Source organism: Bacillus sp. FJAT-28004, assembly GCF_001280845.1.
In the GTDB taxonomy this organism is placed as follows: Bacteria; Bacillota; Bacilli; order Paenibacillales; family Paenibacillaceae; genus Pristimantibacillus.
Genome location: NZ_LGHP01000002.1, coordinates 570,065 through 685,407 on the forward strand (window position 1 = coordinate 570,065; position 115,343 = coordinate 685,407).

91 protein-coding genes and 2 pseudogenes (1 of these 93 cut by a window edge) are annotated in these 115,343 nt (G+C 43.2%); 69 read left to right on the forward strand and 24 right to left on the reverse strand.

The genetic code is table 11. The features are described from left to right. The 10 genes from AC787_RS34170 to AC787_RS24595 form a co-directional block, all read left to right on the forward strand. Positions 1-1,941: discoidin domain-containing protein (locus tag AC787_RS34170; protein WP_200930761.1), on the forward strand; the 1,941-nt coding region annotated here is incomplete at its 5' end. Positions 1,942-2,214: 273 nt separating this feature from the next. Continuing rightward, a complete protein-coding gene (locus tag AC787_RS24555; protein WP_054027596.1) occupies positions 2,215-2,757 on the forward strand; it encodes a hypothetical protein in 543 nt (180 codons plus the stop codon). A 242-nt stretch (positions 2,758-2,999) separates the two neighbouring features. Beyond that, entirely contained in the window at positions 3,000-4,631 is a 1,632-nt protein-coding gene (locus AC787_RS24560; RefSeq protein ID WP_235561108.1) for a response regulator, read from the forward strand. Continuing rightward, on the forward strand, positions 4,628-6,424 hold the full coding sequence (locus AC787_RS24565) for a sensor histidine kinase (protein WP_054027597.1): 1,797 nt from the start codon (positions 4,628-4,630) through the stop codon (positions 6,422-6,424). The genes AC787_RS24560 and AC787_RS24565 overlap by 4 nt, the downstream gene beginning before the upstream one ends. Next, the gene (locus AC787_RS24570) at positions 6,414-7,403 is read left to right on the forward strand and encodes a substrate-binding domain-containing protein (RefSeq protein WP_054027598.1); all 990 of its coding nucleotides are present in this window, start codon (positions 6,414-6,416) and stop codon (positions 7,401-7,403) included. The genes AC787_RS24565 and AC787_RS24570 overlap by 11 nt, the downstream gene beginning before the upstream one ends. A gap of 20 nt (positions 7,404-7,423) precedes the next feature. Next, positions 7,424-8,698: an ABC transporter substrate-binding protein gene (locus tag AC787_RS24575; RefSeq protein ID WP_054027599.1), complete on the forward strand. Its 1,275-nt coding sequence runs from the start codon at positions 7,424-7,426 to the stop codon at positions 8,696-8,698. 201 nt (positions 8,699-8,899) lie between these two features. Beyond that, positions 8,900-10,267, forward strand: a complete 1,368-nt coding sequence (locus AC787_RS24580; RefSeq protein WP_054027600.1) for an ABC transporter substrate-binding protein — start codon at positions 8,900-8,902, stop codon at positions 10,265-10,267. Between the two features lie 83 nt (positions 10,268-10,350). Next, entirely contained in the window at positions 10,351-11,271 is a 921-nt protein-coding gene (locus AC787_RS24585; protein ID WP_054027601.1) for a carbohydrate ABC transporter permease, read from the forward strand. 13 nt (positions 11,272-11,284) lie between these two features. Beyond that, complete coding sequence (locus AC787_RS24590; protein WP_054027602.1) at positions 11,285-12,133, forward strand: carbohydrate ABC transporter permease; 849 nt, start codon at positions 11,285-11,287, stop codon at positions 12,131-12,133. Positions 12,134-12,235: 102 nt separating this feature from the next. Further along, positions 12,236-17,404: a discoidin domain-containing protein gene (locus AC787_RS24595; protein ID WP_161807565.1), complete on the forward strand. Its 5,169-nt coding sequence runs from the start codon at positions 12,236-12,238 to the stop codon at positions 17,402-17,404. A gap of 279 nt (positions 17,405-17,683) precedes the next feature. Here the strand turns inward: AC787_RS24595 and AC787_RS24600 are convergent, their stop codons facing one another. Then, positions 17,684-18,700 carry an S-layer homology domain-containing protein gene (locus AC787_RS24600; protein WP_054027604.1) on the reverse strand — a complete coding sequence of 339 codons (1,017 nt, stop codon included), beginning with the start codon at positions 18,698-18,700 and terminating at the stop codon, positions 17,684-17,686. A 345-nt stretch (positions 18,701-19,045) separates the two neighbouring features. On the opposite strand from AC787_RS24600, the pseudogene AC787_RS24605 reads away from it, so the two are divergent. Beyond that, positions 19,046-19,432: pseudogene (locus tag AC787_RS24605) on the forward strand (manganese catalase family protein); the annotation flags it as partial. 101 nt (positions 19,433-19,533) lie between these two features. Here AC787_RS24605 and AC787_RS24610 read toward each other — a convergent pair. Further along, positions 19,534-20,277, reverse strand: a complete 744-nt coding sequence (locus tag AC787_RS24610; protein WP_054028177.1) for an MBL fold metallo-hydrolase — start codon at positions 20,275-20,277, stop codon at positions 19,534-19,536. 446 nt (positions 20,278-20,723) lie between these two features. Here AC787_RS24610 and AC787_RS24615 point away from each other — a divergent pair, with 446 nt between their 5' ends. The 20 genes from AC787_RS24615 to AC787_RS24710 all read left to right on the forward strand — a co-directional run bounded on the left by AC787_RS24615 (position 20,724) and on the right by AC787_RS24710 (position 47,509). Next, positions 20,724-23,918, forward strand: a complete 3,195-nt coding sequence (locus tag AC787_RS24615; protein ID WP_054027605.1) for a fibronectin type III domain-containing protein — start codon at positions 20,724-20,726, stop codon at positions 23,916-23,918. 279 nt (positions 23,919-24,197) lie between these two features. After that, the gene (locus AC787_RS24620; protein WP_054027606.1) at positions 24,198-25,142 is read left to right on the forward strand and encodes a helix-turn-helix transcriptional regulator; all 945 of its coding nucleotides are present in this window, start codon (positions 24,198-24,200) and stop codon (positions 25,140-25,142) included. A 103-nt stretch (positions 25,143-25,245) separates the two neighbouring features. Next, on the forward strand, positions 25,246-26,430 hold the full coding sequence (locus AC787_RS24625; protein ID WP_054027607.1) for an epoxide hydrolase family protein: 1,185 nt from the start codon (positions 25,246-25,248) through the stop codon (positions 26,428-26,430). Positions 26,431-26,512: 82 nt separating this feature from the next. Then, positions 26,513-27,253: an SDR family NAD(P)-dependent oxidoreductase gene (locus AC787_RS24630; RefSeq protein WP_054027608.1), complete on the forward strand. Its 741-nt coding sequence runs from the start codon at positions 26,513-26,515 to the stop codon at positions 27,251-27,253. 333 nt (positions 27,254-27,586) lie between these two features. Further along, positions 27,587-27,967 (forward strand): VOC family protein, encoded by a 381-nt coding sequence (locus AC787_RS24635; RefSeq protein ID WP_152970743.1) that lies wholly within the window; start codon positions 27,587-27,589, stop codon positions 27,965-27,967. Positions 27,968-28,258: 291 nt separating this feature from the next. After that, the gene (locus AC787_RS34575) at positions 28,259-28,591 is read left to right on the forward strand and encodes a hypothetical protein (protein WP_054027610.1); all 333 of its coding nucleotides are present in this window, start codon (positions 28,259-28,261) and stop codon (positions 28,589-28,591) included. Positions 28,592-29,004: 413 nt separating this feature from the next. Then, positions 29,005-30,732, forward strand: a complete 1,728-nt coding sequence (locus AC787_RS24645) for an S-layer homology domain-containing protein (RefSeq protein ID WP_054027611.1) — start codon at positions 29,005-29,007, stop codon at positions 30,730-30,732. 261 nt (positions 30,733-30,993) lie between these two features. Next, positions 30,994-33,591, forward strand: coding sequence for a glycoside hydrolase family 3 N-terminal domain-containing protein (locus tag AC787_RS24650; protein WP_054027612.1), 2,598 nt, complete (start codon positions 30,994-30,996; stop codon positions 33,589-33,591). A 113-nt stretch (positions 33,592-33,704) separates the two neighbouring features. Beyond that, a complete protein-coding gene (locus AC787_RS24655; RefSeq protein WP_054027613.1) occupies positions 33,705-35,489 on the forward strand; it encodes a sensor histidine kinase in 1,785 nt (594 codons plus the stop codon). Beyond that, complete coding sequence (locus tag AC787_RS24660; RefSeq protein ID WP_161807566.1) at positions 35,473-37,083, forward strand: response regulator; 1,611 nt, start codon at positions 35,473-35,475, stop codon at positions 37,081-37,083. Before AC787_RS24655 ends, AC787_RS24660 begins: the two co-directional genes overlap by 17 nt. A gap of 120 nt (positions 37,084-37,203) precedes the next feature. Then, the gene (locus tag AC787_RS24665; protein ID WP_054027615.1) at positions 37,204-38,631 is read left to right on the forward strand and encodes an ABC transporter substrate-binding protein; all 1,428 of its coding nucleotides are present in this window, start codon (positions 37,204-37,206) and stop codon (positions 38,629-38,631) included. Between the two features lie 84 nt (positions 38,632-38,715). Further along, a complete protein-coding gene (locus tag AC787_RS24670; protein WP_054027616.1) occupies positions 38,716-39,612 on the forward strand; it encodes a carbohydrate ABC transporter permease in 897 nt (298 codons plus the stop codon). A gap of 18 nt (positions 39,613-39,630) precedes the next feature. Next, positions 39,631-40,515: a carbohydrate ABC transporter permease gene (locus AC787_RS24675; protein ID WP_200930762.1), complete on the forward strand. Its 885-nt coding sequence runs from the start codon at positions 39,631-39,633 to the stop codon at positions 40,513-40,515. A 178-nt stretch (positions 40,516-40,693) separates the two neighbouring features. Further along, on the forward strand, positions 40,694-41,266 hold the full coding sequence (locus tag AC787_RS24680; RefSeq protein WP_054027617.1) for a YdcF family protein: 573 nt from the start codon (positions 40,694-40,696) through the stop codon (positions 41,264-41,266). Between the two features lie 209 nt (positions 41,267-41,475). Then, on the forward strand, positions 41,476-42,159 hold the full coding sequence (locus tag AC787_RS24685; protein WP_054027618.1) for a response regulator transcription factor: 684 nt from the start codon (positions 41,476-41,478) through the stop codon (positions 42,157-42,159). 1 nt (position 42,160) lies between these two features. Then, the gene (locus AC787_RS24690) at positions 42,161-43,162 is read left to right on the forward strand and encodes a sensor histidine kinase (RefSeq protein ID WP_054027619.1); all 1,002 of its coding nucleotides are present in this window, start codon (positions 42,161-42,163) and stop codon (positions 43,160-43,162) included. A 92-nt stretch (positions 43,163-43,254) separates the two neighbouring features. Then, positions 43,255-43,938 carry an ABC transporter ATP-binding protein gene (locus AC787_RS24695; RefSeq protein WP_054027620.1) on the forward strand — a complete coding sequence of 228 codons (684 nt, stop codon included), beginning with the start codon at positions 43,255-43,257 and terminating at the stop codon, positions 43,936-43,938. Beyond that, positions 43,935-46,544: an FtsX-like permease family protein gene (locus tag AC787_RS24700; protein WP_054027621.1), complete on the forward strand. Its 2,610-nt coding sequence runs from the start codon at positions 43,935-43,937 to the stop codon at positions 46,542-46,544. The genes AC787_RS24695 and AC787_RS24700 overlap by 4 nt, the downstream gene beginning before the upstream one ends. Position 46,545: 1 nt before the next feature. Then, the gene (locus AC787_RS24705; RefSeq protein ID WP_054027622.1) at positions 46,546-46,803 is read left to right on the forward strand and encodes a hypothetical protein; all 258 of its coding nucleotides are present in this window, start codon (positions 46,546-46,548) and stop codon (positions 46,801-46,803) included. A 262-nt stretch (positions 46,804-47,065) separates the two neighbouring features. Then, positions 47,066-47,509 (forward strand): cell wall hydrolase, encoded by a 444-nt coding sequence (locus AC787_RS24710; protein WP_054027623.1) that lies wholly within the window; start codon positions 47,066-47,068, stop codon positions 47,507-47,509. 770 nt (positions 47,510-48,279) lie between these two features. Here AC787_RS24710 and AC787_RS24715 read toward each other — a convergent pair. Beyond that, entirely contained in the window at positions 48,280-49,653 is a 1,374-nt protein-coding gene (locus tag AC787_RS24715) for an alkaline phosphatase (RefSeq protein ID WP_054027624.1), read from the reverse strand. Positions 49,654-50,178: 525 nt separating this feature from the next. On the opposite strand from AC787_RS24715, the gene AC787_RS24720 reads away from it, so the two are divergent. Further along, positions 50,179-50,481: a hypothetical protein gene (locus tag AC787_RS24720; RefSeq protein ID WP_054027625.1), complete on the forward strand. Its 303-nt coding sequence runs from the start codon at positions 50,179-50,181 to the stop codon at positions 50,479-50,481. 82 nt (positions 50,482-50,563) lie between these two features. Here the strand turns inward: AC787_RS24720 and AC787_RS24725 are convergent, their stop codons facing one another. Beyond that, positions 50,564-51,676: a phosphotransferase enzyme family protein gene (locus AC787_RS24725; RefSeq protein ID WP_082361107.1), complete on the reverse strand. Its 1,113-nt coding sequence runs from the start codon at positions 51,674-51,676 to the stop codon at positions 50,564-50,566. 1,089 nt (positions 51,677-52,765) lie between these two features. Here AC787_RS24725 and AC787_RS24730 point away from each other — a divergent pair. After that, on the forward strand, positions 52,766-53,203 hold the full coding sequence (locus AC787_RS24730) for a VOC family protein (protein WP_054027626.1): 438 nt from the start codon (positions 52,766-52,768) through the stop codon (positions 53,201-53,203). A gap of 29 nt (positions 53,204-53,232) precedes the next feature. Here the strand turns inward: AC787_RS24730 and AC787_RS24735 are convergent. From AC787_RS24735 to AC787_RS24745, 4 genes and pseudogenes are all read right to left on the reverse strand, one after another. After that, positions 53,233-53,496, reverse strand: a pseudogene (locus AC787_RS24735) (MATE family efflux transporter); the annotation flags it as partial. Between the two features lie 193 nt (positions 53,497-53,689). Then, entirely contained in the window at positions 53,690-54,868 is a 1,179-nt protein-coding gene (locus AC787_RS24740; protein ID WP_235561109.1) for a metallophosphoesterase family protein, read from the reverse strand. A 190-nt stretch (positions 54,869-55,058) separates the two neighbouring features. Further along, the gene (locus AC787_RS34175) at positions 55,059-55,220 is read right to left on the reverse strand and encodes a hypothetical protein (RefSeq protein ID WP_161807567.1); all 162 of its coding nucleotides are present in this window, start codon (positions 55,218-55,220) and stop codon (positions 55,059-55,061) included. Between the two features lie 226 nt (positions 55,221-55,446). Continuing rightward, positions 55,447-56,325, reverse strand: coding sequence for an AraC family transcriptional regulator (locus AC787_RS24745; protein ID WP_235561110.1), 879 nt, complete (start codon positions 56,323-56,325; stop codon positions 55,447-55,449). Positions 56,326-56,601: 276 nt separating this feature from the next. Between AC787_RS24745 and AC787_RS24750 the strand changes: the two genes are divergently transcribed. The 10 genes from AC787_RS24750 (at position 56,602) to AC787_RS24790 (ending at position 65,353) form a co-directional block, all read left to right on the forward strand. Beyond that, positions 56,602-56,883, forward strand: coding sequence for an SDR family NAD(P)-dependent oxidoreductase (locus tag AC787_RS24750; RefSeq protein ID WP_082361109.1), 282 nt, complete (start codon positions 56,602-56,604; stop codon positions 56,881-56,883). Positions 56,884-56,927: 44 nt separating this feature from the next. Beyond that, on the forward strand, positions 56,928-59,027 hold the full coding sequence (locus tag AC787_RS24755) for an alpha-galactosidase (protein WP_054028181.1): 2,100 nt from the start codon (positions 56,928-56,930) through the stop codon (positions 59,025-59,027). Between the two features lie 37 nt (positions 59,028-59,064). Further along, complete coding sequence (gene dgoD / locus AC787_RS24760; RefSeq protein WP_054027630.1) at positions 59,065-60,213, forward strand: galactonate dehydratase; 1,149 nt, start codon at positions 59,065-59,067, stop codon at positions 60,211-60,213. Positions 60,214-60,230: 17 nt separating this feature from the next. Continuing rightward, positions 60,231-60,860, forward strand: coding sequence for a bifunctional 4-hydroxy-2-oxoglutarate aldolase/2-dehydro-3-deoxy-phosphogluconate aldolase (locus AC787_RS24765; RefSeq protein ID WP_054028182.1), 630 nt, complete (start codon positions 60,231-60,233; stop codon positions 60,858-60,860). A 69-nt stretch (positions 60,861-60,929) separates the two neighbouring features. Beyond that, on the forward strand, positions 60,930-61,886 hold the full coding sequence (locus AC787_RS24770; protein ID WP_054027631.1) for a hypothetical protein: 957 nt from the start codon (positions 60,930-60,932) through the stop codon (positions 61,884-61,886). A gap of 279 nt (positions 61,887-62,165) precedes the next feature. Then, positions 62,166-62,309: a hypothetical protein gene (locus AC787_RS34180; RefSeq protein ID WP_161807568.1), complete on the forward strand. Its 144-nt coding sequence runs from the start codon at positions 62,166-62,168 to the stop codon at positions 62,307-62,309. Further along, the gene (locus tag AC787_RS24775) at positions 62,310-63,377 is read left to right on the forward strand and encodes an oxidoreductase (RefSeq protein WP_054027632.1); all 1,068 of its coding nucleotides are present in this window, start codon (positions 62,310-62,312) and stop codon (positions 63,375-63,377) included. It abuts the gene before it with no gap. Positions 63,378-63,381: 4 nt separating this feature from the next. Further along, positions 63,382-64,215, forward strand: coding sequence for a sugar phosphate isomerase/epimerase family protein (locus AC787_RS24780; protein ID WP_054027633.1), 834 nt, complete (start codon positions 63,382-63,384; stop codon positions 64,213-64,215). 202 nt (positions 64,216-64,417) lie between these two features. Further along, entirely contained in the window at positions 64,418-64,999 is a 582-nt protein-coding gene (locus AC787_RS24785) for a DUF4183 domain-containing protein (RefSeq protein WP_054027634.1), read from the forward strand. Between the two features lie 69 nt (positions 65,000-65,068). Further along, positions 65,069-65,353, forward strand: a complete 285-nt coding sequence (locus AC787_RS24790; protein ID WP_054027635.1) for a DUF4183 domain-containing protein — start codon at positions 65,069-65,071, stop codon at positions 65,351-65,353. 487 nt (positions 65,354-65,840) lie between these two features. Here the strand turns inward: AC787_RS24790 and AC787_RS24795 are convergent, their stop codons facing one another. Both AC787_RS24795 and AC787_RS24800 read right to left on the reverse strand, forming a co-directional pair. Beyond that, a complete protein-coding gene (locus AC787_RS24795; protein ID WP_054027636.1) occupies positions 65,841-67,040 on the reverse strand; it encodes a response regulator in 1,200 nt (399 codons plus the stop codon). Continuing rightward, positions 67,018-68,835, reverse strand: coding sequence for a sensor histidine kinase (locus AC787_RS24800; RefSeq protein ID WP_054027637.1), 1,818 nt, complete (start codon positions 68,833-68,835; stop codon positions 67,018-67,020). The genes AC787_RS24795 and AC787_RS24800 overlap by 23 nt, the downstream gene beginning before the upstream one ends. 358 nt (positions 68,836-69,193) lie before the next feature. Here AC787_RS24800 and AC787_RS24805 point away from each other — a divergent pair, with 358 nt between their 5' ends. The 6 genes from AC787_RS24805 to AC787_RS24830 all read left to right on the forward strand — a co-directional run bounded on the left by AC787_RS24805 (position 69,194) and on the right by AC787_RS24830 (position 76,642). Further along, positions 69,194-70,120, forward strand: coding sequence for an ABC transporter permease (locus AC787_RS24805; protein WP_054027638.1), 927 nt, complete (start codon positions 69,194-69,196; stop codon positions 70,118-70,120). A 21-nt stretch (positions 70,121-70,141) separates the two neighbouring features. Next, positions 70,142-71,005, forward strand: coding sequence for a carbohydrate ABC transporter permease (locus AC787_RS24810; RefSeq protein ID WP_054027639.1), 864 nt, complete (start codon positions 70,142-70,144; stop codon positions 71,003-71,005). Between the two features lie 52 nt (positions 71,006-71,057). After that, positions 71,058-72,596: an extracellular solute-binding protein gene (locus tag AC787_RS24815; protein WP_054027640.1), complete on the forward strand. Its 1,539-nt coding sequence runs from the start codon at positions 71,058-71,060 to the stop codon at positions 72,594-72,596. A gap of 117 nt (positions 72,597-72,713) precedes the next feature. Continuing rightward, positions 72,714-75,443: an alpha-mannosidase gene (locus AC787_RS24820; protein ID WP_054027641.1), complete on the forward strand. Its 2,730-nt coding sequence runs from the start codon at positions 72,714-72,716 to the stop codon at positions 75,441-75,443. A gap of 424 nt (positions 75,444-75,867) precedes the next feature. Then, complete coding sequence (locus AC787_RS24825) at positions 75,868-76,170, forward strand: hypothetical protein (protein ID WP_054027642.1); 303 nt, start codon at positions 75,868-75,870, stop codon at positions 76,168-76,170. A 13-nt stretch (positions 76,171-76,183) separates the two neighbouring features. Further along, positions 76,184-76,642: a hypothetical protein gene (locus tag AC787_RS24830; RefSeq protein WP_054027643.1), complete on the forward strand. Its 459-nt coding sequence runs from the start codon at positions 76,184-76,186 to the stop codon at positions 76,640-76,642. A gap of 202 nt (positions 76,643-76,844) precedes the next feature. On the opposite strand, the gene AC787_RS24835 is transcribed toward AC787_RS24830, so the two are convergent. Beyond that, positions 76,845-77,384 (reverse strand): hypothetical protein, encoded by a 540-nt coding sequence (locus tag AC787_RS24835; RefSeq protein WP_054027644.1) that lies wholly within the window; start codon positions 77,382-77,384, stop codon positions 76,845-76,847. A 424-nt stretch (positions 77,385-77,808) separates the two neighbouring features. On the opposite strand from AC787_RS24835, the gene AC787_RS24840 reads away from it, so the two are divergent. From AC787_RS24840 to AC787_RS24855, 4 genes are all read left to right on the forward strand, one after another. Further along, positions 77,809-79,197 carry an ABC transporter substrate-binding protein gene (locus AC787_RS24840; RefSeq protein ID WP_082361202.1) on the forward strand — a complete coding sequence of 463 codons (1,389 nt, stop codon included), beginning with the start codon at positions 77,809-77,811 and terminating at the stop codon, positions 79,195-79,197. A 96-nt stretch (positions 79,198-79,293) separates the two neighbouring features. Continuing rightward, positions 79,294-80,184 carry a carbohydrate ABC transporter permease gene (locus AC787_RS24845; protein WP_054027646.1) on the forward strand — a complete coding sequence of 297 codons (891 nt, stop codon included), beginning with the start codon at positions 79,294-79,296 and terminating at the stop codon, positions 80,182-80,184. 19 nt (positions 80,185-80,203) lie between these two features. After that, complete coding sequence (locus AC787_RS24850; RefSeq protein WP_054027647.1) at positions 80,204-81,037, forward strand: carbohydrate ABC transporter permease; 834 nt, start codon at positions 80,204-80,206, stop codon at positions 81,035-81,037. Positions 81,038-81,241: 204 nt separating this feature from the next. Continuing rightward, positions 81,242-81,493, forward strand: a complete 252-nt coding sequence (locus AC787_RS24855) for a DUF3986 family protein (RefSeq protein ID WP_054027648.1) — start codon at positions 81,242-81,244, stop codon at positions 81,491-81,493. A 149-nt stretch (positions 81,494-81,642) separates the two neighbouring features. Here AC787_RS24855 and AC787_RS24860 read toward each other — a convergent pair whose 3' ends face one another. From AC787_RS24860 to AC787_RS24870, 3 genes are read right to left on the reverse strand one after another with little or no spacing between them, the layout of a single operon-like run. Beyond that, complete coding sequence (locus AC787_RS24860) at positions 81,643-82,776, reverse strand: Ger(x)C family spore germination protein (protein ID WP_152970744.1); 1,134 nt, start codon at positions 82,774-82,776, stop codon at positions 81,643-81,645. Next, on the reverse strand, positions 82,773-83,858 hold the full coding sequence (locus AC787_RS24865; RefSeq protein ID WP_054027650.1) for a GerAB/ArcD/ProY family transporter: 1,086 nt from the start codon (positions 83,856-83,858) through the stop codon (positions 82,773-82,775). The genes AC787_RS24860 and AC787_RS24865 overlap by 4 nt, the downstream gene beginning before the upstream one ends. Continuing rightward, positions 83,855-85,360: a spore germination protein gene (locus AC787_RS24870; protein ID WP_054027651.1), complete on the reverse strand. Its 1,506-nt coding sequence runs from the start codon at positions 85,358-85,360 to the stop codon at positions 83,855-83,857. Before AC787_RS24870 ends, AC787_RS24865 begins: the two co-directional genes overlap by 4 nt. Before the next feature lie 290 nt (positions 85,361-85,650). Here AC787_RS24870 and AC787_RS24875 point away from each other — a divergent pair, with 290 nt between their 5' ends. The 5 genes from AC787_RS24875 (at position 85,651) to AC787_RS24895 (ending at position 91,097) form a co-directional block, all read left to right on the forward strand. Beyond that, positions 85,651-86,166, forward strand: a complete 516-nt coding sequence (locus AC787_RS24875; protein WP_054027652.1) for a DNA topology modulation protein — start codon at positions 85,651-85,653, stop codon at positions 86,164-86,166. 249 nt (positions 86,167-86,415) lie between these two features. Continuing rightward, positions 86,416-87,906, forward strand: coding sequence for a spore germination protein (locus tag AC787_RS24880; protein WP_054027653.1), 1,491 nt, complete (start codon positions 86,416-86,418; stop codon positions 87,904-87,906). A gap of 16 nt (positions 87,907-87,922) precedes the next feature. Continuing rightward, on the forward strand, positions 87,923-89,029 hold the full coding sequence (locus tag AC787_RS24885) for a GerAB/ArcD/ProY family transporter (RefSeq protein WP_054027654.1): 1,107 nt from the start codon (positions 87,923-87,925) through the stop codon (positions 89,027-89,029). After that, positions 89,026-90,174 (forward strand): Ger(x)C family spore germination protein, encoded by a 1,149-nt coding sequence (locus AC787_RS24890; protein ID WP_054027655.1) that lies wholly within the window; start codon positions 89,026-89,028, stop codon positions 90,172-90,174. The genes AC787_RS24885 and AC787_RS24890 overlap by 4 nt, the downstream gene beginning before the upstream one ends. A gap of 167 nt (positions 90,175-90,341) precedes the next feature. After that, on the forward strand, positions 90,342-91,097 hold the full coding sequence (locus AC787_RS24895; protein WP_152970745.1) for an endonuclease/exonuclease/phosphatase family protein: 756 nt from the start codon (positions 90,342-90,344) through the stop codon (positions 91,095-91,097). On the opposite strand, the gene AC787_RS24900 is transcribed toward AC787_RS24895, so the two are convergent. Beyond that, complete coding sequence (locus AC787_RS24900) at positions 91,075-91,305, reverse strand: hypothetical protein (protein ID WP_054027656.1); 231 nt, start codon at positions 91,303-91,305, stop codon at positions 91,075-91,077. The two genes, AC787_RS24895 and AC787_RS24900, sit on opposite strands and share 23 nt — an antisense overlap. A gap of 92 nt (positions 91,306-91,397) precedes the next feature. After that, positions 91,398-92,276, reverse strand: a complete 879-nt coding sequence (locus tag AC787_RS24905) for a helix-turn-helix domain-containing protein (protein ID WP_054027657.1) — start codon at positions 92,274-92,276, stop codon at positions 91,398-91,400. A 118-nt stretch (positions 92,277-92,394) separates the two neighbouring features. On the opposite strand from AC787_RS24905, the gene AC787_RS34520 reads away from it, so the two are divergent. The 4 genes from AC787_RS34520 to AC787_RS24925 all read left to right on the forward strand — a co-directional run bounded on the left by AC787_RS34520 (position 92,395) and on the right by AC787_RS24925 (position 96,730). Further along, a complete protein-coding gene (locus tag AC787_RS34520) occupies positions 92,395-94,281 on the forward strand; it encodes an ADP-ribosylglycohydrolase family protein (RefSeq protein ID WP_054027658.1) in 1,887 nt (628 codons plus the stop codon). Between the two features lie 3 nt (positions 94,282-94,284). Then, positions 94,285-95,121, forward strand: coding sequence for an amidohydrolase family protein (locus tag AC787_RS33880; RefSeq protein WP_054027659.1), 837 nt, complete (start codon positions 94,285-94,287; stop codon positions 95,119-95,121). 225 nt (positions 95,122-95,346) lie between these two features. After that, a complete protein-coding gene (locus AC787_RS24920; RefSeq protein ID WP_054027660.1) occupies positions 95,347-95,721 on the forward strand; it encodes a hypothetical protein in 375 nt (124 codons plus the stop codon). A 97-nt stretch (positions 95,722-95,818) separates the two neighbouring features. Continuing rightward, positions 95,819-96,730 carry a beta-propeller fold lactonase family protein gene (locus AC787_RS24925; protein ID WP_054027661.1) on the forward strand — a complete coding sequence of 304 codons (912 nt, stop codon included), beginning with the start codon at positions 95,819-95,821 and terminating at the stop codon, positions 96,728-96,730. A 192-nt stretch (positions 96,731-96,922) separates the two neighbouring features. Here the strand turns inward: AC787_RS24925 and AC787_RS24930 are convergent, their stop codons facing one another. The 3 genes from AC787_RS24930 to AC787_RS24940 form a co-directional block, all read right to left on the reverse strand. Beyond that, on the reverse strand, positions 96,923-97,843 hold the full coding sequence (locus AC787_RS24930; protein WP_321166146.1) for an IS3 family transposase: 921 nt from the start codon (positions 97,841-97,843) through the stop codon (positions 96,923-96,925). Continuing rightward, positions 97,801-98,478, reverse strand: coding sequence for a helix-turn-helix domain-containing protein (locus tag AC787_RS24935; protein WP_054024929.1), 678 nt, complete (start codon positions 98,476-98,478; stop codon positions 97,801-97,803). Before AC787_RS24935 ends, AC787_RS24930 begins: the two co-directional genes overlap by 43 nt. Positions 98,479-98,640: 162 nt before the next feature. Further along, positions 98,641-100,335: a M3 family oligoendopeptidase gene (locus AC787_RS24940; protein ID WP_054027662.1), complete on the reverse strand. Its 1,695-nt coding sequence runs from the start codon at positions 100,333-100,335 to the stop codon at positions 98,641-98,643. Positions 100,336-100,710: 375 nt separating this feature from the next. Here AC787_RS24940 and AC787_RS24945 point away from each other — a divergent pair, with 375 nt between their 5' ends. From AC787_RS24945 to AC787_RS24980, 7 genes are all read left to right on the forward strand, one after another. Further along, positions 100,711-101,178: an NUDIX hydrolase gene (locus AC787_RS24945; RefSeq protein ID WP_054027663.1), complete on the forward strand. Its 468-nt coding sequence runs from the start codon at positions 100,711-100,713 to the stop codon at positions 101,176-101,178. Between the two features lie 654 nt (positions 101,179-101,832). Next, positions 101,833-102,342 (forward strand): GrpB family protein, encoded by a 510-nt coding sequence (locus tag AC787_RS24955; protein WP_054027665.1) that lies wholly within the window; start codon positions 101,833-101,835, stop codon positions 102,340-102,342. A 328-nt stretch (positions 102,343-102,670) separates the two neighbouring features. Continuing rightward, on the forward strand, positions 102,671-103,405 hold the full coding sequence (locus AC787_RS24960) for an RNA polymerase sigma factor (protein WP_054027666.1): 735 nt from the start codon (positions 102,671-102,673) through the stop codon (positions 103,403-103,405). 19 nt (positions 103,406-103,424) lie between these two features. Continuing rightward, on the forward strand, positions 103,425-104,417 hold the full coding sequence (locus tag AC787_RS24965) for a hypothetical protein (protein WP_054027667.1): 993 nt from the start codon (positions 103,425-103,427) through the stop codon (positions 104,415-104,417). 418 nt (positions 104,418-104,835) lie between these two features. After that, entirely contained in the window at positions 104,836-105,162 is a 327-nt protein-coding gene (locus AC787_RS24970; RefSeq protein ID WP_054027668.1) for an ArsR/SmtB family transcription factor, read from the forward strand. Next, the gene (locus tag AC787_RS24975) at positions 105,159-105,575 is read left to right on the forward strand and encodes an SRPBCC family protein (protein ID WP_054027669.1); all 417 of its coding nucleotides are present in this window, start codon (positions 105,159-105,161) and stop codon (positions 105,573-105,575) included. Before AC787_RS24970 ends, AC787_RS24975 begins: the two co-directional genes overlap by 4 nt. 145 nt (positions 105,576-105,720) lie before the next feature. Beyond that, positions 105,721-108,891 (forward strand): ATP-binding cassette domain-containing protein, encoded by a 3,171-nt coding sequence (locus AC787_RS24980; protein ID WP_054027670.1) that lies wholly within the window; start codon positions 105,721-105,723, stop codon positions 108,889-108,891. 122 nt (positions 108,892-109,013) lie between these two features. Here AC787_RS24980 and AC787_RS24985 read toward each other — a convergent pair whose 3' ends face one another. From AC787_RS24985 to AC787_RS25005, 5 genes are all read right to left on the reverse strand, one after another. After that, the gene (locus AC787_RS24985) at positions 109,014-110,558 is read right to left on the reverse strand and encodes an ABC transporter substrate-binding protein (RefSeq protein ID WP_054027671.1); all 1,545 of its coding nucleotides are present in this window, start codon (positions 110,556-110,558) and stop codon (positions 109,014-109,016) included. A gap of 29 nt (positions 110,559-110,587) precedes the next feature. Beyond that, complete coding sequence (locus AC787_RS24990) at positions 110,588-111,349, reverse strand: response regulator transcription factor (protein ID WP_054027672.1); 762 nt, start codon at positions 111,347-111,349, stop codon at positions 110,588-110,590. Further along, positions 111,324-113,087, reverse strand: coding sequence for a sensor histidine kinase (locus AC787_RS24995; protein WP_054027673.1), 1,764 nt, complete (start codon positions 113,085-113,087; stop codon positions 111,324-111,326). Before AC787_RS24995 ends, AC787_RS24990 begins: the two co-directional genes overlap by 26 nt. Before the next feature lie 142 nt (positions 113,088-113,229). Then, on the reverse strand, positions 113,230-114,735 hold the full coding sequence (locus AC787_RS25000; protein WP_054027674.1) for an ABC transporter substrate-binding protein: 1,506 nt from the start codon (positions 114,733-114,735) through the stop codon (positions 113,230-113,232). Positions 114,736-114,821: 86 nt separating this feature from the next. Beyond that, positions 114,822-115,343: the 3' portion of a carbohydrate ABC transporter permease gene (locus AC787_RS25005; RefSeq protein ID WP_054027675.1), read on the reverse strand. 408 nt of this gene lie beyond the right edge of the window; only the last 522 of its 930 coding nucleotides appear in the window; its start codon lies off the right edge, out of view; the stop codon is at positions 114,822-114,824.

Below are 115,343 nucleotides of genomic sequence, written 5' to 3' on the forward strand. Positions count from 1 at the left end.
AACGATGGTATTATTTCCTATACGGCTTCACCGAAAAACCGGTGGACTAACTGGGTTCCTGAGTCTAGAGCGTCAGATTGGGTACAAATCGATTTCGGCCAAACAAAGACCGTCAATCAAGTAAAGATGCATGTATATACCGATTCAGGCGCAGCTCCTCCGACATCCATGGATGTACAATATTGGGATGGGATGAATTGGATCGACGTGACAAATGTGACAAAAGAACCGGCAATACCTGTTGAAAAGATGAATACGATCACTTTTGACAGTGTTAGTACAACGAAAGTGAGAGTGAATATGAGTAACGCCCCTAACAAATGTATAGCGATTACAGAAATGGAGGTAATGGGATTAAGCGTTGTTTTGGGGAATGACGCAACATTGAACGGAATTGAAATTAACGGTCAACCTCTTGTCGGATTCCAAGCAAATGCACTTGCCTATGAGGTGCAATTCTCGTCAGCAACGCTACCGTCTGTCAAAGCTTCACCGTCAGATACATTCGCAAAAGTTGCGGTCACAAACCCGAGTCAAATTCCGGGCAGGGCAACCATCGACGTGACTTCGGAGGATGGTACAAAAACTCAAACGTACACCATTGATTTTGCTGTACAGGATACGACACCGCCTGTAACGACCGCCACCGTTCCCCAGTCGCAGATGACGGCATCGGCAACAAGTGAGGAATTAATGGGTGAGAATAACGGAGCATCGAGCGTGCTCGATGGAGACAAAGCTACCATTTGGCATACGAAGTGGGATAAGTCTAATCCTCTGCCGCAATCGATCACATTGAATCTTGGCGGTACGTACGACGTGAATAAAATCAAGGTTCTCCCTAGAATAGGTGGGGGTAACGGTATGATTACGGCCTACAATGTCTATACGAGTACGGATGGCAACCAGTACACTAAAGTCACCAGTGGAACTTGGGAAATAGACACCGTGGAGAAAACAGCGAAGTTCCCGACTACGAGAGCGTCCTTTATTAAACTGGAAGCAAGCGCAGGGGAAGGTGGATGGGCATCTGCAGCTGAAATGAATGTTTATCGCATTATCGAGGTGCCCGTAACCGGCGTGCAGCTGGATAAACCGCAAGTCTCACTAAAAGAAGGGCAAACTGCAGAATTGGTTGCAGCTGTGCTTCCTGAGAAAGCAACGAATAAGAATGTAACTTGGTCGAGCAGCGACGATACCGTCGCCAAAGTGGAAGTAAAAGACGGCAAAATAGTGGTAACCGCCTTGAAAGCGGGAGTGGCGGACATTACGGTCACCACGGTCGACGGCCATTTTACAGCGGTAAGCAAAATTACGGTACAGAAAGGCGATGTCACGCCAAACGCTTTAACGACGTTAACCGCAGCAAGCACCGTTCAAACCGGCAAGGAATTCACGGTACAGATGGGTCTGGGCAGCGTGACGCAAAGCGTGTACGCAAATGATATTAAGATGGACTACGATTCGAACGTATTTGAATTCGTCTCGGCCCGATCCGTGAAAGACGGGGTTCTGCTTGTAGAAACGGAGAAGGACAAGCTTGGCAAACTTCGGTTTATTCTCGCAAGCGAAGGGGACGGCAAGGCTGTGACAGGCGATGCCGAGATTCTTGAGCTGAAGTTTAAAGCCAAAGCTRTTTCGCAGCCGGMGACRGGAACGATTGCTGTAACCGACGCAACGCTGAGCGATGCGCAGGGAGTGGAAGTGAAGGCGCAAGCTTCTACGGTCAACGTGAGCATTGCAACGCTGCCTCCGGTAGTTCCAGGCGATATCAACCACGACAATAAAATAAGCATCGGTGATCTTGGCATCGTTGCAGCAAATTACGGTAAAACATCTTCCAGCGAGGATTGGGATCAAGTCAAACAAGCAGACGTAAACGGCGATGGCAAAATCGATATTGTCGATCTTGCGTTCGTGGCCAGAAAAATAATGGAGTAAATCATTCAGATTGTAGTCCCTAACAGATTGGGCCAACCAGCGATTGCTGGCTGGCCTTTTTGTGTGTCAAAGATAGTGTATCTTAGGGGATTTGGTTAAAAAATGAGGGGTAATTCGAAGGAAATATCATTCCTTTAGATCCGAATTTCGAATAAGTTTAAAATATTAACTTGTGCCACAAAGAAAGTACTTTATCAACTACTTTTAGTACTAAATTCAATGGTTGTACACTGGAAAAACCAATATGATAAAGGTGTAAAAAGGGGGGCGCGCATGATACATACACATACACATGCACATGTAATTGACCACAATGAGAAGATTATCGCATTCGGTAAATTGGAAATCGTCAAAGGTTTCTACAACGAAATGCGCAATACTGATATCTTCTACTGGTACAGTCACGACGAAATGATGAAGTTTTTAGATATGGAGGTATGGCAAGAATACCCTGAATACCTTCGTGTTGACATTGATAATAAACTCGCCGGAAACAGGGAATTTGCTATGGCTAATCGGATACCCCAGATTAAATTAATCCTCCACACCGTAATTAATCTGTATGCCCATTCAGAGGCAGGTCCAAAGCTACGAAAAATGAGTATGAACGAACTTAACGACAAGGGTCGAGTGTATTTGAGCGAGATCATCCATCATGCCGATCGGTACTTTCGCTCCAATGAAAATCAGCTATTGATTTCTACTTTATTGCGACAAAAATTCATTGGGAATTCTGACGCCGACAACATAACTGGCGATGGCAAAATCTTCGTGGCAAGAAAAATGATGGAGGAACATTCAGATTGTAGTCCCTAACAGATTGGGCCATTCAGCGATTGCTGGCTGGCCTTTTTGGCGTCAAGAATTGTGTGTTTTAGGGATTTGGATAAAAAATACGGGGTAATTCGTAGAATATATCATGTTTTTAGAACCGAAATCCTATTACAATGATTTTTGAAAGCGTTTTACATTGACTAGAAAAGAGAGGAGCTATTGCGGCTGCTCTCTTTTGATTCAGAAAAAAGAACCGCATGATAGTCCACATATTGGTAAGGCGGGTGCTTATTATATATAAAATCTTGATCGTAGATGACGAATCAGAAGTACGGGAAGGCATCAAGGAGATTATTGAGTGGGAGCTTCACGGTTTTGAATTCATAGGCGATTACGCCAATGGAAGGGAAGCTCTGGAAGCTATCGCAGAACTGAGACCGGATTTAGTCATTTCCGATATTTGCATGCCGTTTATGGATGGGATCGAGTTGACCCAGTATATTCAGATGAAATATCCCTATATCAAAGTAATTATCCTTACCGGTCACGATGAATTTGATTACGCCCAAAAGGCACTACGGTTAAATGTATACGATTTTATCATCAAGCCGATCACAGCGTTTGAACTCCGCGGTCTTCTGGATAAGGTGAGATCAGACATGGACAAGGAAGCGGAGCATCGCGAAAATTTGACCCGCCTCAAAATGCAGCTTCAGCAAAGTTTGCCGTTATTAAGGGAACGTTTTCTTGAGCAGATGGTAAGCGGCACCTTAAAAGACGTACGCATTCAAGAGAGGCTCCAATATTTCCGCCTTCCGACGATGCTCCCTCCTTATCTGGTTGCAGCAATTGACATTGATGAAATCGGTGAGATATCCAAAGGCAGATGGGACAACGATCCAGAGCTTCTCCGTTCTGCCGCATACAATATTGTAGAAGAGATCATGGAAGGCAAAGAAGCGGTGATCTTCCGTACGAGGGAAGATCGCATTGTAGTTGTATTTTACGGTGAAGCGGAAGAGCTGCTGTATGACTCGGCTCTCAATTTAACAGAGGTAATACGATTTTGCATGGAGAAATATTTGAAATTCACGGTTACCGTTGGACTCGGAACATTATGCAGCGCATTAAGCGAGCTGTCTATTTCTTACAAGGGTGCGATTTCCGCGTTGGATTACCGCTTTTTACTGGGGGCTAATCGTGTTGTCTCCATTCAGGATATGGAGGGAGCGCATAACTCCATGCATAGGCTGGACATGGAATGGAGCCGCAGGTTTGCCACCATGATCAAAACAGGTACGAACAAGGAATCTCATGCCCTCATTCAACAATTAATCTGCAGTTTGAAAGCCTCATTGATGCCTATCGGTGCCTGTTACCTGCAGATTCAGTCGATCCTTATTGCGATAGTGAATACGATTCACGAGTTAGTTGGAGACGAAAGTGTTCATTTTAAAGGACACCAGTTGATTGTCAAAAATATGATCGATTTAAAAACGTTAGACGAAATCGAGCAATGGCTCCAGGGAATTTGCAATGAAGCGATAGCCTATATTTCGGAGCAGCGGAACGATTTAAAGAAAATGCTGGTACGAAGTGTTATCGCTTATATCGAAGAAAATTATGCTAACGAGAATTTGACGATCCATGATCTATGCCGCCACGTACATCTAAGTAAAAGCTACTTCAGTTCCATGTTTAAGCAACATACGGAACAAACAATCATGGAATACGTTACGCGAATCCGGCTAGACAAAGCTAAAGATTTGCTGAGGCATACCCCTATGAAATTCTACGAAATCGCCGCGAAAGTTGGTTACAGCGACCCCCAATATTTCAGTGTGCTTTTCAAAAAGCATACGGGGACAAGTCCTACTGAATACCAAGAAAAGCTTGCGAGGGAGACGAACGGATGAGAAAAGGTATGGAAGCCAGGCTTCAGCTTTTCAATTTTCGAAGTATTCAATCAAGCATTTCTGTCACGTTTTCGTTCCTGATCCTAGGTTCGATCGCGATTACGAGCTTCATCTCTTATCATTTGTCGGCCGAAGCGGTTGAAAGGAATTCGGAGCACTATATATCGGAAATCATCCAACAGGTGAATATTAACATCCAATCGTATATCACCAATATGGAAGATATCGGGATGCTCGCATTGACGAATAAAGACGTGAAATATTACATATCGGGGACGAGCTTCATCAGCGAAGAGGAGCGAAGGCCTTATGAGAAAAGGATATCTGATCTGTTTCAATCGATCTTAATTACACGCAAAGATATTGCCTCGATCATGGTTTTCGGCTATAACGGCCGGTTCGTCTCAGACCGCAGAATCACAAGCTTGAACGAGAACGCCAAAATCGAGGAGCAGCCATGGTTTCAACGTGCGCGAGCGGAAGGAGGCAAATCCGTCATTACTGCCCCGCATGTCCAAAATATTATCCAAAACGAGTATCGATGGGTTGTATCTTTGAGCCAGGAACTGAAAAGCGCTGACGGCATAACAGGGGACGGCATTTTTTTGGTTGATTTGAACCTGAGCGTCATCAATGAAATTTGCAATCAGATTAACCTTGGAAAAAGGGGCTACGTGTTTATTGTCGATAAGGACGGAAACATCGTCTATCACCCCCAGCAAAAGCTCATTAACAGCAATCTCAAAACGGAGTTGATCGATAAAGTCAGATCCACCGGCAGCAGCAGTTTCGTTACGGGGGAGGGGAACAAAAAACGGATTTATTCGATCCAAGAAACTCATTTTGGATGGAAAATCGTCGGAGTAACTTATACGAGCGAACTGATAGCCAACCAAAGTCAGATCAAATTGTCTTATTTTTTGTGGACGATACTGGCGCTGGTGATTGCCTTATACCTCTCTTTTACCATCTCCCGGCATCTATCCCGTCCGATCAAAGTACTGCAAAGCAGCATGAAGCAGGTGGAAAAAGGCAACTTCGACATTCGCTCGGAAATTCGCAGTGAGAATGAAATCGGCCAACTGGGCCGGACGTTTAATATTATGGTGGGCAGAATCAAAGATTTAATGGGCCAAATCATTCAAAACGAGGAACTCAAGCGAAAGAGCGAAATGAAGCTGCTGGAAGCGCAGATCAACCCCCATTTTTTGTACAATACGCTCGATTCGATCATTTGGATGGCCGAACGCAAGAAGTATGAAGAGGTCGTTCTGATGACTTCTTCGCTGGCTAAGTTGTTTCGCGCCATTATTAATAAAAATGAAGAGACGATTCCCGTTCGTGTAGAACTGGGGCATATTGCCAACTATTTACAGATTCAAAAGCTTAGATACAAAGATAAGCTTGACTTTGCTATCGACGTAGATCCGGACATTCTTGAGCACCACATTCCTAAAATTATTTTGCAGCCCATCGTTGAAAATGCGATTTATCACGGAATAAAAAATAAGCTGCAGCCTGGCGTTATACAAATTACCGGGAAGGTGCATGGAGAAACCATCATCTTTGTCGTTGCAGATAACGGGGTCGGCATGGATCGGGACAAGCTGGATCAGATTTTGGAGGCGAGGAAAGGTACCATGAGAGGAATTGGGGTTAGCAATGTGGATCAGCGGATCAAGCTATTTGGTCATGAGTTTGGCCTCAGCTTTCACAGCGAGCGATGGGTAGGCACCGAGGTTACAATTGTACTTCCTTTGAACGCTCGGAAAGGAGCATTGGATGGCTCATAAGAAATCCGTACTTTTGGCCGTACTGCTGGCTGTTCTCATTGGATTGCTGGTCGTCGACGTCGTAGATACGCTTCGTTTAACGAATCCAAGGAAATATGAGATCGTTGTCGTGCTGAAAACGAACAATATTCACTCCGACTATTGGCAGATGGTAAGCAGCGGCGTGAAAGCGGCCGCAAAGGAATTCGGTATCCATATCGTCATCACTGGCCCGCTATCCGAGACGGATACGGACGAACAAATCCGCAATTTGAACGAAGTGCTTAACAGAAAGCCCAACGCTGTCATCCTTGCTGCAACCGATGCTGAAAAACTTGCGCCGATGGCTAAGAAAATAAAGGAATCCGGCGCCAAGCTAATTTTAATCGATTCGCATATCCATCATGCTGAGGGAGAAAGACTGATTGCTACCGACTATGTTGGAGCGGGAAAAAAAATCGGAATAAGCTTGGCGGGCTCACGGAATGGCGGACCCGTGAAAGTACTGGCGATTAGCGATAGGAAGAGCGTTTTGGCTGAGCAGGAGCGTGATAAGGGATTTAATGAAGCCATTGCAAGCCATGCCGGCTTTGAAAATGCAGGCACTTTTTATTTTGATTCAACGGAAGATGCAGCCTATGAGCTAGTCAAAACGCTGTTGTCCATGATCCCGGACATCCAGGGCATAGCCGGATTGAATGAAAAGGCAACGTTAGGGGCCGCAAGGGCCCTCAAAGAATACAAACGGATGAATGACGTAAAACTCGTCGGATTTGATAGCTCAATTTATCAGATCAAGCTTTTGGAAGAAGGCCGTTTACAGGCGACGATTGTTCAAAGGCCTTTCAACATGGGGTATTTGTCGGTAGAAATGGCTGTAAAGGTTTTAAACGGGATTAAAGTCGATCCGAACATGAACATGGAGGCTTTAGTAATCACCAAAGACAACATGTACACGCAGCAAAATCAAGAGTTGCTTTTTCCTTTAGTGGAAAGGTAACGATTTGGAGGAGAGAAGGGATGAGAATCGCAGTTGTGCGCAAAATGATTTTGTTGCTCGGCGTGCCGCTTCTGCTATTGGCAATACCGCTCGCCGGATGCATGAAAGGGGACAATGGCGCAGCTTCGCCCGAGCCTGATACAAAGGCTTTTATTTCCTTCGTTGCTCCTGAGTATAGTACGGCGACAAAGCCTTTTTTTGAAAGCCTGGTGAAGGATTTCGAGACGAAATATCCGAACATCGAGGTCGAGCTTCAGGTAATTAACTGGGATATTTTGGACAGTGCATACAATACATTGATCAGTCGCAACCAGCCCCCTGACCTGCTGCTATCCAACATTTATGCACATTTCGCAAAGGATGGCCGGCTGAACGATATGGATGAGTTGCTTTCTCCCTCACTGCGGGCGAAAATTTATCCATATTTCATGGAAGCCAGCAAGTGGAATGGCGTGCGCTACACAGTTCCATATGCAGCGTCGATCCGGGAAATGTATTACAACAAAGATATTTTCGATGAAGTAGGTATTGCCGGTCCGCCCAAAACTTGGAAAGAGCTAGAGGATGCTGCGCGCCAAATCAAGAATACTAAACAGGCGGATGGCTTCGGTGTCGATCTGACGGATAACGAGATATGGGCTTATCTCACCTATTTTTTCTATGGTGCCGGGGGAGGCTGGATGAAGGATGGCGAATGGGCTATCAATACGCCCGAAAATGTAGAAGGCCTCCTATTTTTAAAGGATCTTTATGAAAAAGGGTTGACGGACCCGGAGCCTACGGTCACGACGCGTGATGAAAAACAACGGATTCTCGGTAACGGCAAGCTAGGCATGCTCATATCCGGCAATTATTTCGAGGCGGTCGTTCCCCGTGAATTTCCCGGGCTAAAATGGGCAAAAGGGCCGATTCCGGTCAAGGAAGGACAAACGCCTCTAGTGCTTGGCGTACAGGATGTTTGGATGTCGTTCCGGACGGATCATACGAATAAAGAAGCGTTGTCCAAGTTCCTCGACTTTATTTATGAGGATGCGCGCTACGAGGAATTTGTTCTCAGGGAAGGCTTTATCCCAACGATAAACACAGTAGGTGAGAAGCTGGCCGAGAATGATTCCGTCATGAAACAAAATCTCGATTCGATCCAGCAGGCAAAATTTTATCCGATCCAGCATCCCGCCTGGTCCGCCGTGGTTAACGCGGCCAGAAACATGGGGCAGGCCGTACTGCTCGGGCAAATGACGCCAGAGCAAGCGTTAGATCGACTGCAGCAAATTGCGCTAATTAAAAGTAAATGATTGACGAGGGGCTGTCCGCTGCCATGGAAATGGCGGAGGGGTGGTCCTTTCTTTTTGCGTTTAGAAGATTGCATGAATATTCACTTCAATTTGTGCCCCAAAGATAGTACTTTATCAACTATTTACAGTACTAAATTCAATGGTTGTACGCCGGATAAATCAATATGATAAAGGTGTAAAACTTAAAGGAGGTCATCGCGAATGAGAAAATTCAAAAAAATACTGACAGGGTGCATGGTTTTGTCAACGGTCTTTCTTTCAATCGGCTGTGGAAGCAGTACAAATTCGTCAAATATGACGGAGAAGCCCCTTGAAAGCGCAGTATCGGATGCCAGCAGTCAGCTTCAGGGCTCGAAGCTTACCGGGGACTTTGAAATCCAGTATTTCGTCGGCGGTTACGGCGATGCTTGGTGGAAACAAGCCATAGCCGAATTCCAAGAAGAGAATCCAGACCTCAAGATCAAAGAGTGGGCAGGAGCCAAGATCAACGACCAAATGAAACCTCGCTGGCTTCAAGGGGATCCGCCCGATTTCGTGTACATTGACGGCGCTGGCTCCAATGCAAGACAAATGGTGACCGACGATCAGCTCATGGACATTACTGACTGGCTTAAGGATGCGAAGAACGTTGACGGTAAAAAAATTGTGGATCTCTTGATCGCTCAGCCTGAAGAATACAAACCGGGCACATCCTACGCCATTCCTTTGGTTTTCGGATCGTGGGGGACGTTCTACGATAAGGCGTTGTTTACGAGTAAAGGCTGGGAAGCTCCGGCGGATTTCGAAGATTTCCTTGCTTTAGGCGACAAAATTAAAGCTGAGGGCAATATGAGTCCTTACATCCATACAGGTGTCTATCCCTACTACATTAACGGCGGCTTGTTGGACCCTACTATCATCGCTATGAACGACTATGACACCTCGATCTTTAAGCGAATCAATTCGCTTGAAGAAGGAATTTGGAAAAGCGAGCCGGTTATGAAAGCGCTTGCTAAAATGGTTGAAATGCGAGATAAGGGCTTCATCGACAAAGGATCACCAGCGCTGAATCATACGGATTCCCAATCCCAATGGCTGCAGCACAAAGCGGCGTTCATTCCGACTGGTATTTGGGTTGAGAGTGAAATGGCGAAGGACGTTCCAGCAGACTTTGAATTCGGTTTCTTGCCGTCTATCGGCCAAGACAAGTTCGGCAAATTCGTTGCGAATCCATACACATCAACAGTCGCCATAGCGAAAAAAGCGAAAAATCCGGAAGCGGCCAAAGCATTCATTCAATTTATCTTTACGGAAAAGCAAAGTAAAGCATGGGCGGAGCTCTCCAAAGCCCCTTCTAATATTAAAGCGGATCTCGAAGGTACGAATGCGCCTGCGCTTACGAAAGAGGCCGCCAAATTCTACAATTCCCCAAATACGGTCGTAGCGCCTGAGATCGTTATTCCGGAGGAACTTGTAACGGCTAGAAATAACGCAACTATTGCGTTGACCAAAGGTGAAATTACGCCAGAGCAGTGGGCGGACCGCATGGAAGAAGCGACAGAGAAAATCCGCACCAAAGAAATGAAATAAGACTCTCATTAGGTTTTGAATGATACGAAGGGAGTGCTTCGGACCCCCTTTGTATCATTCAGAAATTTAGATTGGAGGAAAGTATGCAAGAGCGTAAGAATGTTAGAAACGGCAATGCGAAGATGAAGCGGAATATGTTCATTCTCTCCTTTACTCTTCCAACTTTGCTCCTATATCTCGTCTTTACCGTCTATCCGATGTTTAAAGGCATCTATTTGAGTTTGTTTGATTGGTCGGGCGGCTCCGAAACCTATAACTTTATCGGTCTCGGTAATTTCAAAGAGATGCTGCATGACGCTGTGATCGCAAAGTCCATTCGTAACGACTATATACTGGTCATCGGGAAAGTAATCGGGTTTATGATCATGTCCATGTTTTTCGCAGTAGCGCTTACCCGGTTCAACATCAAAGGTTCTGGCTTTTATCGCATCGTATTTTTTATTCCGAATGTTCTTTCGGTAGTTGTCGTAGGTGTTCTCTGGCGCTACGTGTATAACCCGAGCCTCGGCTTCTTGAATTCTTTTATCTCTTTATTTACAGATAGGCCTTTCGATTTCGCTTGGTTAGGTGATAAATGGTCAATCTTTGCGCTGCTGCCGCCATCGATTTGGGCTGGCATCGGGTTTACAATCATTTTGCTTGTTGCTGGTATTCTCACCATTCCATCGTCCTTATTTGAGTCCGCCGACATCGATGGCGCTTCACAGTGGAGCCAATTTTGGCTGATTACACTGCCGTTATCGTGGGAGCAGGTCAAGACTTCCGTGCTTTGGATTGTCATGACGACGATGAACGGATCATTCATCATCGTCACGATCATGACCTTCGAGGGCGGCGTAGACAATGCCACACAGGTCATGGGATCGTATCTGTATTTGAATGCATTTAAATTCGGCAAATTCAGCTATGGGTCTGCGATCGGCGTGCTTATCCTGGTTCTATCTTTCATCACCACAGCAGCACTTCAGCGGCTGATGAAGAGAGAAACCATTGAGTTAACATAGAGGGGACATGCTTATGAATCAACGAATTCTTAAACCAGTCAGTCGTGTCTTTTTCAAATTCAGCCTGATCGTTTGGTCGATTTGCGTCCTTTATCCGCTGCTCTGGACGGTCCTAAGCGCTTTGAAAGATAACCAGCAGTTTTTCCTGGGCAAGCCTTGGGCTTTGCCAAATCTTCCATTGTTTTGGAGCAATTTTACATTTGTGTGGGAGAAATATAACTTCGCTTACAATTTTATGAATTCATTGGTTGTGACGCTCGTAAGCACCGCAGCGGGCGTGCTTTTATCTGCAACGACGGCTTACGTGATCGCCCGGTTTACCTTCAGAGGAAACGGCTTGCTTTATTATTCCTATCTTTCCTATATGATGATTCCAACCTTTCTCGGCATCATTCCTTTATTCTTTTTGATGAACGATCTTCATTTAACGAATCACTTATTGGGCCTAATCTTAGTTTATACGGTATCCGCCGTACCGTTCGCTGTTTTCGTATTAGTCAGTTTTTTCAAATCGCTGCCAAGGGAGCTGGAAGAAGCCGCCGCAATGGACGGCGCTTCGCATTACGGCATCTTTTTTCGGATTATGCTGCCGCTAGCCAAGCCTGGCTTGATGTCTGTTGCGATTATTACTGTGCTGAATATTTGGAATGAATATGTGTTCGCGCTCGTCCTCATGAATGATCCAACGAAATATACGATACCGGTCGCGATAGCGGTCATGCAGGGCGAAATGCAGTATAGGACGGAGTGGGGGCCGCTATTTGCCGCTCTTATCCTCTCGATGGGGCCTATGATTGTGTTTTATATCATGTTTCAAAAGCAAATTACCGGAGGCATTACGGCCGGTGCATTGAAAGGCTAAACCTGAACGCACAGAAAGGGGGGGATCATGAAACTGCTTGTTGCAAGACATGGGGAACGCCTCGGCCATAAGGCTAGATAAGGTTAAGGATGAATGAGGGGAGTGTCTAATTTGAGAACGCTTAAAAACGCAATTGGTTTTACTTTTTGCCTAGTGTTCGTATTAGTAGTCATGTTCATTAACGGGACGACGACACATGCAGCGGCGGTAGGTGACATAACGGGTTTCGAGAAGACAGACGATAAAACTTTCACGATTACATCAGGTTCCGATCAGGTGAAAGTCATTTTTAATCGCGACGACATCGTGCGCATATGGCTTGGCGTAGGCGGCGATTATCAAACGCTGTCCGGCAGAAGCTCATCTGAGCCCAAAGAGCCGATCGTGATCAAGGAAGATTTCGGTCCGGTCTCTCTCGACTGGTCCGATGAGGGCGAATACTATAAAATGGCGACGGGCAAGTTTGTTCTGCGCACTTACAAAAGCCCGCTCAAGTTCGCCATGTACAAGAGCGATAATCAGACTGTCGTATGGGAAGAGAAGTCACCGCTGAATTACAGCGCTACGTCGACGACCCAGACACTTGATAGAGGAACTGATGAGTACTACTACGGTGGAGGAATGCAGAACGGATTTTTTTCCCATCGTGACAAGACGATTACAATTGCCGCAAACTACGGCGACTGGGGCAGCGGGACCGTGTCCAATCCGTCTCCGTTTTATTTGAGCACTGCCGGCTATGGTGTGCTGCGGAACACGTTCCAAGACGGAACCTACAACTTTGGCAGTCCTGCCGAGTTAACGCACGATGAAAACCGGTTTGACGCGTATTATTTTTACGGCGAGAACTTCAAAGATATTTTAAACGGCTATACAGACTTGACCGGTAAGCCTTCGCTTATTCCGAGATGGGGCATGAGCATGGGGGACGCGGATTGTTACAACACGAGCAACACCGGAGCGAATAAGCCGGGCAAGCTGACGACGCCGGATGTGCTAAAGGTTGCGCAAGGCTTCCGAGCCAACGACATGCCGGGCGGCTGGCTGCTGCCGAACGACGGCTACGGCTGCGGCTACGTGCAGCTGCCAAGCACCGTGCAGCAGCTTCATGACTTGGGTTTTTACACCGGTTTGTGGACGCAGAACGGTCTTGCCAATATCGCAACAGAAGTGGGCGTCGCCGGCACTCGGCTGAACAAGCTGGATGTAGCCTGGGTCGGTCCAGGATATGACTTTGCACTGGACGCGACGCGACAGGCTCTTCAAGGGGTTGAAGACAATTCGAACGACCGCGGCTTCGTATGGTCTGTCGGTGGATGGGCCGGCACGCAGCGGTATTCAACCGTATGGTCCGGAGATCAATCCGGCAACTGGGAATATATCCGTTTCCACATTCCATCCATGATCGGCGCCGGGTTGTCAGGAATGACCTACGCGACTGGTGATGTGGATGGGATTTTCGGCGGCAGCGCCCAGACCTATGTGCGCGATTTGCAATGGAAAGCCTTCACGCCGATTCTAATGAGCATGTCGGGTTGGGCGTCCGTCGATAAGCAGCCATGGCACTATGGTGAGCCATACACAAGCTATAATCGAGACATTTTGAAGCTCAGACAGCGTTTGACGCCTTACTTCTACACCTATTTGAACGAAGCTTACGAATCGGGAGCGCCGTTTACGAGAGCGATGGTTTACGAATTCCCGAACGATCCGAATACGAAGAGCACGTTGACACAGTACCAATTCATGTCCGGCGAGTCGTTCCTCGTTGCACCGGTGTACAAAGATGTTACGGTCCGGAACGGTATTTATTTGCCAAAGGGCAAATGGATTGACTACTGGACAGGCACGGAACATTACGGGTCCAAAATGCTTGACGAATACAGTACGCCATTGAACCGTTTGCCACTTCTCGTCAAAGCGGGTGCGATTATCCCGATGTATCCGGAAACTTTGTATGACGGCCAAGTGCCGCCAAATCCGATTACTTACGACATCTATCCGTACAAGACGTCCAGCTTCACGATGTACGAGGATGACGGTGTATCCAGGGAACACCGCAGCGGCAAATTCGCGAAGACGGTGATTACTTCGATCGCGCCGGAAACCGGAACAGGCGATTTGAAAGTCCAAGTCGGGGCGAGCATTGGAGATTATGACGGCAAGCTGGCGTCGCGGACGAACATGTTCCAGATTCATATGCATACAAAACCGGATGGTATCGAAGTTGGAGGTACTTCTTATACAGAATTTGCAAGCAAGGCGGAGTGGACGAATGCCGCAAGCGGATGGTACTTCGATGCAGCGGACAAAGGCGGCATTGTCTATGTGAAAACACCGGATCTGCCGACCGATCAAGGCTTTGAGCTGAAGGTGGCCGGTTTTGCAGCAGATACGACTCCGCTTACGGACGCAACTGTCATTTCGCTGCCTGAACCGGATAACGATCCGACGAAAATCGCGCAGGAGGACATTGTAGCATCGGCAACGAGCACCGATACGACTGCGCCAGTTGCGAATGCGCTGGATGGCAGCACGGAGACAATCTGGAGCACGAAGCTGGATGGCAGTACGCCGCTGCCTCAATCGATCACATTGAACCTTGGCACGAAGTTTTCAGTGAATAAACTGAAATATTTGCCCAGACAGTACGTGGGGACAGACGGTGTTATTACGGCTCACAACATCTATGTGAGTGCCGACGGAACGAATTTTACGAAGGTGGCCTCCGGGACATGGCAAGCAGATAAGTTGGAAAAAACCGTAACATTCGATACCGTAGAAGCGCAGTATGTGAGATTGGAAGCGCTAGCTGGCGTTAACGGGTTTGCGGCTGCAGCCGAATTGAATGTCTATCGTGACGGTTCCGTAGCGATCCCGCTGCCGATTCCGAAAAATGAATTGACCGCAACGGCCACAAGCTTCCAGCCTGGCGATGAAGCCTCAAATGCGATCGACGGCAATTCTAATTCCCTCTGGCATACGAAATGGGACGGATCCGATAAACTGCCGCAATCGATTATTGTGGATTTGGGCAAAGTCCGCAGCATCAGCCAATTCCGGTATGCACCAAGGCTTAATGCCGCTAATGGTACGATTACGACTTACAAGTTGTACGTAAGCACTGACGGTACGAAATACACGCAAATCAGCACAGGGAATTGGGAACTGAACAGCGCGAAGAAATATATCCAATTCCTAGCAGTTGATGCTCGATATGTCAAGCTGGAAGCGGCGGCTGCAGTAGGCGGCTACGCATCCGCATCAGAGATCGATGTTTATGAAACGCCTAAAGCTCCTCCTGTGTTGGGCGATATTGTACGAGGCAAGCCGGCAACTGCAGACAGTGAAGATGCCGCCTTCCCGGCAAGCTATGCCAATGACGGCAATCCAGCTACGATGTGGTCGGCCGCTGATACGAACCCGGGCCATGTATGGTCGGCCGATTTGGGTAAAATGTACGCGATTAAGGGCATTGAGATCTCGTTTGGACTGAGCGACAAAGCGTATAAATACAAGCTGGAAGTCCGTGAGGCTGGCAGCAGCAACTGGATCCAAGTGTTAAACCGCATGAACAATACGGAAGCCGGCGCTGTGCTCAAGGATACATTCGGCAGCCAAGGCCGCTATGTGCGGATTACAATTACAGGTCTGCCTGACGAAGCTACGAGAGCAAGCATTGCAGATGTAAAGCTGATCGGCTTACCCATTATCGGTACGGCGCCTGTGACCGGCGTATCGCTGAATCAGACGAAGCTGAGTATGAATGTGATGGATGCCCCAATCGCACTTGAAGCGGCCGTAGCGCCTCTGAATGCAGCGAATACATCGGTTACGTGGAGCAGCAGTGATCCGGGTGTCGCAATGGTCGATGAGAATGGCGTTGTCATTCCGAAAGGAGCAGGCTCAGCAACGATTACCGTCAAGACGGAAGAAGGAGGCTTTAAAGCGTCTGTTAATGTCACCGTAACGGGACAAACTGGCTTGGTGAAAATCCCGCAAAGCCAAATGACGGCCACAGCAACAAGCTTCCAACCCGGAGATGATCCGATTAATGCGCTTGACGGCAATTCGGATACATGGTGGCACATCAAATGGTATGGCACCGACCCGCTGCCGCAATCCATTATTGTGAATTTGGACGGTACGAATACCATCAGCAAGCTGGAATATATGCCGCGTCAGGATGGCGGCAACGGCACGATCACAGCTTATAACGTATATGTAAGCCAAGATGGCGTACAGTTTACGAAGGTTGCGACCGGCATGTGGCTGAAGAACAATGTAGTAAAAGAAGTGAATTTTGCTCCCGTCCGTGCCGCTTATCTAAAGCTTGAAGCAACAGAAGGGTCTGGGGGTTTCGCTTCAGCTGCCGAGTTGAACGTGTATAAGCAAGTTGACTCCCTTGCGCTGCAAGCGGTCGCGTTCGATGCAGCAAGCTATGATGTGAAGGAAGGCCAATCCGCAGCAGTGAAAATTACTGCTCAGTATTCGGATGGCAGCAAGAAAGACGTGACGGCTCAATCCGCGTTTGAAATCGCAAATTCATCATTTGCAACGATCGCAAATGGAACGATCACTGGGGTTTCTCGTGGCGAAACCGTTATCACGGCAACGTACGGAGGCAAGCAGGCGACTGCAACGATCGTTGTCAAAGGGGTCGATCCTGGGGCTCCGTCTACAGCTTTAACCGGAAGCAGCATTGTTCAAAGCGGTCAGCCGCTCGTGATTACTTATGGCTTGAATGGAGTTACGCAGCAGGTTTACGCAGCAGACATTTCGCTGACCTACGATCCAACGATCATGGAATTCATTTCGGCAGAGCCGCTTCTTTCGAACACGAGTATTGTACAGAAAGAGAATGACGGAGCGGGCAGGCTGCGCCTGATTGTCGCCAGCGAAGGGGCAGGGCATGCCGTTAGCGGCAATGTGCAGCTGTTGAAGGTTACTTTTAAGTCGAAGCTTTCTTCCGAGGTTCAAACGACTATAGTCGCTGTAACGGATACGACCCTCGGGGATGAGCATGGCAGCGAGTTCAAGGCTGCAAACTCCTCAATCAGCGTGCAAATAACGCCTATTCCAGCTGGCATTCCGGGAGATATGAACCATGACGGTAAAGTATCGATCGGCGATCTGGGTATCGTAGCTGCGAATTATGGCAAAACGTCGGCAAGTCCGGATTGGGACAGTATTAAACATGTAGACTCGAACCATGATGGCAAAATCGATATTATGGATCTGGCCTTCATTGCGCGGAAGATTATAGAGTAATCTACTGAATCTGGCATCGGTATACTACCGGTGCCAGTATTTGTGATTAAAAATAAAACGAGGTAAAGGAATGCACAATGAGATTAACATCCTCGATCTGGCAGCTGCTGCACAATTGATTTTAAACTCATTTGCTGGAGAATAAGGATGCTAGATTCATTCGAGGAGTTAGGAAAGTGTAAGGATCACTGACGCTTGTAGAAGAGACGGGCAACATGCTATACCTCTAAAAAAACAGCAGTCCGGAACAAAATGTTCCTAGACTGCTGTTTTTTGTTTTTATTTCAATCCGTCTGTTAATCTCTTAAGCACGACTACCGCTTCAGCTCTGCTGGCGTGTTCCTGCGGAGCAAACTTTTGCTCGGTTCTTCCGTTTATGAATCCGAAATCGACTGCAAGCGCTACAAACTTTTTCGCCCACTCACTCACTGCTGCCTCATCGCTGAAACGGGTTGAACCTTTAACCCTCATATCCTCTATTTTCGTCCCGGTAGCGTATGCTTTTGCTCGAATGAGCATAGCGGTCATCTCTTGACGTGTAATGTTTTTCTCAGGCACGAACTTGTTGTCCGCAATACCGTTAATTAAACCGGCTGCATAAGCTTTCTTCACCGTGTCCTCATACCAGGACCCTGATCTTACATCATCAAACGGATTTTTCCCTGTGCCAGCCTGAAGGTTTAATGCTTTGGTAAGCAATGTTGCAAACTGGGCTCTCGTAACATTCGTATTCGGTTCGAAATGATCGTCATTCATACCTTCCACAATGTTTTTGTCAACCATCAGCATAATGTCGGATTTAGCCCAATGCTTAGTAATATCACTGAAAATTTTGGTGAAACGAACCGATTTGTTCGGTGTAAAAGATTGGCTGGATAAGTTGTGATCGACGATTTTTATGGAGTTCCATTTGATGTTCGTAGATCCCGGTTTTTTCGCTTTGAAGGTAATGGTGGCAATATCCAGATTTCCTTTTTCACCGTCAACTTGGCCGATTTTTGTATGCGCGAACTTAACGACATTTTTCTCCACCATTGGAGAAACCGAGAATCCTGGTATTTTTGTATCCGCTTTGATGATTTCTACTTTGTTCGGATCGATACCCAGTTCGACTTCAAATGCGTATAAATCTTTGATATTTTGACTCTTTAATGTCACGGTGAATTCGCCGTTAACGGACTCGGCGCTAGAGGCACCCAGCTGGAATTTAGCAGTATCTTCCGCATAGGAAGGAGTTGCTGCTAATGCTAAACTAAGACAACAAGCTAAAGTTGCTAGAATCATTTTACACTTCATGATCTGATCCATCCTCTCGTTTATAAAAATGGGAAAAGTTTATTGACTTCGTGTAATTGAACTTATTTTAAACTGAAGTCTATGAATACTCGGTTCCTCGTCCTTCAGTATAAAACTAATTAAAGCGCATACAAATGATATTTTTTATCCGAAAGTTGATTTTTTCTATTCTTCTAAATTCGTTATTCGGTTTTCTTGGGCGAAGGGGAGTGCCGCGGGCGGAAGGAGCTGCGCAGCTCCTCCTCGATTGCGTGTGCGACCTCTATAATAAAATATCCAGAAGCTTTGATTTTGGCTATGTTAAACTGCTGTGTATAGGGATATCATCACTGATAACAACAGTGTACCGAAGAATTCGCGCATTTGGAAATGATAGCTACAATGATCTATAAATTGACAAAAGATGCTACGCCGGATCAATTGAAAGCGGCGGGACTCGGTGCTCATTATGTGGCTCATGACAGCGCATTGTTTTATGAGAACGCAGGCGGCGTGCCATTTACAGCTACCTACATTCAAGCGAAAGGCGATCCAATTGCGGATCTCTATGAAGATATAGCGGCGGAGGAGAAGGCAAGGGCGACGTATCAATGGCTCATTGATATGACGGATGACGTGGATCTACAAGACAGTTTGAAGTTTCTGCGGGAGCGGGAGATTAAACATTCGCTACGGTTTCGTGAGGCGGTTGAGATCCTTAAGGAAAAGCGGGATGAGAAGATATTTTATTAGAGGGAACCTCTCTGCAGGGTGCTGCGGGGAGGTTTTTTGCCTAGCTAACGGGCAGATTAGTTCAAAAAAAACGGCACTTAAAATGTGCCGTTTTAAGCCGTTTACGCTTTCCTGACAAGCTCTTGGAGCTGGTCCTTAACGTTATCCCTACTTAATCCTCCGTGATAACAAATAACCGATTTAATGTCGAAGTCTAAATATTTTTCTAGGGAACGGGAAGCTGTGTTCATATCCGGCGTGGATTGCGGATGGGGTCCCCTCAAGATGCCTTCCACACTGAACATGGCATCACCAACAACAAGGGTTTTGCTTTGTTTCAAATAAAGACTAATATGTCCAGGGGTATGCCCAGGTGTAAATATAACGTGAATTCCACCGCAATACGGAAGCTCTTGTCTGTCAGCCAAAGTTCTGTCCACTTTGGCCTTCGGAGAGTTCTCCAACAAGTAGGCCACTACTTTCAAACGTTCGTCTTCCGGAAGGGATTCTAATTGCCAAGCCATACTATCGAGATTCACTTTCATAAGGGGCAATTTTCCCTCAATATATGGTTTATCCATCTCATGAGCGTATACTTTAATACCTCCATCAGATTCCTGCAGAATTTCAGGAAGACTGCCGATGTGGTCAATATCTTGATGAGTCAAAATGATTGCTTTCAACTTGTCCATGGAGACTCCACACTCGTTCATGGCTGCACGTATTTGCTCCAATTGCCCGGGCGTGCCGGTATCGATTAAAATAGCAGTTTCATCGTCCCAAATCAGGGTAGGATTCAATTCTTGACGACTGCCGAATACTTCAACCTGCAATTCCAGCATTTTTACTCCATTCGAAATTCTCATCATATCTACTCTCCTTGTATATGAATTAGTACATGACTTGTACCGGTGGCCAATTGTTAAACCAAGGCCTAGCTTCTTTCGGTAGGGCTTTGCCCTAAACACTCTTCTTCTTTACCTCCGTTTTATATTTTTTTATCTCTTTCACCATATAAACGAATCGGAGCAAACTAAAGATACGGGGCAGCATTCCTATTATGAAGAAATACGAGGTTTGAGAAAGTAAAAGACTCTATCTAAAACACCTAAGTACTGGAGAGTTTCAATAACTCCAAGTAGTAATATATTGTTGGATGAACCTCACTGTGATGTTAAATTACGTGCTTGTTATAGATAGGCGGGGTAATACGCTTTCATTTATATATTCAAAATGAGAACTTATATGATATATTATTATTCGATATGAATAATATTCTATAATTGGATAGATAATGAATAAGGAGGCATTTATGAAAAGGTTGCGATTAAAGGTTCAATATTTGCTCATTACAGGTATGCTTGCGCTGCTGTTCGTCCCCCTGTCATCCTATGCGGCGGAACAGAGTGCCGTTAGCGAAAGCGGTTTAACGGAAGCCATTAATGGGATGGAAATAACGGTGTCGTCTCCTGCTAACGGTACTATAGTGGGAAATCAGCTATACATAGGACTTAAAGTTTCTTATACAACGTTCCAAATTGCAAAAGTGACGGCACAGGTTGATGACGTTACTATGAATTTCGTTTCATGCGGGGTAAATTATACCTGTTGGAAGGGAACAATGGATATTTCTTCTTTACCCAAAGGGGAAAAGTCAGTATTGATTACCGCTTGGGATTCCCAAGGAAACTCAGTCAGCAAGACTATCGATATCATCTACGATGAGAAGCCGGTCCTTCAGGTTCAGCAGCTTGCAACAGATTTTACCGGAAAGACTCCGAAACTCCGCGTTCAGGCAACCTGTACGGATGATGATCCTAACGGTTGTACACTAGAGATATCTTATGGCAGCGAAAAAATAACTCGAGTAAACAGCATCGATCAACATATAGATTTGGGCGAATATATAGAGCAGGGACTTGATATTTCATTGACGGCTGTAGATTCAAGAAGTCAAACCGCTAGTCAGAGCTTCTCGGTTTGGCCGGAACACAGCGAGTGGCTTCGCCTGGTCGATACGGTGGACGGCGATATTCTGGATGTCAGCACGGAAAAAATATTATTTGATAACCGTCAAAAAAAGCAGCTGGGTATCAAAGACCGAAAATCCGGTGAAATCATTACCGTTCCCTATGATCTCCCTGTAAACGATGTATTTAAATACGGCTTTTTGACTCCCCACGGCGCTGTTATGGCTCTTCAATTAGATAAAGGGATAATGGATGCCCCGTCCGCCCTTTATGAGTGGAGAGACGGCAAGCTCGATTCTTTAGGGTATTTCCATTCAAGTTCCGCTTGCGAGCAGGAATATCTTCTTTGCAGTATTCACGATGTACCCGTAAACCAAAACTATGCTCTCTATAAAAATAGTGATCTTATTTTACGAAATTTGGTGACAGGAACAAACGAAATTATTCCAAGTCCACCGGAAGAACTTATCATGAGATTTTTTCTTACTGGAAATGAGGTCTATTTTGAAACTTACGGTATGAGTTGGGAAAATCCTGGAGGGAGCTATAAATACGACAAGGGCACTATTACTCCCTTGGACAATTCCACCTCCGAAACCCTCCTATCATCTATAACAGATGGCCATTATACCTTGTTTTGCAAAACCAATAGCTATAATTCACCGTGTTCTTTGGTGCTTCGCGGCCCCGATGGCGATCAGGCCATAGGCGAGGTATGGTCGGACGTAAAAGGAATGAATTACCAATTAAATCAAGGTTGGGTAGCTTACAACCGTCCAACAATTAGCGGAGAGCAGCTATGGCTTCGCACTCCCGACGGCCAAGAGCAGCAGGTTGCAAATTTCCGTACAAGTTACCGATATATAATCGCTTACTTAGCCGAAAACGGTGACATCGCTTTTTATAACAATAACAAGCTGTTTTTTCGTAAATATAAGGCTGACGGAATTAGCGATCCTGTAGAAATCGGAACATCCGAACTGCGGCTGATACGGCTGGACGGGCAAGAATATGGAACGATTGATAATTCGTTATTTGCGTTAAAAAAAGAAACGACGGCACCGACGATCGGCAGTGTGCAGCCTTCGGATGGCGAGACGGTAACCGTGAATAATCCGGTCTTATCCGCTGTCATTTTGGATCCCGATTCGGGGGTGGATCCCTTTACGCTGATAGTCAAAGTCGACGATCAAATTCTGGAATCCAGCTATGACGTGGAGTCGATGACCGTGACCGCGCCAGCCTCTGGATTGCAGGATGGTACCCATTCCCTTCTGATCCGTGCTACGGATAAAGAAGGAAATATTGCAGAGCATTCCGGTAGTTTCACTGTCAAGAAATCTGTATGGTCTGTATGGCCAGAAGGAAGCAGCTTGAAGGCAGAGAATGTCGGACAGAATTCACTTGCCTTATCCTGGCCGGCCGCCCGGGAGAGCAATGGTTACCGGATATACAGGAACGGGGAACTCATAGATACGGTGAACGAAAACGTCCATTCGTATGATGTAACGATGCTGCAGCCGGATACCAGATACATCTTTAAGGTGGAGTCAGAGCTGCCGGACGGCAATTGGTCGACGGATGGACCGTCTATGTCGGTGAGGACGTCAAGTCCATTCTTAGAATGGCTTAACAAGCTTCATGCCGCCTTCGTTGCCGGCAATCCAGCGGACATACAGGACGTGAGAAATCTGCTCGATGAAATCGCGGGGCTGGACGATTCGGCTGATCAGTCGCTGATCGATCCCTTATGGAACAAAATCAGCGCCAAGCTGCCGGCATCAGTTGATCAGGCCGAGCTAAAGATCAGCCTGTTCCGAATCGTCAAGGCTATCGGTTCGTTACGTTACGATCCACAGTTGTCCGATTTGGAAGCCATTCGGACGAATCCGGAATTCATAGCGGCACTAGAGACGATTGCAGCGGCCGGAGGCCATCCGAATGTATCGATGGACGATTTCCTTATCCTGCTTTTTGGCGACGGAAGAAATGCAGCAGGGATACAAGGAACAGTCCGCGATATACTGAAGGATATGAAACCGAAGGAACTTGCGGCACTGCTCGCCAATAAGGATCGAATGAATGCGGTCTTAAGTAAAGCGCTGGCTGAAGTATTGAATGATAAAAATACATATGCGCTCAGCGCGATGCTCGATAAACTTGATGTTAAGCCTAAAGACGTAAGGTCGGCGGTGTATAACTTCCATGTAAAACTGAAATATGACGTGCCGGCCATTAACGCGTTAATCGTTGCTTTTATCCGTTCTGAAGCGGATGAGACAGTCAAAATAACTGCGAACGGCAAGAAGCACGAATACGGGCTCAAGGTTCTCGATATCGAACTTCCGTCCATTATTGTGAAATGGACAAAAGTATCCGGGAGCGACGATGTGACCGTGAATTTGAACGGAAAAGTATCCATTCCGAATCATGCCGCAAGCGGTACAGCAGTCATACAAGCGTCGCTGTTTAATCCTTACGGCGGGAAAGCGAAAGTCATCTTCCAAAAAGAAGTGACGCTGATAAATGTCGATTGAATGCCAATAGGAGATTAAGGTATATTCGAACCATAAAGGAGCTGTCTCAAACTTGAAAACGTTTGAGCAGCTTCTTTTTTATATCGATTATGGATTTTGAGCGGATGTATCTGCTTTCGATTAAAACACTGGTGAACTTTCTAATCCTGACAGACTATTGTCTACAATGAAAGTTTATTATACAAGTAAGAGCCTAATTACCCGCAGGAGTTAAAGCATTGTATTCGTGGAATTGAAACATTTTATTATCCAGTTACCTTATTGAATTGGGGGTAAACAGTGAAAATTGAGCGACTTATGGCCATTACGATCCTTCTATTAAACCGCAAACGCGTACAGGCCCAAGAATTGGCTGATCGTCTGGAGGTTTCATTGCGTACGATTTATCGCGATTTGGAATCATTGAATCTAGCAGGAATTCCCATTATTTCGTACACGGGAGCAGAAGGCGGATTCGAAATCATGGAAAACTTTCGATTGGATCGGCAAATGCTTTCATTCAATGAACTTATTTCCCTCTCTACAGCTTTGCGAGGCCTTCAATCTACACAGGCATTTAGCAACCAAAATTTAGACGGACTGCTCGAAAAAGTTGGCGCATTGGTCTCGAAGGCAGAACAAGGTCGTATGGCTGGTGCTGATCAGGTCATCATAGACTTAAATCCGTGGAAAAGAAGCTCTGCAGAACGAAACAAGTATGACACGCTGCATAAAGCCGTAAGTGATAAAAGGCTGATCCGTTTTACATATACCAACGGACAAGGGGGAGAAACAGAACGTTGTATTGAACCTATGGGGCTGGTGCTCAAAGGCTACACGTGGTATCTTCACGGTTATTGCTTTAACCGAGATGATTACCGCATGTTCAGGCTTTCTCGGATCCGGAATCTACTCATTCTTGAGGATACGTTCCAGCGTCGAATGGTGACACTGTCTGAGTTGAATGAAAATTGGGGTCCGCAGCGCGATTCCAAGATGGTCGATCTGGTGCTTAGATTTACAGGACAGGCTAAGGTTCCAGCAGAAGATCATTTTGATGCGGATGAAATTGAACGGCAACCCGATGGTTCGCTTATCGTTCGGGTCCGATACCCGGATAACGACTGGTTAATCGGCTTTTTACTTCATTTTAGAACGGATTTGTTCATTCTTGAACCCTCGCATATTGCTGCAGCTGTACGGAAAAGTGCCTTGGAGATAGCTAAACTTTATAACGATTGTTGACACACTGTTGTCAATAAACATGGTTTATTATGAGTTTAAATAGAGAGAACACATTAATCAGTTACAAGAAAATACAAAGAAATTTGAGGAGGCTTTCCAAAAAATGACTCATTCTGAACAACAAATTGTACGCAGTGGCCACCAGAGCACTGAGATCAAGCCTTTCCGTATCGATGTTCCGCAGGCTGATCTTGATGAATTACGAGACCGTTTAACCCGCACACGTTGGCCGGATGCTTTGGCCGGTGTAGGCTGGGACTATGGTATTCCCGTTGATTACCTCAAGGAACTGGCGGAATACTGGAGATCCAAATATGACTGGCGCAAACACGAGGAATCTCTTAACAAATTCCCGCAGTTCACCACCACCATAGACGGACAGAACATACACTTTCTGCATGTACGTTCCCCAGAACCAGATGCAATGCCGTTGATCATCACACATGGTTGGCCCGGTTCGATCGTTGAGTTTATGAACATTATAGGACCGCTCACCGATCCCCGTGCTCATGGCGGTAATCCGGCAGATGCTTTCCATGTCGTCATACCTTCGCTACCCGGATTTGGCTTTTCTGGACCGACAACCGAGGTAGGGTGGAACATTAATCGAGTAGCCAGAGCTTGGGCTGAACTGATGCGTCGACTAGGTTATGAACGTTACGGCGCTCAAGGCGGTGACACCGGGGCAATGGTTTCTCCAGAGCTTGGACGATTTGCGCCAGACTCTGTCATTGGTATTCATGCAAACGGGCTTACAACATTCCCGTCCGGAGATCCCACAGAATCGCTTGATTTAACCGAAATTGAGCGAGCGCGCTACGATACGTTGACTCAACAAAGCTATGAGACAACGGGTTATGCGATTATACAATCTACACGACCTCAGACGCTTGCCTATGGTCTGACTGACTCGCCCGTCGGTCAGCTTGCTTGGATAGTAGAGAAGTTCAAGGAATGGACAGACCCTACAGCAAATCTTCCGGAAGATGCCGTTGATCTCGACCACATGCTAACAAATGTCTCATTGTATTGGTTGACCGGAACGGCAGGGTCATCGGCACGGATTTATAAAGAGGAGGCGAAATCCTGGGGCATGCCTGCTCAACGCTCTACGGTTCCTACTGGTGTTGCGGTTTTTCCGAAAGACATCTCGATCCGAGGTATTGTCGAACGTGAGCATAATGTCGTGCACTGGTCGGAATTCGATCGCGGTGGTCACTTTGCGGCAATGGAAGCACCTGACCTGTTAGTTAATGACATCCGAAAGTTTTTTGGTCAGCTTCGCTAAGACTACCCGGAATATTGTTATGAAGCTCGAATCTAAAGTTAGAACATTCGAAATTAAATAGTAGGATGGAAGGAAGAATAATATGAATCTACAGGGGAAAGTTGTTATCGTTACCGGAGGCGCTAGAGGAATTGGGAGTGCTGCATCAAAATTATTGGCCCAACGGGGTGCGAAAGTCGTTGTTAATTATTTAAAAAATCAAGATGCTGCTGAAGCGGTGGTCTCCGATATTCGATCCAGCGGCGGAGAAGCCATTGCTCTCCAGGCGGATGTTCGTGATTCACACCAATTTACAAAGCTCGTAGACGCTACTTTAGAAGCTTTTAAGAAAATTGATATATTGGTCTGCAACGCGAATATGAGTTTCACTGCGAAGCCATTTGCCGAAATGAATTGGGAGGAGTTCTCTCAGAAATTAAACGATGAACTAAAAGCAGCATTCGTGACGACTAAATCCGTTATTCCGTTCATGATCGAACAAAAGTTCGGACGTATCATTTATGTATCCAGCAGTTTAGGTAAGGATCCTTCGCCTTACATGATCGCTCATGGAACGGCAAAAGGAGGGTTGAATACATTTTCCGACTATATTGCCCAAGAATTCGGTCCACAAGGGATTTCAGCCAACGTGGTTGCACCCGGATTAGTGCAAACCGATGCGACGGCCTTTTTATCAAAGGAAGAGAAACAAACCATTAGTAGCTTCACACCACTGAGGCGTGTGGCGGAACCTGATGATATTGCAGGTGTTATTTCGTTCTTGGCAAGCGACGATTCGCGTTTTGTTACCGGATCGTATACCCCTGTTACTGGGGGGCTGTAACTGGAGTCCAGTGTCATCTGATACTACCAATGCCAAAGTACGTTTATGAGACACCCGAGAGAATTTGATAAAGTTATTAGCTAATCAACAGTTATTACGCTAACGAGTAACGTTAGTTTAATAGCACACAACGATGAGCGGGCACTGCGGTAGCTTGCTCGTTTTATTAAACTAACGGGGAGGTTAGTTGATACTCTATTCATTTCATATACCAGAAAATAACAAAAACTGATACAATCAGGTGAGATTCCAAATTCAAGGAGGAGACGATGTGATGAAGTAATTGTAGAAATGTTAGTTGTAACATATTTTATCTTTAAAGGAGATATTTTCATGTCAACGACTATAGAAAGTAAGATTAAACATTTCTCAGCAATATTTTTTGTTTCAAATCGAAAACAGGTATTGGATTATTACAGTAAGTTGGGTTTTTGGTGCGATTACGAAATGGGTTTTGTCGAGCGTGAAGGGTTAATGATGATATTTCATCAAAGTAATCAAGCAGATGCCATTGTTCCAAACTACCCTCTGCATGGAGAAAATGCCGTAAACGTTTATGCGATGGTGGAAGGAATTGATAATTTATATGAAGAGTTCAAGTCTAAAGAGGCATTGTTTCAATACGAAATAAGAACGAATGAATATCAGATGAGAGAGTTCGCAATAAAAGACCCAGAAGGTTACACGATTGGCTTTGGGGAATCATTAATATAATCTAACCTAACCACACGTACTTCTTAGATATTACGCTAACGAAAGACATTAGTTGAATAACACAAATGGATGAGCAGGCGCTTCGGTGGCCTGCTCATTTTATTAAGCCAAATGGCAGGCTAACGCAGTAATTAATAGAAAAGCGTTATAATTATCAGAGGAAATGTTAGTTAGGTTTGAAGTCAAAATGAGGTGTTTTATTTTGTTGCTTAGCGATGGGATTTCTGGATTTTATAATGCTAAAACCGATGAATCATTGATAGACGTTCTATCGCTTCAAGAGTTGAATGCATGAATATTACATTCATAGACGACCAAACACTCACCAATGGAATTGAAGCATATAGCACAAAATATCGAGTTTTACATTTAAGAGAACTTAGTGAACCATTGCTGCTAGATGAGCCCACGTCAGAACATTACATTCAAGCTCAAAAATTTGCAAGTACTGTTCATGAAGAAGAAATTCGTTTAGCGAGAACGCCAAATTCCGAAGGTATTCCTGAGAACTGTAAAAAAATGAAAGAGCTAAATTGGTCTATTGAGACGGTTTGGCTTTTTTGTTGTTTAGGGATAGTGAAAAGGAAAAGTCAAGCTCGTTCTTCTATTCTCCCAATAAATTAATACTGTGAATTCCATTAAATACATTGCATAGGAATCCCCCCCATCACAATAGATTTGTCCCGTTATGTTTCAGATACAGTTCTATTATGATTATCCTAATCTCTTACATAGCGACGGCTAATGTATCGGATAACGGAATAGTACCGTGTTCCCGCAAGACAGAAAAAGCATTGCAACCAGAGAAGTAAGACATAGCCACCACATGACTAAGTAATTAGATGGAGGTGAATTGCTGAGATGTCCACCTGAATCATAAAGTCATTTTATAATTTGTGTATGCACTTAATAAAGAACAAATGAGAATGGTTGAACATTGAAAATTTAAAAAGAGTACGAAACGTCATAACACTGAAAATGAAAAGTCAGAGCCTAATACCATGCTAGGTGAAAAGATTAAGGGAGGAGCCTTCATCGTGAGACAAAAATCGTATTTGCTCAGCTTAATTTTATTAATGTGCTTTGTATATATGCCTCCTGTGGTTACATATGCAGATGCCGCGCCTTCCTTTACTTTAAACGTGACTAACAACCAGGTAGCGTTAGGCAATGAGCTACAGATTACCGTTACTGGGAATGATTTAAGGGATGTGTATGGATATGAACTCAGTCTCAATTTTGATCAAACCATGTTGGAATATAAGGGAGTTCAAGGTGGCATATCCGGTGGATTCTCAATCAAACCAGTGCTTGAAGGTAATCAATTGCGATTTGCAAGTACTAAATTACACAAAGTAGCGGGTGAGAGCGGTTCCTTAAATCTAGCAATCATAACGTTCAAAACGATTCGACAAGGAACCGCTGCACTTGAGCTGAAATCTGTTCAAACGGTGGATAGCCAATTGACCGGACATATGTATCTTCCAAATATGAAGGTGAACGCGTCGATTGCTAGCGGCAATTCAGGGGATCCAGGCTCTGGGGATACGGGAACTGTTGTAAATCCGCCAATTGATCAGTCAACACCAGGAATACTAAAACCGGAGGTGAAGATGAATTCTGTAACGAAATTGGCAACTGCAATTGTAACCCAAGTAGCCTGGGATAATGCAGTCAAGCAGATAGCAGCCAATGAAAAAGGAGTAAAAAATATAGAGGTTGTTATTAAAGAAATACCAGGTGCAACAGCGTACGAATTGGAATTACCGACATCCGCTTTCGCAGCTAATGGAGGTTTGGTTCAAATAAAGGTAACTTCGCCGCTTGGGACTATTTTAATATCCAATAAAATGTTTAAAGTCGGTGAAATAACTGCCAATAGCATAGGTTTGAGGATCGGAAAAGCAGATGCCGGTGAACTAGACCAAGCTCTATGGAAGCAAATCGGGGATCGACCTATTAGAGATATAAGCCTGCATATCGGTGACAAAAAAATCACTTGGAATAACCCGAACTCCCCTGTAACGGTAGTCGTGCCATATTCACTGAGCACAGAGGAATTAAAGAGCCCTGAGCATATCGTTGTATGGTATTTAAATGAAGAGGGTAAAGTGGTTCCGGTTCCTAACGGCAGGTATGATGCCACTACGGGCGCAATCATTTTCTCGACTACACACTTAAGTAAGTACGCCACAGCATTTGTTAAAAAAACATTTGACGATATTGCTGCTTTGGATTGGGCGAAAAAACAGATTGAGGTTTTGGCATCCAAAGGGATTATCAACGGTATCTCAGACAAGGCGTTTGCTCCTCGTCAGTCCGTTACACGCGCCGATTTTTTAGTCTTGTTAGTACGGACTTTAGAGGTTGATGTAAGTAAGGGAGCTGGAAGCGAATTTGCGGATGTAAAAGAAAGTGATTATTACCATGATGCTATAAGAATCGCCAGAGGCCTCGGCATTACGGAAGGCGTAGGCAACAATAGGTTCCTGCCTCACGAGCCAATTACAAGGGAAGACATGATTGTATTAACAGAGCGTACGTTGCGAGTGGTTAAACAAATGACAACAGACTCGAATGAGGAACCACTAAGCCAATTTAAGGATCATGCGAAAATAGCTGATTATGCTATTCAAAGCGTAGCTGTAATGGTCAAAATGGGACTTGTTCAGGGTGTTGGGGGCGCGATCGATCCAAAAGGAACAACGAATAGGGCTCAAGCAGCTGTTTTGATGTATAACATTTATACAAATTTGTATAAGTAGGATTTAGACCACTTCTTCTTTTAAATATTATTCAATTAATCAATATTTCTAGGTATGAAGGAGGTGATTATAATAAGAGAAGTCCACCTTAAGTAAACAAAGTTTATCAAAATTTTTGGTATGGGTCATTAAAAGTTTACTATTTTCACTATTCGTTTTGAAAGCGCTTAACAATGGGCTCTTATAGTAATTCTCAACAATGAAAGCCTAAAAAAGAGAATCGCAAACAGTATAAAATATGATTAATGTGAGGGGATAAATATGAATTCGAAAACGATAAAATCTAAACCAGTTGCGTTACTTTTACTCGGTTCGTTGTTGTTAACTTCGCCTGGTTTATCAAACGTAAGTGCGGCTGATGGTGCATCACAGCCTGTAATCTCTAGTCATGTGAAGACTATACTTACGATTGATGGCAAGAAATACAGAGATTTAAACGGTAACGGTGAACTGGACATTTATGAAAACTGGGAGAAGTCCACATCGGAGCGCGTGGCCGACCTTATTCCGCGCATGAGCGTGGCGGAGAAAGCTGGCCTTATGCAGATCACCTCTAATCCTAACGCCGCCAACGTCAACGATTTCATCAAAAATCGTAACATCCGCTACTTCATCTTACGCGACAACCCTACTGCCTTCGATATAGCTACACGAAACAACACGTATCAGGAGATCGCGGAAGACACACCGCTGGGTATCCCGCTCGTATTTACCTCCAACCCGCGGAACTACATTGCAGAATCTCTCCAGTTCGGCTTCCAAGAGGCCTCTGGACAGTTCTCCATTTGGCCCGGAGCCTTGGGCATGGCGGCAACACAAGACCAAGCTCTTAACCGCGACTTTGCAGAGATCGCCCGCGAAGAGTGGCGCGCGTCCGGCATCCGCAAGATCTACGGCTCCACAGTTGAGGTCGTGACAGAGCCGCGTTGGCGCCGTATCAGCGAATCTTTCGGAGAGAGCCCGGAGTTAAACGCGATGATAGCCACTGAGCTTGTCAAAGGCTTCCAAGGGGAAGAGATCAACAGCGAGTCTGTAGCCCATACCATCAAGCACTTCCCTGGTGACGGACCAGTATTACGAGGTCTGGACCCGCACTTACCGCACGGCAAGTATACGCTCTACCCGACGGCTGGAAGCTTATTTGAGTACCAACTTCCGCCATTCCAGGCTGCAATTGCAGCGGGAACGAGCTCGATCATGTCTTTCTATAACGTTCCTAACAACGAGATGAGTGCCGATCAGCTCCCGAAAGAGCTTTGGTACTCTGAAACCGAGCAGTTCGAGCAGGTGGCAGGTGCCTACAACAAGGGCATCATCACCGACCTGTTGCGGAACACGTTGGGCTTCAAAGGTTATGTGAACAGCGACAGCGGCGTGCTGGCCGGCATGGCTTATGGTGTGGAGAGCCTGACAATTGAGCAGAAGTTCGCCAAGGCGATCCGCGCCGGAACGAGCATATTCTCTGACAACAACAACCCGAGCGGACTCATCTCCGCGGTTAACACGGGTGTGCTCGCTGAAGAGGAGCTTACCCCTTCATTGACACTTCTACTTACGGAGATATTCAATCTCGGACTGTTCGAGAACCCGTACGTTGACCCAGCTGCGGCTCAGGAAATCGCAGACTCATCTGCAAACCAGGCACGTGCCGACGAGGCTCACCTCAAGTCGGTTACCCTCTTGCGCAATAATGAGGGACTGCTGCCGCTGACCGATGCAAAACTCGCCACTACGAAGCTGTACGTGGAGGTTTTCAATGGTACAAATAGTGCCGCTCAGACCGCTTCAATGAAGGCACTCATCGCTAAGGAGGATCCGTCGGTAAACATCGTGGGCACGCTCGAGGAGGCGAACGCCGCCCTCGTGGTTTTACGGCCGAAAGCATACGAGTACCCTGACCTCTCCACGGTGGAGATCCAATTGAATCAGCTCACTGGTATCGACGTGGCAAAGGTTAAGCAGATCGAGGCGGCCGTTCCGACTGCCCTAGTGATTAACATGACCAATCCGTGGGTTATCAACGAGGTTGAGCAAGACGCTGCAGCTGTCGTGGCAACCTACAACGTCAAGGCTGAAGCCCTGCTCGACGTGCTGCGCGGGCGCTTCAACCCTACAGGTAAGCTGCCGATCACGGTCCCAGCTAACCAAGAGGCTGTATTGAACAACGCACCTGACGTACCAGGCTACGCTGAAAAGTTCGATTACACCTACACGAATGCAGTTGGTGACGATTATACATTTGGTTTTGGATTATCTTATGCAGCAGACGCTTCTGACATTAGTGCTACGCTAACCGGAGAAACCTCTGTAACGGCTGGCAAAGACTTTAGCTTGAACTTTGGTCTGAATAAAGTAGCTCAAAACGTGTATGCGCAAGAGCTTACTCTTAATTTTGATCCGGCTAAATTGGACTTTGTTGATGCAACTTCATTGAAAACAGGCTTGGAAGTCATCAGTAAAGAGGTGAAGGCGCCAGGGAAAGTACGAATAATATTCGCAAGCCTGGGAGCAGGGAATGCGATTAATTCGGATGGCGATCTATTAAGCTTACAGCTTAAAGCAAAATCGAATGCACAGGTAGCTACTACTGATGTTAAGCTAACTAATATTATTTTGGCTGATGGAAACGGTGTTGAAACACCGCTTGCCGACGCTTCCAAAAGTATAAGCATTGGTTATATTAAAGGCGATCTGAACGGCGATAATAAAGTGTCCATTGGTGACCTAGGCATCGTTGCCGTAGCATTTGGTAAGACAGATAAAAGTCCTGACTGGGCTGACTTTAAGGCAGCGGATGTAAAAGCGGATGGGAAAATTGATATTTTCGATCTCTCCACTGTTGCACAATTAATCGAATAAGTTTGGGAATACGTCTCGATGCTGATTTAGCTCGGGACGTATTTTATATACTGATCTATGATACGATAGATTTCGATACATAAAGTTAGTGCTTAAACAGGGGGAGAGAGAGATTGAACTATAAACAATGGTTGTATCAGTTATCGTATAAGAAGAGGATCTGGCTTTCGTTTGTAATTTTGATCACGTTAGCGATTAGCACGACGGGGACGATGACTTATGTTATTGCAGCCAACATCCTTAAGAGGAATGCCTCCGAATTAAGCCAGAATAGCCTGAATAAGTCTGCGCAAGTATTCGATGAGAAGCTAAGGCAAATTATCGTATCGGTCATGACGCTGACAATCAGCGAATCTTTCAAGGACATCATTAAAAATGCATCCGCGGGCGATACACAAAACTATTATCAGCTGTTATCTTCCATTCAAACGCCATTTTCACAAATTCAAGCATTGGAGCCAGCCGTTCAGTCTATTCTTATTACAACGTCTATAGGTGAGTTTTATCCGACCAATTATGTACGGTCGAAAGAAAACTCTTTTTTTAATACTGAAATGTACAAGCTCATTTCGGAGTATCAGCATGCCATTTGGATAGAAGGACATGAGGATACCTTTTTTCGGAGAAAAGAAAAGGTTATTACGTTAGTTATGCAACCGCTTACGGAGAACCAGAATAATGAGATTTACATTATCGTGAATATAAAAGAACAAGCGTTGATTGATATGCTTATGAAAAATGTAGAGGAAACAGGACAACGGTTTTATCTGGTCTCGAGTAAGGGGGACCTGGTATTTTCTTCGGAATCCAGTTTTTTGAGCTGTTTTAATGAGAGTGGTTTTCTTGAAAATATTAATCAGGATACGAAAGGTAGTTTTGAATATAAGGGAGCTAAAAACTCTTTATTGATAAATTATGCAAGCCTATCTTTAGCAGAGGACTGGATTCTGCTTAGTGTTCAATCAAAATCAGATCTATTAAAACAAATCCATTTGATCCAATGGGTTACGATCTTAATTATGATTGGATGTCTATTGTTTTCCATGATTTATTCCAATATTCTTACAGCTGTTTTACTGAAGCCGTTGCTTAAGTTGCGAAACTTAATGATGAAAGTTGAACACACGAATGATTTAAGCGTTCGATTTGAAAGCGAATATCAGGATGAAGTCTCTCAGGTCGGAAGAAAATTCAATAGTATGCTAGAAGAATTAGCTCTATCCATCAAGGAAACTGGAGAAATTGAAATTAAGAAGCGCAAGGCGGAAATTAAAGCATTACAGGCGCAAATCGATCCTCATTTTTTGTATAACACATTAAACACCATTTATTGGAAGGCACAATTAAATCAATCGGATGATGTTAAGGAAATGGTTCTTTCCTTATCACGAATGTTCCAGCTAGGTTTGAATAATGGATTCGAGTACACGACATTAGAGAAAGAAATTGACCATGTAAAACAATATTTATTCATTCAAAAAAAATGCTATACAAATTTATTTGACTACAATGTAGTGGTGGATATCGAAAAAGACTCCATTAGTTATATTAATATCCTCAAAGTTATTCTTCAGCCCTTAGTTGAAAATTCAATTTTACATGGTTTTAAAAATCGTAAATCAGGCGGAGTTATTGATATATTGATTAGAAAAACAGAGGAGCATCTCGTTATCACTGTAGAGGATAATGGGAGTGGCATGAATGTGGACGAGATCAAGAGAAATCTACAAGTACCCAATCAGAATACGGGATATGCACTGCGCAACATTTATCACCGACTGCAGCTTTATTACAGCGGAGACTCAGAGATGATCCTCGAAAGTGTTCCAGATCAGAAAACCACTATTAAATTAATAATCAATATGAAGGGAAGAGATGGGTATGGAGAAACGGATTAGCATGTGTGTGTTGGACGATATCATGAGTGTTATAGATGGGATATCTCTTGGAATCCCTTGGGAGGATTATGGAATTGAGATCATTGGTACTGCCTTAGACGGTGAGGAAGGGCTCAAGATGGCTTTGGAGCTTCAGCCTGATATCATATTGACAGATATTCGGATGCCGGTTCTGGATGGACTTGAATTAACGCGTAGAATCATAGAAAAGTTCCCAGCATGCAAAGTCATTCTTTTGAGCGGCTATACGGAATTTAGTTACGCTCAGCAGGCGATTCGATATGGGGCCTTTGATTTTGTAGCTAAGCCTTTTTCAATGGAGGATATTATAGAGGTTGTCCTGAAGGCATCTAAAGAAATTGAACTTGAGCGGGGCAAGCATAAAAGAATATATGAGATGGAAGCTAGAGTAAGAGAAAGCAAGCCGCTCTTAAGGCAGGAATATTTCAACCTGCTCATCCGCTATTCATCAAGTGAGAAATGCACGAAAGATAGATGGGATTTTCTTGAAATAAATTTAAAGAAAGAGGGTTTTGTTGTTATGGTCGTCGAGATCGATCAATTCTCGAAAACCATTCAAACGCTGCCAATCGGTGAAGTAGAGCTAACTCGTTATGCTTTGCAAAATATTTTGGAGGAGACGATTAGCGCCTATACACAAGGGGTCGTATTTAGAGAAAGCACGAATCGCCTTGTTGTCATCTATAATTCTACAGCACAGATAGATCCTAGATCTTTAGCCGAGATTTGCTGTAATAATTGTGCGGAATATTCGCGTCATACCGTCTCGATCGGGGTGGGCTTAAGCATAAACCTCATTTCAGAAATTAATATCGGATATCAGCAGGCTATAAGCGCATTGACCTATAATTTTTATACCGGAGGCAATGGAGTGTTTCGTTATGGCGATTTTGGTCAGGTGAGTCAGCATTTACGTACCTATTCATTAGATCAGGAGAAGGAGCTTCTCTTTGCTGTGCGTTCAGGAAATCAGGAACTGGCTCTTGGAGTATTGCAACAAATTTATGAGGATTGTGCTAAAATACAGCCGCTGCCACATCCGCAATATCTGATCACGATGTATGATGAATTAGTTTATATGGTTCTAAGGGTATTAGAGGAAAAACTGCATATCGATGATTTGCAAGGGTTAAAAGCAGACATTGAAGAGCATAAAAATAAAGATCGGATGTCATTACTGGAATTACAAAAATCTCTTGAGCAGCTATGTATTAATGGCTGTGTATTACAAGATAAACATAGAACAACAGAGGCTGAGCGCGTTATACATAAAGCTATTGAATACGCGAAGAGTCATCTTCATTTGGAGTTATCTGTGAATGAATGTGCGAAGCTGGTACATCTGAGCAGCAGTTATTTCAGCAATTTATTCAAAAAGGTTACAGGCCAAACCTTCCTTCAATTTGTAACGAATGAACGAATTGATCAAGCCAAATTAATGCTAATGAAAGGCCATCAGGTGCAGGAGGTTGCAGCTGATATTGGTTATGAGGATCGGCGATATTTTAGCGAAATATTCAAGAAAAATACGGGAATGACACCATCAGAGTTCAAACAGGCCTATTACAAATAGTAGCAAAGATCGTCGGAATACCCCCCTTGAGAATTGGTTTATCCCATTATGTCTCTGACTTCGATTAATTATAATAATTGATATAACCAGTATTAACAAAACGAAGGGGTTGAAATGGTCATGTTAAAAAAAACGCGAATGGTTACTGCAGCTGCAATCCTTGCTCTTAGTTTGAGCGCATGCTCCTCGGGTAACGGAAATTCTACGAACTCGGCTAAGGGTACAAATGAACCGGCACCAAAGGCGTCTAATGAAGCAGCTGTGGAGGGAACAACTAAAGCCGAGAAGGTTAAGCTCAACTATTGGACAGAGGATCGGCATGATTTGACCTATATTCAAGAAGTTGTCGAAAGGTTTAACGAAACCAATACAGAGAATATTGAGGTAGAGTTGAAAGGACTTTCTGAGAACTATAACCAGTCCGTTGATATTGCATTCTCTAGCAAGCAAGCTCCTGACATTATTAGAACGACCCCAAGCAACTTTATTCCTTTTGTCAAGAAGGGGTATTTGGAACCACTGGATGGCTATATGAATGATGGGACTAAGGCTAAATTCCAAGGGGCACTCGTTGATAAATCAAACATGATGGATGGTCAAATTTTTTCCCTTCCCAACTACGGATATTCAAGCCGACTAATTTATAACGTTGATCTTTTTGAAAAAGCTGGTATCACAAGCCCTCCAAAAACATTGAACGAAATGGTTGAGGTTGCGAAAAAAATTACTGAAGTAGGCAAGGATATTGGTGCCTATGGCTTTGCGATTAACTTTAAAGGAGCAGACAACTCTTTTGAAAAGGCTCCAAGATCGATCGCTGAGTTGAGTGGAATCGGCGGTTATGGCTACGATTTCAAAACTGGCAAATATGATTTTTCTGGATTTACAGAAATCATGAAGGCATTTAAGCAAATGAAGGATGACGGCAGTATGCTACCGGGCGTAGAGGCTCTAGACATTGATCCACTGCGTGCTCAATTTGCTGAAGGCAAGATCGGCATGTACCTATCGATTTCCGCTGAGCCAAATGTATATCAAACGCAGTTCCCAACAAAAGTAAACTGGTCAGCTACTTTGCCTCCAACGATTAGCGGTGACATTGCAGGAGTAGCAGGCTACTGGAAAACAGGTCCATGGCTTTCCATCAGTAGTCAGACTAAAAATAAAAAAGAGGCTTGGACATTCTTGGAGTATATGTACAGTGATGAAGTGTTAAAAACATATTATGAAGATGGCTATGGCTTATCTCTTCTTCCAGAAATCATAGCGCAGTCCAAGAATCCGGAAATGCCTGGTATCGCGGGATTCCTTCCTACACAATATGATGGCTTGTGGCCTATTTCGCCGAAAGTGACTGTAGAAGGAACGGATTTTCCAAATCTATTTATTAAATATGCGATTAGTGGCGGAGATTTGGATAAGATGATTACGGATGTAAATACCAGGTACAATGATGCACTTGATAAAGCTAGGGCATCTGGAGATGTAACAACTGAAGCAATGCCGGACTTTGATGCGAAGAGCATGCAAGGAATGTTAGTCAAATAATACTTCTAATGCATGGATCATGCCAAAAAAGGATAGGAGCATCTCGTATGCCCTATCCTTGTTATTAAGGAGATGAAATCGAACATGACCAGTCTACGCAAATTAGGAGAATCTTACTCATTTATTTTGCCCAGTTTAATATTCACCGTGGTGCTAGGGATTTATCCGATTTTATGGGCGATTAGATATATGTTTTATGATTATCCAGGATACGGAGAAGAAGTATTTATCGGATTTGGTAATTTTGCTAGTTTGATGAGAGATGAAGCCTACTGGAACTCAGTTGTTAATACCGCGATCTATGCGATGGGGAAAATCATCATTACGATTCCTTTATCATTAATTTTAGCGGTGATTTTAAATAAAGGTCTTAAAGGTAAAAACTTTTTGAGAGCCATTTATTTTATGCCAACGGTGCTGAGTACCGCGGTAATTTCTATCGTCTTTTTTAACATTTTTAATTCTTACAACGGAATATTAAACCAGTTTCTATTGAAATATCATATCATCTCCAAAAGCATTGATTGGCTGGGCCCTGATCTAGCCATGGTGACATCTATTATCGTTGCTATCTGGGGTGCGATTGGGAACTATATGCTGCTCTTCCTCGCTGGTCTGCAAAGCATTCCAGATGACGTCTATGAGAGCGCTTCACTAGATGGAGCGAATGCTTCTCAAAAGTTCTTCTACATTACCATCCCTATGCTGGGACCAGTGCTGCAAATGATTATTATGCTAGCGATTACCATATCCTTGAAAGGTTATGAAAGCATTATGGTCTTAACAGAGGGCGGACCAATCGGACGAACAGAAGTTATGTATCTTTATGTTTATCGAATGTTTTTCCCGATTTCCTCTAGTTCGACTATGATTCAACAGATTGGCTATGGCAGCGCTGTCGGCTTTATGTCTGCCGTAATCGTCGGAATCATTACATTAGGTTATTTCTGGTTATCAAAACGTTTAAACCGTATTTTCTAGCCTAGGGGGTTTGCTGTAATGAACACAGCACCAGCAACTAATACCGCTCAGATAACTAAAATTAGCAGGCGAGCGAAACGTGTATTTTCAGGAATAATTCTTTGGGTATTCCTGGGGGTTGTTGCCATATTTACCTTGTTTCCTGTGCTCGTTACGTTATTTGGCTCTTTCAAAACGAATGCAGAGCTAACAGCGGGCGCAACTATTCTTCCAAGCGTTTGGCATTTCTCGAATTACTTGGATGCTTGGAAACAAGCAGACTTTGCTAAGTTCACTTGGAATAGTTTATTTATTAGTACGTTTACGACGATTGGGACACTGCTATTGGCCTCGATGGCTGCCTATGTTGTGGATCGCAGAAGTTTTTTCGGAAAGAGCTTTTATGTTAGTCTTCAAGCAGTGACGATGTTTATATCTATTGGCGCCGTTGTAATCCGACCGCAATTCGAGCTTATGGTGAAATTGCATCTGAATTCCTCGTTATGGGGGATTATCTTTATTCTAATCAGTGCTCATGCCACTACCTTTTTTATTCTAATCGGTTTCTTCAAAGGAATTCCTCGGGATTTGGATGAAGCGGCGCACATTGATGGATGTAATTTCTTTACGGTTTATTGGCGAATTATTCTTCCGTTATTGAAACCGGGTTTAGGCGTCGCAGCATTATTTGCCTTCCGGAATGCTTGGAATGAATATATCCTGCCACTTGTTTTTACGATGACAAACCCTAAATTACAAACCTTGACGGTTGGTTTAGCGGATTTAAGATATGGTACGACTGCAGCAACGCAAACCCATTTGATTATGGCGGGTGCCTGCTTATCGATTTTGCCGATTCTAATCGTATATGTTTTTGCTAATAAATCTTTTATGCAGGTAACAGGCGGTTCTGTCAAAGGTTAGCTGCATGATAGGATGAGTTCAACTAATAGAGTTAATTTAAGAGCTAAAGCAAAAACCTTGATGACCGAATTCATTGGTCGATTAAGGTTTTTTTGTGCGCACGGCTTCGGTATCAGCAGCAATGTGATAATATTTAGGAAGGATTATGGATAAAAAATGAGAGAATGCAGGTGAGAGATTGAACTTTGTTTTCATTAAACGATTTTTAATAGTAGTAGCAAGTCTTTTCATCTGGTTTATCATTCACACTACTTTCGTGATAGTAGATGGGTTGAATGATGAATTAAAACCTGTTGACGTAGCTGTAGTATTAGGAAATAAAGTAGAAGTTAATGGACAGCCTTCTGAGCGGTTAAAAGCAAGATTAGATAAGTCCGTAGAACTTTATGATGGGGGCTATTTTACTTTTATCATTGTAAGTGGTGGTATAGGTAAGGAAGGTTTCGATGAGGCAAAGGTTATGAAATCTTACTTAATAGATAAAGGGATACCGGAAGATAAAATTATAGAGGATAATAATGGGTACAACTCATACATGACCGCCCAAAATACCAGCAAGATTATGGAGGAATTAGAATTAGACTCCGCTATGGTTATTACTCAATATTTTCATGTATCTAGGACAAAATTAGCGTTTAGAAAAATGGATATTAAAGAAGTGTATTCAGCTCATGCCAAAATCTTTGAGTTTAGAGATATTTACTCAATAATACGAGAATTCCCAGCATATTATAAATATCTCTTTAAATAATGTTATAAATAAAATGATAATTAGTCTGATGAAAGCTCTTGATAAATCTAAATCATACAACCAAATGGGTCGCGTTTCTGCATCAGGCAGGAGCACGATCTTTTTTCTGTGTGCAAGATAATCTAGCAATAGGGCATTGTATCAAATATGATACAATAAATGTCTTCATTCGTTTTCTCAAAGTAAAATAAAGGTAGGATGATCATCAAATGAAAATATTGCTCGTGGAAGATGATAAAACGATCGCATCCGGTCTTGAATATTCATTGCAGCAGGATCAATTCACTACCGTAATTTGTTATGATGCTGCATCAGCAAAAAAGGTATTAGCAGACGAGCTTGAACAATTCACTTTATGCTTGTTTGATTTATCACTGCCTGATGGTAGTGGTTATGACTTATGCAAAATAGTGAAGGACCGCAGTGATATACCGGTTATTTTCTTAACGGCAATTGATGATGAGGTCAATGTTGTAATGGGGCTAGATATGGGCGCAGATGATTACATCACGAAGCCCTTTCGTATTCGTGAACTTCTCTCGCGGATCAAATCGGTGCTGCGCAGATACCAGAAGCAGTCACAAACGAAAGCGATAATTGAAATCGAAAATGTCCGAATTAATACGCTCGAAGGTAAGGTTTACAAGCTAAACGATGAAATTCCAGTGACTGCTTTAGAGTATCGCTTATTGCTTATTTTCGCTAACCACATCGGTCAGGTTCTTTCAAGAAATCAGCTGCTTGAGAGGATTTGGGATGTTGCGGGCGATTTTGTGAATGATAATACATTAACGGTTTACATCAAAAGGCTGCGGGAAAAGCTAGAGGATAACCCGCAAAATCCGAAGATTATTAAAACAGTACGAGGCTTAGGTTATAAGGTTGGTGATTAGGATGCTGCGTAATAGAGAGATCAAAATTCAATGCATTGTGATGTGCTTAATCAGTATAGCGGCAATAGCTGCCGCTGCTTTTATTTCACTTGCTGCTGCGGTACTCATTTTCATTACTTCTGTACTCCTAATTGGATGCAGCTTATTACATACGAGCTGGAGATATCGTGAGATCGAAAGGCTTTCAGGATACTTACGGCAAATTAGCGGAGGAGATTATGCGCTGGATGTTCGTGATAATCAAGAAGGTGAGCTTAGTATTTTAAAAAACGATATTTATAAGGTTACTCTCAGATTGTCCGAACATAGCTCTATCCTTCAACAAGATAAACTCAAGCTTACCGATGCTATTTCGGATATTTCCCATCAGCTCAAAACCCCGCTTACCTCCATGATGATGATGGCAGATTTATTAAGCGACGCTGATCTGCCTGTAGTTAAAAGATCAGAATTCACACGGAATATTCGGATTCAGCTTGAACGGATTGAATGGCTTGTATCTTCTTTATTAAAGCTTTCAAAAATTGATGCAGGTACAGTACCCTTCAAAAAAGATCAGATAGCGGTAGGAAAGCTTATCCATAAAGCATTAGAGTCTGTTCAAATCCCGATAGAAGTTAAGCAGCTAACGGTGTCGATAACGGGTGAAGAAACTGTTTCTTTTGTAGGTGATTTAAATTGGACAGCTGAAGCCTTGATCAATATTTTTAAAAATGGTGTAGAGCACACGCAGGAAGGCGGAATGATCACCATTTCTTTTTTAGAAAATGCGCTGTATACGGAAATAATCATTGCTGATAATGGTAAAGGAGTTCCGAAAGCAGATCTTCCTTATATATTCAAGCGTTTCTATAAAGGGAAAAATGCCAGTGAAGGCAGTATCGGAATTGGTCTTGCGATGGCTCACAGTATTATAACTAGCCAAAACGGACATATAGAGGTTCAAAGCATTCCAGCGAGCGGAACACAGTTCCGAATTAAGTTCTATAAACAAATCGTATAAGGTTAAGTGACTAAACTGTCATTTATGAGTCACTTGATAGTCATTTTAGACAGATATACTAAAACCAACAGCTAATTAATGGAGGTTTTAAAGTGGAAATATTAAAAATAGATCATCTGTCTAAAATATACGGCAAAGGCGAAACGGCAGTAAAGGCGCTTGATGATGTTTCATTTTCAGTGAAAAAAGGTGAGTTTGTCGCCATTATTGGTCCGTCAGGCTCGGGGAAATCAACGCTCCTTCATATGTTAGGCGGGGTGGACAGACCAACAAGCGGTAAGGTGCTCATTGAAAATACGGATATTTATAAATTGAATGAAACACAGCTGGCGATCTTTAGACGTAGACAAATCGGTCTTATCTATCAATTTTATAACCTTATTCCGGTTCTAACCGTCGAAGAAAATATTACGCTGCCGATGCTGCTTGATGAACATAAGGTAGATAAAAAACAATTTGATGATATCGTGAAGACGTTAAATCTACAAAGCCGCTTAGGCCATCTGCCCAATCAGCTTTCCGGCGGCCAACAGCAAAGGGTATCAATTGGTAGAGCGCTTATTAGCAATCCAGCTATTATGCTGGCGGATGAGCCAACGGGTAATTTAGACAGTAAAAATAGCGGTGAAATAATCGATTTACTAAAAATGTTCAATAAAACCTTCAATCAGACGCTAATCGTCATTACACATGACGAGCGAATTGCTCTGCAAGCAGATCGAGTCATTGTGATTGAAGATGGGAGGATCGCCAAGGATGAGGTGGTTCGTCCATGAACATTGTAAATAAACTAACGATCAGACATTTGAAGCAAAATAAGAGACGTACGCTCGTTACCATGATTGGTGTCATCATTTCAGTCGCAATGGTAGCAGCTGTAGCAACGCTTGGCGTATCTTTTTTGGACTTAATGAAAAAACAGTCGATTGCCGACGATGGAGAATGGCATGTTCTTTATAAAGCAGTAAATAAAGATCAGCTTAAAGCGATCCAAAAAGATGAAGAAACAAAAAGTGTTGTTATCACAAGAGATCGTGGTTACGCTCCATTAGCAGGGGCACAAAATGCAAACAAGCCTTATCTATTCATCAAGGAGTATAATGATCAAGGTTTTAAGCAGTTTCCGATTGAACTCCGTGAGGGACGTTTTCCGCAAGCCAAGGATGAGGTCGTTTTGTCAGAGGAAATTGCCTCAAATGCTAAAGTAGAATATAAGATAGGTGATCGATTAACACTTGAAGTCGGTCAACGGATTTACAAAAATAGTTTGGGTGAAGAGCAACTACTTGATCAGAATATTGGATTACGTAAGGACAATGAATCAACAGATGAAACATTAGAAAATAAAATAACTGCAAGTTATACGGTTGTAGGATTCATAAAGCGTCCCACATGGGAGTCTACATGGGCACCTGGCTATACGGTCTTAACCTATGTGGATGAAAGCCTGATTGGAGCAAACGAAACCGTAAATGCATCTGTAACACTAAAAAATGTGAAAAAGTCCTTGTACACCCATGCGGAAAGTTTGGCGAAGGAAAATAATATAGATATAGAGTCCATTAGTTATAATAATAACTTACTACGTTACTACGGTGTAACGAACAATGATGGAGTGCAAGCAACACTTTTTTCATTATGCGCCATTATTATGGGAGTTATTATCGTTGGATCAGTCTCATTAATTTATAATGCTTTTGCTATCTCGGTCTCAGAGCGGTCTCGCCATTTAGGCATGCTATCGAGTGTCGGGGCTACGAAAAGACAGAAGAGAAACTCTGTTTTTTTTGAGGGAGCTATTATTGGTGCGATTAGTATCCCAATTGGAATCGTTTGTGGTCTTATCGGAATTGGTATAACGTTCTCGTTCATTAACTCCACAATCAAAGGAGCGATGGGAGTAACTGAAAAGCTATCCTTAGTCGTTACCCCATATTCCATTCTGATTGCCTGTGCGGTTTCCATTGTGACGATTCTCATATCCACTTATATCCCGGCAATGCGTGCATCTAAGATCTCTGCTATTGATGCCATTAGGCAGTCCATAGATATTAAGCTTACGGGTAAGACAGTGAAGACATCAAAGTTCATTCGTAAGCTATTCGGCATCGAAGCTGAAATTGGCTTGAAAAATTTAAAAAGAAACAAACGAAGGTACCAAGCTACTATATTTTCACTCGTCATTAGCATCGTTCTCTTCTTAGCCGTTTCTTATTTTACTGATAATTTAAAGAAATCGCTTGAGCTGTCACAGAGTGGTGTGAATTATGATATTCAAGTATCAACAGGGAGTGGGGAAATAAGTGATCGAGTATTAAACGCGATAACTTCTCTGGATGATATAACGGAATATAGTGTCTTGCAACAAATATCAATGAACGCATGGATTCCTGAGACAGAAATTGCTAAAGAGTTGCAAGAACAGGTAAAAGTAGATCCCGCTCTCTTAAAGAACGGGAAATATCAGTACTATATTTCTTTCCATGCATTAGATCACAAAAACCTTCAAGCTTATGCCGAGCAGGTAGGTGCAGATTATAATCAGCTTATTGATCCTGATCCGAAAAATTTGTCAGCCATTGTAATTGATACAATTCCTTATGAAGATGAGATGGCCGGGAAGTTTGTTGAAACCAAGGTGGTTCATAAAAAGCTTGGTGATCGCTTAGATTTGTTCGTTCAAGAAGGGGAAGCAGGATTAGAGAAGAGTCTTAAAAAAGTGAAAATCGCTCAATTAACTGACCAGTTTCCAATGGGGGTTAGTTCAGGGGGATTAGGAGATATAAGTATCATTGGATCTGAGCAAGTCATGGATCAACTGATGGCGGATATGAATAATGCTCATAGCTATTCAACACTTTACCTAAAAAGTACAGATCCAATGGCTACGCAGCAGGAAATAGAAGAGATGAAAGAGAACCATATGAATGTTTACAATGTGTTTCAAGGTAGACAGCGGGAAGAACAAATGATTTTATTAATGTCTGTGTTCACTTATGGTTTTATCCTGCTCATTACGGCGATATCAGTTGCGAATATATTTAATACGATCTCGACGAGTATATCACTGCGAAAACGGGAATTTGCCATGCTGAAATCTGTAGGAATGACACCAAAAGGTTTTAATAAAATGATGAATTACGAAAGTATTTTTTATGGTATAAAGTCATTGCTCTACGGACTCCCCATCAGTGTTGTCGTGATGTACTTCATTCACAAGTCATTGATGAACAGCTTTAGATATCCGTTTGTACTTCCATGGATAAGTATTATTTATGTCATTGTTGCTGTCTTTGTTATTGTGACTTCAGCTATGTTATACTCCAGCTCCAAAGTGAAAAAAGAAAATATTATAGATGCTTTAAAACAGGAGAGCATCTAGCGTGGCGGTTAATATGGGAGTGGCTAAGCACCAAGAGGTGAGACGGAAGGCAGACGTATTGAAGCAATACGAAGCTTACGGTTATCAAGTCGCTTATTATTTGCTCGAAGATGAAGCTCTAGCTATGCAAGCCGCTACTACGGCTTTAATTGACCTTTTAAAAGATGATGAGTTTTTTGACGAACTTCATGTTCATCAGAAGCAAAAGGTGAAGCGTGTCTTTATGAAGCATTCGTTATTAACGAAAGGCTCGCTTTAAATAAGTAAGAAGAAGAGTCTATCCAATGTCAGCATAATGCTGTGGGATATCCTTAAGGAAAAGCGGGATGAGAAGATATTTTATTAGAGGTTACCTCTCTGCAGGGTGCTGCGGGGAGGTTTTTTTACTTACTCTTGATATTAAGCTAACGGGCAGAAGAGTGTGGTGGAACGGCTATTTAGTATCGCTCTCTCTTTTGCCAGAGTAACACATTCGCTTCACCTACAATATGATGAGTCTAGAAATCTAAAGAGGTGAGCCAATGGCAGTTGTAAAAGCTAGGAGTCAGGACATTAATATGTTGGCAAGGTTGCTTCGTGCTGAAGCAGAGACCGAAGGTGAAATGGGTATGCTCCTTGTTGGAAATGTTGGCATTAACCGAATAAGAGGGAATTGCTCCGATTTTAAAGATATTCGGACAATTCCCCAAATGATCAACCAGGAGCATGCGTTCGAAGCGTTGCAACATAGTTTGTACTATCAAAATGCAAGAGAGAGGGAACGCCGTCTGGCGCAACGGGCTGTGAATGGGGAGCGGAATTGGCCAGGCAAATTCTCCCTATGGTATTTCCGTCCAGGAACGTTCGAAAATCCCGGACCATGTCCGCCAACTTGGTATAATCAGCCGTTCGCAGGACGATGGAAGAAGCACTGTTTTTATGAACCGACCGGGCAAGAATGTGAAAATATATATAATACGTTTTAATTTTATAAACAAAAAGAGCTCATTAGGATCTCTTAACCTGACTTGTCACAGCCATGTGTCGGTTGATAAGTACTTTATCTCATTAAGTGCCGCGTAAATCGCGGCTTTTTTGGGTTTAGTGGAATAAAGTTTTTGTCGGGTTAGAGATTGAACTATCGGGTAACGATAGTTCAATAAACCAGCGGTAGTCTAGGATTCGAACAAGGCTGCCGCTGGTTTATTACTTAGGTAGTCTAATACATATTTAAGTGGACGTGGCGCTTTTCTAAAGGCACTGATCCTGCGCGGATCAATACAGTTGAGTCATATACTTTATTCTCACAGGACATTAATAGGGTTGATGCGTACGTCGCTCTATAATCCGCTCTGAGCGTTCATGCTCGACCAAGGCCCCTTTTAAAAACGCCCTCAGGCTGTAACCCCCTGCCTGGAACACCTTCCCGTGATAGAACCATACGACGGCCAGCGTTCCGGAAAGTAGAAAAAGACGGCTGAAGCGGATGAGGCGATTGATGCCTTTCGAGCGTTTCCTAGGGTTTTGAAACCCTGTGCTTCTTCTGTCGTATTTACGACGAACATTCAGCACCTCGCAGGTAAAATTAGATATTCGCTTGTTATCTTTAATATTCGACGCTGGGGATGTGATTTTCTTTGTTTTTCTCTATTTTTATGTGATGCGTATCACGGATTCGGGGAATGTAAAAAGAAGCGGTCTCCCTAATAAATTGGAAAGATCCGCTTCGTAATTTAATTATCGCTTAATGATCAGGTTACTTGTCTTTAACCTTGTTACCTTCAATGATATTAAAAATGATTTTTGCATTATCCGTGTTATCGATGAGTCCGGAGAACTTTTCTTTACCAGGACCAAAAGCGTATACTGGCACATCTTCTCCGGTATGGCCGCCAGTAGTCCAGCCTGTATAGGAACGAGTGTTAAAAATAGCTTCGATTGCATCGTCAGTCTTGGTTTGATCTTTGGTTGCAGCTGCATCTTTAACGGACTTGATCTCATCACTCGTCAGTTGCAAGTCAATATATTTTTTCAGCGTTTCTTCAACATTTGCACCGCCAATAATCTCGGCCGCTATGAATTCTGGAGTGCGTGAAGCGGCTTTAATCGGAGCCACGTCGAAATTGTAGACGCCATTTGCGCCGATCGAGAATCCACCGGTTGAATGGTCAGCAGTCGCAACAACTAACGTATTCCCATCTTTCTTGGCAAAATCAATCGCTTCTTTAAATGCCTTTTCGAAATCGGCCATCTCGCTCATGGCTGCAACTACATCATTATCATGTCCTGCCCAATCGATTTGGCTGCCTTCAACCATCAAGAAAAATCCGTTTTTATTTTTGCTAAGACGTTGAATAGCCGCCTTTGTCATGTCTTGTAGTGATGGGGTCTTTACATTACGGTCAATAGCCTTATCCATTCCGCCAGGCGCGAATAAACCGAGAATATGGTTATTCGTGTCCTTCAATAAGCTTTCACGATCGGTCACATAGCTGTAACCATCTTTTTTGAATTCCTCCGTCAGGTTTCTGTCCTTTCTTACAAAGTTGTTCAAACCACCACCGAGCAGTACATCAATTTTGTGTTTCTTATTGATTCGATCGTCGAAGTAATCATTCGCGATTGCATCCATATTCTTGCGGCTAATGTCATGCGCTCCGTAAGCGGCCGGTGTTGCATGTGTGATTTCGGATGTAGCGACCAATCCGGTAGACTTACCTTTTTCTTTCGCTGCTTCGAGAACCGTTTTAACATCAGTTAAGTCATTATCAACGGCGATTGCCGCATTGTACGTTTTTACACCCGCGGACATGGCAGTTGCGGCTGATGCTGAGTCCGTAATATTTTGATGTTCGTCCTCAGGGTAGGTCATTTGTGATCCTACTTGATATTTATCGAATTCCGTTTTTTCCTTGAGAGGTGTTTTGGGGTCATCTTTCATATAGCGGTATGCCGACGTATACGATTGACCCATGCCGTCACCGATCAGAAAAATAACATTTTTAATTTTTTTATCATCTTCTTTTTTAGATTCTGCTGAACTCGGTGTAAGACCCGATACCAAAACAGTAATCGCCAGAGATGACACGACAGCGAACGGGATTATATTTTTTGCGATATTCCTTAACATAAAAACCCTCCTTAGTAGTTAACGCTTTAAGAGGATAATAGAATATCGTTATTACGAGAATATCATCAGGATGTAAAACGCATGTAAATGTTCGAGGAAAAAAATGTTTTAGACTGAAAAATAAAGTATTAGACTATGAACATAAAGTATTAGACTGGATATGGGCGTTAAGCTAACGGGCAGTTATGCGTCTTGCCAATTTGATAAATTAAAACAATTAGTAAAAAAGAAAACACGAATCGATAGGTAATGCTTGTGTCTCCTTTTCGGGAATTTCAATGGCCTTCAACTTTGCTTCTAGTGGATATCTGACTCTTGTTACCATGCAAAAACACCTTTTAGTTGTATGAGTATTTTACAACTCTCGTTTTTTCAACTTAAAGGTGTTTTTATTTTGTCTCACGTTATGGGGTCGAATTTTGGACGATTACTACAGTAAATCGAATTCCGCTCACATTGTTGGGGGAGACGACCTGAGTCTATACTTAGCTTATCTTACAAACAAGCCATTACAGGAGGCGCAAAATGACAACCGTTCCGCAGCAATCCACCGTAGATCAACGAAAGTTCTGGCGGTATCTTATCCGTCACCGTGCTTTCTACATTATGCTTCTGCCGGGTATCGTGTTTTTCTTGCTGTTCAAGTATGTTCCGCTCATGGGCAGCTTCATCGCCTTCCAGGACTACAATATTTTCAAAGGTTATGGAGGAAGTGAGTGGGTAGGACTCAAGTGGTTTCATCAGTTCATTACGTATCCAAACTTCGGACCTTTAATGAAGAACATGCTGATAAGGCGATGTAGCTTAAGCTACATCGCCTCTTCTTAATGAAATTTTGAACACTAATATGGGGCAATGTTTTAGACTATCGCTGTTTTATTGAGCAAATGTGTCTGACGCTACGAAAAGACTAAATATTTCGTTCCTCATATTCAAAAGGTTCTTCACACGAGTAAATTTCATGGAAAAATCCCATATACGGGATATCGTCTTCCAGGCATTTTATGCGATACGACAACTCCTCATCACACTCCGGCTCTTCGCCGTTGTTCCGCATTACCTCGAATGCATCTACAATACCTTCCATGAGGTTTACTTGGATAAATAAGGGCAATTTTTCTAGCATTGAATCTTCGATCCTGGTCTCAGATCTGTATCCCTCGAGGGCTGTTTTAAAATAATCATCCATAAACTTTTTTCGTTTACCGGCATCTGGTTCAAATTGTATCCAGCCCACTCCGTTTGTCCAGAGACTCGCTAGGTCAAACATATACCAACAGTAACATGAATTATCGAAATCATAGACTGTTATTTGCCCGGTATCAAAATCTATCGAATAATTCCCATCGTTGTAATCAAAATGGACCATACCGAAAGACTCCCGGTTCTTGTCCAATCCTTCTAAGGTTTTAAGGAAATCTAACAGCTTCTCTTTCAGCAGAGGTAACGAACCGGGTATCAGTCTTTCGATATATTCAGCATTGTATTTATCAAAAAAACTATACCGACGATGGACAGGAGTATATCCTTTCGATATTTGGTGCATCTTCCCCAGGACTTTACCGCAATTATAATAATATTCGGTAATTGGAGCTCCTTCCCGGTACCGATAATTATTTTCCACAAGACTTTTTCCCGTGGCCTTTTTAAACAGGCAGATAAAAAAGGTATGATTATTATGAGTTATCTCTTCTAGCAGATTCCCCTTCTGGGAGTTGATTGCATTCGAAACACTTCCGCCATGCTCGAATAAATACCTGATATACTCAACTTCGGCTAGAAAATCTTCCCGCCTTCTGTCATTTAAGAAAGCGATTCTGAGCATTTTTGCATCGGTGCCGGCTTTCTCACAAGTATAAACGACATTCCGCCCTCCGTCATGTGCCGGAATCAGCTTGATTTCATAGCCTTCTAATCCATACAACTCTGATACTAATGGAAGTAAATATGCATCACTGATTTTAACAACCTCGTTATAATTTATAAAATCTCCTCCAGTCAAAATTCTTGCAACTCTTCCCATACTGCAATTACCACAGAAGAAATCAAATAATGAAAAGTGCTTCAGTGGACTTAAATGATAACCACCTTGTTTAGCATTGATACATCACTCCTTTGAACATACCTTACCTGAAAATTCCATTCTAATGTTAGGGAAACTTTAAGTATAATAATATTCTACTTTTTTAAAGTGTATTTTCGTTATTCTGCCTGTTAGCTCAACAGAAATGGCGGCTGTGTAATTCGAAAAGGTCTGGTAGGAATAGACTGAGAGGCGATGTAGCTTAAGCTAAATCGCCTCTTCTTTAGGTTCATAGTAAGCAGTGAAATCCGGAATAATGCGATTGTATTTCGTGATTTGTCTATCAAATAGTAGAAAGCGGAATATACTCCTATGTACCTAATGGGGGTGTGGGAAGTTTGGTGCAGGTGCACGGATTCCAAGCTGATAGCGAGGGTTCTACAAGAAAAGCTTCCACGTAAGAGGTGTAACGGACACCAGATACCTTATTTGCCAAGATTCCGCCCTTTTGTAGAGCTAACGGACATAGGAGCGCTTATTTAGCTTCAGGATATTTGATTTGACTGCTTTTCACCCAAATAACGCATCCTATGTCCGTTAGGGTCAAACATGAACAACTCAAGCACAGATTTTGAGCCGAGAATATTATTTATGTAAATATAAATAAACACATCAAACGGACACCAGAGCCCTTATTTGCCTCAATTCTCCTCTTTTGCAGATCTTACGGACATAGAGGCCTTTATTTGGCCTCATTCTTCTTGATTATGCTCCGTTTCACCCAAATAACGATTCCTATGTCCGTTAGATTTGAGTTTGTGTTTAAATCCTTGTTAATAGCGGATTCTATGTCCGTTCCTTTCACTGCCCCAGCCGTGCATAAGTACTACTTCGGTAGCAGTTCTATTTCTTTAACAAAAAGGAGAACTCTTATTTTTTCAAAAAAGGACTCTTTGTAGAGAGAATGTACTGAGAAAAATTGTGTATTTAAGTGGAGGCGAGGCCCCACGCCTTCATCACCGAAAAAAACGTCCACGTGGAGTCGATTTTTTTAATGTGATAAACTTAGTAGAAAAGGAGGTATGAGATTTGAAAATTCATAGAATCGATCATGTGGGTATAATCGTCAATGATCTTCCTGCAGCGAAAGAGTTCTTTCTTGACTTTGGCCTTGAAATGCTGGGGGAAGGAGAAGTGGAAGGCGAGTGGGTGGAGCGGATAATAGGGCTTCAAGACGTTAAAGAAGAAGTTGTAATGTTGCGAACGCCAGACGGTGAAGCGAATATAGAACTAGTAAAATTTCACACGCCATCAGATGAAAATGTCATACAGCATCCTTTGGCAAATACTCTGGGTATTCGGCATATTGCATTTGCTGTTGAAGATATTGAAGCCATTGTTACCAAGTTGAAAAAGAAAGGCGCAGGACTTATTGGTGAGATACAAAACTACGAAAACGCTTATAAATTATGCTACATTCGTGGGCCAGAAGGAATTATTTTGGAACTGGCTGAGAAAATCAACTAAATATTGTGGGGAACTTTTCCGATCTCCAGCAAGGCAATAATCGCTTTGATCGTGAATTCAATGGTATGCTTCATATGTAATTTATTCGCTGTATAAGAGAATGCTCCCTCGCATAAACCCATAAGAATACACTCAGGAAAATGCAATAAACGTGATGAAATTTCGAACCTCGCTATGGCCTGCTCCCCATAGTCGATAAGAAAATGGTTAAAGATGAGCGACATTGCACCCATGAAGATACTCATAACAAAAACGGAAACTCCAATTTTGAATACATTGCTCAGAATGTCCTTCCTTGGCCATCCGCACGGCGGATCATATCGCGTGCTGCTTTGGCCACAATAACGCCATCTGAATAATTCGAATAATCCCGCTGAGGGTTGTGTCAGCGGGATCTTTTACTGCACAGAAAGGGCAGCATTTATGTTTATGTCTTGTTCTCCTCCGAAATTGAACCGGTGAAAGACCGTTTTAAACAATGGTTTTTTAGTTCGCTGTTAAATCAATGCCGTAATCTTTCGCGAACACTAAATGAGTGTCTACCTTGACATCGTTATCGGCGGCTTGCAAATTGTACACCCGGGCGCCGCGCAGTCTGTTGCGCTCGGCACCTGCAAGCCCGTAGGCGCCAAAACCGGTACTTCCACAGTAACCGAGCATGATGCCGTAATAATTGCCAGAATACGTATTGACATGGTCATGCCCGCAAAATACGCCCTTGACGTCGCCGCGTTCGAGAATTGCGGAAAACATGCCGCTGTTAATCGGACCGGGACATTCTTCCTCGTTCCGCTCGCCTATGATGCCGTGTTTTGCTACGGCTCTGGCATGATCGGCATCCGTTCTGCCATCTACGCTGGCGAACCACATAAAACGGTATTCCCACAGCGGGATATGGATGAACATAAGTGACGGGATTTTACGGCTGTAATGCTTCTCAAGTGCCTCGGACGTTTCGTAATACCAGTTGACTTGGTTGGTTTTCAGCCAATCCCAAGTCGGATATCCTTCGAAGTTTTGACCGGCGATTTCGTTAGGCGCATACCGACCGCTGTCTAACAGCCACATATTAAATAAAGGTTCTTTGCTATTGTGTCCGCCGATGAGTAGATTCATATTCCCCGTACCGGAGACGCCTTTCACACCTTTCTCATTCCTGTTGTATTTATAAGAGCGGTAAATTTGAAGCATTGCTTCTTCATCCATGCCGCTGTTCGGCGTAGAATCCTCATCATGATTACCGAAGGTAATTGCCCAAGGAATTCCGCGTTCTTCCATTGGCACTGCTATATTATTGATCGCTTTCTTTACTTCGGCTGGCGTATCGGTTCCGCCAGTAATGTTATCCCCGTTTAAAACAACAAACCCCGGTCTCTCCTCATCCAGCACCCGTTCCATAAGCTGCACCGTGCGGGGATCGATATCCTCATCGTCCTGCGTATCGTTGAACTGAACGATTTTGAACGTGCCGTCCGATTTAAAATGAAGCTTGGCTTCCCCATTCGGCTTGTCTTTCGGTTTGTCATTCTCTTTCGCGAAAACAGTTCCAGAAAATAGATCCGAGGGAACTCCTGCGGCACCAGCCGTCAGTGCAAGTGCGCTCAAACCGCCGATTTTCAAAAATTCCTTCCTATTCATGCCCTTCTGTTCATTACCGCTGCTCAATTGAATACCTCCCGAAAAAGTAGTTCATTACATTTCCATATTAGAGGTTGAAATCGATGAGAATGTTTTCGGAGTGATAAGATCATGTAAATCGCCCAAAATGAGCCTCAAGCTGCAGGTCCCGGGACGCAAGTAGCAACAAGCGTAGTGCGGTAGACCTTTAGAGGGCTAAAAAGAATCAAAGATACTATTATGTTTTTGGTGATTTGTCAGACTCCGATTCTAACTTCGCATTCGTTTCTTTGCGCACTCCGAGCTGTTTTGCCTTATAGTTTGGATTTGACTTGTGCGCAAGACACCGCTGTACCGCGTGTAATTTTACTTCTATAGAAGTAGGACATCCTTTAGACATTAGAAAAACTCCCATCATGTAGTAGTAGAAGTTTTGTTTTTTCTACTGTCTACTATGATGGGAGCATATCAACGAATCCTAATCCGCTAATTGGGAGTTGAATGTCGAACAGGAAAATTAGTCGTGTTATTATCCATATTGAGCATCTCTTCATAACGGTTTCTCTAAAATATCAGTATAATCGATCGTGTGAAAATCATATCATGGGGAGTGCAGTTACTCAATGCTATCCCTTCATTTTACGTTGATATTCGGAAGGCGATTGACCCATTATTTTGCTGAACGCTCGCGAGAAGTATAGCGCATCTCGGAAACCAACCTTAGCGCTAATTTCTTTCATGGACCAATCGGTTAATTCAATGTACCTGCAAGCCTGTTGAATTCTCAATCGCATAAAATAATGCATGGGCGAGGTTCCTGTAATTTGTTTGAATACGGCTAAATAATGAGATCTAGATAGATGGGCATGCTCTGCCAGGTTGTCAATCGTGAGGTTGACAGCAAGTCGCTGCTTCATATATTCGATGGAATGCTCTACATAATGGTTTGACATATTATTCGACTGGCGGGCATATTGCAGGGAAACTAAAGAAAGCATATGCTGCAGCAGTTGATTTGCATAAATGCAATGAGAGAGTGAGTAGTTTTTCTCGGAAAGTGACTCGTAGCAGTCATCGAACAGCTCTAGCCACTGCACTGTAGCGCCGCCAGAAAGCTGCATCATGGCTTCTTGAAGCGGCAGCAAGTCGTAATACAATGCAGCCGCATGTCCACAGAAATGAATCCAGCATATGCTCCATGGACTTGTCTCTGAGGCTCCATAACTATGCGTTGTATGCGGCGGAATGACGATAAGATCATGCTTTCGTACATGCTGGCGTTCAGTTGTGCCCACTTCGATCCATCCCTCGCCTGCAGTGCAGAAGATGAGAATATAGGCGGGAGTACCTTCAGCCCTTTCTCGATAATGATATTTGGCAATTGGAAAAAATCCGATATCTGTTATAAATAAAGGACTGATAAGCGGATGTTTCGTTATTTTATTTAAAAAGATTTCAGGGAGAACTAGTAATTTTTCCGACTCAAACCCTTTTCTTTTACGCAATGATAAGCCCCCTGATTCTCGAATAGCTACAGTCTTTTTTTGACAAGCGATAGCACCCGTCTTTGAGAGTCCATTTTAACCTATGAAGGGGTTATAAATAAAAAGATGGACTTTTGGGCAGCGGTTCTACATCCAAACTTGTTCGCAAGGACGAAAATGTCTTTACACAAGGGCGGCGACAGCTGTTTCACCTTGAAAATCAGACTATTGTCCATGTGCTTCGTAATATTATGAATTTTAATACGTCCCGCTTACGAAGTAAAGTAAGATTATGAAATGGCGTTGAGCGTAGGGGAATTTGGGATTCGTGTGAATGTGAGTTGTCCCGGCTTTACGGATACGCCTCATTATCGCCATTGGCTGGAAAGAGACGGAAATGCAGGTGTGGTTGAGGAAGAGGTGCTTTCGCTGCAGTCTGGGAATCGGATAGGTACGCCGGAGGAAGTGGGCAAACTGGCTTTATTTCTTGCTTCTGACGACTCTGCTATGATGACCGGGGCTGAACTGCTGCTCGATGGAGGAGTAGCTGCGCGGCTTTATTATTCAAAGCTTTGTTAGATAACAATATTACCCGAAATAAGAAAAGCAAAGGAGCGACAAATATGTCTATTAGTTACTTGGAGAAACAGCAAATATTTGAAATCCGCATGAATCGTTCTTCCTACTTGTTTGGCGTTAATGAAAAAGGGACGGTACAGCATCTTTATTGGGGAGAACCGGTTGAAGCCGCCGAATGTGGGTTTATGCTGAAGGGGCGGCATCACAGTTCGTTTGACGCAGAGATAGACCGTGAGGTGGAGGAATTCGGGGGATGGGGCGGCAGTCACTACGCTGAGCCTAGTCTGAAGGTTGAATTCGGGGACGGCGTAAGAGATTTAAAACTCGATTATGCAGGTTATGAGCTAGTAAAAGAGGATGAGCTGATCATTAAGCTGATCGACGTGCATTATGCTCTTAGGATTGACGTTCATTATAAAGTGTTTTCGGAATACGATGTGATAGAGCGCTTTGTTCGCGTACATAATGACGAGGCATTGCCTGTACGAATCGAGCAGGTCATGGCTGCTGTTTGGTCCGTTGGAGGGCTGCCTGAATATCGGATGACTCATGTTGCTGGACGCTGGGCAGGCGAATATCAATTGCGTTGTAACGTCTTGTCCGAGGGCAAGAAAACGTTGGAATCGCGCAGAGGTTTTACTGGACCTCATGCGAGTCCATGGTTCGCCATCGACGATGGCAGAGCGGACGAGACGAATGGTCAGGTCTGGTTCGGCGCGCTTGGCTGGAGTGGAAACTGGAAGATTGTCGCGGAGAAAACAATCTTCGGTCATGTACGGATTGTCGGAGGAATTAATGATTTTGACAGCGCATTTACATTGGCCCCAGGGGAGACGTACACCTCGCCTATTTTTACAGGTGGCTTTACTTCGGGTGGTTTTGGCGAAATGAGCAGGATTCTGCATCAGTATCAGTACAAGTATATATTACCTGCGCGTCAACTGAGAAAGGTGCTTTATAATTCTTGGGAAGCGACTACATTTGATGTGACCGTTGAAGGACAAGTTGAGCTGGCTCGTCAGGCAGCTAAAATTGGCGTTGAGCGATTCGTCGTTGATGACGGCTGGTTCGGCGCTCGCAATAGTGATAGAGCAGGGCTGGGGGATTGGCAAGTAAATCCAAAGAAATTCCCGAATGGTTTGCAGGAGCTGATAGAAGAAGTCAAGGGACTTGGAATGGAATTCGGATTATGGGTTGAGCCGGAATCGGTTAATCCCGACAGCGATCTTTATCGGCAGCATCCGGACTGGATTTATCAATTTGCGACCCGGGAAGGTACGCAGCTTCGCAATCAGTATTTGTTAAATCTAGGGCTTCCGGAGGTTAAGCAATTCGTTCTGGACTTTATGACGGAGCTACTCACCGCCCACGATATATCTTTCATCAAATGGGATATGAACAGGACCGTCACAGAGCCTGGTTCCTTACCGGGATCAGATCCGATTTGGGTGAAGCATGCGGAGCATCTCTATGAAATTTGGGCTGAATTAAGAGAGAAGTTTCCCAAGGTGGAATTTGAGACGTGTGCAGGCGGCGGTGGACGGATCGATCTGGGAATTTTAAGGTATGCTGACCAAGCATGGATCAGTGATAATACGGATGCGCGGGACAGGCTGGCGATTCAAGAAGGATTCTCCTACGCCTATAGCCCATCCGTCATGATGTGCTGGGTGACCGAATCACCTAACGGCTTCAACGGGAGAAGCCTTTCACTATCCTATCGCTTCCACAGCTCCATGATGGGCGGTCTTGGCATTGGTGCAGACATAGGCCAATGGTCAGACGCTGAAATGGAAGAGGCCTCCCATTATGTGGAATTATACAAGGAAATCCGCCATATTATTTTGGAAGGCAACTTGTATCGACTAGAGCCGCTCGGACGTTCTAATGTAGCCGCTTATCAATATGTTAGCCGGGACGGGGCAGAAGCCGTTGTATTCACATTCCTGCAATCTCAGTACTTCGGCTCCGAAGAGAGAAGGATACGCTTGCGTGGATTAGAGGCTGACGCATTATACGAAACACGCTTAAATGACGGAGATGTAGTCGTTCTCCACGGCTCGACTTTGATGCATGTTGGCTTCCCGCTAACATTAAAGGGCGATTACGTCAGCTCGCTGCTGCGCTTGAAGCGGAAAGATTAATTTAAAATACGAGAACAATGCCAAGGGGAGAATTGAGATGAAAATTGCTTCGATGGAGCTATTTCAAGTGCCGCCGCGTTGGTTGTTTCTAAAAATAATGACGGATGAAGGGATCGTTGGCTGGGGCGAACCGGTCGTTGAAGGCAAAGCGGATACCGTTCGTGCTGCCGTTGAAGAGCTTAGTGATTATCTGATTGGCAGAGATCCTGGACAAATCGAAGATCTATGGCAGGTGATGTACCGCGGAGGCTTTTATCGTGGCGGACCCATTCTAACTAGTGCGATATCGGGTATCGAGCAAGCGCTTTGGGATATTAAAGGGCAGCGGCTGGGCGTCCCTGTTTATGAGCTGTTGGGTGGAGCTGTTCGCGATCGGATGAAGGTTTATGCTTGGATTGGCGGGGATCGTCCTGAGGATGTAGCGACAGCGGCGAAAGCTCAAGTCGCTGTAGGCTATACTGCTTTAAAGATGAATGGTACAGCGGATATGGAATGGATCGATTCCAGTGAAAAGATTATGCAGGCGGTACAAAATTTAGCTTTAGTTCGGGAAGCTGTCGGATATGGTATTGGAATCGGCATAGATTTCCACGGCAGAGTGCATAAAGGGATGGCCAAAGCGTTAATTAAAGAGCTGGAACCATTCAAGCCGATGTTTATTGAAGAGCCGGTGCTGCCAGAAAATAATGAAGCTTTGAAGCAGTTAAGTCAAATAAGCTCCATTCCCATTGCGACAGGCGAGCGTATGTATACACGTTGGGGCTTCAAGCAATTACTCGCTGAAGGTACTGCAGACATTATTCAGCCGGATTTGAGCCATGCCGGCGGGATTTGGGAAGTGCGTAAAATTGCAGCGATGGCAGAAGCCTATGATGTCGCCGTTGCTCCGCATTGTCCGCTTGGACCTATAGCGTTGGCAGCGTCCTTGCAGCTTGATTTTTGCACCCCAAATGCATTCATTCAAGAGCAAAGCCTGGGCATTCATTATAATGAAGGATCAGACTTGCTCGATTATTTGGAAGACCGAAGCGTATTTGATTATAAGGATGGTTATGTGGAACGATTAAACAACCCAGGCCTTGGTATAAAAATTGATGAGAAAAAAGTAAGGGAAATGGCCGCGATCGGTCATCGCTGGCGCAATCCAGTATGGCGCAATGCGGATGGCTCTGTAACGGAATGGTAGAAGGTGATTGTAAGGCTGTGTCATTAACGGAGCAATTATTCAAGCATAAAATAGTTGCAATTGTACGAGGCATTGCGGAGGATCAGGCCGATGCTGCCACAGATGCTCTGTATCGAGGCGGTGTGCGATTTATCGAGGTGACGATGAATACGAAAGGCGCAACTGGCATGATCCAGCGCTGGCGGAGTAAATATGACGGCAAAATGTTCGTCGGGGCAGGAACGGTGCTCGATGAGAAATTAGCGCAGGAAGCCGTAAAAGCAGGCGCTCAATTTTTAATTACGCCGAATGTGGATGAAGCTGTTATTCGTTATGGTATTCAAGCAGGTGTCGACCTTTATCCGGGCGCTATGACGGCAACAGAAATTGTACAAGCTTGGACTTACGGAGCGCATGTAGTAAAGGTGTTTCCTGCCGGCAGTCTTGGCTCGACCTATATAAAAGAGCTGCAGGGACCGTTGTCTCATATTCCGATGATGGCTACTGGCGGGGTAAACCTCGATAATATGAAGGAGTATGCAGCCGCGGGCTCACGAGCTTTCGGACTGGGTGGAAATTTGGTGAGCAGCGCATTGATTCAATCGGGAGATTTCGCAGGACTGGAGCAGCATGCTCGGCGCTATGTAGAGGCGGCTATGCTGCTATAGTGGAATATGAATCGAAATAGAGTGTTGAGTGGGGAAGTGATTTTGCTGAGTGACGGAGTGGAAAGTAATATGTTTACTGTTATTATCAAGTCAATTAGCTTTAAAGAAAGCGATGCTATATTGATGGAAAGTGAGGCAATTAAGCTTATCCTATTGCCGCAATCAGGAGGGAGCATCGTCTCTTTGCAGTATAAGGAGACAGGCAAGGAATGGCTCGTTGAGACAATCGGAGAAGGCATACGCCAGTCAAGCTATAACGACACATTTTCGGAGGCCATGATGCATGGCTGGGATGAATGCTTTCCGACCATTGATGCGTGTAGCTATCCGCTGCCAGGTCATTATAATGATGTACATCTGCCTGACCACGGTGAACTATGGTCTGTGCCATGGACGTATAGGATGACAGAGCATAGCTTAATTATGGAGACAAAAGGACAGGCGCTTCCTTACTCGTTTACGAGAACAATCCGCTTTATTGATGCGCAAACGCTTAAGTTTTCTTATTCGGTCATCAATCATTCTAATGAGTCAATCACGGCATTTTGGTGCGCGCATCCCTTGTTTTCCGCAACTGAGCATACACAAATACGGATACCGCCTGAGCTTGAGCAAGTCATTTGTGTAGTAGGAGGAAAACGCTATGCGCAAGGACGCTCCTACAATTGGAATCAGCAGGAAGTCGATGATAACGGCATTGCGATAGATCGGCTCGCCACGATTGCTGCACAGGATTCGCGAAAGTTTTATGCGGATGGTCATTTTGCTACTGGTCAGGCAGGTTTACATGAGTTAAACACAGGAGAGTATGTGCAGCTGCAATGGTCGGTTAAGGAGCTGCCTTACTTCGGGCTATGGATTAATGAAGGGCATTATAACGAGAAGCTGATGGTAGCGCTGGAGCCTTGCAACGGTTATTATGATAGCTTAGAGGAAGCGCATCGGCGAGGAAAAGCTTTAACATTAGAGCCTAACAAAGCAGTGAAATGGTCATTCGATGTAAAATTAGGAGTGGACTATCCTTGAAGTGCTCCCTGTCAAGTGGACAGTGTAAAAAACAGAAATAGTTAGTTTAAGAAACCTCAGCTCGTTTTAACAGAGTTGAGGTTTTTTGTTATGCAGTCGTCGGTATTCGTTTGGCGTTGTAATAACGAAGAGCTATACTCCTATAAAATAGAATGGAATACACAAAAGCTGGTCTCTTGGAGGTCAGCTTTTTGTTCAGACAAAGAGGAGTTATTAGCAATAAAGAGAATGTTTATTATGCGATGAGTAATCATTTCCTATTGAGAGGAAGATTTGTTTATGACATTTGCAATCGGATTGCAGCCGTGGACTATTCGCGATATTGATTTCTTTGGATCCTTGGAGAAGGCATGTCGTCGTCCGCTGTTCGATAGCATCACCACAAGCTTCAGAAACCTAAAATCGATGGGGGTTGTTGTTTAGATGGCAGGTGAATTGCGCGTAGGGCTGATCGGTTACGGATACGCCGGATGTACATTCCATGCGCCGGTCATTACTTCAGTTCCTGAGTTGAAGCTGACCAAAGTCGTAGAGCGCAAAGGCACACTCTCTAAGATGCGGTACCCTTGGGTGAAGGTCGTCGACGACGCTTGCGACTTGTATGAAGATCCAGACATCGACTTGATCGTTGTCGCAACTCCGAGCATGGACCATTTCACATTCACTCGCGCCGCCTTACTGGCTGGGAAACACGTCGTTGTTGAGAAACCGTTTACATCGACGTCTGCGGAAGCGGATGAATTGATCGCACTTGCAAAGAGACAGGGCAAAGTGCTCAGCGTCTTCCACAACCGCCGGTGGGATGGTGATTTCCTGACAATTAAGGAACTGCTGCGACAGGGACGTCTCGGGCAGCTAATGGAATGCGAGTTCCGTTGGGACGGATTCAATCCGGAAGTGTCCGGAAACTGGCGGGATGCTGCCGGTCCAGGCACTGGCGTATGGTATGACTTAGGCGTCCATTTCCTGGACCAGGCTTTATGCTTATTTGGTATTCCGGAATCCATCGAAGCCGACATTCAAACGCAAAGAAAGGGAGGGGCTGCTCCAGATTATTTCGATGTCACGCTGCGCTATCCTGATCATTTGAAGGTCGTTCTCAAATCATCGAGGTTCGTTCGCATTCCGACGCCGAGGTATTCGCTTCACGGAACACTCGGCTCTTATGTCAAATACGGCACCGATCCGCAAGAGTCGGCTCTGATCGCGGGACATACGCCTGCCACTATCTCGGATTGGGGCATGGAGCCATCCGAATTGTGGGGGAAGATCCGAACTTCCATTAACGGCATTCATTTCGAAGGGACTATTGAAACATTTCCAGGCAATTACACTCATTATTATCAAAATGTATATGATCACATTGTCGGCCGCTCTGAGTTGGAAGTCAAGGCGGAAGAAGCTCGAACAGGGATTCGAATCGTCGAATTGGCTCTGAAGAGCTGCGCAGAAGGCAGAGCAATTACTATAAACGAGGAATTGGAGGGATAATGCCATGTTTCCATTCAAGACAGCATTAAATGCCTCTACCTTGTTTCCATTTACACGCGATGTTGAACGGCAAATCACTATTGCTTCCGAGGCCGGTTATCAAGGTATCGAGCTGTGGGTGGAAGACATTCAAACTTATTTGTCTCAAGGAGGGACGACGGATCTTTTATGTTCCAAGTTGGATGAAGCCAGGATCGAGCTCGTGAACGCAATTGCTTTCTTCCCGTGGGCGGACGCCAACGACGAGGTTCGCAAGATGGGAATGCAACAAGCAAAAGAAGAGATGCAGTTTCTCGCTGAGATTGGTTGCAAGGCCGTGGCGGCGCCGCCGATCGGTTCCGTTGAGGCGGTGACATTGGAACAGTTCGCAAATTACTTTTCTGAATTGTTCGAATTAGGGGATAAACTTGGCGTAGAGCCTTATCTTGAATTTTGGGGAAGGGCCAAGAAGCTCTCTACGCTGAAAGAGGCACAGGAGGTATTGTCGCGAAGTGGTATCCCAAATGCAAAGATGCTGTTAGACCCTTTTCACATGTATACCGGAGGCAGTCCCTTTGAAGAGTTGGGTAATCTCGAAGGTTCACGTATCGGATTATTTCACGTCAATGATTATCCAGATATCCCGACCCGAGAAATGATTGGGGACGATTCACGTGTGTTCCCCGGGGAAGGAGTAGCGCCGACGAGTAGAATCGCGGAACTGTTACTTGCGTCGGGTTACCACGGTTATTTATCTCTGGAGTTGTTCCAAGGCTCCTATGGAAGTCGCAGTGCCGCTGAGACAGCCTCGTACGGTTTACACACATTGAAGCAAAATTATTCCAACTATTTAACCTAGTGATGGGTTGAAATTAGGCTGAGATAGAACTTGCTTTTAAGTAAAGTCCTTGATTTTCAAGGACTTTTTTTAATTAGAACGAACTATTCCCATGTCAAAATCTCGTACGCCTCCTGATAACTGCGAAACAGATTGAGATAGTCCATACCTCCAATAGAGAAAAATCATAATATATAATTGTTAATAGGGAGGTGTTTAGCTTGTGGTGTGTAAAAAAAATAGAAAGATGGCAATGAAAAATAAACCATTATTTAACTATAATGACGGTCGAAGTAAAGAGTGCAAAAAGAAAACAATTATTGTTTGCCCTATGAAAAGAAAGAAAAGTAGAAGGGTTATTTTGAAAAGTAAAATATATATCCGTCTAAAACCAGTAATTAATGTAACCGCTCCGAGAGGACCTCGAGGATCTCGCGGACCTCGAGGCATTCGGGGGCGTCAAGGGCCCGCGGGACCAGTCATTACTCCACTTGTTAGTAGTATGCTAACTGCTAATAGATATTTTTTTATTGCGAACTCAGATATTCCCCTGCCGACAGAAATTCCAGCAAATCAATTCATAACCGATGATGGTAAATCAATAACTGAATTTGCAGTCTTAGATCAAAATAGCTACGCTAATCTCTATATCAACGGAATAATGCAAGAAGGTAGCTCTTATAGCATAAGTACAAGTGCCTTGAACATCATTGCCAACCAGGGCACTCTTTTTGCAGGAACCTCAATTATAATTGAAACCGTTCGATTGTCGGTACAATTAATCCCTAAAAATGATGCAATGTAGACATTGGATTAGCCCTTCCCCTTATTCTATCATTTGCATAACCTAGTTGAGAGAAGTGAGGTGATATAAATGCCAATTACAAAACCCTTTATGGCTGCTAGAAGATTTAGTGCTACAGCTGCAGACGGAACTGGTGTCGGTGTTGCATATAATATTCTTGCTACAGCCACCATCAATGATGCAGGTACTGCTGCCACAGCTTTTCCAACTGCACCTGCGTATTATAATCTTTATATTAATGGACAGATTCAAACAGCTGATACTTCAACGGTTACCACTACGGCTATTACCATTCCAGGCGGAGATGTACTCGATCCTGCGACTCCAATTGTGATCGAATTTGTTGTAAACTAATTTTCTTTATTGACGAAATGCCGACAAATCTTATTGTTTTAGGGTTGCCGGCATTTTCGAAATAAACGCCTATTGGATATATTAGTTTCGTACATATCTTCTAAACTATACAAGTTAGTAAGGAAGTGAATATAATAACCAATTTGCACTATGTACGTTAAAGTAGTTAATGGGCATTCACCTGGATGAGAAATCATGAATTGCTGAAGGATTTTTCTTGATGCCGCGTCGATTCCAGATACGTGTCCGACATAACCTGCAAGGTGGAAGCGCAGTGCGGCTTGGTCGGTCTGGAAGAGATGATTGGCTGTCCCGACGACCTTCTAGCATTTGCGGGAGGGAGCAGCCAACGATAGAGGGTTTGTTCGGAGAGCAGTTTGGCCTTTATCCACAAGGGTCAAAGCTGTCGTTCATAAAACATAAACAGGGTCACAGTTCTCCACCATGAAGAATGCTCGTTTTCTTTATTCGTTGCACTTCAAACCGATTAAAATGTCTTAGCCTGTCTGCGATATTCAGCTGGCGTAACCCCGGTGATCTCCTTGAAGACTCGTCCAAAGTGACTGGAGTTAATATACCCGCTTTGAATGGCTATACTAGAAACACGTTCCTCACTGGATTGAAGTAAATGTTTGGCGTGATCTATACGCAGATTGGTCACGTAATCCCAGAAGGTTACATGCAGTTGATCCTTGAACAGATTGCAAAAATGAAATTTGTTGATATCCAAATGGTCGGCTATTTTCTGCAGGTTAATGTCTGTCGTATAATAGCGTTTACAATATTCTACTGCTTTATCAATTAGGACACCTTGGTGATCCGTTGTGTTTTTTGTAATCGTGAGATCTTGAATAGCAGTAGAATGGCGCTGAGCATCCTCATAGGCTTCTGGCAATTGCTGAGGGGGGTAGCTGCTCTGGCTGAAACCGATCTTAAAAGGTTTATGGATATAATTCATCAGGATTCGAGTACAGCTTTCAATGAGCTGGGCATCCGTGTCCTTATGAGCATGAATCATAATGATTTCGTTAAGCTTGCGGAAAAAACTAATTCCGTGATAACCGGAATAAAGCAAATGGCTGTTAATTTCCTCAGTAATGCTTATTTTAATGACTTCCTCGATTTCCTCTGCTTTTAAACTTGACCCACCTAGCTGAAAGACGCTGACCACACATTTATCCCAACGACTTTCTGCCATTTCTAAAAATTCATTTAAGCCATTTGAATCCAGTTTATCTACAAGCAGCTTTTTCAAGGCGTTCTCTTCGAACAGTGGGATGGCTTTGGACAGGATGCTCTTATACCCGTTTTCAGCTTCAATTTCTTTGGTTACACGAGTTACTTCCTTAATGAGTTCGCTTTGGATATAGGGCTTAAGCAAATAGCCGGATGCGCCGAGCTTAAGGGCTTGGCGCGCATATTCAAATTCACCGTAGGCGGTGAGCAGGATAACTTTGATTGGCAGCTCTGCATCACGTACTTTATCCAAGAGTTCCAGACCATCCAACTTCGGCATTCGGATGTCAGAGATGATGAAGTCGGGTACTCGATTCTGGATGAGCTCCCATGCTTTCAATCCATTTGTCGCTTCCCCCAATATTTCAATGTTGGGAAAATGGTTTTCTATAATTTTGCGAAGCGCCTGTGTCGTTAGTGGCTCGTCATCAATTAATAATGTCGTTAGCATCCCGCACATCTCCTAATGACTTAATTTTAGGAATAATCAAGGTAATTGTCGTTCCTTGTCCCCATTCACTCTCGATCGTTAATTTGGATTGAGATGAGAACCTCAATGCCATTCGATTTGCAATACTCATTAATCCTATTCTGCTTGTACTAGCTGCAGTAGAGGAAAGCTCCTCATTGATCATGCTTAACTTTTCCTCTGTTATCCCAATCCCGTTATCCTTCACGATAATGCTGATATGATCAGTCTCATTCTGAATAAGGAGGTGGATAATCCATATTCCATCTTTGCTTTCCAAACCATGATAGATGGAGTTTTCAATAATAGGCTGAAGAATAAACTTGTTAATAGGGTATTCCAGTACACCGTCATCCACTTGGATAACGGATTGAAGACGTCCGTCATAACGGATATTTTGAATGCGCAAATAATTTTCAACTGAGCGAATTTCATCTTTCATTTGAACCATTTCGTTCATCTGGTATAACGAATAATGCAGCATTTCTCTAAGGGAATGCGTAACCAGCTCGATATCTTGATTCCTGCCAAGTATGGACAATGACGAGATGGACTGCAGTGTATTGTATAGGAAATGTGGATTCATTTTGGCCTGTAAAGCGCTGAACTCGGCTTCCTTCTGGAGAAGCTGTTGCTTAATAGAATCAGCAATTAGCTCCTTCATCTGATCAAGCATATTGTTAACGCCCTTATTAAGGACCATAATTTCCTCGTATTCGGTTTGACGATCAATCCGGATATCCAACTTGCCTGTACCGACTTCCTTCATAAAATTAACCAGTTTTAAGATGGGCTGCGTCGTACGAATGGTGATAACGGAAGCAAGGACAATCGTAACGACGATCATGATAGTCAGAAGAAACAAGGTAGTATCACGAATAACAGACAGCTTCTTGTTGAACTGGGTGAAAGGAAGCATGCTTACAGTTTTCCAGCCTGTTACCGAGGAGGTTGAATAGGCGATAAGCATATTCGTTCCGTTCACCATATGGGTCCAATATCCCGAAGTATCTTGAAATAACCTTTCCATATCTGAATCGTTAAGGATCAGAGAAGGGTCTGATTGGTAAATCACCTGTTTTCCGTCATCTACAACAAAAGATTGTATGCCAAGCTGCGTTTGTATCGATTCAAAAATGTTCTTGAGCTTATTAATGTTGTAATCGAATACAGCAACACCATACAGATTAGGATCGGACGGGTCATAGGCATCCTTAATGTTGGCAGCAATCGTAATTACGTTATTAAGATCGGATTTACTGCTATAGTTATCATAATAATCAGGCTTATGAGCCCCGTAGAATTTGATCTGCAAGGCATATTGGGTGTCCTTAAAATCGAGCCACACTTTCTTTAAAAAAGGAGACTCAAAATTAATCGACTGGACACTGTTGATATATTGCTTGCGATGATCGTAATTGTAAATAAAGTAACCGCGTATATCGGATTTCTCCGAGAAAATATTATTGAGCAGAATGGAAATTCGCGCACGGTCTTGCTGCGATTCATACACTTCGCCTTCTGTAACAGAGTCTTCAAGAATGGTTATTAAGTTCTGATCGATGGCGAGAAAGTGGAGGGAATCCTTGACTTCATTTAAGTATAAGTCTAGACTCTGATTCACTTGATTCGTGATCGATGTGGTGCTTTTAATCATCTCTTTTTTTGTAAAGTTAGAGAAGGTTTGATAGCTGATAACACCGAGCACGCTGAGTGAAACACATATCAATAGGGCGAAATAGAGGATGATCGTTGATTTGAATGACTTTAATTTCATGAACTCACCCTCTCGAAATCGGTCCCTTTGAGACTTTTCTATACACCAAAGAGACTTCGTACACTTGAAAAAGACGATGCCCAGAATCAGTTCCGTTTTCATTTGGAAGCTGATTTTTTTCTATTTTAAGATACAAGTATAGTGCTTAAAACATCGAAAAACAATATAGCTGGCAGCGATCCCAAGATTAGAACATGAACAAAATATTAGAACATAGAAAGCGATTTCAATCGTGATATATGGTGAAGTAAGCGTTTCCCAAGATTAGAACAGGATCAAAAGATTTGACTATTTTCAAATAATTGAACATCACTTAACATGTGGTAAGCGGTTACAACGAGAGAAAGGAGACATGAAAATGAAAAATAGCAACAGCTTTGTAAGGGAGTTATGGACGAATAGATCCTATTATCTGATGGCTCTCCCAGGACTCTTGATCTTATTCGCTTTCACGTATTTACCTTACCCAGGGATCATTATCGCGTTTAAAAACTTTAATCCGGTGAAGGGGATTTTTGGAAGTCCATGGAGCGGGTTTGATAACTTCAAATTTTTTCTATCCAATGGTGACTTTCTGCGAATAACATTTAATACGTTCTGGATCAATTTCAATCAAATTTTGTGGGGAACGATTCTCGCCGTAGTCTTCGCAGTTCTATTGAATGAAATAAAGAGTAATGGAATGAAGAAATGGTTTCAGAGCATCCTATTTTTACCTTATTTCTTCTCCTTCGTCATTGTCGGGAAATTAGTTCTACTAATTTTCAAAAACGAGAACGGTCTTGCAAACGAGTTGATTGAAATGTTCAATGGGGTGCCAATTGATTGGTATACCTCACCTGAATATTGGGTGAAAATCATTGCTTCGGCAAGTATATGGAAAAATGTAGGGTATTCCGTCATTATCTATCTCGCTGTTATTACATCCATTGATGAAGAGATGATGGAAGCGGCCTCTCTAGACGGTGCTACCCGCGTGCAAAAGATTCGGTACATTTTGCTGCCAAACTTGGTTCCTACTATTATCATATTGACATTGTTGTCTATTGGGAGAATATTTTTCGGGGATTTTGCGCTCATCTATGCAATTGTAGAGAACAATGGGCTGTTGTTTCCAACGACGGATGTGATCGACACCTATATCTACCGTGCTTTAATCAATGGCGGACAGGAATACGGTATGATCACTGCAATTGGAATTTGCCAATCCATCCTTGGCTTCCTTGTAGTCGTAGGCAGCAACTGGGCAGTGAAACGGTATAATAAAGACTATTCTTTATTTTAAACAGCAAGAGAGGTGACTGCATTGAAGAACAAGTTTGGCTGGCTGGATATTTTCATTTATTTGGTATTCATCGTCTTTTCCTTGGTTACCCTGGTCCCATTCATTTTAGCGATTATGGTCTCCATTTCGGACGAAAGCTCGATCGTTCTGAATGGGTACAAGTTCATCCCTGATTTATTTTCATTAGATGCGTATAAGGTTGTCTTCCAAGACAATATTGTGACGAATGCCTATAAAATCACAATTCTCGTAACCATTGTAGGTACATTCATCTCGTTGACCTTATCATCGTTGCTCGGCTATATGATGTCCGTGCAAAAAGTGAAATATCGCAACATCATTGCCCTGCTTATCTTTATACCCATTGTATTCAGCGCAGGACTGGTTCCTTGGTACATTGTAGTTACTAATTACCTCCATTTGAAAAATACGATTTGGGCTCTTATCCTGCCGATTGCGATAAATCCATTTAATATTTTTCTGCTTAGAAATTATTACAAATCAATTTCACCTGCGCTTTCAGAATCAGCAGAAATCGATGGAGCCGGTCCTTGGTTTATTTTCTATAAAATAATTACTCCGTTGTCTATGCCGATATTAGCAACTATAGGACTGTTCTCTTCTTTAAGCTATTGGAATGATTTCACGATGTCCCTGTGGTTAATTGACGATCGGAAGCTGTTCTCCGTCCAGTTCTTATTGTATCGGATCAATTCGATGATTGCTTATATGAGTCAGCATTCGAATGTGGCATCTGCGCAGATGCCATCAGAAACGATCGTATTCGCGATGTTCCTAATTACGATTGGACCGATTATTCTCGTTTATCCGTATGTGCAGAAATATTTTGTCAAAGGTATTATGGTCGGCTCAATCAAGGGTTGATTCCAAAAGAGCGGGCAGCTTATACATCATAATAAAAAGGGAGCGAATAAACATGTTCAAAAGCAAGTTCTTTATGGGAAGCATAATGGCAACTGTTTTAGTATCAACGCTATTAGCAGGCTGCGGCACGTCAAACAATGCGAATACGCCTTCTAATAAGTCGGAAGAGCAGGGTGAAACGAGCACTGAAACCACACCAGCGGGTGAAGAAGTTACACTAAATATTTTATTCCCGGGAGATCCGCCGAAGGATTTGGATGCCGTTAATGCAGCTATTGCAGAGAAGCTTAAAGCAGATGGCTTAAATATGAAGTTGAACTATACTTTTGTACCTTGGGAAACGTACACGAACAAACAAAGTCTAGTTGTGGCGGCAGGAGAAAAATATGACTTAACTTGGACGCACATTTCCAATTTATCACAAGGTGTAAGCAAAAATGTGTTAATGCCTCTTGATGACCTTCTCCAAAGCGACGGTCCCGGATTACTTAAAGATATTTCGGATTTTGTATGGAAAGCTGTAAAGGTTGACGGAAAAACCTATGCCATTCCACGTGTCGTTCCTGTTGCTCAAAGCAATGACACCTTCCAAGTTCGCGGTGACCTGCGTAAAAAATATGGCTTGCCGGAAATTAAAAGCTCGGCTGATTTCGAGAAGTATCTGGAAGCGGTTAAGGCCAATGATCCGACGATCACTCCTCTAGCAGGGGGTGCGGGAGGACTTGTCAGAGAATTAGCGCCTAGTTATTTTGCCAATGGAGATTTTACCGGAAGCTTCTACTATATTGACGTGAATGAAACACCGCTTAAAGTTAAAAACCTATATGCCTCAGAAGCTTATGAGAAATATGTAAATAAAACAAGAGAATGGTACAAAAAAGGGTATCTGCCGAGTGATCCTAATATGTTCAAAGACATAAACGGAGATTTTTCGAAAGGAAGAATGGCTGCGATGCCTTCTAATATCCTGCGTCCGACTGAAATTATCGATGCCCTAAAAACGAATATACCTGATGCTGAGCTTGAATTTGTACAATTTGAATCGGATAAGCCCAAATATATCTTCACTAGCGCAGATAATCTGTTGTCTGTATTAGCAACAAGCAAACATCCGAAAGAAGCGGTAGCGTTCGTCAATTGGTTACACAGTAGTCAGGAAAACTATGATTTATTTTCCTTGGGTGTTAAAGATGTAAACTACAAGGCTGACGGAAATAGCGCTTCATATGAAGGGATCTCACCCGATAAACAATATTTCCCGATTAGCTGGGCATGGACAGATTTAAGGTATAACAAGTTCAGTAAATACATTACTCCTGCGCAGCTTGATGTCATTAAAACCTGGGATAACGGTGCCGTACAAACACCACTTATCGGGTTCTCTATTAACACTGAGCCAGTAAAAGCAGAATTGGCTAAAATCTCAGCAATTGCGTCTGAGTATTCATCACAAGGTCCGCTTATGAATGGGGTCGTTGATTTTTCATCTGTAAAAGATAAATTTCTAAGCCGCTTAAATGATGCGGGAATCGATAAGGTTCTTGCCGAATATCAGAAGCAATTAGATGCCTTCTTAGCGCAACAGAAGTAAAGCATGGGTCATCCCGTTTCAAGTCTACTGTAATTAAATAAGTGACCAAGGCCAATCGATTCGAATCGGTTGGCCTTCCTTACACCAAGACAATTTTATATGGAGAGGAATTAACCGATGAGCACAAAGAGAACAGCACATATCATTTCACATACACACTGGGATCGAGAATGGTATTTGCCATATGAAAAGCATCATGTTCGTCTCGTAAAGCTCGTGGACACGCTGCTTGATAAACTGGATCAAGATCAGAAGTACCGCAGCTTCTTTTTAGATGGACAAACGATTATTCTTGAGGACTATCTTCAGGTCAGACCTGATCAAAAGGATAGATTGGCCAAATTTATTCAAGACGGCCGTATTTTGATCGGTCCTTGGTATATCCTGCAGGACGCATTTTTGACCAGTGGCGAGGCTAATGTAAGGAATATGCAGATCGGACACCAAGATGCGAAAAAATACGGCACGGTGGCGAAGATCGGCTATTTTCCCGATACGTTCGGTCTGGCAGGCCAAATACCGCAATTGATGGAGCAGTCTGGGATTACGAATGTTTTGTTTGGCCGTGGCGTTAAGCCGACGGGCTTTAACAATACCGTTTCTGATGGCGATTACGAGTCTTCGTTTTCAGAGCTGATATGGGAAGGACCAGATGGTTCCCAAGTACTCGGTATCCTTTTTGCCAACTGGTATAATAATGGCACTGAAATTCCTGTTGACCGCGAAGAAGCGAAGGTTTACTGGGAGAAGAAGCTGGCGGATGCTGAGAAATACGCATCGATGGGCGAGCTGCTCTTTATGAATGGCTGCGACCATCAGCCGATTCAGGTGGATTTGCCCGAAGCGGTTCAAGTTGCGCGCGAGCTTTTTCCGGATACAACCTTTATTCATTCCAATTTTATAGATTACTTGCAGGCTGTTGAGCACTCCTTGAGGCATGAGCTATCTATCGTAAAAGGCGAGCTGCGCAGTCAGCGTACAGACGGCTGGAATACGCTCGTGAACACCGCTTCCGCCCGCGTATATTTGAAGCAAATGAATCAGTTAGGACAAGCGATGTTGGAAAAAGTAGCCGAACCGCTGGCAGCATTGGCTCATATCCTTGAAACCGAAGAGAAATATCCGCATCATCTGTTCACGTATGCTTGGAAAACACTGATGCAAAACCATCCGCATGACAGCATATGCGGCTGTTCTATAGATGAAGTACACCGAGAAATGGTGACGCGCTTCGATAAAAGCAGACATGTGGCGGAAGCGATCGTTGATGAGAGCAAACGAGCCATTGCTGAAATTGTGGATACGTCGAGCTTTGCCGGAATGGGAGACAACGCTCTGCCCGTCATTGTTATGAATACATCTGGTTGGGAGCGAACCGGTGTCGTGAGTATCGAGCTAGATGCCTTGCGTGTGTATTTCCGTGACGGATTTACCCAAGAGGAAGCCAGCGATATTGTAAAGTCGGCAGATCTTTCAGGTATGATGCTCGTAGATGAAAATGGGAGTGCCATTCCATGCATTTCCCAAGATCTCGGACTGCAATTTGGTTACGATCTGCCGGAGGATAAGTTCCGCCAGCCGTATATGTGCCGCAGGGTGAAGCTAACCTTTGAAGCTGAAAATGTTCCTGCATTGGGGCTGAAGACATATGCTTGGGTTAAATGTGATTCTGAGATTCCTACTTCGAGGGTCCTAACGGGTGACCGCGTGTTGGAAAATGATGCGATAAAGATTGAAATCGCCGATAACGGTTCATTCAACTTGACAGACAAGGTGAACGGCCGTATATACCGGGATCTGGGTATTTATGAAAACTCAGGGGATATCGGCAACGAATATATATATAAACAGCCTGCTGGTGAAACGCCGCGTACGACCTATGGGGTGGCGGCACATATTCAGGTGATACAGGATCATCCATACCAAGCTTCCATAGAAATTGTACACGACTGGGAAATTCCTGTTTCTGCTGACGAAGTGCTCGAAGAAGAGCAGCGCGCTTTGATTCCTTTTCAACACCGGAAAGCACAGCGTTCGGAGCGGATGGTACCGATGCAGATTCGTACGGTTGTAAGTTTGAGCAGCAACGGTAAAGGGGTGGAGATCTCCGCTACCTTCAACAACCAAGCTAACGACCATCGTTTGCGAATGTTGTTCCCAACCGATCTAAACACGCAAGTTCATCGCGTTGATACGATGTTTGAAATCCCTCAGCGGGACATTATGCCGACAGCGAGCTGGGAAAATCCAAGCAATACACAGCATCAGCAAGCATTCGTTGACGTCAACGAGTCAGGAGCAGGTTTTGTTGTAGCCAACTTAGGTTTAAATGAGTACGAAGTTTTGCGCGATGGTCGCAATACAATTGCAGTCACGCTGCTTCGTGCGGTTGGCGAGCTTGGCGACTGGGGCTTATTCCCGACGCCTGAAGCGCAATGTCAAGGCGAGCACACCGTCCGTATGGCTATCATTCCACATAACGGAGACGGTGTGCTGTCGGGCGCCTATGCGAAAGCGTACCAGTTCCAAATTCCGTGGACTTCATGCCAAACAGACATTCACCAAGGCAGCATTGCACCAACGTTTGCGCCATTCCATTGGGAAGGCAATAAGATGGCCTTCTCCTCGATGAAAATAAATGAAGGAACAGACGATCTGCTGCTTCGTTGGTACAACATGGACTTCCAAGAGACAGAATTGAAATTTAAATCTAACCTTCCTTATTATTATTTCTACAAAAGTTCAATCATGGAAGATAATGGGCAACCTATTCCGTCTGATACGGACGGTCAAATGTCTCTACCGATTGGTGCTTGTGAAATTGTAACGATCGGAATTAATCGTTAATTCTGCGCATTGCTGCGTGTATTTGCGAGAAGAAATAAGGATGTATCGCTAGGATGACGAATAGATGAACTAAATCATAAATTTGGTGGTATCGCTTGCGATTTAAACTTCGTTGTAGAGCGTCCTTCTGGATGATGGGATTTTAAGGGCTATGACCCGTTTCCAACACCCATATTACAGAGGCGCTCTTTTTCATGCAAAGTCCTAAATATTCGTTTTACAGGAATTAGGCATGGACTTTGAAAAAATAGAGTATTCCTTAAAAAAAAGATTGAACAAAAGCCAGCAGTCTAATACTTTATTTTCCCAAGACGCCCATCACCTTGCAGAAAGCCAGATGCTGGGCTTCCACCCGACATCACCCCCTGAAATCGACAAAAATCGACGAATCCTTATAAAAGTGATACATAAGGAGTGAATCCCGATGGTGAATAATTACAAACGCTTCATTCAAAATCAATTCCAAAAAGCGAAATCTACCGCTTCCCAATTCATTTCCTCAAAAAGTGAAAAACAAGAAGAAGGCACTATAGAACTCAATCCGGAACATTATGTTGAGCTGAAAGCAATCGCCGATAAGCAGCATACGACCGTGCAAGCGATCGTAAATGGAGTCATTGTCCAATACCTGGAAAGTGGCCCATACGAATTAACCCCCTTCTCAGTGGGGCAAAAGGAAGATAACCCACTTCTGTATTTGGATGGTATTTGCAAACTAGTGGATTAAGGAGTGCTGACATATGGATAACCACTTGAACATTCAGGATCCAATTTTTCTGGATGGAACAGCTTTAGCCGCTTTAATGAACCCTGAAGACCCTTGCTATGTGAAAGCCCGTTCCCTGTTTCTGGAATTGCATGATCTTGAACGTAATTACGTGACGACCAACTCCATTATATTTGATCTTCACGAATGGCTTCGCAATGAATACAGCTATCAGCAGGCGGAATTTTTTCTGAATGCCATTGATAAGGCGGTGAGTATCGGCAAACTGGCAGTCATCTCCAGCGGCCCCGAATTTGATGGGGAATCGCGCAGACTGCTTATTGACAGGCCTGAGCTCCATTTCTCGCTCAGCGAAGCATTCACTGCTGTGACCATGTCCTATTATCAGGTAAAACGCATCTTTACTTTCAATCTCAATTACATGATGCTTGCCAATTTGGATAAGGATATTCGAATCATTCCATCCAATTAAAAGCCTGAAACAAATACAGCCTGCCCTCTTAAGAGGCTGGCTGTATTTGTTTCGGTGCAATGCTGTAAATTTCTTTTTCCGTCGATTCCCCTTACACCCTCATTAACGAAGAATGAGACCCTCCCATAACGTCGATGTCATCCGCGGCTATCGAAATTCAGCCATGCTGTCCGATATATGATTGATATTTGTATTGCTATGTTTAATCAGGCAAGGGGCAGCAAATGCAGAAATCTTTTACAATATTGATACTACCCGTAATAGTTCCACCAGCAGATATTATAGATAAAGATTTTACATCCTCTATTTGAAAGGCAACTTGCCCTGAGGGTGGGATATCGACGAGGAAAGAAGCTCCTGTTCGTGGTTCCACACCGACTTGCGCTTGTGGAAAATCTGAAGGTTCGATCGTTACAACAACCATTGCCTTATAATGATTCTCAGTGAAATCAATGAAATAGGGAAAAACCCCGGCATCAAATCTTTGTGTAAAATTGATAGTAGCTTCATGCCTACGAACCTCACAATTACTGGTTGCTGGATTAACGTTAATAGTTGGGTTATTTGTATTCGTTGGATTTGAAGTATTCGTTGGATTTGAAGTATTAGTATTAATATTAGTAGGATTGATATTGATATTTTTTTTGTACTTGCGTTTGTGCTTGAATTTTTTTTTGTTTTTTATCTTAGTCTTTAACTTACATCGACAACACCATTTTATCTTAAAACATCGCTTTTTCAATGGAATTTCTATTCCTCCCTATGATATTGGACTTGGCATGATATACATCATATTAGGACAACAATAATGATGTATCAGCACTTTGCGGATGGAATAAGCGGATTTACTAAATCTATGTTCTCATCGCTGCTAATGAATAAAAAAATAGAATAATTAAAGCGTTAAAAGCCTTATAATATAAGGCTTTTTTCTTATGGAAGAACAATATGTGTAGGATAAGTATTTAGGCGAATGCCATTCGAGAGGTCAAATACTAAGGATTGTCCTGCTTCAGTTGAATAGTTCGAATATAACTCCAGCTTTTTAAATAAGCATAACAATACATCTGGTAAGCGCATTTTAAAAAACGACTTGCAGGGTCGACTAGCAGCAACTAATTGAGGGAGGGAAAAGAGTGATAGCGAGCAAAAGAAAATTTGGTCTAATGACAGCAACGATTATTTGTGTTTCATTGTTATTCGGTTGCACGAGCAATTCGAGCAATACTGGAACGACGACGAACGAACCTAGCAATACGAAGACAGAGGAAGGGAAGTCCGAGACGACAAAGAAAACGATCACGATTACGTATAGAGATGATGGAATTGGCGAGGAAGGATCGCTATATAAATGGATTAAGGAAGTATCAGCCAGTTATCCGAACAAAAATGTGGAAATTAAGCCAATGCCTATTCAAGCGTCCGAAGGAGATTATTTTGCCAAAATTGCATTGGCGCTGAAATCCAAGGATACAGCGCCAGATATTGTAACGGAAGACACGTTTATTTTGAATTCGGATGCAAGTGCAGGATTTCTGGAGCCCTTGGATGAGAGATTAAAAGGTTGGGAAGATTGGACCAACGGTTCCTTTATTGAAGCGATGAAAAAGGGTGTTACAGCGAGCGACGGCAAAGTCTATGGCGTTCCCTACAACACCGATTCAAGAGGTCTCTGGTATAACAAGGAAATCTTCAAAAAAGCGGGTTTGCCAGAGGATTGGCAGCCGAAATCATGGGATGACATCCTAAGTACAGCGAGAACGATCAAAGAAAAAGCAGGCGAGGATGTTGTACCGATCTGGATGAACCTAGGCAAGGCTACAGGAGAAGCAACATCGATGCAAACCTACGAAATGCTGCTCTATGGAACGGGAGATAGATTATACGATAACGACACCGGTAAATGGATCATTAAGAGTCAGGGCATATTGGATGCGCTAAGCTTCATTGAGACGATTAACAAGGAGAAGCTTGGACCCCCGCTGTCTAAAGTATTGAATGGTCAGGCAGGAAACACTTCTTCGAGGGAATATTTGCCGCAAGGCAAGCTTGCCATTTCATTAGATGGTTCTTGGATCACAGGCAACTATTTTGAAAGCGGCGCTGCGCCTTGGCCGGAATATAAGGATGTTCTAGGCTTTGCCCCAATGCCGACAAGCAAAGGCCAGGCACCAGGATCGATTACACTGGCAGGGGGTTGGGCGTTATCTATCCCTAGCAATGCTCAGAATAAGGATGAGGCCTGGGACTTCATTAAATACGCATTAAACAAAGAGAATACCCAAAAGCTCGTTATTGCTCAAGGTAACATTACGGTTCGGGCCGATGTGGCAAAGGATCCTGAATATACAAAAATGCCGTTTAATGAAATCGCGACGGAGTATTTGCAAAATGCGGAGTTCAGGCCAGCGCAGGATAAATATCCTGAAGTGTCCACTCAAATCCAAACGATGGTTGAGTCTGTGACTACAGGCACGTCACCTGCGGATGCACTGAAAAAGTACGCGCTGGATGTAACAAGAATTACCGGCAAAGAAAATGTAATAGAAAAATAAAAGAGAAAAGCTTGCTTGCTCAAGCAGATCCCTGCAAGCGGATTTGCTTGAGCAGCCGCTTTTTTTGATTTTCAGCATGCGGGAGGAGAACGATGCATGAGCAGTTTGACGGGAAATGTTCTCTATAAGAAAAGAAAATCATATGCTTGGCTCTATTTTTTGCTACCATCAATAGCGATCATGCTCGTTTTTTTTATTTATCCGATTTTGTTGACCTTCTTTTATTCCTTCACGAATTTGGCATTGACCGGAGAAGCGGCCAAGGAGCTGAAATTTGTCGGGATCGACAACTATACTCGCATGTTTGAAGACCCGACAGTCAGAGTCAGCATATGGAATACGCTAGTTTTCTTGATAGGCTCTGCTGTTATCGGTCAGCAAGTGCTGGGATTTCTGATTGCACTTCTAATGAAGCATAAAAATAAGATGTTTAGGCGCGTTGTTGGCACGATTGTGTTGGCAGGCTGGGTAACACCTGAAATTGTATGTGCATTATGCCTATACAGCTTTTTCGGAGATGAAGGTACACTTAATGCCATTATTACATCCTTTGGACTTCCTGAAGTCCTTTGGCTTTATACCGTTCCTATGGTTACCATCATACTTGCGAACATTTGGCACGGCACGGCTTTCTCTATGCTTGTGTTCCAAGCAGCGCTGGATGATGTGCCGACGGAGATTGAAGAAGCGGCCGTTGTAGACGGGGCATCAGGTTGGCAGATTTTAACGAAAATTACGATTCCTTATATTAAAGAAACGATCACAACGAATATGATGCTCGTAACACTGCAGACGCTTGGGGTGTTTGGTCTCATCTATGCGATGACTGGCGGAGGACCAGGAACTTCAACTACTACATTGCCTATCTTTATGTATAACCAAGCCTTTGTTAATTATCAACTCGGCTACGGCACCGCAATATCCTTATTGCTGCTGTTCATTGGAATTATTCTTAGCTTGTTCTATATCCGCTCGATGAAAGAGTAAATGTACAAGGAGACTTCGTATGAATGCGAAACATCGTAAACTGATTTATCGAGTCCTGCCGTATACGATTCTTACTTTGATCGGAATTTGTTTCTTGCTTCCTCTTCTATGGGTATTCGTGGCATCCGTTGATCCCAACGCGATGCAATCGCTTAAATTACCGAATCAAATAACGGGTGGCAACTATGTTGATGTGATTACCAATCGAGTCAATCAGCGTGCATATGTCATTGGCCTTATCATGTCAGTTGGCCAAGCTATACTCGTCGTCATATTAGCTTTGCTCGCAGCCTATCCATTGTCTCGCTATCAAATGAAATATAAGAAATCATTTATGCTGACGATTTTATTTATGACTTCTTTACCGATTACAGCTGTAATGGTACCTGTGTATCAACTGTTTTTAAGCCTAAAATTGTATGATAATATTTTTGGGGTCATTTTATTTTATGTCGCATCTTCGATGCCATATGGCATTTGGATGCTGAAAAACTTCATGGATTCGGTGCCAAATGATTTGGAAGAAGCCGCTTGGGTCGATGGGGCGTCCGTCTTTGTTGGCATCCACAAGGTTGTTGCGCCATTAATGGTTCCGGGCATTTGTACAGTAGCGATTTTCACATTTTCCGGAAGCTGGGGCAATTTCTTTGTTCCGTATATTTTATTGCAGACACCTGAAAAATTCCCGGCTTCATTGAAGCTGTATCAGTTTTTTGGGCAATACGGCATGGTGGAGTATGGCAAGCTAGCGGCGTTTTCCGTGCTGTACGCGATTCCTTCGGTTGTGATGTATATCCTCTCCCAGCAGTTTATGTCCAAAGGTTTTGGACTGCAGGGCGGGACGAAAGGGTGATGATATAAGCCGTTTGAACCCTATCCTATGCATTGAACATGCCTGCTAAGGGCATGTTTTTTTGTGTTTGAAGGAGTCTAGATAATGGAGGCACTTGCTAACGAGTATCTATTCAGCTTCCGGGCAGGGTAGTTGAATAAATCGTAATGTTTAGAACCTATACTTAGTGGTGAATTAATCCGAAACGAAGGAGATAAAGAATAAATGGAAATAAGCCATTGGCACTTGGGGTATTACAAGGATGGCAATGATATAGAAGCAGTTGGTTTTTTTGAAGATGGCAAATGGGTTGTTTACTACGATGATAGTCATGATACAGGCTTGTTTGCAAAGACACAGCCAAAACATGAATTATTTGGTGTTGTGATTTTAAATGTGCGTGACTACGAAGAAGCAGAAAACAAATTTTATGAATGGGTAGAAAGCATTTTACTTCCATATAGAAAAAAATGCTAGTTCACATAGTTGGATGGGGAGCCTTTCCTAAACAGGATAGTGTTTCCTGCTTAGGTCAGACGAAATGCTTCTTTATGGGTAAAGATGTCACGATAAGGATAGTTGGTTTTTTGCGGTGCAAATGACCAAGATCACCTAATCTTGTCTGCTTAGTGGATGACGCCTGTACTTGTTATATGAACTTGAATACTTGGCTTCAACTGCACATCCTTGTACTTGTTTTTCCAGTCGATGTTTTTCCATAGCTCAGTATGCTTTACTCTCAACTTTCTACCGATTCCGAGAGCATCGCAATTCGCTTCCAACAATTTGTTTGCAACTTCTGCTGCTTGTTTGTTCAGTACTGCGGACATTTCCTTATTTAGCTGCTCGCGATCGATTTTTTGACCCATACCGGTCGGATAGCTGCTAATCGCACCATAAAGGTCAATCTTTAATGAACATTCGATTTCTTGCGTTTTTTTATTAAAAGACACATTAAATGCCCTTTTTACTTTCCGCGCTTCAAATGTAGCTGTCGTTTCTTTAGGTTTGCTCTCTTCAGAGCTCTGTTTTATTGGTATATCCAAAAATGCATGTTTGTTCAGCTTGTCCATTAAAAGCAATAATATTGTACTTTCTTCACGAGACAATGACACACCGGTAAATTTGGTTCCATCAAATAATCCGATGCTGTCCACGACTAAAGCTTTATTTCTATTTTGATGTATCATGGGCAGAATCGCATCAACACCCGGGTCAGTGATTTGACTCCATAAGGTGAATAGATTTTGATTCGGAACAATCGTCTTGCCTTCTGATCCATCAACCATTTGCTTAATGCTATAAGCGGCAGGACTATTTTCTACGGTTTCAAATGATAACACTTCAGAAGCTAATCCCTTGCTAATTAGAACATTCGATGTCAAATACCCCTTAGGATACCGGTAAAAAAACTCCAAAGTGGACATAATACCACGCTTCGCTAAATCTTCACCGATGATCACAACATGAGTCTTGCTGGCCTCTATGGTACCTGGAAGCATACTATCAATGATAGAACCAACATTAGAAACGGAATCCCCGGTTGCTTGAATCACTTCACTCTTCACATCGAATTGACCGCTGCCTTTACTGTTCAGAATGACGGCACTAACCGTCCCAATCAATTTGCCATCTTTAGCAGCATCAAAGCTAATCCCGTTTATCATCTTTTTATTGATTAACAAATGAATGTCCCAACACCCCGTTAGGACCATTGATAGTAATCCAATACAGACAGCAAGAAAACATTTTTTTCTCAAGTTGACCCAACCTTTTCATTATTTTTTAGCAGGAAGGAAACCAACCACAACAAAATGGGCACCGGTGCAATCATAATAAGGTAACCGTATTGCAACCATTTATAGAATAAATCAATATTTTCCAATGTAGATAAATACCACCCTATTAGATAGACAAGCAAACCGCTGATCCATATAAGCTTCCGATAAGAACCTTGTTTTGCTGTTAGACTTTTTCCGGCTATGCACAGATAAGAAACGATGGTGGCGGTCATTGGAACAATCCAAATCGTTAAAAAGATTAGATCCATGCGGTCAAACAGCTGATAAGATAACCCTTTTAAGAGATACAAAACCGGTTCATTCACTTGTTCTAATGCTTTAGGACTAAATCCAATCAGGCAAATGAATACAAAATAAGCATAAAATAATGTGACAAAGCAATTAGCTAAAGAGACTACACGAAGCAAACCTTTGTGATTGTTTTGAACTAGGGCAGAGAAATAAAGGATCACTTCAAAACCGAGCATGGAAAAAAAAGTTTTTTCACTGCCCTTGAAAATTTGTGCAAAACCTGATTCACCTATCGGCAAAATATTTGAAACTTGCACCTCATTATTAAAATTTAAAAAACTGATCAGGATCAACAAACCGAATAGTACAGATGTTAATACAAAAAATCTTGCAATAACACGCAAATTTTCAAGAGCCAGATATAAGCCAGTCCCTATGATGAGCAGGAGCAGAACCCAACCGGGTGTCATGGCGAGCATCCAAGTTTGAACCAACTGGACATAGAGCGTACTCGCGTAACCCGCTATGAGAATAAAAAAAACATAATAAATGAGGTTTAGCGTTTTACCGATATAAGCTCCAAACACTCGTACCGTAATATCACTTAAGGTGTGATTGGGAAATTTTTTAAGAAGCTGCGAGTATACGATAAGCAATAACTGAATGGCAGCCCCAGCCACAAGAACAGAGATCCATGCATCACCTTTAGCCGAACTTTGTGTTTTCGAAGGCAAGGATAAGAGGCCGATTCCAATTTGTGTTTTGATGATCAAGAAAAACAATTGGGATCTGCTTATCGTATTATTCAAGATCGCTTCCACCTCCCGAAAAATGACTGTATAAATGGACTGCTTTTCCCGTTTTGCGAGTCTTTATTGACCATCCATATCGGAAGTCTTAGAAAAATATCTTTAAAATTTCCCTTCCCGTGAAAAGGACCAAATGGTGTGAAATAAGGTATTCCCAAAGTCTCTATCTTGCATAGATGAATGAAGATGACCATCATCATGATGGAAATTCCGAAAAAGCCAAACAAAGCTGCGGCAAGCATGGTTGGAAAGCCCAAAATCCTTAAGCTGGTTCCAAACTCGTTTATTGGGGTTGCGAAAGAGGCAATCGCCGTTAATCCGATAACGACAATCATCGTATGAGAAACCAGTTGGGCTTCCACTACAGCCGTGCCTATGACTAATCCCCCGACAATACCAATCGTTTGGGCTATGGGAGAAGGTAATCGGATTGCTGCTTCTTTCAGCAATTCAAGAATGGTTGTCATGAGGAGCGCCTCCAAAATAGGCGGTAATGGAACGTAGGTTAAAGAAACCTTAACGGAATAAAGAATTCCGATAGGAAGCACCTCGGAATGGTACGTCACGATAGCAATATAGATCGCTGGTAAACAAGTGGCCATAATAAAACTAATTAATCGGATAATCCGGAAAAATGAGCCTATAAGCCATCGGCTGTTAAAATCATCGGGGGATTGATAAAACGAAAAAAAAGTAATGGGCAGAACCAAAACACTTGGGCTGCCGTCAACGACTACAGTGATTTTCCCCTCTATGAGATAAGCAACTGCCCGATCCGGCCTTTCGGTCTGCATCGTTTGCGGAAAAGGAGAAAGTGGGTGTTCTTCGATCATCTCATCAATGTTGCCAACGGAATACAAATAGTCAAGATCGATAGCCGAAATCCTTTTCAAACATTCCTCAACGATCTTGGGATCGGCTATGTTATTCATATAAATGACAGCTACTTTCGTATTCGTGACACTGCCTAAGGTGAGGTACTTCACCTTCAATTTTGGGCTTTTGATTCGATTGCGGAGCAAATAAATATTAGTGCTTAAACTTTCGATAAAGCCTTCATGTGACCCCTTAATAACTTGTTCGTTACTTGGTTCTTTGATAGATCGGCCTTGCGATTGTGCGACTGGCATCATGACTGCGGCTGAATCATTCCCCATGACAGCAACGCAAAATCCATCAAGTAAACCTTTGCCTATCTGAACCACATTCGATGACTTCGCAACTTCGACTGAATTCACAAACTGTTCAACATCTCCTGAGTTTGATTCCAGCAAAGGCTTAATAATACTGGTTTGAATTAACTCCGTGTTTACAAGGGCTTCTAAATATAACAAGGCACAAGGTTGATTGTTAAATACGTGCATTTGAATCCGTAGGTCCTCAGTGTGAGATAAATGTTCTTGAATTTGAGCGATTTTGAGTTCGATTTCTCCAGATTTCAAATCAATGGTAAGGGTTCCAGATTCCAATGATTTTAGGGTTCTATTTTTTAAGTATTTCATGTAATCATCCCCCTCTGTTAATAACCATTACTTATTATTAACAAGTATCCCAACAATTATTTCCATAAATACTGGAGGGAGGATCTAGTCTCCTTGAGAAAATAAAGTCTTAGACTGACGAAGCGAGCGTCATTAAGCTAACGGGCAGGAAAATTCAGTATAGTTGAAGAATTTAGGTTAGAGAAGATTTTGGGGAGATGGTTTAAGGTGAATGAAATTATTATCCTAAAAGTTAATCATCTACATGCTCATAAATTAAAACTGCTAGTTGAAGAAAGCAGGGGGTTTTAATGAAAAAAATAGTACTGATAGGTTCTGGCGGGTCAGGAAAGTCGTCATTGGCTCAAAAGTTAGGAGATATTTTAGCAATAGAAGTCTATCATCTAGACGCAATCTTTTGGAAACCGGGATGGGTAGGTACGCCCAAAGAAGAACAAAAAACGGTTCAAGAGGAACTCGTAAGTCGTGAGAGTTGGATTATCGACGGTAATTACGGCGGCACAATCGATATTAGATTGCAAGCTGCTGATACGATAGTTTTTTTTGATTTGTCTAAATGGGTATGTATCTACCGTGTGTTGAAGAGAAGAGTGCAGTACCGTAATAAAAAGAGGAATGACATGGCAGAAGGCTGCGAAGAAAGAATCAATCTACAATTTTTGAAGTGGGTTTGGGAATATCCTGAAAAACAAAAACCTAAGATTTTAGAAAAACTTCATGGAATTTCAAATGAAAAAGAAGTCATCATTCTAAAGTACCCAAAAGACGTTAGAGATTTCTTGGAGAAAGTGAATTCAATCAACTAACGGGGAACAAGTGTAATGCAAACAAGGTAAGTATTACCTAGAACCGGTGAAATTAAATGCAGTCCCAATAAAGTTGGGGCTGCATTTTTAATTTCTATCAAAAGATTTTACGAGGTTTTTCACAAAAATTTAAAAGCAAAATGAACAAGAAAAACAGTTGGACGAATCACTAAAAATCGAAAGGAAAGAATATTAAATCCCTAAAACACAAATACTTTTTTTATAAAAATAATGGAGGCTATACCATCGATGTCTTTTAATGGAGAAAATAAGATGCGTTTAAAGGAATATTTAAAAGATGCATTTTGCGAAGATGTTGATTTCGTTTCAAGAAATATACCCGTTTTGAACGGGAAAGCTGAAGTAAATGTTTTTTACATAGAAAATCTAATTGAAAATGAAATGATTAACAAATATATAATCGAAAGATTGCAGGACAGAAATTCGGAGGAAAGTGATCTAACTTCAGCCGAGTTAATGGATATTATTAAATCAAGAGTCATCTCTGTAGCGAATGTCTATAGTTCGAACGAAAAAGATCACCTCGTACAAGCTATCCTTACAGGTCATGTTGCATTAACAAGTAATGATACAGATTTTGCTTTAGTTATACCATTATTAAAGCGTGAAGTAGGTGAAATATCTGAAACAGAGCCCTCCATACAGAGTGGAAATGAAGCGTTTACAACAAATATTAATAAAAATTTTAACCTGTTAAGATTGAGATTGCCTTCCCCAAACTTAATGTTTAAACAGATGGAGTTAGGAAGGACTTCCCATACGAAAGTAAGAATCGTTTGGCTGAAAAACGTAGCCAAACCCCAAATTATCGAAGAGATATGCAGTAGATTAGACCGGATCGACATCGATATAGTCCATTCGATATCCGTCTTAACTGAACTAACCGAAGATAATCCGTTATCGATTTGGCCTCAATATAAGATGACCGAACGAGTTGATGTAACCGTCGCTAATATGGCTGAGGGACGTGTAGCTATACTATGCGATAGCTTCTCCTTTGTAATCATTGTACCTTTATTGATTTTACAGGAATTTCAGACACCCGACGATTATTCGCAAAAATGGATATTCAGTTCGATCATGAGAGTTTTACGAATTTGCGCTTTTTTCCTTTCTTCGACATTGTCTTCCCTGTATGTGTCGTTTGTAGCCTATAATCATTCCATTATGCCCCCGTCTTTGGCCATTCGTATATCTGCGGGAAGAAGTGAGGTCCCTTTCCCTTCCGTCATTGAGGTACTGCTCATGACCTTCATGATTGATGTTCTTAAAGAAGCAGGAATAAGGTTGCCTAAAGGTTTGGGTCAGAGCATCGGTTTCCTTGGGGCCGTCGTTATAGGCCAGTCGGCAGTGGAAGCGGGTTATGTCAGCCCTGTCGTGATCATCATTGTTGCGATCTCTGCGATTTCAGGCTTTGCGCTGCCGTCGATAAACCTTATAAATATGACAAGGGTAACCAATTACCTTTTAATATTTTTAGCGACTATTTTAGGACTTTTTGGCGTTATTATCGGCATTCTTTTTTTGCTGTGGAGATTGGTTACCCTACGTTCTTTCGGCGTACCGATTTCCTATCCTTTGGATGGCGGCAAAATTAGCCTGATGAAGGACTTGTTGATAAGGGCTCCAATATGGAAATTGAGAACACGCCCCAGATTATTGTCCGGAAACGAAAAGGCGATGGGGGATAGTACTAGAAAGCCAGATCCCAAAAAATAAGGGGAGATCAGGGAACATGTTGCAAAAGCAAAAGATTTCGAGTCTACAAGCCATATATCTTACCTTTGCAAGCGCTTATGGCGGAGTTTTTTTTTATCATTCCTACATTATCAGTTTGGCAGGGAGAAGCGCGTGGATTGCGGAGTTCGTAAGCGGGTTTATCGATATTGGCTTTGCTCTATGGGTATTGAGCGTTGCGAAGAAAAATCCGGGGAAAAACATATTCCAAATTCTTGAGACGTTTGGCGGAAAATGGGTCAGTACGATTTTCGTTATACCTTTTGTTGGATTAAACATAGTCCTGTCATCTTTGCTGTTAATGATGTGCGGAGGGCTAGTGAAGACCATTGTTTTGCACAATACACCGATGTGGGTACCCATGTTTCTGATGATATTACTGTCATTTTTAATCGCGGGCAGTGGTATTGAAAATTTAGCCAGGTTAAGCGTAACATTGGAGATTGTTGTACTTTTCATAATGTTTACCCCTGTTCTCGTTATCGGTGTAATAACCCAATTCGATTCATCAAACATCTTCCCTCTGCTAGACAGTGACGTTCCATCCTTTCTAAAGGCTGTATTATTGGCAGGAGGAGGGCATTCTGAATTTATTTTATTCATGTTCATTATGGTTGAATCTTTGTACCAACCTGGGAAGCAATTTTCTTCACTTACTGTAGGGCTACTGGTATCAGTCGTATTAATGCCGGGAGCCGTATCTTTTTTATTCTCAGCCGCTATTTCTCCGGAAGAGGCTTCCAGAATTTCTTTTGCAGGTGTCAATATAGCTTTTTCAGTGACAATCGGAAAATTCATTCAAGGACTAGAGATTTTTATATTTATTCCTTATGTTGTATTTACCGTATTGAAGCTATCAGGAAATTTCTATAGCAGCTGGGTAGCTTCAGAATCCATCATAAAAAGAAGTTCCAAGGTTTTTATCATCATCATTACGATTGCTACATTTATAATAACTTTGAATATACGCTCATTTAACCAAGCATTCTACAATTACATGCTGGTCATTCAATATTGTGTATATCCATTCTACATCGTTGTCCTGTGTACAGTGTCAATCCTGATGTTTGCAAAAGGAAAAAAGGCGGTATTAAGGAAAACATGAAATATTCGAAATGTATTCGACTCATTCTAAGTATAGTCATTCTGATTGCATGCACCGGATGCTGGGATTACATGGAGTATGAAAACATGGCTTTAGTGCGTGCAATCGGTATTGATATTAATAAAAACGGGAAAGTTCTTTTGACTTACGAGATCATAAAGACCCGAAAACAAGATAAGGGAGGAAATTCCAATGAGGTGGTCCAAGGAACAGGGAAAACAGTGCTGGAAGCCTTCGATAACATACAAACCATCGTGCCGGGAGAACTGTTTTTAGGCTATGTTACAACAATCATTATCAGCGAAGGCGCGGCAAAACAACAACTGAAAAATATCATGGATTTATTTTTTATTACTCCCAGTATAAGAGAGTCCGTATTTATGGTCATAACAAAGGAGAAACCGGAAAATATTTTGAATATGCCGGTCGAGAAAACAGGGCGGTTGGTCGGGGAAGCGTTAGTGGATTTTTTTAATGCTACAACTCGTGTAGGCGTTTCATTTCCGGTCAGGTTAAGAGAGTTTAATAAAATGCTGATGGCAGAAGGAGCGGAGCCTGTCGCCCCATTAATAAAAATAAATGGAGACGGAAAGCTCAAGGTGTCGGATATGGTTGTTTTTAAAGGCTTCAAGCTGGCAGGCGTGCTTGATGGGGACGAAAGCAAAGGATTGGGACGAATTACAAATAAAAATACACAAGAATTGTCATCTGTATCCATAACGGCACCTGACACTGGAGCTTCTGTATCGGCTGTATTCAGACTTCAAGATAATAAATCGAAAATAAAAATCAAGGTGGGTCAAGAGGTACCCGAAGTATTCATTTCGACGAAAGCCACTGCTACGATGGTCCAATTCGACGGTAATATCGGAGCCATAACACCGAAGATTCTCCAACAATGTGAAAAGGATCTGGAAGGCAATGTGAAAAAAGAACTTGAAGCCGCAATAACAAAAGCCCAAAAAGAGTTTAAGTCTGACTTTTTGGGAATAGGGTCCTATTTTTATCAACAGCATCGTAAAGAATGGAAAAAAAAATTCAAGCCGAAATGGGATGAAGTTTTTCCAGAAGTTCCTATTCATGTTAATGTAAAGATAAAAATACTCAATTCAGGAACCAAAGTTATTCCATTAAGCGAACAATAATTGATTTATGGACTTAATATTGTTGAATCGAATGATCGGGCGAAGCCGGACCGACGACAGCAGCGATGGAGTCCTGGTTAGTTCGAAGCTCCACTTTGATCCAGGGGGTTGATTATCCCGTCAACTCGCCATATGCTTATCTTATATTCATGATAGGAGGGATCATTGTGGAATTATCGATTATGACATTTAATCTTCGTATCCATGTTGCGGAGGACGGGGAAAATGCTTGGCCTAACCGTATTGAAGCAGCCGCTGATGCGATTAAAGCGTCTGGAGCAGCCGTTGTATGCACGCAAGAAGGAAGCTTGCCCATGCTGGAGAGCTTGAATGCACTGCTTCCCGAATATGAATGGATCGGGGAGGGCAGGCTCGGCGGCGAAGAGGGAGAGTTTTGCGCGATCTTCTTCCAGAAAGAAAGGCTGAAGCCAGTCGAAAGCGGAACCTTCGGGTTGTCCGAACGGCCGGAGCAGCTTGGATTTATAAGCTGGAACTCCGCTTGTCCACGCATTTGCACATGGGTGAGGCTGCGGCAAATCGACGGGCAGGAATATTTGATTCTTAATACCCATCTTGATCACATAAGCGAGGAAGCAAGGATAAAAGGAGCTATGCTTATCTTGGACAAGATGAATATAACCAGCGGAGCGTCCGCGATTCTAACAGGCGATTTCAATTGTGAACCGGAAACCAAAACGATCCAGACTCTGAATCAAGCAGGTCTGAGCCATACATACACTGAACTTGATGTACATCCAGGCTGTACTTATCATGGTTTCATGGGCGGCGAAGAAGGTGAACCGATCGATTATGTATTCGTTACGCCGAATATTCGGATCGTGTCAGCAAATGTCGACAAAGGCAAGTACGGCGGCAGATACCCATCGGATCATTATCCGATTACCGCGACTCTGCAGGTATAGCATCTATGCAAAAAAGAATGGATGTACGGCTAGCAGCCAAACATCCATTCTTTTTTTTCGCTTGCTTGGAAACCAGTTGATACAATTCCGTGAGCATAGCTTTGTAATCCGCTGATACCGTGTAATCATTCAAATATTTCTTCCAATCCTCGATAGAAGACTCGCCCAAAATGACAAAGTGTTCAAAATGAATTGAATGATACAGCAAACGTTGCCGCCCGCGTCCAATTGGATGCGGGCGGCAACGTTTGCAAAGGTAGATGGAATCGCCACACTCCTACGCCACTTCTACCCCATTGGTTACTTATTCCGATAATGCTGAGGTGCGACGCCTGCGATCTTTTTAAATACCCTGCTGAAGTAAAAAGGATCTGGAAATCCGACTTCATCGGCAATTTCCTGTACACTTTTATCTGTATTGCGCAGCAGGTGTTTGGCACGTTGGGTTCTAAGCTGGTGGATGTAGTTATGGATGTTCGTTCCAGAATATTTTTTAAACACTTGACAAAGATATTCGTATTTTCGATCCAGCATCCGCTCTAGCGTATCTTTGGAAATGTCCGTTTCATAAAAATTGTTCAAATGGTTGACTAGCTCGCGAAATGTGAGGTAAGAAGTGGGGAAAGCCGTGTCCAACTGACTTTTCTTCAAAAAATCATTCGCCATAAGCCGGAGTATTTCGCCAAGTAATAGAGTGGCATGAAATCGAAAATAGCCCTTCGGTTGATTCATTGTCACCATTAGCTCTTCAAACAAGCCGAGAAGTTTATACCGCTCTAAGGAACGAAACTGACGTGGTACGACAAGCAAATCCTCATGAAGGATTTCCGTGGTTCTAAGCTCCGTCCGTTCGGCATGGACAATATTAAGCTCGGATGCCCTGTCCAGCACGAATTCATTGAGGCCGGGATCACAGGAAAATTGCACCCAAAAAAATTGGCCTTGTCGTTCATGGGAATTCCATCCGGAATGTGTCTCCCAAGGCATCATAAGCAGTGACTCGCCAGCTTGCAAGGTCATACGCGTTTCGTCAGTCTGCAAATGTACCGTTCCATCGGCAATGACGATTAGTTCGTAATATGGATTGTGATGCTGACCGAAGAAATGGTGGTTATTCGCATCGAAAAGGCCTACCCATTTGACGTCCAACGTGGATAATCGAGAAAGAGAGTAGTACATGGCATGACTTCCTCCGATGTTTTTTCATTTAAAAACAAAACTATGTACATGGCACTATAAAGGAACGGCTCCTATACTAAAGTCATCACCATTATATCAAACAACGGAGGTTTTCACATTGAATACAAGTATTTTGAATGAACAAGAATACTATCGCATCGTATACGGAGGATGGCTGGGGAAAAATATCGGGGGGACGCTTGGGGCACCAGTCGAAGGCAAGAAAGAGCTGCTTGAATTAACCTTTTATCCGGAGCTGCCTGACGGTCCGCTTGAGAACGATGACTTGGATCTGCAATTGGTATGGCTGCATGCCTTGGAGCAGTATGGTCCGGGATTGACAGCCCGCGAGCTGGGACAAGAATGGTTGGAGCATGTCTTTTTCCCGTTTGATGAATATGGTTATGCCTTGACGAATTTGCGAAGAGGTCTCATCCCGCCGGTTGCAGGTTGGTTCAACAATCCATTCAACAACTGTATGGGCTCACCTATTCGTTCCGAAATTTGGGCAATGGTAGCACCTGGAGCGCCAGAAACTGCGGCTCACTATGCGTATCAGGATGCGATTGTTGACCATGCAGGAGGGGAAGGGGTATATGGTGAAATGTTTTTTGCCGCTTTGGAAAGCGCTATTTTCTTTGAGAAAGACCGAACTCGGTTGATCGAGATTGGCATGAACTATATTCCTGAGGATTGCCGCACCGCCAAAGCTCTGAAAGATCTGCTCCGTTGGCATCAGGAAGGGAAGAGCTGGACTGATACTCGCAACCTCATTCTGGAGCACCATGGAAGCGACAACTTCACGGATGCTCCGCAAAATATTGCATTTACGATCCTCGGATGGTTGTATGGTGAAGATTTTGAAGACGCCATATTAAAAGCCGTCAACTGCGGTTACGATACGGATTGTACCGCTGCAACACTGGGTGCGATATTAGGAATGCTGCTTGGACCGGAAGGTTTGCCTGACAAATGGGTGAAGCCAGTTGGTGACCGGATCGTTGTCAGTCCTCCGATCAACGGATTCCCTGCGCCTAAGAATTTGGATGAGCTAACTCGCCGTACCATCCGTATGGGTAAACAGATTCTTGCCGCTTGGGATACGGAGATTTTGGTGCATCCCGACCTGCCTACATCCTGGAATCGATCGCTGACTGCAGGAGCAGTGGATGAATCGATAAGGGAGCTTTGGGAGAGAAAGGTAACATCCAATCTTTATTTGCTGCCGCATGGAACACAAAGCTGTCCTGACGCCAAGTTATTAATCGACTTCGGACCTGATGGCCCAGCCATCGGAGCTGGTCAAAGGAAGGCTCTGCAGTTCACGCTGACGAACTGTTCACTTACCCCAATCTATGGAAACATTGCACTAGAGCTGCCTTTAGGATGGGAGGGGCCGAAAACACTTGAGATTAGCCTGCAGCCAGAAGAATCCTTTCAGTGGGACACGGAAATTCTGGCTGGGGCGGTTTCATCCGCATCCCATGAGCTTGCTTTTCGATGGACGCGAAGTCATGACCACGCGGTATGGGCCGCTCAGAAAGTGCCTTTCTCATTGGTCAGCTCATCCAGATGGATCGTCTGGGGACCAAAAGGCGTTGGAACAGAAATTTATGTCCCTGGGAATCGAGTGGAATGGGAGAAGGCTCTTGGGTTAAATTCTGATGGTTTGATGGCAGATGGTTGGTACCGGGCGCAAACGACACTCACCAACCCGATCGAACGAAAGATTCGTCTCATTGCAGCTTCTAATAGTCTCGTTACTCTGAAGTTGAACGGACAGATTGTGATTGAGTGCAAAGAAACGCTGGAATTCATGCCAGCTTATCATCGTGCCCCTGATCAACAATGGGTAGAGTTAACTTTAGCAGCCGGAATCCATGTGCTGGAAGTGGAAGCTTTCAGAGATGGCTGTCCTCTGGAGGTGTATATCTTGCCGGTTGCACTTAGGGACACAACATCACCTGGTCCTTATTATTACTATACGGATATACTCTTGGGGTAATAGATGAGAATCGATGCGCATCAGCATTATTGGAAGACAGCGCGTGGAGACTATGGTTGGCTGACTCCGGAACAGGGGATTTTATATGCGGACTATATGCCGGAACAGCTGCATGAAACACTGGCATCTTATGGCTTCGAACGTACGATTGTAGTGCAAGCTGCGCCCACGTTAGAAGAAACTGAATTCATGTTGTCCTTATATGAAAAGTATGACAGTATTGCCGGGGTGGTCGGCTGGCTGGATCTGGATTCGCCGGAGTTTGGAGAGCAATATACCAGATTCCGCAAGCATGAAGGTTTTGTTGGGTTTCGACCAATGCTGCAGGATTTACATGACCAATGGATCCTTCAGACTGGGGTCATGAAAAATATGGAATTGGTAGTCAGGGATGAGTTTCCGATTGACTTACAGCTTAGGCCACGCCATCTTCCTTATATATTGGAGGTATTACGTGTCTTTCCAACCCTCAGGGCAGTGATCGATCATGCTGCCAAGCCTTTTATCTCAGAAAAATCCTTAGACCCTTGGAAGATGCAAATGACCGAAATAGCTGCCTATCCTAACGTTATGTGCAAGCTGTCCGGTCTGGTCACTGAAGCGAACCAACAAACTTGGGGCTGGGAAGACTTGGCTCCTTATGTGCACCATGTCGTCGAAGTGTTTGGAACAGATCGGATCATGTTCGGGAGCGATTGGCCTGTTTGTTTAACGACTTGCAGTTACAGAGAGGTTTATGATGCTTTGTTGAAGTCTCTCCCTCCTAACTTGTCCCAATACGATCATGACGCCATCTTTGGGTGCAATGCAAAGCGATTTTATAAATTGCATAACACTTAGTGAAAAATAAACTGACCTCTTTTTTATTGTTTATCCTGGACCATAAACTTCATAGATGAGCGACCTCCTGATGGTGAGATTTTAGGGCTACAGACCCTTTAACAACTCCCATATTACAGAGGCGCTCTTTTTTTTATTCAAAGTCCTATTAATGAATCTAGAATAGTTCAAGAAACATAAATGGAGAATAGTAAGAACATAGCTCTGAAGTTCGGGGGGATTTATATGCACAAATACATTTATTGGCATGCTTTTTTTAAAGCGAACAGAGAGGAAAAGGTAAGTAAGATGCTCACAAGATTTAATGAAGTATGTGACATGAAGGGTACCTTAATTTCGTGTGAACGTTATTGGAAGGACTCCTCCTTATTCGATGTTGTTTTTAGTACACCTTTAAATAAGGACGAAATTACAGATGCTGTTTTCGCAGCATTAGTCATCTCTCACAAGTTGGCTTATCAATGGGAGGTCACTGGTCCGTACATTTCTGAACCAGGGAAATGGGAATTTAGTGGATTGACCACAAAAACCAAGGTCACAGGGATTGAATGGATTGAGTTTAGGGTTGAGTCCGAGATAAGTGATGGAAGAAACGGGTAACTATCGTTCAATAACAAGAGGGCTGCCAAATGGCCGTGCCACTCCTTTAAGTATATTAATAGCTTAGATTAAGCCATAAAAAAGGAGGGTTAATCCATTGTCCGCATGTAGACCTTCGCCATCATTTCATTTCGCTTATGTCACGAATTTCAAGGATGATACCGTGTCGGTGATTGATACCCGAACAACAAAGGTCAAGGCAACAATCAAGACCGGCCGTGGACCTTTTGAGATTGCTGTTACACCTGATAGGAAGTATGCTTATGTTGTCAATAAAAGCGATAACACCGCTCAAGTAATCAAAAGAAAAACAAATAAAATTATCCGTACCATCCAGGTCGGAAAAGCTCCATCGGATGTAGGTGCATCGCGAAACTTCGTCTATGTTACGAACTCGGCTGACCATACCGTTTCAGTAATTTGTATAAAGAAACAAAGAGTTGTTAAAACGATAAAGGTTGAAAAAAAACCGGTAGGAGTAACCATTACTCCTAAGAAGTCCGGCTTTAGAACTTTAGGATTTGTAAGTAATAACGCCAGCAATACGATTTCTATTTTTGATGTGAAAAACAACAAGGTTATCGATACGATAAAAGCCGGCGTCGGCCCAGATCAAATTGCTTTCACGATGAACCGCAAATTAGCTTATGTCACCACGGATAATAATGTTTTGGTTATAGGTATTCATAATCGAAGGATCCTAAAAAAGATTAAAGTTGGACTTAAACCGATCGGTATAGCCATAACCCCTAACAACAAATTTGCCTATGTTGGTAATGAAGGGGATAACACGGTTTCTGTCATAAAACTAATAAATAACAAGGTGATAGCTACCATTCCGGTGGGGATCAAACCCGGTATTGTAGCCATCACACAAGATAGTAAATATGCTTATGTTGCTAATTTTGGAGAAAATACAGTTTCTGTTATAAGAATCAGAGATAATAAGGTTATTAAGACGGTAAAAGTAGGAAATGCAGCATCGGGGCTTGCTATTATCCCTTTATAGATGGTCTTGAAAAATTTAATAGTACTATTTGTTGCATTTGAGTTACTTATTATTTCTGGCAAGTCATTCAACTAACGGAGAACGATAGTTTAATAAAGACACGGATAACAGTACAAAAAACCAGCGGCAGTTCAGGACTTATCGGTCTGAACTGCACCCCGTCAAGTAGACAATACAAATAATAAAAATCAATTAAGCGGCCTTGGTCCTAAATTCCATCGGACTCAGGCCGTTTAGTTTTGCTTGTAACCGTTCGTTATTGTAAAAGTGAATGTAGGCCTCAATGTCCCTCTTAAGCTCCTCAAAAGTATGGTACGTGTGCAAATAATACTTTTCACATTTCAAGGTCCCCCAGAAAGATTCCATCGGACCGTTATCGATGCACCGCCCAACTCGGGACATACTTTGAATCATTTTGTTGTCATCTAAGAGCTTCTTAAAGCCCAAGGAGGTGTATTGGTAGCCTCGATCGCTATGAAGCATCGGGCTGCTTACTGGAGCTGCTTGCACGGCCAGTTTCAACGTCTGGAATACAAGTGGATTGTTATTGGAACGCCCTAATACATAGGAGACGATGGATTTATCATGAAGGTCCAATATAGCGCTTAAATACGCTTTTTGGCCAGGACCGCACTTGAATTCCGTTACATCGGTAAGCCACTTTTCATTCGGTGCATCGGCAWGGAATTCGCGGTTTAGCAAATTCTCCGCCACCTGCTGAGGAGTGGCGTTAGCATATCTCTTTCTCTTCCTCCGGATAACGGATTGGATTCCCTGTACCTTCATCAGGCGGTATACGCGCTTATGATTAATCGTTTTTTTCGTTTGGCTGCGCATGTGCAGCGTTAATTGACGATATCCAAAGATACGCTCTACTTTCTCATAAATGGTCATCATGACATGCGTCAAGTCTGCGTTCTCCTGTTCACGGGAACTGGGTTTGCGATTTAGCCACTTGTAGTAGCTTGAGCGTGGAATACCTGCAATTTCACACAGAAGCTGAACACTGAACAACGCTTCTTCTCGAAGCGCTTGAATGGCAAGATAGACGTTCTCTTGGCGATATTGGCTTAACTTCGCCTCCTTTGGAATTCCCGTAACTTTTTTAGAAATGCATTCTCCGCTCGAAGCCGCTCCATCTCGTACTCCATCTTCTTCATTTCGAGTTTCTGTTGATCGGCCTCCGTTAATTCTTCTTGCGCTTTCTTTCGTCCTCGGCCATCCTTTAACGCCTCCTGACCGTCAGCTTCGAATTTCTTTACCCATTGATACACTTGTTGGTAGGAGACCTGAAAGTGTCCTGCCGTCTGCTGGTAATCATGTTGGTGTGCCAGGCAATATTGAACAATATCGATCCGTTCTTGATATGTCGTAGAGCGACCCTTTGTCATAGCTTTTGCTTCCCCTTTATAGGCTTTTAAGCTGCTATGACCATTATACTTGTTAATCCAGTTGAAAAGCTGTCTCGTACTAGCAATCTTGTATTTATCGATGATCTGGTACTGAGACAATTCCCCCTCAAGGTAATCTTTCACCGCTCGGAGCTTAAGCTCCGCACTGTAGCTTTGAAGATGCGTACGGCGCTCCAACCCTTCATACCCATATGTTTTGTACCGACGCTGCCATTTCATTAAAGTCGTCTTGTTAATCTCATATTTCTTCGCAGCTGCCAGAAAACCAATTTCCCCATTCGATACTTCCTCGAGAATGGCGAGTTTCTCCAAAGCATTATATTTTCCTCTAGACATGAAAAAGCTCCCCTCACAGTAGCAGGCTTTTTATTATTTCACCTGTCTACCGTATGGGGAGCATATCAATCCAAGACTGCCGCTGGTTTTATTATTAGAGTCTGCTCATATTTGTTGATCTAAACGCTCGGGAGAAATGAAAAAAAACTGCCCACGAACCACTTACAGAGATTTATCGTCCACGCTGTCCAGCCACGCCTCGATGGTGCCGATTACGGAGGAGACGCAGCCATCTTCGAAGGGGGAGATCAGGCCAGCCGCGCTTGCGAGCTCCGTGAAGGAGAGGCTGCCCCCGAGACGGCATAGGCCGAGGTAATCGTTCCACGAAGCTTCGCGGTCTTCGCGGGACTTCTTCCAGAATTGAAACGCGCAGAGCTGCGCCAGTGTGTAGTCGATGTAGTAGAACGGCGAGTTGAAAATATGCCCCTGCTTGTGCCAGAAGCCGCCTGCCGCCAAGTACGAGTTGTCCGCGTAATCGCGATGAGGGAGGTATTTCTTCTCGATCTCGCGCCACGCATGCTTCCGCTCGGTCGGCGTCGCATCCGGATTCGCATACACGTAATGCTGAAATTCGTCCACGGTAACGCCGTACGGAATGAAGATGAGTGAGCTGGCGAGGTGGTCGAACCGGTATTTGTCTGCGTCCTCCTTGAAGAACAGCTCCATCCACGGCCAAGTTAGAAACTCCATGCTCATGGAATGGATCTCGCAGGCTTCGTAGGTCGGGAAGGCATACTCCGGCACCGCGTAGCCACGGCTCTCGTATACCTGAAACGCATGCCCGGCTTCGTGTGTCAACACGTCGATATCGCCGGATGTGCCGTTGAAGTTGGAGAAAATGTACGGCGCCTTGTGTTCGCTAATATACGTACAGTAACCACCGCCTTGCTTGCCTTTCTTGGCGACGAGGTCCGTCAGCTCGTTGTCCTGCATAAACCGGAAGAACGCGTCCGTCTCCGGCGATAGTTCCGCGTACATCTTCGCGCCCCCGACCACGATCCAGTCCGGGTCGCCTTTCGGCGTCGCGTTGCCGGACAGGAAGGCAAGGTTCTCGTCGTAATAGAGCAGCTTGTCAACCTCGATGCGGCTCCGCTGACGTTCCTTGAGTATCGTCGCGGCCGGCACGATATGGTCCTGTACCTGCTTCCGGAAGTTCGCGACCATGCCCGCGTCGTAGTCGGTCCGACTCATGCGGGCGTAGCCAAGCTCGACGAAGTTGTCGAAGCCAAGCTTATTCGCGATGCGCGTGCGAACTTTGACCAGATCATCATAAATGCGGTCGAGGGTCGCTTCGTTCTCCGCCATGAAGCCGGAGGACGCTTCGGCGGCGCGTCTGCGCATATCGCGGTCGGTCGATTGTTGGAACGGACCGAGCTGCGCGAGCGTGCGCTCTTCGCCTTCGAACGGAATTTTCGCGGAAGCGATCAGCTTCGAGTATTCCGTCGTTAATTTGTTCTCCTGCTGTAGATCCTCGATAACCTCCGGGCTGAATGTTTTCAGCGACAGCTCGGCGAGCCGAAACAGTTGCTGCCCCCACTTGGCCTTCAACTCGGGACGGAACTTCGAGCCGACCAGCGCCCGGTAATAGTCCGTCACGAATTCCTGCACGACCGGGCTGTTCTCGTCGTAGAAGTCCTGCTCGGCTTTGTAGAATTCGTCATTCGTATCGATGGAATGGCGAATGCTCGCGATCGTTTGCATCGTGTCGAACTCGCTGCGGAGCTTGTTCATGCCTGTCATCGCCGCGTCCTGTTCCTCGTAGCTGCCCGCCGCGGCGAACACACCAAGCAATTCCTTGAACTTCACCTCGAACGCCTTCACGTCCGGCCTCTCGTATGTATATTCGCTAAATCTCATGCACCATGCACCGCCCTCCGGTTTTTAAGACTGAGGCGCTTACGCCCAGGCTATGCTGTTCGTCCCGCTTGTCGAATCCAGCATGCCTGGCACCAAGACGACAAGCGCGCAGTCATGATTCCAGTATACCCCATTTCCTGCGGGCCTTCGAGATAAGAAATTGAGGCAAATGCTGTGATAAAAGCGATTGAGAAATCAAAGAGTTAATGAGCGATTGGTGACCTGCTAATTATGTAGGCTCCTTGAATAGGTTGCTTATTCAACTAACGGGCAGGATAACCTGACAACGCAATAGATGTAAACATTTACAATTTAAGAACGTATGTTCTAAAATGAAGGGGTGAGTTTATTAAATAGGAGGCCTCAGAGAATATAATGATAACGATTAAGAATCAACAAGGTGAATTTTTGTTTAGAGTAGCTGGAATTTTACGAAATGGTAATAAAATTCTCTTTCAAAAGAACAAAAAGGGGGATGCATGGGTCTTGCCTGGTGGCAGGGCTGAGGTGAACGAGCCTACAGAGAAGGCCGTTGTTCGTGAGTTCTTGGAGGAGTTAGGATTTAATATCAAGGTAATTCGTCTCTTTGCAGTAATTGAAAACTTTAACGCTTACGGGTATAAGTCACTTCATGAATTTGGAATGTACTATGAAGTTAGCTTGTTGAAGCAATTACCACATGATTTCATTCAGTTCGAAGGTATTGAGGAGTCAGTGAGATTGATTTTTAGATGGGTTAGTGTTGACGAGTTACATCAAGTGAACGTGTATCACAAAGCGTTAAAGCCTTTATTAACCGATTTGCCAACTGATTTTAAGCACTTAGTAAACTTAGATGATTAAACTAACGGGAAACGATATTTCAATAAAAACACGGAAGCAGCTGACCACAATGATAGGCTGTTTCATTATGCTAACGAGCAGTTTAGTTGAGTAACAAAAAATGATAAACTGGAGAGGGATACTTTTTTTCTAACTTAGTTACTGGCATAAAAGACAGCATATATAAACATTTAAATCCTCTGGGTAAGCATTTTAACCCAATTGGATAATCGTTCTGAATGTGAACTTTACACTATCAACTTTCCATACTCCCCCCGTATATACAAAATATGAAGTTCGATCAGAGACATAATGATCTTCTGCAGTCAAACCATTTCCAAAGATAAGTGATTGCGTTAAACTTGCAGTTGTCTTGCTCGTATAGTAAACAGATGTTATTGGAGCTTCTTGCTTATGATCTTTATCCTGCAGCCCTTTATTTTTCACTATTGAATTGATAAGAGTAATTTCCAATATTAAGTTGCACTAATCAGCTTACGGCATGGGAGATGAACAGAATAGATTTCGGGATCTATGTCCTACGAGCTGTCCTACTCATCTTATTAAGCTATTGGTCGGATTAGTTTTGAAAGGAAATAAATGTTTTTACAGTAAACTTATAGAGGGAATTACTAGAAAATTTCGAGTTTACAAATCTGCTATGGGGGGATTCGCTTGGCTGAGGAAGTTGTTATTAAAGAATATACTCCAGAATGGCTTCAAGAGTTTGAGAAAGAGAAGGCGAAGATACTTCAAACTCTGCAACACAATATAGTTTATATCGAACACATAGGAAGTACCTCGGTAGTCGGTTTACCATCTAAACCGATATTGGACATTGCAGTTGGTGTGAATCATCTTGATGAAGCAGATTCATTTATAGAACCTTTGAGTAAGCTTGATTACGAATATGTATATAAATTGGAATTTCCCAATCGTCGTTTTTTTCGTAAAGGAGAATGGCGAAAAGGAACACATCACCTTCACGTATATGAATTAACCAGTGACGAATGGAACAACAACCTTTTATTCCGTGATTACCTCAGAAGCCATCCAGAGAAAGTATTAGAATATGCCAAACTTAAGAAGCATCTTGCATCCATATATCAAGAAGATAGAGTGACTTACACCGAAATGAAAGCACCATTCATTCAATCGGTTATAGAATTGGCAAAGAAACGTTGAACTAACGGAGAACGATAGTTGAATAACACACATGAATGAGCAGGCGCTGCGGTGGCCTGCTCATTTTAATAAGTTTTATCCCAGTACCCATTAGCTTTTACAATTTGTAAAGCGTATTCTCCTTCGGGACTTGAATCTGGGTACCAGCCTAAATCAATTATTATTGATTCTTCTCCCTCTGTGGGTATAGGGCAGCATAGTAGAATCGAATTGGAGCACGAAATTGTAGATTTTTTTCTGCGAGACAGATATGTTTCGGCCAGAATTGGCATCATTAAGGCGGATACCGATGAGGAACGCTTAGAGGTACGAGAAATGGAGGAATAACGTGCGGGAGAGCGTAGAGAATGTACGTAAAAAGATGAGAGCCGAACAAAGCGATGAAGCGGACGATGTGCTCGTCTGTCGTGCTAGGGCAGGCGATCATGTGGCTTTTGGTGAACTGGTACACCGTCACCGAGCCAAAGCCTACGGATTTGCTTTTTCTATGGCGCAGGACACATATTTGGCCGATGATATCGTCCAGGAAGCGCTGGTCGGTGCATTTATACGCCTCGGCAGTTTACTCGAGCCCTCACGTTTCGGGCCGTGGCTGCAACGTATTGTTCGGAATCAGGCTTACATGCGCCTACGCCGTGGTGGTCCCTACGGCAAAGAACGTCCTCTTTCTAGCTATAAATCATCTTCGAGCGAAAGCGATAGGGGAGACGCCGAAGCCGTCTTGTTTCACCTGTCGCGATCAGCCTCGGAAAGGCAGGATCTTAGTCCTGAGGAGCGTCTTGTTCGTATGGAAATGCTTCGCGGTCTACGGGATATGCTGCACTGTCTCAGCCCACGAGAGCGGGACGTGTTCGAGGCGCATTTTTACCGGGAACTACAACCGAAAGAAATCGCCGAATTGTTTCGAACTACAGTCACGAACGTATACAACCATCTTTTCCGTTCTCGTACCAAGCTGCAGCGTGAGCACATAAGAGTCCATGTCGCCGGATACGTTCAATTCCGACAAGCTCTTGGAAAGCCCCAGAAACGAATATTGGATGAATTCGGAAAACGATTTTAATGAAAAGGAGTGTTGTGTTATGGCCAATCAGGATTGGAAGACGGAACTGCAAGGAACGTGGACGTCCGCGGGGCGGGCGACGCATTGGGCAATAGCAAAGAAAAAGGAGGTGAGTCTCACCGAATTTATGGGGTACTCGAGTCATGCGTTCCGCATTAACATCAATGGTGATAATGTTGATGTCGCCGGTCCAACCGGCTATGAATGGGAAGACATTTTGCCGAAGGGATTATTGAATCTAGGAGTTCGTTGTAAATGGTTGCGAACTCCAAATTTCACACCGCCTACACCTGAGATGCTCGCCGAAGCTCTTGAACTGATCCAAGACAGCATCGATCGGGGAATACCGGCTGTCGGGTGGGATTTGCTTATTCCGGAGTTCGGGATCATCTACGGTTATGATGACGGCGAGTGTGTACTTCACGTGAAGGATCCACACGGGGATGGTAAGCTTCCATATGAAAAGCTTGGTCGAGGACAGGTTACCGAGATGTTCGTGCTCACCCTTACAGATTCGTTTGATGTTAGCAAAGAATTGATGCTTTCCGGAGCGCTCGATATGATCATTGACCATGCCCGCAGGCGTCAGCATAACAACGAACTGCCGAAATACGAAAACGGTCTAAAAGCATACGAAGAATGGATTCGAGCGTTTACAAACCGAACTGTAGATGCATTTGGTAATTCTTACAACACGTCGGTTGTCTATGATGCGCGTAAGCATGCTTTCCGCTTTTTGCGCGGTGTAGTCATGGATTGGAATGGAGCATCCACTTTGGAAAAAGAAGTACGGGAACGCGCAGAATGTGCGGCTGAACATTACGCGGTTGTCGAACAATCGCTAGCGTTATTGAATGAAATGTTTCCTTTTCCGGATGGTGGAACTCCAAACGATCCCGTGCATGCCGAACGAGCAATTGCACAGCTGAATGCGGCAAAATCGGCCGAAGAGAAGGGCTTGTTGGAGCTTGAGGCTATACGTGAACTGTTGTCGGCGAAAGCGAATAGGTAAGCACACAAAGCGGGGGTAGGCAGCAACTTTTAATAGGAATCTTAACTTAAAAAGGATGAGCCAGAAGCCGCAGCAACCCTGACTCATCCACTTAACTCCATTCAACTAACGGGGAACGAGAACGACTTGGAGAATAAAGGGCAGCCATGATAATGATCATTTCTTCTTTATCTGGTTTTCGATTGTTAGTAGCATGAGTAAATTGCTTATGAAATCCTGTTAATAGAAAGCTATCGGAATGGAACAAATACTCATTCCTTTTTCCATTAAGGGCCAGATAAAGGAACAGTAAGGGAACTTGACACGGCATCATTTGGTGTCCTATAATCATTAAGACACTAAATGGTGTCCTAATAGGTTATTATAAAGTTTAGTCAGTGACATTACAGGTAATAATAATGAAAAGGTGGGGGGGATTTTGAACGAAAACAGTCAAGTGAGGGATGTTTATGACGCTGTTGCTGATCCCACAAGGCGAAAATTACTTCAATTGTTGGCAGATGTTGAAGACTTACCCTTACATGAGATAACGGTTCATTTTCAAATGGGCCGTACAGCAGTTTCAAAGCATTTGGCTATCCTGAAAGATGCTAATCTCGTAATTGCTCGAAGGATTGGTAGAGAAACGAGATATCGGTTGAATGCCAATCCATTGAAAGAAATTCAAGATTGGGTATCTTTTTACGAAGGATTCTGGAAGGAAAGAATAGATAAATTAAAACTTTTATTGGAGGAAAAAAAATGAAACCAGATGTATCATTGGATTTTCAATTTAATAGTTCAATCGAGCAGGTGTGGAACGCTTTAACCGATTCGAATATGCTTGCGAAATGGATCTGGGACAATGATTTTAAACCAGTCGTTGGACATAAATTTCAGTTTAGGACAGAGCCATCCGAATGGTGGAATGGAATCGTAGATAGTGAGGTACTCGTAGTGGACGAGCCTCATACATTATCCTATACTTGGTTAAGTGCCGGAGAAAGCACTACGATTACATGGACTTTGAAAGAAGGTTCAGATGGAACGATACATTTACATCTCGATCAAACTGGATTTAGTGAAGAAACTAAAGCCCGCCAGGGAGCCATCGAGGGAGCAACATATGCTTGGAAGAATTTTGGGGGCCAGCTCGGAAAAGTTTTAACAGAACTATAATTGATATTATTAATATTAATCAAATGATACAAATAATCTATTCTTCAACAATAGAGCGCAATTCCGTAGTAAGAATTGTGCTCTTTTTTTATGGAATAAAGGAAACATGACCATACTGGTTTTAGAGAATGGAGAGGAGATCACTATGAAAATAAATCAATTAATTGCGAACAATATTAACAAATTAGATGAAGTACTACCAGTAGATAAATCGTTAGGAATAGCTGGTTTGTCTGGATCTGGTAAAACAACTTTTTGTCAAACCATTGGTGAAGAATCCAAGAAGCGTCTCGTTTCCTTATTGCCAAAGGCTGAATATCAGTATTTATTTCCTAATATTATGGAAACCAATTTCAGTGCCATCAAGATGGAAGAAATGCCACTTGTACTTTTTCTAGGTAGATCATCCATTTCTTCAAATCCACGTTCAACCATTGGCACACATACTGGCGTGTTTACAGAGATTCGTGTTACTGTCGCTGAAAAATATAATCTTTCTCCAGAAGTTTTTTCATTTAATAATGAATTAGGCTGGTGTCCGGATTGTAAAGGTCGCGGAACGACTAAAAATATCGAATGTAAAAAGTGTATGGGGAAGCGCTATAATCAAGAAGTTGAACAATATAAATTCGAATTATTTGATCAAGCACAGAGCATTTCCGATATCAATGATTTAAGCGTTGAAACTATTTTTTCACTAGCAGAAGTTTTAAAGATTAGTGAAGGTAAACAACAAATTCTAAAAAATATAATCAATATGAATATTGGTTACTTAACATTAAATCGCATTATGGGTACATTGTCAGGTGGAGAAGTAACAAGGCTTTACTTGGCAGAATTCATGGCAACAAGTGAAAATACGGTTATTATCATTGATGAAATCTCCGTGGGTCTTGATCACCAAACACTATTGAAAATTTTAGCAGAGATTAAACAGCTGGGGTATAAGAATCAAATTTGGCTCATTGACCATTCTGACACGGTGCTTGACACAGCGGACGAGCATTTGTTCTTTGGACCTGGCAGTGGTAAATACGGCGGGAAAATTGTTGAAGAATCACCACGTCCCAAACCAATCCATGGGGAACGAAATCAAGCAATACCAACAGAATATTACCAATTTCGTGATCTATATTGTCGTAATATTCAAATGGCTGAAATCCAGATTCCCCAAAATAGACTTGTAACTTTTACAGGTGAGTCTGGATGTGGTAAATCTACACTTGTCAATGAGTGTATGTCCAAAGATTTTCTGAAGCGATATCCCAAAGATAAGCTGGTAATGGTTGGGCAAGATCGAAACCAATCGATTACCAGTCGGTCAACCGTTGCGACTTTTCTTGATATTAAAAGGAAGCTCACAAAATATAGTGATGATATTGATGATATTTTTCAGCGCTCGATTGAAGATATTATTGATGAACTGCCAAATGAAGACATCGCTCATAAACGCTTAAGCTTATTGATCAAACTTGGGCTTGGTTATTTGACGTTGGAGAGAAAAACACAGTCGTTATCGACTGGTGAATTTCAATGTGTCCATTTAGTTTCAGAGCTGTTTGCGGGCTCAAGAAACCCACATACGCTTTTTATTTTTGACGAGCCTTCAAAAGGTTTATCACAAAACATTTTAAATCAATTCATTGATAGTGTTAGGGTCATTCTACAGGATGAATCCGTCTCAATCATAATGATTGAACATAATTCGTATATGTTGGAAAGCTCTGATTTTATCGTTGATTTTGGTAAAAGACAGCTTGGACCTGTGGAGCATCTTGATGTTGCCAGTCATGATGATTATTATCGTGGCCATAACAATGCGGCTAGCGTTGCTCCATTGCAAATTTCTTCGACACTCAATCAACAAAATGGAGTTAACTACTTAAAAGAAAATCATATTGCCTACTTTAAAAATTCAGAAAACGTCTATAAGGGTGGCATCTTAAAAAGCTTATCTTCAATGGCCCGTTTGATTTATGGCGAATATGAATCCGAAAAAATTGCACCCGTCATCGCCATTGATCTAGAACGTCACTTGTATAGTCAATATACTTTTCTCTATGAAATTGGTGGCTTGATCAACCATATTGTGGCGGCGCATCCAACCAATAAAGATACGAATAGCTTCGATTTCTATAATCCAGCCAATCATTGTCCATGCTGCTCGGGCCGCCGATTCATTGAAAAATTTGATTTTGACGTTGTTATTCAGGACAAAACCGTTCCATTCTGGGATGGCTTATTGCATCCAGATGCGATGGAGATTTTAAAATTCTATCAATTTCAAAAATTACATTTCATCTTTGATGAGATTAAGAATGAGCTCGGTCAGGATATAAGCAAAAGTTATAACGAGATGACAGAAGCGGAAAAGCATACCTTTTTATACGGGTATTGGGAAAAGTCGTTTTATGATAAAGAAACCAAGGCATCAAGAACTTGGGAAGGCTTTAATAAGATCATTGGGATGTATATGGTTGTATCGAAATCGATTATTAAAGAGCATATAAAAGAATCAAAAAAATTGATTACCTGCCCAATCTGTCAAGGAACCGTACTTAAGCATCATAAAAAGCTGAAATTTGGCGAGACGGATATTCGTGAGATTACGCAGCAACCTCTTGATCAAGTCATTAAAACCGTTGGAAAACTCCAGGTTCTAGAAAAAATGAAAGCCATTGTCGGCGGCAATATGGTTTTGACGGAAGATGTCTCACTATTGCCTAGGGAAACACAAGCTGCGCTGAAAATGCTTGAACTAGAGATTGCAAGCTTTGCGCACTATGAAATGGTATTACAAAATGTCCTGCCATTCTGGGGCAGTATTAGCGGCAGTATCGAATCCATCAGTATTAATAATCGGATCACCATCTGTGATTTTGACAATATCACCGAAACGAGAGAAACGATCATTGATAAGTATTTCACCAATGGAAAATACAAAAAATTGACCTATGTCTACGAGGCGTTTGGTTACAAAAAAATTGTCACCTTAATTAATAAGATTAAAGCAAGTCATCCTTGTCCATTCTGTAAAGGGAAAAAAGTAATTTCGGAAGATGGACTCCATGACGGCGTGTTTAAATTATCGGTTCCATGTATTAGTTGTTATGCAAGTGGCATCAATGATGAAGGGCGTAAAGAAATCGTCGAAGGCATAGACGTGCAAACATGGCTAACTGGCAAAGTAAGTGATGTTGTTACTGAAAGCTTAAATATTGAGGCTGTAGCAGATATTCCAATTTTCAATCGTATTCGTGAGTTGAATAAACAAGAAATGATGGCCGTTTACCAATTCCTTGAGCAAAATAATTAATTTAAATGATAAACAAGCGATATTTTAATACGGAGCAAGATGTCATTCAGTGAAGGAAACTCATTTGCAGTAAGAAATTGCAAATGAGTTTTTTTGCTATTCTGAAGAGGGGACCCGATCCGTTATCGGGATGCAGGAGCTGCTATAGCACTTACCTCTTTATTCCTCGCATCCAACTGCTTCTGGATTTCTTTCCGTACCTCTTCGATACCTGCTTGCTTTAGCTCCTCGTTAAACTTGGGGAGAATCATGTCCACATCGACGGTGCCAGTCATGAGGCTTGGATAGTATTTCTCCCAAATCATCTCGATGTTATCGGTTTGGGCGGTCAGCTTGGATAGATCAGGAGTAAAGCCGAGAACAGTGGACTTGTTGACTTCAGCGTTGTATTTGCGGAATTGATCCCATTTATCGAGGGGTTCCGGGTTATCACCGCCCATGGTTTTCAGGATAAACCAGTTGCCCTGTGTATATTGTACCCCTGTATAGCTTGCTGGTGCATCCGGGATTGGGTCGCCGTGGCTGTCTTTGCCGGGAATGGGAATCGCTTGCCCTTGTTCACTCAGCGTGTAATGCACACCTTCAATCCCATAATTAAATAGGTTTCGTATTTCAGGGTCGGTATTGAGTAGATTCAGAAACTTAATACACGCAATGGGATACTTGGTGTTGGCATTAACAGCCATGATTCCTCCACGGACCGATTCCGTAGTGACGACGCTAGGGGTTACGGGATTGGATACAACCTTGTAACCGCGATCCTTACTCCAAGCAGTTTCCGAGAGTGGGCCGCCACCTGAGGACTTCCAGAACACTTTATTCCCACGCTTAAGTCCGCCAGGCTCCCGCAGCGCCGCGTCCTTATTAATGAAGCCTTCCTTATAATAACGCCGTAATGTGTCTAATACTTGCCGTGCTTCCTTTGTTTCGAATATATTCACGACCTTAGCGCTTGGGTCTAGTGATTCCACCATCAAGGGAACTTTATGATTCACAATATATTCGTAGCCATAGAGAGCGAAGAAATTGTGTGAGTCCCGATCTAATTCCATTGGCATGTATGCAGGCTCATTCTGCTGAATCATCCGGAGCAGCGGTTCAAGCGATTCAAGCGTATTATAATTGGTAATGTCGATATTGTACTTTTTCACTATTGAAGCAGGGTACATCCAATGATCACGAACAGCCAGCTCTTTATTGGTTGGCACTCCATAAATGCCTCCATCATTCATTCGTACCCCTTGCCAAAAGATGGGGTCAATGGTGTCGTACAAATCTTTACCTAGACTTGTAAGATAGTCATCAAGTCTCAGCCATGCGCCGCGCATAGTGGTGGTTGCATAATTGGGTGCAAAAGCGATGTCGAAAGGACTTCCTGCGGATATAAGTGTGTTCAGCCGATCTTCATACTCCTGCCAGCCTACCTTGATATAAGTGATCGTCACACCAATTTTACGAGATAGTATTTCATTGATTTTATCATTTACGAGCTTCAGATCCTTGTCAGGCTCTCCAATCGTGTAATAAATCAGATTTACAGTATCACCATGATCGTTATCATCGTTGTTTCTGCTAGGCTGCAGGGTGCAACCGGTCGTATACGCTGTGAGCAGCAGTATAATACTGATCGTCATGAAGATACGTCTGTGTCTAGAGCAACTTAGCATCGATATCCTCCTTACTGGCGAGTTCGTTGTTAACCTTTTCCCCGCAGATCAGAGGGAGATTTTCCGAAAAAGCTTTGAAAGTGTGTATAGAAATAATTGAGATTGTTGTAGCCTACGGAAAGTGCGATACTAGAAATCTTCTCATCTGACGATTGAATTCGTTCTTGTGCGAGGAGCATTCGGTATGCCATTAGGTATTCTGAAAATTTCATTTCGGATTCTTTAAGAAATAATTGTCCAAGGTAGGTACTGTTCATCTGGAAGCGCTCTGCCACTGATTTTAAGGTGATATTCTGAGCATACTCCGTCTTGATCATCAGCAGAATGCGGTTGACCAGCTTGGATAAGCGGTCATAGCTTACGCCCAGTACCGGATCCTTGTTCAAACTCTCGCAGCTAGTATTGCCTATCGTACCACCCAGATCTTCAACAATAATTTTCTCAATCACTTGTTGCAGCTTTGTACGATCTAAAGGCTTGAGTAGATAGTCTTTAACACCACAACGAATGGCCTCTTGGGCATACTTGAATTCACTATAGCCGCTCATAATTACATATTTGGTCGGAATTTGGAGCTCGTTAAGTCTTTGGATCGTTTCATAGCCAAGATCCTTGCCAACGCAGACATCAAAAATCGCGACATCCGGCAGCAGGTCTACAACCTTTGACATAGCCACCTCTGTAGATTCGCAGGTATCTATTCGACTAAAGCCGTATTGTTTCCAGTCTAGGATTCGCTTCATGCCCTCCAAAATCTGTGGTTCGTCATCCATTATCAGCAGTTTGTACATGTTCAATCACCTCTTTTGGAATCCGTACAGAAATCTTAACTCCAGCTTCCTCATTATTCTCAATCTCTATAGAAAAACTTTTCCCATAAAAGAAGTGAAGCCTTGTGTATACGTTGCGTAAACCGATACTCTCTGAAGAAGTATCATCCTGGTTGGACAGTGTGTTTCTCACTGTATTTAAACGCTCTGCCTTAATACCACACCCATTATCCACGAATTCTAATACATAATAATCTTCAGCTTCCCAGCCATTAACGATATACAGGTTAAACTCATTACTAGCGTTAAAGCCATGGACGAAAAAATTCTCAGCCAAAGGCTGCATCCAGAATTTCACGGTAGGGATCGAGAGTAACGCAGGCTCTACATTGACTTGATAAAAAAAACGTTCTGGATACTTAAACTCCATAATCTCTAAGTACTTCTGCAGCAATTCCAGCTCACTTGCAATCGTAATAATATTTTCCTTTTTGACAATCTCACGATAGAGCGCTCCTAAGGTAGCAATGGCATCAGCGGTGTCCCTGTCCTGGTTAACCAGAGCAGTGGAGCGGATAACCTCTAATGTATTATAAAGAAAATGAGGATTGATCTGATTTTGGAGCGCTTTCATCTCGGTTTCTTGCTGCTTTAGTTTAAGCAAATATTCATTCCGAATATGCTTATCCAATTGCTGAATCATATCATCTAATTCCCTTGCAATCATGCCATATTCATTTCGACGATAACGGGCAGGGCGATTAGGTGTGAAATTGGCTGTTTTCACGCGTCCAATCGATTGAATAATGCGGTGCAGGAAGCGAGAATCATCCCGCAAATTGTACACGATGAGCAGCAGTACACTAATCATGGTCGTTAATACGATTAGAAAGATGGTGATCAGCATCCTGGCATGCTGCCGAATCAGCATAGATAAATCAACGATGCTAACGAATTTGAAATTGAACTTGGTGGACGGAAAGGTGATAAAAAAGTTATGCTCAAAAAACCCCTTCGAAATATAACCATGACTGCGTCCATTCGCCGCCGCTAGACGGGATAATTCCTTCAAGTCTTGGTCCTGTCCGTTACCGATAAGATAGATCTCACCAGAAGCGCTGACTGCAGCAGCCTTTCCCAATCGATATTTTTGTATAGATTTAAAGATTTGATCACTGCTGACCAAGAAGCGCAGCTCCCCTAATTCCTTAGAGCCGAGTGCTAGATCCGATAGCTTCTTGCGATATACGAAGCCTTTCAGAATGGTATCGTGAAAAGTTTCATCTGTATTTGGCAGACCGAACATGAAGCTTGCAATTCCGTTATCGTTAAAGTGTACGACATTGCCATACTGGTTGGTATGCAGACTAACCTGCGTGATTCCGCCTTGCGCCCAGCTGTACAGGTAGGTTTTAATATCCTCTGGGAAAGATACCAGAGGTTGAGAGAATTGGCTGTTTTGCAGACTATTGGTTAAGTAGCCTTCGGCACTATTGCTTAAAAAGCTGCGAGCATCATCCATCAGATCATGATTGGAGTAGATACGCTGCATGTAGGCCTCAATTCGGTCAGCATCATACTGAAGCTCATTCTCTACACCAGCGAAAGCATTAGCAGCCTCTAAACGGGCGTCACCAACCCATTGATTCAGCAGCATCGCACAGGTCAGAATGCCAAGCGTGAGTCCAATGATCACGACGAAGACGACATAGGCAATAAACTTGTAACGATAAATTTTGATTTGTAAAAAAGAGTTCATCCGACACCTCAATTGCAGCAGCATGCCCTAAAGTAAGCGTTTACCATATCACTTTATCATGATTAAGCAAAGCTTCATAGATAGCAAGAAAAAAGCATCCCATACAGAGTGTCTCAATAGGGGATGCTTATTCTTATAAATCTTACTTGAAGTAGCTATTAATTTGCTCTTGAGCAGCTTTCATAATCGTGTCCATGCCAGCGGACTTTAATTCAGCAGTAATCTTCGGAATCATTTTCTCCGGATCGGATGCGCCTGTAATGAGTTCATATCTGTATTTATCCCATACCGATTGGCAATTTGCGACTTCTGTCTGAAGATTACTGATGTCTAGTGCGAAACCTAGTACAGTGGAAGATGTCGCTGCGTCATTCAGCTTTTTAACCTGTTCCCATTGATCCTCAGGGGCACCTTTGGTAACCGCTAGATTGAAGAATGTACCTTGGGAGTAAGCGGCCAGCGGCCAAGTATCGGAAGTACGCTCGATTACTTTTTCGCCATCGACATTTTTGTAGTCTACGTCTAACTCACCGAATGCCAGCATATTGCGCAGTTTTGGATCTGTGTTGACCAGTTCGAGGTACTTCAATGCTTCCTTCTTATATTTCGAATTGGCAGAAATTGCGTTCAGGGAGCCTTGGATCGTGCTCGTTGTATAAATAGGGCCAAAGTGCTGAACCATATCATATTTTTGAATAGCATCATTGATCTGCCAGCCTACTTCTGCGCCTGGGAATGCCTGAGCAGCAAAGAATGGTCTGCCTTTGTCGTTCTCTGTTTTAGTCGGAGCATCTGGGTTGATGATGCCATCCTGATACCATTGATGCAGGAGCTTCAGATCGGCCATAACATCAGGCTGCTCGAGAACAGAGACAACCGTGCGTGATGCATCGTCAGCTTTGACGCCAATTGGAGTGAAGCCTAGCGTTAGATCGTCATAATTGTTAAAGAAACCGTTCAAGCCTTCGCCTTGCGTCATTGGCAATGGGTAGAAGCTCTTGCCTTCACCAGACTTTATGCTGTGCAGAGGTGTATCAAGGTCCTGTAGTGTTTTGATGTTGTTGATATCGATATTGTACTTTTGCACGTATTTATCATCGTACACCCAATATTGTGTTAATGCTGAATCCTTGTATGTGGGAACGGAATAATATTTGCCGCCAATTTTCGTGCCATCCCATACCTTTTCAGGAATCAATTTGTATAAGTCAGCCGTTTCACTTTGGACCAAATCAGTGATATCGGCAAAAGCTCCCATAGCGACTTGTTTGCTGTATTTACCGCTGTTTGTGAACATAATGTCGAATGGTTCGCCCGTATTCACAATCGTGTTTATTTTGGTATCCCATTCACCCCAGCTGGCTACCTTGATGTCAATTTTCACACCAATTTTCTCCGCTGTGTATGCATTCATGGCATCAATAGCTTTGCTGAAGTTATTAGGGACTTGGCCACCGATGGTCCACCAGACCAACGTTGGAATATCTTTACTAGGTGTTTCCGTGTCCTTTGGTGCATCTGTAGTTGCATTAGTTGTCTTAGGCTCATTTGTTGCAGCTGGAGAGTTCGAGCCGGAGCAGGCTGCTAAGGCAGTCACCAGTAGTGTGAGAATACTAATCGTAGAGATGATCTTCCAAGGTTTCTTCATTTCATTTCCCCCTATTTAAGTTGTATCACCGCAAGAGTTGTACAGTGATCTATCATAAACCAAGTTAGCTTGGCTTATTTCGGTGGTTATCCTTTGACAGCGCCGATCGTTAGTCCGGAAATGAAATATTTCTGGAAGAACGGATAGGCGAAGGCTACAGGCAGAACAATGATAATGGCTACAGCCATGCGGGCAGATTCCTTAGGCATCGTTGCAACGAGCACGGCATAGCTAACGCCCATACTTGCAGCATTCTTGGCAAGTGCATCCACATTGCTCATCAAGCTATTTAACAGTGCTTGCAGAGAATAGAGGTTCTGGTTGTTGATATACAGCATCGATTGGAACCAGTCATTCCAATAAGAGAAGCAAAGGAATAGTCCAATTGTTGCAATAACCGGCAAGGAGATCGGTAGGATGATGGAGAAAAAGATTCGCAGCTGGCTCGCGCCATCAATTTCAGCAGATTCAATCAGCCCATCGGGAATCGTGCTTTTAAAGAAGGTTTTACAAATGATCACATTGAACGATGAGACGGCCAGCGGAAGAATAAGTGCCCAGACGCTATCTTTTAGCCCTAATAAATTTGTATTAATGAAGTAGCTGGA

Bases quoted from the DNA above. Each gene is read 5' to 3' on its own strand.
- AC787_RS24555 (WP_054027596.1), top strand. From the start codon at position 2,215: ATGATACATACACATACACATGCACATGTAATTGACCACAATGAGAAG.
- AC787_RS24565 (WP_054027597.1), top strand. From the start codon at position 4,628: ATGAGAAAAGGTATGGAAGCCAGGCTTCAGCTTTTCAATTTTCGAAGT.
- AC787_RS24570 (WP_054027598.1), top strand. From the start codon at position 6,414: ATGGCTCATAAGAAATCCGTACTTTTGGCCGTACTGCTGGCTGTTCTC.
- AC787_RS24575 (WP_054027599.1), top strand. From the start codon at position 7,424: ATGAGAATCGCAGTTGTGCGCAAAATGATTTTGTTGCTCGGCGTGCCG.
- AC787_RS24580 (WP_054027600.1), top strand. From the start codon at position 8,900: ATGAGAAAATTCAAAAAAATACTGACAGGGTGCATGGTTTTGTCAACG.
- AC787_RS24585 (WP_054027601.1), top strand. From the start codon at position 10,351: ATGCAAGAGCGTAAGAATGTTAGAAACGGCAATGCGAAGATGAAGCGG.
- AC787_RS24590 (WP_054027602.1), top strand. From the start codon at position 11,285: ATGAATCAACGAATTCTTAAACCAGTCAGTCGTGTCTTTTTCAAATTC.
- AC787_RS24600 (WP_054027604.1), bottom strand. From the start codon at position 18,700: ATGAAGTGTAAAATGATTCTAGCAACTTTAGCTTGTTGTCTTAGTTTA.
- AC787_RS24610 (WP_054028177.1), bottom strand. From the start codon at position 20,277: ATGAGAATTTCGAATGGAGTAAAAATGCTGGAATTGCAGGTTGAAGTA.
- AC787_RS24615 (WP_054027605.1), top strand. From the start codon at position 20,724: ATGAAAAGGTTGCGATTAAAGGTTCAATATTTGCTCATTACAGGTATG.
- AC787_RS24625 (WP_054027607.1), top strand. From the start codon at position 25,246: ATGACTCATTCTGAACAACAAATTGTACGCAGTGGCCACCAGAGCACT.
- AC787_RS24630 (WP_054027608.1), top strand. From the start codon at position 26,513: ATGAATCTACAGGGGAAAGTTGTTATCGTTACCGGAGGCGCTAGAGGA.
- AC787_RS24635 (WP_152970743.1), top strand. From the start codon at position 27,587: ATGTCAACGACTATAGAAAGTAAGATTAAACATTTCTCAGCAATATTT.
- AC787_RS34575 (WP_054027610.1), top strand. From the start codon at position 28,259: ATGAATATTACATTCATAGACGACCAAACACTCACCAATGGAATTGAA.
- AC787_RS24650 (WP_054027612.1), top strand. From the start codon at position 30,994: ATGAATTCGAAAACGATAAAATCTAAACCAGTTGCGTTACTTTTACTC.
- AC787_RS24660 (WP_161807566.1), top strand. From the start codon at position 35,473: ATGGAGAAACGGATTAGCATGTGTGTGTTGGACGATATCATGAGTGTT.
- AC787_RS24665 (WP_054027615.1), top strand. From the start codon at position 37,204: ATGTTAAAAAAAACGCGAATGGTTACTGCAGCTGCAATCCTTGCTCTT.
- AC787_RS24670 (WP_054027616.1), top strand. From the start codon at position 38,716: ATGACCAGTCTACGCAAATTAGGAGAATCTTACTCATTTATTTTGCCC.
- AC787_RS24675 (WP_200930762.1), top strand. From the start codon at position 39,631: ATGAACACAGCACCAGCAACTAATACCGCTCAGATAACTAAAATTAGC.
- AC787_RS24685 (WP_054027618.1), top strand. From the start codon at position 41,476: ATGAAAATATTGCTCGTGGAAGATGATAAAACGATCGCATCCGGTCTT.
- AC787_RS24690 (WP_054027619.1), top strand. From the start codon at position 42,161: ATGCTGCGTAATAGAGAGATCAAAATTCAATGCATTGTGATGTGCTTA.
- AC787_RS24700 (WP_054027621.1), top strand. From the start codon at position 43,935: ATGAACATTGTAAATAAACTAACGATCAGACATTTGAAGCAAAATAAG.
- AC787_RS24710 (WP_054027623.1), top strand. From the start codon at position 47,066: ATGGCAGTTGTAAAAGCTAGGAGTCAGGACATTAATATGTTGGCAAGG.
- AC787_RS24715 (WP_054027624.1), bottom strand. From the start codon at position 49,653: ATGTTAAGGAATATCGCAAAAAATATAATCCCGTTCGCTGTCGTGTCA.
- AC787_RS24720 (WP_054027625.1), top strand. From the start codon at position 50,179: ATGACAACCGTTCCGCAGCAATCCACCGTAGATCAACGAAAGTTCTGG.
- AC787_RS24725 (WP_082361107.1), bottom strand. From the start codon at position 51,676: ATGGGAAGAGTTGCAAGAATTTTGACTGGAGGAGATTTTATAAATTAT.
- AC787_RS34175 (WP_161807567.1), bottom strand. From the start codon at position 55,220: ATGTCTAAAGGATGTCCTACTTCTATAGAAGTAAAATTACACGCGGTA.
- AC787_RS24750 (WP_082361109.1), top strand. From the start codon at position 56,602: ATGGCGTTGAGCGTAGGGGAATTTGGGATTCGTGTGAATGTGAGTTGT.
- AC787_RS24755 (WP_054028181.1), top strand. From the start codon at position 56,928: ATGTCTATTAGTTACTTGGAGAAACAGCAAATATTTGAAATCCGCATG.
- dgoD (WP_054027630.1), top strand. From the start codon at position 59,065: ATGAAAATTGCTTCGATGGAGCTATTTCAAGTGCCGCCGCGTTGGTTG.
- AC787_RS24770 (WP_054027631.1), top strand. From the start codon at position 60,930: ATGTTTACTGTTATTATCAAGTCAATTAGCTTTAAAGAAAGCGATGCT.
- AC787_RS34180 (WP_161807568.1), top strand. From the start codon at position 62,166: ATGACATTTGCAATCGGATTGCAGCCGTGGACTATTCGCGATATTGAT.
- AC787_RS24775 (WP_054027632.1), top strand. From the start codon at position 62,310: ATGGCAGGTGAATTGCGCGTAGGGCTGATCGGTTACGGATACGCCGGA.
- AC787_RS24780 (WP_054027633.1), top strand. From the start codon at position 63,382: ATGTTTCCATTCAAGACAGCATTAAATGCCTCTACCTTGTTTCCATTT.
- AC787_RS24790 (WP_054027635.1), top strand. From the start codon at position 65,069: ATGCCAATTACAAAACCCTTTATGGCTGCTAGAAGATTTAGTGCTACA.
- AC787_RS24795 (WP_054027636.1), bottom strand. From the start codon at position 67,040: ATGCTAACGACATTATTAATTGATGACGAGCCACTAACGACACAGGCG.
- AC787_RS24800 (WP_054027637.1), bottom strand. From the start codon at position 68,835: ATGAAATTAAAGTCATTCAAATCAACGATCATCCTCTATTTCGCCCTA.
- AC787_RS24805 (WP_054027638.1), top strand. From the start codon at position 69,194: ATGAAAAATAGCAACAGCTTTGTAAGGGAGTTATGGACGAATAGATCC.
- AC787_RS24815 (WP_054027640.1), top strand. From the start codon at position 71,058: ATGTTCAAAAGCAAGTTCTTTATGGGAAGCATAATGGCAACTGTTTTA.
- AC787_RS24820 (WP_054027641.1), top strand. From the start codon at position 72,714: ATGAGCACAAAGAGAACAGCACATATCATTTCACATACACACTGGGAT.
- AC787_RS24825 (WP_054027642.1), top strand. From the start codon at position 75,868: ATGGTGAATAATTACAAACGCTTCATTCAAAATCAATTCCAAAAAGCG.
- AC787_RS24830 (WP_054027643.1), top strand. From the start codon at position 76,184: ATGGATAACCACTTGAACATTCAGGATCCAATTTTTCTGGATGGAACA.
- AC787_RS24840 (WP_082361202.1), top strand. From the start codon at position 77,809: ATGACAGCAACGATTATTTGTGTTTCATTGTTATTCGGTTGCACGAGC.
- AC787_RS24845 (WP_054027646.1), top strand. From the start codon at position 79,294: ATGAGCAGTTTGACGGGAAATGTTCTCTATAAGAAAAGAAAATCATAT.
- AC787_RS24850 (WP_054027647.1), top strand. From the start codon at position 80,204: ATGAATGCGAAACATCGTAAACTGATTTATCGAGTCCTGCCGTATACG.
- AC787_RS24855 (WP_054027648.1), top strand. From the start codon at position 81,242: ATGGAAATAAGCCATTGGCACTTGGGGTATTACAAGGATGGCAATGAT.
- AC787_RS24870 (WP_054027651.1), bottom strand. From the start codon at position 85,360: ATGAAATACTTAAAAAATAGAACCCTAAAATCATTGGAATCTGGAACC.
- AC787_RS24875 (WP_054027652.1), top strand. From the start codon at position 85,651: ATGAAAAAAATAGTACTGATAGGTTCTGGCGGGTCAGGAAAGTCGTCA.
- AC787_RS24880 (WP_054027653.1), top strand. From the start codon at position 86,416: ATGTCTTTTAATGGAGAAAATAAGATGCGTTTAAAGGAATATTTAAAA.
- AC787_RS24885 (WP_054027654.1), top strand. From the start codon at position 87,923: ATGTTGCAAAAGCAAAAGATTTCGAGTCTACAAGCCATATATCTTACC.
- AC787_RS24890 (WP_054027655.1), top strand. From the start codon at position 89,026: ATGAAATATTCGAAATGTATTCGACTCATTCTAAGTATAGTCATTCTG.
- AC787_RS24905 (WP_054027657.1), bottom strand. From the start codon at position 92,276: ATGTACTACTCTCTTTCTCGATTATCCACGTTGGACGTCAAATGGGTA.
- AC787_RS33880 (WP_054027659.1), top strand. From the start codon at position 94,285: ATGAGAATCGATGCGCATCAGCATTATTGGAAGACAGCGCGTGGAGAC.
- AC787_RS24920 (WP_054027660.1), top strand. From the start codon at position 95,347: ATGCACAAATACATTTATTGGCATGCTTTTTTTAAAGCGAACAGAGAG.
- AC787_RS24935 (WP_054024929.1), bottom strand. From the start codon at position 98,478: ATGTCTAGAGGAAAATATAATGCTTTGGAGAAACTCGCCATTCTCGAG.
- AC787_RS24940 (WP_054027662.1), bottom strand. From the start codon at position 100,335: ATGAGATTTAGCGAATATACATACGAGAGGCCGGACGTGAAGGCGTTC.
- AC787_RS24945 (WP_054027663.1), top strand. From the start codon at position 100,711: ATGATAACGATTAAGAATCAACAAGGTGAATTTTTGTTTAGAGTAGCT.
- AC787_RS24965 (WP_054027667.1), top strand. From the start codon at position 103,425: ATGGCCAATCAGGATTGGAAGACGGAACTGCAAGGAACGTGGACGTCC.
- AC787_RS24975 (WP_054027669.1), top strand. From the start codon at position 105,159: ATGAAACCAGATGTATCATTGGATTTTCAATTTAATAGTTCAATCGAG.
- AC787_RS24980 (WP_054027670.1), top strand. From the start codon at position 105,721: ATGAAAATAAATCAATTAATTGCGAACAATATTAACAAATTAGATGAA.
- AC787_RS24985 (WP_054027671.1), bottom strand. From the start codon at position 110,558: ATGCTAAGTTGCTCTAGACACAGACGTATCTTCATGACGATCAGTATT.
- AC787_RS24990 (WP_054027672.1), bottom strand. From the start codon at position 111,349: ATGTACAAACTGCTGATAATGGATGACGAACCACAGATTTTGGAGGGC.
- AC787_RS24995 (WP_054027673.1), bottom strand. From the start codon at position 113,087: ATGAACTCTTTTTTACAAATCAAAATTTATCGTTACAAGTTTATTGCC.
- AC787_RS25000 (WP_054027674.1), bottom strand. From the start codon at position 114,735: ATGAAGAAACCTTGGAAGATCATCTCTACGATTAGTATTCTCACACTA.